The sequence below is a fragment of the Pseudomonas sp. Leaf127 genome (assembly GCF_001423155.1).
Taxonomy (GTDB): domain Bacteria; phylum Pseudomonadota; class Gammaproteobacteria; order Pseudomonadales; family Pseudomonadaceae; genus Aquipseudomonas; species Aquipseudomonas ovata.
This window is the reverse complement of the sequence record NZ_LMOA01000024.1, coordinates 225,051-306,207: the sequence shown is the minus strand read 5'-3', so window position 1 is coordinate 306,207 and position 81,157 is coordinate 225,051. Positions and strand designations below refer to the sequence as shown.

Sequence of the window (81,157 nt, the reverse complement as noted above, 5' to 3'; positions counted from 1 at the left end):
GGTAGTGTGGAGCTTCTCCATGTGAGAGTAGGTCATCGTCAAGATTCAAACCCAGAACCCCTGATCGCTCTGCGATCGGGGGTTTTGCTTTGCGCGGAATAAAACATTCCCCGGTCGCTTACGATCAATCCTCACTCAGGCAGCATGGCCTCCCCGCCAGCCACATAAAGCTGCTCATACCGCACCATGCTCTCGGCAAGCCTCTGTCCGAGACAGGCATGCCCTCCCACGATGACAGCGCTCAGGCTGCCTGCACAAGGCTGCGCAATTGGAGAGTCACCTGCGCAATCGGGGAGGCTGGCAGGCCGTGCAATCGCTAGTTTAGGCGCGACGTCGGGGCCGGCAACCACACTGTTGTTAAGTGTTGTCGCAGGCACGACTGCGCCTTGCCTGACACGCACCGAGGCGCTGACTGTCCTGGCTCCAGCGCCTGCATAGCCCGGCGCATGATGACCTCATAACAATAAAAAGAGACCTGACCATGCTCGACCCCATCTTTTGTTACAGCTCTCATGCGACCCGCTCACCGGCGGCATGCATCTGCCCAGCCACTTTCCAGTCGCGATCCTGCGCACTGTCACACGGCGCGCCATGCGCTTGAGCGGATTCAACGAGGAGCAAACACGAGTGAATATCCAGGTCAATGAAGCGGTCCTGCACAAGAAAAAGACATACGTTTATGAGTGGTACGTGGTCACCCTGTGCATGATCGCCTACATATTTTCATTTATAGATCGGCAGATCCTGGCGCTGATGATCGAGCCCATCAAGGCCGACCTTCAAATCAGCGATACCCAGTTCAGCTTGCTGCATGGGCTGGCCTTTTCGTTGTTCTACGCGTTCATGGGCATGCCCATTGCGTATCTGGCGGACCGCTTCTCCCGTCCGAAGATCATCGCCGTCGGCGTGGTGTTCTGGAGCCTGGCGACGGCCGCGTGCGGCATCAGCAAGAACTTCCTGCATATGTTCCTCGCCCGCATAGGCGTCGGTGTCGGCGAAGCGGCCCTGTCGCCTTCGGCCTACTCGATGTTCAGCGATATGTTTCCCAAGGAAAAACTCGGTCGCGTAGTGGGTATCTACTCGATCGGCTCGTTCGTCGGTGGCGGTGTAGCCTTCCTGGTCGGCGGCTATGTGATTGCCCTGCTCAAGGACATGAACGCCATCGAAGTCGCCTTTCTCGGCGAGATGAAGGCCTGGCAGCTGGCGTTCTTCATTGTCGGCCTGCCCGGCGTGCTGGTAGGCCTGCTGATCTGGCTTACCGTCCGTGACCCGATGCGCAAGGGCCTGCAGGTCGATGCGCAGGGCAAGGCCCGCCAGGTTGCGCTGAGCGATGGCGTGCGCTTCCTCGGCCGCCATCGCGCCACCTTCACCTACCATTACCTGGGCTTTTCGTTTTACGCCATGGCGCTTTTCTGCATGATGAGCTGGAGCCCGGCGCTGTATATCCGCAAGTTCGGCCTGTCGCCAATGGACGCGGGCTACATGCTGGGTAGTGTGCTGTTGCTGGCCAATACCACGGGGGTGTTTTTCGGTGGATGGCTCACCGATTACCTGGCCAGGAAAGGTCATCAGGACGCCGCCATGCGCACCGGCGTCATCGGTGCGCTCGGCATGGCGGTGCCGGCCGTACTGTTCCCCCAGGCCGATCAGCTATGGCTGTCGGTAACCCTGTTGGTGCCGGCGATGTTCTTCGCTTCGTTCCCGCTGCCGGCGTCCACGGCGGCGATGCAGGTCCTGGCGCCGAATCAGGTGCGCGCACAGGTATCGGCAATGTTTCTGCTGATCAGCAACCTGTTGGGGCTGGGCCTGGGTACCACATTGGTGGCGCTGTTGACCGACCGTTACTTCGGCTCGCCGGCGGCCGTGGGCTCGTCCATGTCGCTGGTGATCGCCGGTGCATCGACCTTGACAGTGCTTCTGCTATGGTGGGGTTGCCGCTGTTTCCGAGAGAGCTATGCCCGGGAGTACCCGACCCAGGCTTGACCCGGATAATCCATGATCGGCACCTCGGCCTCGCTCCGTTTGAACGGCTCGGGGCCTTTCTGCTCCAGTGCGGGAGAGCCTCTGATGTTGAATGATGTACACCTGCTGGAAAAGCACAGCCTGCTCAACTCGGCCGATTATCGCGAGATCAAGAACAAGGTCAGCCATTACTTGTGCCCGCACAGCTTCAGGCTATTGCGCGACGAGCCTATTCACACCCGACTCAATGGCGTGTTTTTCGGCGACTCGGCGCTGCTGGACTTGTGCTATGGAGCGCCGGTCGAGATCAGCATCGGCGACATTGCCGATCAATACCTGTTTCGCATCACCTTGCAGGGCCAGTGCGAGGTGGCCCACGGGCAGCGCAGCGCGGCCATGCAGTCGGGCTACCTGAGCATCTCCTCGCCGTTCGCGACCAGCCGCATCATCACCGATGGCCAATGCCGCAACCTGATCCTGCGCGTCGACCGTGATGCCCTGGAAGCACAACTGCAACGCCTGCTCGGTCGTAGCCTGCGCCAGTCGGTGATCTTCGATGTCAGCGTCGACCCTCTGGGCGTTGGTGTCGTCAGCCTCTATCACACCCTGGACTATATCTGTCGGCTTTACGGCAGCGGTGTGGACGGTTCGCGCATCGCCAGTGGCCTGTCCGAATACCTGATGCAACTGTTGCTTACACAACTGCCGCATAACTACTCGGCGGATCTCTTGAACGATTCGCACGCGCCGCTACCGCACCATGTGAAAAAGGCTCGTGACTACATCGAGGAACACCTTGATGAACCGATCAGCCTGGCGACCCTGAGCGAGCTGAGTGGTGTCTCGGTTCGCACCTTGCAGAACGGTTTCAACCAGTTTCTCCAGCAGGCACCGGTCGAGTACATCCGTGATCGTCGCCTGGCAGTGATCCACGAGTCACTGAAGCAGGGCAGGTCCGGCGAAACCGTCACCGACATCCTGTTGCGTCACGGCATCAACAGCTTCGGGCATTTCTCCAGTGCCTACCGGCAACGCTATGGCTGCCTGCCGTCAGACACCCTGCGGCGACAGAAGCATTGAAACGCCTGCGTAATTCGTCACTCGGCTGCGCAATCGGGTAAGTGTGCGGCGGTAGGGATCAGTAGCATCAAGGCTCTTATAAAAGGAGCCTGTCCATGAATATTACCGTGCTGGGCGGCGGCCACGGCTGCTACGCCGCTGCTGTCGAAATGGCTGAAAAGGGGCACACGACCCGCCTGTGGCGCCGTGACGGCGCAGCACTCAAGGCGTTGCTGGAGATCGGTGGCCTGACGATCAGGGACTACCAGGGGACTCGCCAGTTATCCGTTGGCAAACCAGACGACACGCTGTCCCTGACCGACAACCTGGCCGAAGCCCTGAGTGACGCACACCTGGTGATCATTGCGCTGCCATCGACCGCCCACGAAGACCTGGCCCGGCACGTCGCCCCGCACTTGCGCGACGGCCAGGTCGTGTTCTTGCCGCCAGGCACCTTCGGCAGCTACGTATTCGCCAAGGCCATGACCGATGCAGGCAACCCGAGCAAGGTCGCCTTTGCTGAAACCGGCACGCTGCCGTACCTGGTGCGCAAGCACGGTGCCAGTAACCTGGTGATCAGTGGCTACGCCACCCGGCTGCCGACCGGTGTGTTTCCGAGCAGCCTGTCCGAGCACGCCTTCGCTGTGTTGCGCAAGGCCTACCCGAGCGTCGAGCCGATAGAGGACGCCCTGAGCGGGGCGTTGATGAACGCCGGTCCCATCATTCACCCACCGCTTATCATCATGAATGCCGGGCCGCTGGAGCATTTCGAGGCATGGGACATTCATAACGAGGGCACCCAGCCGTCCATCCGCCGCGTGACCAACCAGCTCGACGCCGAGCGCATGGCTGTACGCGAAGCACTGGCCTACGGCGCCCCGCATTTTCCATTAAGCGATCACTACAACACCGACGAGGGCGACGAGTGGATGTACGGTCGCGGTGCCCATGGCAAGCTGACCGACAGTGGCGACTGGCGTGAAAACATCGACTTGCAGACCCATCGCTACATGCTCGAAGACACCCGCCTGGGCCTGTCCTTCCTGGTTTCCGTCGGCCGCTGGGCCGGTGTGCCGACCCCGGTTGCGCAAGGCCTGCTGAGCATTGCTTCGGCCGTCGCGGACCGTGACCTCTACGCCGAAGGCCGCACTCTGGAAAACCTCGGTCTGGCCGACCTGAGCCGGGCGCAGATGACCGGGTTGTTGACCAGGGGCTACAACTGATGAGCGCCGAGCGGTTTCACGTCAGCGTGGTCGGTGCCGGCAGGATGGGCGAGGGGATTGCCCTGGCGTTCATCCATGCGGGTCTGCCAGTCAACCTGGTCGACATCAAGGATCGTGACGAAGACGAGCAACGAGCCTACTTCGAGCGCGTGCGCAATAATATCCGCAGTGAGCTACACAGGTTGGTACGCCTCGGCGTGCTTCAGGTGGAACAGGCGGACATCGCCCTGTCCCGGGTGACGGTGCAATCCAGATCCCAGGCCGCGATGACCTTGCCTCAGTGCGACCTGGTGTTCGAGGCGGTGCCGGAGGTCATTGCGGTCAAGCAGAAGACGTTCGCCTGGGTCAGCGAGCACGTTCCGGCGTCGACCATCATCGCCTCCACGACATCGACCTTCCTGGTCACCGAGCTGAGCGAAATGGTCAGTGAGCCGAAGCGCTTCGTGAACGCGCACTGGCTGAATCCGGCGTACCTGATGCCATTGGTGGAAGTCAGCCGCAGCGAGGCGACCTGCCCACAGGTGGTCGAGCGGCTGCTGCAATTGCTCAAGCGCATCGGCAAGGTGCCGGTGGTGTGCAATCCGGTGGCCGGCTACATCGTCCCGCGCATCCAGGCGCTGGCGATGAATGAAGCCGCACGAATGGTCGAAGAAGGCGTGGCCAGTGCCGAGGATATCGACACGGCAATACGCGTCGGCTTCGGTTTGCGCTTCTCGGTGCTGGGGCTGCTTGAGTTCATTGACTGGGGGGGAGGCGACATTCTCTACTACGCCTCGCGTTACTTGAGCGGCGCGCTGGCACCGCGTTTCGAGTCGCCCCAGGTGATTGCCGACAATATGCAAAACGGCCGTAATGGCTTGCGAGATGGCCAGGGCTTCTACGACTATCGCCACCTGGACGTGGAAGCCTACAAGCAGCAACGTCTCGGCGAATTTGTCCGCAAGCTGGAACTGTCGGGGCTGACGCCGGCGTTCGATGGCGCCTTGAAGCAGACCTGATGGTGCGTGTTCACCCGTTGGAGCAACCATGAAAATAGCCATTGTGGGCGCCGGCGCCATGGGCGCGCTATTCGCTGTTCGACTGGCGGTGGGCGGGCAGGAAGTCTCTTTGATAGAGGTTTGCCAGAGGACTGTCGAAGCCATCCAGCATCAAGGACTGAGGCTGGTGACCCCTGCTTCAAGTGAACGGGTCAAGCTGCCCATTGCCAGGGCTGACGCGTATTCGGGCACCTTTGACCTGCTGATCATCCTCACCAAGGGTTTCCATACCGAGGTCGCCATCGAATCGGTACGGCACCTTGTCGGGCCGGCGACATGGGTGCTTTCGGTACAGAATGGCTTGGGTAATGCGCCGCTTATTGCCAAGGTCGTGCCGGCCGATCACATCCTGGTCGGGATGACAAACCTGCCTGCCGACCTGCTTGAGCCAGGTGTCGTTCACAGCCATGGCGATGGCCATATCACTCTCTGGTCATGGGACGGCCGGGAAACCCCTGCGGTCCTGGACATCGCCAGGGTGTTTCAAGCCTCAGGCTTGCCCTGCCAGGCTGACCCGCACGTGCAGATCGCCATCTGGGAGAAGGTTGCCTTCAACGCGGCCCTCAACGGCGTGTGTGCGATTACTCGCCAGGCAGTGGGCTGCATCGGGCACTCCGAACATGGACGCCTGCTGGCGGCCAGCGTCATTGACGAAACGCTTCAGGTGGCTGGCGCAATGGGCATTGCGGTGCAGAAAGACCGGGTCAGGCAAGCCGTCGAGCATGCATTCGAGCATCAGGCCCGGCACAAACCCTCGATGCTGCAGGACGTGGAGTCTGGCCGAAAGACCGAGATCGACTTCATCCAGGGCGCGGTGGTGGAACTGGGTCGACAGAATGGCGTTCCTACCCCGGTTTTACAGTCGCTCCACCGCCTGGTAAAGCTCATTGAAGCGGGCTACACGTAAGCCAATGGCTTGATGGAAGGGCCGGGCCTGGCCTATAAAAAAGACCGCCTCAAGAGGCGGTCCCGGTACAACCGATCAACCTAAGCCACTTCTTCTTCCGGCTTGGCCGCTTCTTCACGACGATGAATATATTTCCAGTCGGCCTCATCGATATAAATACCGTTAGGCCCGCTGCCGGCCTCCAGGTCAATCGCCACATGGGCCGACACCTGCGGCTTCACGCTTGCCAGGATGGGTACAAAGCCCAGTTGCTGACTGGTTTCGAGCAATGCCGACTGGTTCTTCTCGTCGATGTCCGCGGCCTCGTCGAGGTAATAGGGCAGGCGCACACGCCCGGCCAGGTCGCGGTCCATCAAGTGCAATAGCAAGTACATGTTGGTCAGCGCCTTGATGGTCATTGTCGTACCGTTGGACGCTGCGCCGTCGATGTCCGTGTGAATCACCGGCTGGCCATTGACCTTGGTGATCTCGAACGCCAGCTCGAACAGGTCCTTCAGACCCAACTGGTTATGATTGGCGGCCACCAGGCGCGCCAGATACTCCTTGGCCTCTTCATTTTTCGAATCCTGCTCGGCACTCTGACTGAGGTCGAAGACCGACAGCGTCTCGCCTTCTTCGTACTGGCCGGCGCTGTGGATAATCTGGTCGATGTGCTTGAGCGCCTCCTTGTTGGGCGCCAGCACAATCCGGAAGCTCGCCAGGTTGGACACCTGCCGCTTGTTGATTTCGCGGTTGAACAGCGCCAACTGATGCTCAAGGCTTTCATAGTCGCTGCGGATATTGCGCAAAGTACGGGCAATGTCGGTCACCGCCGCACGGCGTGCCTTGCCCAGGGTCAGCGCTTCATCGGTGCGGTGGGCATACGCATTGATCAACAATTGCAGGCGCCGCTCGACATCTTCTTCGCTGTCGAACTTGGCGACACCTTTAAGGCGCACCTGCGCATACAAGGCATCGATCTGACCGTCGCAACGCTGCAGCGCCTGCCAGCTGTCCTGATAATCATTGAGCAGGGGCAGCAAGTTATCCACAGAGTCGTCGACATCCTCCATGAACGGCACCCCATGAGGCAGGTCGGCCGGCAGCAGCTGTCGACGGCGCAAGGCATCGTCCAGCGTGCGCTGCTTGGCTTCCAGATCACCGATCTGCCGCGCCACCAGTTGTAACTTGGCCGACAACTGCTGAACGCGTTCGGTAAAGGCGTCGCTGGAGCGCTTGAGCTCATCCTGAGCCGCTTCCAGTTGCGCCAGTTCCGCCAGCTTGCCCGGCTCTTCAGCACTCAGGGTCTGGCAACGACGGAAGTCTTCCAGCGCCTTCTGGGCATCCAGCACCTGCTTGTACAGCGCCTCGGTCTGGCTCTTGCTGGCAATGCGGTCGGAGGCCACGGCCTGTTGGGTCTTGAGCTGCTTGAGTTCTTTTTCCAGACGGTCCTTCTGGTCGCGCAGCACGGCGCGATCCGCCAGGGCCTGCAAGGTCGGGGGTTCGATGCTCGACAGGTTGATCGACAACCCCGGCACCTGGAATTGATCACCCTTGAACCGGTCCAGCAACGTCTGCAGCGAGCTGACCCAGGCCTGGCCATCGTCCAGCGCAATGCCATCTTCACCCAGTGGCAGGCTGAACAGCGCACCATTGAACAGGCGCATCAGGCGCTCGACATCACCCTGGGAAAACTCCTCGCACAAGCGCGCATAACTGTTGTTGTCAGCATGGTCCAGTTGCTGCTTCACCGACTTCAGGCGGCGCTCCAGATCACGCAGCCGCTCCTCCAGGTCCTCGGCACTGAATTGCCGCGACTGCGCCAGGGCACCAGCCAGTTCATCGTGGGCGTCCTTGGCGCTGAGCAGTTGCTGTTCCAGCACCCTGGCATCATCGACCAGGGCAAAGCGGTTGCGCAGCACCGACAGTTCGCCCAGCCAGCGTTGCAGGCTGCTGATCTCACGCTCCAGGCGCATCAGCTCCTGGGTGCTGTTGCGCTGGTCGTTCTGCATCACATCCTGCTGGGCCCGGTAGTGCTCGGCCTGGATGACCAGCTCTTCCTTGCGCGCACCGGAATAGTCCGACCAGGTGCCAAGCAGCGCATCGAGCAAGGGCGAGATACGGTGCAGCTTGCCGCGCAGCACTTCGCGCTGGCGAACGCCCGAGGCCAGCGCCTCGACCAGCGCCCCGGCCTGCACCAGCGAGTTGTAGTCCTGCTCCATGCGCCGCACATCGCGGAACGCCTCTTCACAGGCGGCAATGTAATCGACGCTGCCCGAGCGCAGGCTGTGCTCAAAGGCATCGAGAAACAGCTGCTTGAGCTTGGCGGCGGTGATTTCACGCATGTGCAGCAGGTTGATGAACAGCGCGCGAAAGGTCTTGAGGCTTTGCTCGCTGGTCGAGCGCAGCGGAATCAGCGTCAGGTCCAGTGGAATCGAAGTGTGACCCCCGACCAACAGGCGGCGCAGCTCATCGGGCTTGAGCTCATAGGCTTTCAGGCCGTGGCTGGCCAGGTTGTTGAACAGTTCTTTCTGGCGCAGGCAGGTGTCGTTCTTCTGGTAGTGCCCCAGGTCCAGCTCGCCGGCATAAGCAAAGAACTGGTGACCAAAGCCGCCCCCTGGCCCGCGCCCGACCACGCCAATCACATGCGGACCGTGGGCCAGGTTGACCTCGACCAGAATGTAGCTGGTGTCGGAGGCAAAATAGAAACGCCGTGATTGCTCCAGGCTGTACTTGCCGAAACTCATGTCCGACATGCGCGCCAGGATAGGAAATTGCAGAGCATTGATCGACGCACTCTTGCCCAGATTGTTTGCGCCATAGACCGACAGGGGGTACTCCAGCGGAAACAGCCCCAGGCTGTAGCCGGCGGTGTTGAGCAGGGCAAAGCGGCGAATGCCATAACGTTCCTGGCTCATGCATTGATCTCCTGTTGCTCGTCGGCGATGGCGCGGGCCAGGGCCTGCTCCTCGGTTTCCTGCACTTCGAAATCGTCGTCTTCCAGTCCGTCATCCACCAGCACCGGTGTCGGCAGCGGCAGATCACTGTGCAAGGCGGCGGCCAGGTCGCGGTCCTGTTGCACTGACAGGCACACATCCAGAAAACGGTGCATCGGTGGCAGGAAGCGATAGATGCCCACCTCTTCACTGGCAAAGCCCAGCTGGGTCATGCGGCGCATGATCTTTTCTTCCAGCTCTTCCTGGGTCTGTACCTCGGCCTGCACGAACAAGTCGCGGTACTTGTCCAGCAGCGAAGGCAACTCGTCACGGCCCAGGCTGCCGCCGTCGAGCACGTTGACCGGGTCGCGGCCCTGATCGGCCAGGTGCTCGACCAGAATGAAGGTGAACAGCGCCAGGCGCTGGGCCGTCTTGTTGACCTGGGCGGCGGCCAGCTCTGGCACGAAGTAATAAAAGCCGCGGGTGTCACACACCAGCTCGAACCCCAGTGCCTTGAACAACGTGCGGTACTGGTCCTGCGAGTTGGATAACTGCGCGTACAGTTCCGGGTCGCGGCGGCTGATGTGATAGCCCTTGAACAGCTCGCGAAAGATCGGAGCCAGTTGAGACATTTCAGACAAATCAAGTTGCATGTAGGACGCTCTCGGAATTCTCTGGCTGTTCGTTGCCAGCACTGAGCAGGGCGAAGGAGCGCAGGCTGACCCGATGCTCCAGGGTCAGGTAGTCGCGGCGCTCCAGGCGTTGGCGGGCAAAGCGCTTGTCGCGTGACAGGCGCGAGAACCAGTACAGCAGCTCATCGGTGGCGCCCTCTGGCTCCTGCTCCAGCAGCCAGTCCATCAGGTCGGGCAAGGGCAGGGCGTCTTCGCAGCGCTCAAGCATTTCCTTGACCGTGCGCGGCGCCCGCGGTTGTTCGCCGTTGCGCGTGGCGCTGGCCTTGGGAAACTTCGTCGGCTTGGGCTCGAAGTGCGCCAGCGCATAGACATACGCCTCGACCTGGCTGGCGCTGCCCAGGAATGTGCTTTGCGGTCGGGTGAACAGCGGCATGGCCGCCTGGGGCAGGGCGTCCAGGCCTTTGCGGCGGATCGCCGACAGCGCCAGCGCCGCCCCGCGGGTCACGGCGTTATGCCGGCGCGCTTCTTCACGCAGTGGCAGCAGCAGTTCGCGGGCATGGCGCAGGGTAAGTTGCGCGTTGGTCTGCATTTCCAGAATGCGTGCGTGGGTGCGCAGCAGCATGTCATCGTCGACCAGGTGGCCAAGGCGCTGCTGCTCGGTCAGCAGGTGCAGCAGCACCTTCTCGACCTTGCGCACGCCTTGTTCAAAAGCACCGTCAGCGTTGACCAGCTGGATCATGGGTTCGACGTATTCGTCCCAGGTCGCCAGCACCTCGGCGTAGCGCTGACGCAGCGGAATCTGCCGGTCCTGGGTCTTGGCCCGCTCGGCCACCGCCACCAGGGCCTGCTCGTCGTTGGCGAGCTTTTTCAGCACATCGCGCACGCGCATGTCGAGCAGGCGCAGCTGCCGCGCCAGGTCATTGGCATCACGAATGTCGAAGGCATCCTGGATATACCCGGCCAGGCGCTCCAGGTGGCGCAAGTACGCCTCGATTTCCAGGCACAGGCCCAGGCGATGCTCGTGCCGCAGGTAAGACAGAAAGTCGTGGATCTGCGCATTGAGCTCGAAGCGGTTCGGACTCTTGGCCACCGGCACCAGAATGTCCAGGCGGATCCACACGTCCAGCAGTTGGGTGATGTCCTGCGCGGTGCTGTCTGGCTGGCGGGCGGCCAATTGCAGGCGCAGCTCGCTCAGGCTCAGGGTGCCCTGGTCAAAGTGCTCGCACAAAGGCTCCAGCAAGGCCCAGTGTTCGGCCAGGGCGCGCAGGACGCGCTTGGGTTCGATCATGACAAGTCGACCGTGGCAAATGAAAGGCCGCGATTGTACTGCATCGTCCGCCCTGCGTTTCACCTCACGCCTTCAACCCCGGTGATCGAGGATGAACGGTGGGCTGAACAGCACTGGCAGTAAACCGGCGCACCCCCTAGAATTGCGCGCCTGACTTATCCACAAGTGGCTGATCTTTTGCTGACCGAGTCCCGTCGCCGTGCTTATCTGACCGCCATGCAGGTGGAAAGCTGGCTGCCGCGTACCGAACTGCCTTTTGCAGCCCCGTCGCGGCCGGAACTGTTGGCGCCTGTACCGGTGCCCGAGGCGCCTGCCGTGACAGCGCCCGTCGCCTCGGCATCCCAGGCCCGTCCTGCGGCGCCCGACATGGCGCCGGCGACTGCGCTGCCCGCGCCACTGCGCACGCCGGTGCCACGGCCGAAGATCGAAGTGCCGCGCCCGACGCCTGCCGCTGCGCGCAAGGTGGCCGGTAGCGAAGCGCCCGACGTGGAATCTGCGCCCAAGGTCGTCGTCGTGCCACCGCCGCGCTTTGCCCTGCAATTGCTGCGTGCCGGTCGCTGCCTGTTGCTGGTCGAATTATCCACCGGCCAGCCATTCCAGAGCCGCGACCCGACCTACCTGTTGCTCAAGGACATGTTGCGTGCCGCCGGCCTGCCTGACAGTCCGCAAATCGTTGGCGAGCCGGTGCGCTGGCCGCTGCTGGTGCGCAGCCGCATGGATCAGGGCCCGGAAGCGGCCCGCGATTTCGTCCAGGGGTTTGTCGCGGCACGCCTCGAAGAACACCCGTGTACCTGCCTCTGGCTGGTCGGCCTGCCGGCCGTGCGCTTTGCCGGCGAAGCCGACAGCGAAGCGTTTTACCAGGAACGCCAGGTCCCTGGCCTGGGAACTGTCTGGGCGCTGCCGGGCCTTGAATCATTGATGGACGAGCCGCAGCGCAAGGCCGACGTCTGGAAGGCCATGCGCCAACTGATGGCGCGCTGGAAAACCCAAGATGAGTGAAACCACCACCTTTCGCCGCATGACCGAAGCGGACCTCGATGCCGTGCTGAAAATCGAGTACGCCGCCTTCAGCCACCCCTGGACCCGGGGCATCTTCACCGATGCCCTGAAGTCCTACGAAGTCTGGTTGATGTTCGAGGGCGCCCAGCAGGTCGGCCACGGCGTCATCCAGGTCATCATCGACGAAGCACACCTGCTCAACATCACCGTCAAGCCTGAAAACCAGGGCCGTGGCCTGGGCTACCGGTTGCTCGACCATCTGATGAAGCGTGCCTACGAACTCAATGCCCGCGAGTGCTTTCTGGAACTGCGCGACAGCAACCGCCCCGCGTATCGCCTGTATGAACAATACGGCTTCAACGAGATCGGGCGCCGTCGCGACTACTACCCGGCCGCCGACGGTCGCGAAGACGCCGTGGTCATGGCCTGCACCTTGCTGGACTGATCATTCTGGCTTGCCATCGAGCGGGTCCAGGTGCGCCAGTTCTTCTTCATCCAGGCCGTGGCCGGCACCGATGTCGGCCTGGTCGGTCAGGCTCAGTTCCTGATCGGCAGGGCGGTTTGAGCCTGGCTCGTCGGGCGAGCGGGCGCCGTCTTCGCGAATCAGCGTATCGGGCTGCAGATCATCGTCGGTGCCGTGATGGTCGGCGGTCGATGCACCGGTCAGGCCGGCTTCGCGCTCCCGCTGGTCGGGAAGCTCTTGGCGCAGCGCCTGTTCAGGCATTTCATCGCCGATGCGCGCCGTATCTTCATCGTCGAAGTCCAGCTCACGTACCGCACCCATGCGATCCTCGTTGTCGTCGATCGGCTCGGGTTGTTCGGCATTGAAGGGGCGACGTTCTTCGCTCATGACACAATCCTTTTATTTCCGGGGTCTGTGCGGTGGACCGGCGACGCTGGCGAAGATTCCGTTTAAATCGGTCAACGGCGACGCGGCCCATGTGGGAGGCGGCTTGCCGGCGACAGGGCCAGTCGTCCCCTCTGTGCGCCTGAATCGGGATCAGCGATTACCGCTGGCTACAGGCTATCAATGTAGTGACCCCAACGAGACAGCCCCCGTCATAACCGAGCATCGTCCCTGAGGTAGCACCGCATGAACGCATTACAAGACCTGATCGACAACAACGCCCGCTGGGCCGAAGCGATCAACCGGGAAGACCCCGAGTTCTTCGCCAAGCTGGCGCGTCAGCAAACGCCGGAATACCTGTGGATCGGCTGTTCGGACGCTCGCGTGCCCGCCAACGAGATCGTCGGCATGCTGCCGGGTGATCTGTTCGTGCACCGCAACGTGGCCAACGTCGTGCTGCACACCGACCTCAACTGCCTGTCGGTGATCCAGTACGCGGTCGATGTGCTCAAGGTCAAACACATCCTGGTGACCGGCCACTACGGCTGCGGCGGCGTGCGTGCCTCCATGCAGGACCGCCAGTACGGCCTGATCGATGGCTGGCTGCGCTCGATCCGCGACCTCTACTACGAGCACCGCGCCGACCTCGGCAAACTGCCCACTGAAGAAGAGCGCGTCGACCGCATGTGCGAGCTCAACGTCATCCAGCAGGTGGCCAACGTCAGCCACACCACTATCGTCCAGAACGCCTGGCACCGTGGCCAGAGCCTGTCGGTGCACGGCTGCATCTACGGCATCAAGGACGGTCGCTGGAAAAGCCTGGACACCACCATCAGCGGCCTGGACCAGCTTCCCCCGCAATACCGCCTGCGCCCGATCTGAATCTGTGGGAGGCAGCTCTGCTGGCGATAGCTGTGTGACAGACGCAGCAGGTGTATGGGCCTTGCTGGCCTCATCGCCGGATCGCCGCCCGCAGCAAGCCGCCTCCCACAGGATTAATGTCGCCCAAGGTCTCGTGCCTGGCATCAGACTGTGGGAGGCAGCTCTGCTGGCGATAGCTGTGTGACAGGCGCAGCAGGTGTATAGGCCTTGCTGGCCTCATCGCCGGCAAGCCGCCTCCCACAGGATTAATGTCGCCCAAGGTCTCGTGCCTGGCATCAGACTGTGGGAGGCAGCAACTGTCTGGCAATGACGGGATTACAAGCGCTGCCTGTCTGTCGGCTGTCCTGGCCTCATCGTCGTATCGCCGCCCGGAGCAAGCCCCGCACAGGTTTGATGTGACCCGAAATTTTGGGCCTGGCACCGGACTGTGGGAGGCGGCTTGCCGGCGATGGCTATGGAACAGACGCAGCAGGTGTATGGGCCTTGCCGGCCTCATCGTCGGATCGCCGCCCGCAGCAACTGTCTGGCGATGGCGGTATGGCCGACGCACCCCGTGCGTCGGCCTCTGCGCGGGTCAGGCGGCGTTACAACACAAACCGCTGAACCATCATGTTCAGGTCGGTGGCCAGCATCGACAGTGCGTTGCTGGCCACCGTGGTCTGCTGGGCGCCGGAGGCGGTCTGGGTCGACAGGTCGCGAATGCTGCTCAGGTTGCGGTCCACCTCATTGGCGACCTGGGCCTGTTGTTCGGCGGCGCTGGCGATCTGCAGGTTGCGGTCGTTGATGGTGGTGGTCGAGCTGATGATCACTGTCAACGCCTCGCCGGTCGCGGCGGCCTGCTCCAGGGTCTGGTTGGCCTGGCTGGCGGTGTGGCGCAAGGATTCGGCAGTTTCCTGGGTGCTGCGCTGCACGCCACTGATCAAGCCTTCGATTTCCGTGGTCGAGGCACTGGTGCGTTGCGCCAGCGAGCGCACCTCGTCGGCCACCACGGCAAAACCCCGCCCGGCCTCACCGGCGCGCGCCGCCTCGATGGCGGCATTGAGGGCCAGCAGGTTGGTCTGGTTGGCGATCGAGCGAATCACATCCAGGATGCTGCTGATGCTCTGGGTCTGTTCGGCCAGGCCCTCGGCCTGATGCGAAGAGTCCAGCACGTTGTCGGTCAAATCCTTGATCGAGCCGATGGTGGCCGACAGGCGCTGCTGGCCCTGCACGGCCGCCTGGCTTGATGCCCTGGACTCGGACACGGTGTTGCTGGCGTTATCGGCCACCTGCACTGCCGCCTGGCTCATCTGATTGATCGCCACGGCCGCCTGTTCGATTTCAGTGTTCTGCAATTTCAGGTTGCTGGCGCTGGACTCGGCGATGCTGCCCATTTCCTGCACCGCCTGCGACAGTTGCGTGGCCGCCGCGTAGATCTGATCAATGGTGCCGTGCAGGTTGCCGCGCATGCGCTCCAGGGTGTGCAGCAACTGTGCGGTCTCGTCCTTGCCCGGCGCGATGGCGTGCTCGCTCAGGTCGCCCTCGGCAATGGTATTGGCAATGTGCAGCGCATTGCGCATCGGATGAATGATGCTCACGCTCAGGCGCCAGGCCAGCAGCAGGGTCATGATCAGTACGCCAACGATGGCGCTCAGGGCGATGATGCGCGTCTGCTCGTAACGCTCGGCGGCAATCTGCACGGCCGACGCGGCGCTCTGCCGGTTGAGTTCACGCAGCAGTTGCACCTGCATGTCCATCAGGTCGCCCTGGATCGACAACGTGGTGTTGGCCAGCATACGGGCCTGCGCCAGGTCGTTCTGCTCGATCAGGCGCATCTGGTCCTGCAAGGCCGGCATGAACGCCTTGTAGGCATCTTGCAAGGCCACGATAGAGTCGCGTTCAGCCACCTCCTTGGCGTGTGCCAGGTAATCCTGGAAGCCTTTTTCCACCTCGTTGCGCAGTTGCTCGACGTTGATCTTGCCGTTGATGACCGCTCCCGGGTCGTCGGCGTTGGCAATCAGCCGGCTCGACTCGCTGCGCAGCTTGACCAGCGCGATGGCCAGCGCATCGGCCATGGCAATGCTGGGCAGCGCGCCGCTTTGCACCGACTCGCCCTGGTCGCGGATCTGCTGCATTTGCAGCAGGCAGAATGCGCCAAGGGCGACCATCAGCGCCGAAGAAAGTCCGAAACACAGCACCAGCCTGGGCGTAATCCTGAAGCGGCGCAAAAAGGCCGTGTGGGATGAACGACGCGATGCACGAGCCAGAAATGTTTTCACAGCACACAACCCATTATGAACGCAGATGTCGAGGCATCCGGTTATAAGGCTGTTGTGTGATAGCTTTGTGACATTGCCTGGCCGTGCCGTTGTCTGGCGTCAAAAATCGGCGTCTGGCCGATCTTTTGCGACGAGCGGCGGCGGATCGATTTCTTCCAGCCACTCACGCAGGAAGCGCTCGACCCGTTGATGCCGTGTCTGCGCCAACCGCGCGCCTGTGGTTGTCTGAAAGCCCTGGGCCAGCGACAGGATCTTGGTCTTGAAATGGTCGAGGGCAAAGCGCTTGTCGTCCAGCGTCCGGGCGCAGGCGTGCGGGTCCAGCGGGTCGTACAGGCTGCTGCCCATGCGCCCGGACACATGAAACAACCGCGCCACCCCGATCATGCCCAGTGCATCCAGGCGGTCGGCATCCTGCAGAATCCGCGCTTCAAGACTGCGCGGTGCAATGGCTGCCGAAAAACTGTGCGCCTCGATGGCATGCGCCACCGCCTCGATCATTTCCTCGTCCCAGCCCATGTCGGTCAGCAGCTCACGCGCCCTGGCAGCGGCCAGGCGCGAGGCGCTGGCGCGGAACGGCGAGTTTTTCTCCACCGCCACGCAGTCGTGCAGCAAGGTGGCGGCCACCAGAATCTGTGGCTCGCCGCCCTCATGGTTACGGATGGTGCAGACGTTCTTCCAGACCCGCAACAGGTGCGAAAAGTCGTGCGCGCCATCGTCCTGCGTGGCCTTGGTGTGCGGTAACAACCGGTTGGCCAGGTCCTGGAACGGTGCAAAGTGTTCAAGGGGCATCGGGCGGCTTCTCTACGGGCGGGTAGGTCGCCAGCTTGCCGCCCGTGTGGTTATTGCGCAAGCGCCTGGCTGATCCGCCCGGCCAGCACGCCCTGGCACAGGGCATTGCCCGGTCCGGGTAAAAAACCTTTATAATTGCGTGGTTTTTCCCCACCCCCCTGATGCGAGAGCGATTGTGAGTTTACCGTCCTGCCCGAAATGCAACTCCGAGTACACCTACGAAGACGGCGAGATGCTGATCTGTCCGGAGTGCGCCCACGAATGGTCTGCTGCGGGTGATACCGGCGAGGCGGACGACGTCAAGGTCATCAAGGATGCCACTGGCAACGTCTTGCAGGACGGCGACACCGTGACCGTGATCAAGGACCTCAAGGTCAAGGGTTCCTCCCTGGTGGTCAAGGTCGGCACCAAGGTCAAGAACATCCGTCTGGTCGACGGTGATCACGACATCGACTGCAAGATCGACGGCATTGGCGCCATGAAGCTCAAGTCCGAGTTCGTCAAGAAGGTCTGATGCCTAGCGCACCTCGACCAGTACCGGGCACGGCGCGGTATTCAGGATCTGATTGCCCACCGACGGTGAAAACAGCCGCTCCAGGCGTGACAGGTGCCGATGGCCGATCACGATCAGGTCGCTCCCGAGCCGGGCCGCTTCGGTGCAGATCGCCTGGGCCGGCTGTCCGGTCAGGGTGTTGCAGGTGCATGTGCAGGTGAGGTCGCGGCTGAGCAGCTCGCGCCACGCCTGTTCAAGCAGCGCCTGCGCATGGTGCTGTTCGTGCGCGGCGGCCGGGTACTGTTCCTGATCAAAGCCATCATCCGGGTCCGGCAGGGCATAGGCGGCATCGACGACACAGACCAGATGCAACGTGGTGCCGGCGGTGCTCAATGAGCCCGCGAGTTCCAGCACCTTGGCGCTTTGTGCGCTGCCATCGAGGGCCACCAGGATCGAGCGATACATGGCAATTGTTTCCTTGGACAGAACAGCCGGTAGTCTGGCCTGCCAGGAAAAGCCGGTAAATGCCGCGCCCTGCAACTCTGCATTGTGCCGCGCGCAATCGAAGACCGATGGTCACCCCGGCCATCATCTGGCCAATGCACCGGTTGTACCGTCGTTGAAGCAGACGTAGAATTCGCCGCATCCGGTTGTCTCTCCCATACCCACAATAATTACCTCCATGCACGCCACGTTCAGGCACAGGCCACGAACGGGGCTTTTCTGCGTTGGCGGTTTTGTATCGTGGTCGGCGGCATCGGCTTTTGCACACCGGTGCCAGGCGCTTTGCAGCGTCTGGCAGTCGACCTTCGGGTCGCAGTCCAACCAGAGGCGTTGCCTACCTGATGAATACCCCTTCGACCGCGCAATCCGGTAGCTGGCTTGGCGTGATTGCGCTGGCGCTGGCAGCCTTTATCTTCAACACCACTGAATTTGTGCCCATCGGCCTGCTGAGCAATATCGGCCAGAGCTTCGACATGAGCACCGCGCAGGTCGGCCTGATGCTGACCATCTATGCCTGGGTGGTGTCGCTGATGTCACTGCCAATGATGCTCATCACCCGCAATATCGAGCGGCGCAAGCTGCTGATTGCCCTGTTCGTGTTGTTCATCCTCAGCCACATGGTCTCGGCCACCGCCAACAGCTTTGGTGTATTGCTGGCCAGCCGGGTCGGCATTGCCTTTGCGCATGCGGTGTTCTGGTCGATCACCGCCTCGCTGGCCGTGCGCATTGCGCCGCCTGGCAAACAGGTCCAGGCGCTGGGCCTGCTGGCGACCGGCACTTCGCTGGCGATGGTGCTGGGCATTCCGCTGGGGCGGATTCTTGGCGAAGCCCTGGGCTGGCGCACCACCTTCATGGCCATTGCCGGGGTCTCGGCCCTGACCCTGCTGATGATCTGGCGCGCGCTGCCGGCACTGCCCAGTCAGAATTCCGGCTCCTTGCGCAGCCTGCCGATGCTGTTCAAGCGGCCACGGCTGATGGTGCTCTATGCACTGACCGCCACGGTGGTGACCGCGCACTTCACCGCCTACACCTACATCGAGCCGTTCGCCCAGAACGTCGCCCGGCTGCCCGGCGAGATGACCACCTTACTGCTGTTGCTGTTCGGTGGCGCCGGTATTGTCGGCTCGATCATTTTCAGCCTGTTCAGCAGCCGCTACCCCAATGGCCTGCTGATCGGCACCATCAGCGTGCTGGCGCTGTGCCTGATGCTGATGCTGCCCATGTCCGGCAGTGCCGGCGCGATCGGCACGCTGAGCGTGGTGTGGGGCGTGGCGATGATGTGTTTCGGGCTGGTCCAGCAATCGCGGGTACTGACCCTGGCGCCAGACGCCACCGACGTGGCGATGTCGCTGTTCTCGGGAATCTTCAATATCGGTATCGGCGGCGGTGCCCTGTTGGGCAGCGTGGTCAGCAGTCAGCTGGGTGTGGCCAATGTCGGCATCATCGGCGGCATGCTGGCCGTGGCCGGCCTGCTGCTGTGCTGCCTGGCCACCTACCACTTCGGCAAGCAAGACGCAGGAGCGGCTTCAGCTACGAACCTGCGCGATGCCTGAATGCTGGTAGGAGCCCGCTTGGCGTGGGCCGCACTCGGACGACCGGCTGCGTAGCAGTCGTAAAATTGCAGCGTTTCACAGATTTCTGCGAGCGCTTCGCACTCGGTCGTCCGAGTGCGGCCCGAAGTCAGTCCTGCAGGCTCAGCCCTTGAGCCGGCCCAGCCATTCCAGCGATGTGCGCCAGATGCAGATCCCCAGGAAATACGCCGACATCAGCGCCCAGACCCCCAGCACCAGCGGGCTTTCATGAGGGTGGCTGACAATCAGCCAGCCACTGCTGACCAGCCACACGGTGGTCACGGCAATGTTGATCGGCATGAAGCGACGCACGCGAAACGGATGCAGGAATTTCATGCGCGTCAATGTCAGCAGGGCCAGGCCGATGATGGTCAGGAAGCTCATCCACGGTGACGGTGACAGAATGAACATACACAGAGCCACCACGTTCCACGCGGCCGGAAAGCCCTGGAAATAGTTGTCCTTGCTCTTCATGTCGACGTTGCAGAAACAGAACAGCGACGACACCAGGATCGTCGAGATGCTCAGCAGCAGCGTGTAGTCCGGTAAGGGAATGTAGCGATAGATGAACAGCGCCGGAATGAACACATAGGTCAGGTAATCGATGACCAGATCCAGCGTCGAACCGTCGAAATGCGGCAGCACCGAATGGGTGTTGACCTTGCGCGCCAGCGAGCCGTCCACGCCGTCGACGATCAGGGCGATGCCCAGCCAGAGCAGGCAGGCCTTGGGTTGGTTTTCGAACAGGGCGATGGTGGCCAGAAAGGCCAGGACCACGCCAGTAGCAGTAAAACCGTGGGCGCCCCAGGCATTGAGCCTGGCGATACGTGGATGCGATAGCACGGGGGTGGTCTCCAGAAACGGTGCCAGAAATCCTGGCCAGTCAGCAGTTATCGACCGGGCAAGGGGCCATAAGGTTCAGCGATGGGGTTGCCCGGATGCGTTTGACCATTGGCCATCCGGGCTTTCCCGGTCTTGCTCCAGCTCCACGAAACGGGTCGGTGGCATGCCATTGGCATTGAGCTGGTAGATTCTGGTCGGCTGCCCCGTGGTGTCGAAGAACACCTGGCCGAGCCCGGCCGAGTTCCACAACCGCTCACCGGCCTTGCTGTGCTCGGGCACCCGCGGGATCACCTTCATCAGGCGGCGCTTGGTGAACCAGTTCAGCGGTGAACGCGGAGAGTATAGCCAGCGGTTGAGGCGGTCAAAGGTATCGAGCAGGCGCCTTGGAAATTCGTTCTTGATGCCGCTGCTGGTGATTTGCCAGATGTGCGGCGTGCCCTTGCGTTCGCGGATCAGCACTTCGTAGACGAACGAATAATGCACGTCCCCCGACAGGATCACGTAATTGCCCGGCGTGCGCGAATGGCGAAAGATATTCAGGATCGCCGGTGCCGCCCCGCGATGCGCCATCCAGTTCTCGGCGTCCACCAGCAAGGGATAGCCGCACCAACTGAACACCCGCTGGATGGCCTCGATCAGCTTGACGCCGAACACCGGTGCCGGCGACACGATAATGGCGCTCTTGTGGTCGAGCAGTTCCTGTTGCAGCTCGCACAAGGCTTCCCAGTCCATCAGCCCCGACGGCTGGCTCAGATTGAACTCGCTGCGCCAGCGCCGGGTACGGGTGTCGAGCACCACCAGCGCAGGCTCGGTCGGCATCACATAGTGCCAGCGCTCGAAACGCAGCAGATCATTGATCAAGGCATCCAGCGCCGCGCTGTCGAGCAGGCCACCGTTGTCGACAGCGCCACGGCTCAAGGCCTGCAACTGTTGCAGCGGCTCGTCGAAGGCGTCGGGGTTGTTGCCCCAGCCCTGGCACAACAGGTAGGCCACCAGCGCATTGCCGATGATGCGCCGCGAGAACGGATGCCCGTAGGCGGTTTCTTCCCAGCTGGCCGACAGGTTCCAGTCGTCGGTCACATCATGGTCGTCGAAGATCATCAGGCATTGCAGGTGCGCCATGACCCGTGCCACATCGCCCAGGTTGTCGCGAAAGGCATCGATGACTTCCTGCTCCTGGATGTAGCACGTGTGTTCGTCAGGCGTCAGCTCAGGCAGGTCCGGGTCGATCAGCGTCCAGGGCACCGGCGACCAGACCAGCAGGTACATGGCCATGATCTCGCCCAGGGTCACGAGGTGATTGCCGGCATTGCTGCTGGTGAACACCGGTTTGCTGACGCCGCCAAAGAACCGGTCGCGCAGGGTCTCGTTGCTCTTGAGCGCCGGCAGCAGCTCGGCGCGTTCATAATAACTGGCCTCATGGGCGTAGAGCGCGACGCTGTCTTCGACGATCGCGCCATCAAGCTTTTCATCGAACAGCCCCAGGCGTTCGATCAGCGCATGGATGGCCCTCAGCGTAGGGCCTGCGACGTCATCGGCATACACCTGATCGCCGCTCATCATCAACAGGGCCGGGCGCTGCGAGGGGATGGGCGTCTCGGCCAGCAGCCGGTCAGCGCACAGCAGACCATCCAGAGAAGGATGGTGCGGCTTGCGGCAAGAGCCATGCAACATATGGTCGATGCGGCTGCGAATCACGAAGTTGGGCAGTTTCGCGCCGGCATACAACAGGTGCGGCGCCCAGTCGGCGATCGATGGCCGAGCATCGTCGGTCAGCAGGTCGTAGTCGATCTGCGTGTCGCAGGGCAACGGCGTGTCCAGCGTCAGGTCGATCAGGTGCACGAATGCATGCTGGCCGACGGCAATGACCTTGCAGCGGTCGCCGTCCAGCGCATGGTCAAGCTGCTGCACCTGGCCCTGGGCATCGGTGTAGGCCAGGCGCAAGGTCAGGTCGATGCTGCGTGAGCCCGTCAGCCAGAACACCAGGCGTCCGCTTTCCTGACGACGCAGGATAGGGCCGGCCAGGACGGTTGGCAGGGCAGGGCTTGAAGGACTGGGCGTGGCGGACATCCGGTTGTGGTCTCGGGTGTTCAAGGCCCGCGATCTTAACCCGAGTGGTGTGAAAATTTCCTAGGCGATTGTGGGCGCAACGATCCGATTACGTGAAAAATCTATAAAAATTTCCGAACGGTCTGTATTCCGCTTGATTGCGGCCGATAAGGCCTGTTGTAGCTTTTAACCCTATGCGCTCTTGCCTGCGCCGGTCTTTGAAGGATTCAAGCATGAACTGGTTTTACAACGCCAAACTCTCGACCAAGCTCCTCACCTCCTTTGCGCTGTGCGCACTTATTACGCTGGCTGTGGGGCTGATCGGCAGTCGCGGTATCAGTGAGCTTTCCTCAAGCCTCAAGCAGGTGTTCGCCAATAACCTGGTGTCGGTCAGCAAGACCAACGAGACCAAGACCAGCACCGTGGCGCAGAACCGCGACCTGTATCGCCTGCTGTCGGCCGTGGCCGTCAATGCCCCGCCGGCCGATCGCGAGCGCATCATCACGCGTCTGCGTGATAACCGCGCCTCGGCCGAAAAAGCGTTTGCCCAGTACCGCATTACACCGCTGGCCGACGACGAGCGTGCCGCCGGAAACAAGATGGAAATCGACTGGCCGGTGTATCAGGCCATGATCGACCGGGCGCTGAACCTGGTGTCCAGTGGTGACCTTAATGCTGCACGGGCACTGATCGACGGCGAAGTGCTCCAGGCGTTCACGCGCATCAGCGATGAGCTGACCATCATGGTCGACTCCAACAACCGCCAGGCCAGTGAAGGTGCCGCAGACGCCGAGGCGCAGGAAACGGCGGCCAAGCGCAACCTGTACATCGGCATCGCCGTGGCCTTCCTGGCCGCCTTTGGCCTTGGCATGTTCATCAGCCGCCTGATCAGCACGCCGATCGCCACCGCGGTGGCCAGCGCCCAGCGCGTGGCCAGCGGTGACCTGACCCAGCCGATCACCAGCACCCGTCTCGACGAAGCCGGTCAGTTGCTGACGGCGCTGGGCAGCATGCAGAGCGGCCTGAAAGGCACCATCCAGCAGATCGCCAGTGCCGCTGACCAACTGGCCTCTGCCGCCGAAGAGCTCAATGCCGTCACCGAAGAAAGCAGCCGTGGCCTGACCCGCCAGAACGACGAAATCCAGCTGGCGGCCACTGCCGTGAACGAGATGACGGCGGCCGTCGAAGAAGTGGCCCGCAATGCCATCTCCACCTCTGACGCCTCCAAGGTCACCAGCGCCGAAGCGGCCAGTGGTCGTGATCAGGCCCGCGAGGCGGTCAAGGCCATCGATACGGTCAGCAACGAGATTTCCAGCTCCACCGTTCAGGTCGAAGAACTGGCCGGTCAGGTACGTGAGATCGGCAAGGTGCTGGACGTGATTCGCGGCATTGCCGAGCAGACCAACCTGCTGGCCCTCAACGCCGCCATCGAAGCGGCCCGTGCCGGCGAGCAAGGCCGTGGTTTTGCCGTGGTCGCCGATGAAGTCCGCGCCCTGGCGGCCCGTACCCAGGCGTCCACCGGCGAGATCGAAGCCATGATCAGCTCGGTGCAGAGCAGTGCCGACCAGGCCGTGCGGGCCATGGGCAACAGCCGTAGCCTGGCCAGCGACACCCAGTCCCTGGCCCAGGCCACCGGTCAGTCCCTGGAACGCATCGCGCACAGCATCGCGCAGATCAACGACCGCAACATGCTGATCGCCACCGCTTCCGAAGAGCAGGCCCACGTCGCCCGTGAAGTGGACCGCAACCTGGTCAATATCCAGGACCTCTCGACCCAGACCGCCGCCGGTGCCAACCAGACCAGCGCCTCCAGCCAGGAACTGTCACGCCTGGCCGTGTCGTTCAACGGGCTGGTGAGCCAGTTCCGCCTGTAGGCGTGACCGGGGCGGCGTTATATCCGGTTACCGGACAGACGCCGCCTAGCCTTTCTGACCTGTTTCCATCGCCATCTGGTAAACCCGCCAGGTACAGCGCCCCGCCGATTTTGCCTGGTACAACGCCGTATCGCTCATGCGTAACAGCTCAAGGGCGCTGCCGGCGTGCTGCGGCGCCAGAGCGATGCCAATGCTGGTACCCAGCCTCACGTTGCCGGTGGGCAGCTCGACAGGGGCGCGCAGGGCGTCGATGATCTGTGCACAGAGGCACTCGATGTCCGGCAAGCCGGGTGCGTCCGGCCAGACCATGATGAACTCATCACCACCAAAGCGAGCCATCATGCCGTGTGCGGGTGTCATGTCGCGCAGTCGCTGTGCCACGTCTTGTAATACCCGGTCGCCTGCGGCGTGGCCCAGCGCATCATTGATCGGCTTGAAACCGTCCAGGTCCAGACTCAGTACCGCCAGCCGTTGCAGGCCATCACGCTGCAGATGGCGAGTGAGGAACTGATCGAGTTGGTACCGATTGGGCAGTCCGGTCAGAAAGTCATGCTGCGACAAGTGCCGGATCTCGGCGAACTGCGCCTCAAGCTGGCGCGCCGACGCCATGGCATGGCGCACCAGCACGGTCAGTACACCGATCAGCGCCAGGACGCCGGCGATGAACACCGGCAGTGTCTGGCCAAGCAAATGCATGCCGGGGGTCGGCGGTGTCCAGTTGAGATGAATGTCCGAATCCAGCAACCTCATCGATTGCAGGCCGGGCAGCGGCCGTGGCGACACCGTCAGCTCCGGCAGACCATAGGTTTCGCTCAGGCGTTCCAGTTTGTCCTGGCTCAGGACCGAGACCAGAATCATGACCGAGGCCGGGCCGGGCGTTCTTTGCAGGGCCGGATCCCAGCCCGGTGTAATGGCCGATGCCGCCGCCAGCGCGGCCACCCCATCGACCCTGAACGCCTGCACGACGCTGGTATCGTTGCGGTCGGCCTCACGCGCCGCCACCAGCAGGGTAGGCAGGTCACCTTGCAGCCAGTCGCCGGCCTGCACGCTGGCCGCCTTGCCGTCAATCACGGTGTACACCGTGCGGTCCTGGGCATTGACCACGAACACACCGTTGTAGCCATATAGCTCGTAGGGAATGTCGCCGACGTTGCGCTGCTCGTCGGCCCAGACCTTGTCCACCTCCAGGTGCAGGTTTTTGTAGGCCTCGCCCCATTTGCTGTAGTTGATGATATTCAGGCCCACTTCGTTGCGCACCTGCTCCACCGTACGGGCAATGAACATGCGCGAGCGTTGCTGCACGTCGGCGTCCTGGCTCAGGGCGGTCTTTACCAACAGGTAGCAGCCCAGCACGATCAGCAGCGACAAGGCCATGATCGCCGGGAGCAGGCGCCAGATCAGCGGGTGGCTGTGACGCAGCGCGAACCATCGAGCCAGAGTGGGTTTGAGCATGAGGACACCTGAAAGACAATGACAAACATCGGCAGGACTCCTTTCCTTGCAGGTTCTTTAATCGGCCTTGAATGAAAAAATTGATAGCTATGAGCTATCATAATCGCCTGACTGCAGAGGGACCACCCGTTATCATGCGGCTTTTTGCTGTCAATCGAATGTCAGCGATCTTCATGCAGAACAGGTTATTCCAACGACTGTCTGAATTATTGGATCCTATCTTTGCTGTCCAGGTCATGGGTCGGTGCCATTGGGCCGAAACTTAGTTCTTCTCCTGCTGTTCTATTATGTTGCCTGTCCAAGCATTGCTTAACATCGTCATTGTCCAGACGACAACCTGCCATGATCGTGCAGGCGGTTCATCAAATGTCGATCAGGCTTGAGAAGCACTGGTAACAAGGCCAGAATGCGCATTTTGTGCGTGCGGCGAATTACCGTTTTTACGCAGCCGAATCCCGGGGGAAATGTAATCTTGAACCAGCTAAAACGCCTTCAGAGCGGAGTCGAAGGACTTGACGAGCTGCTGAAGGGAGGGTTCGTTTCAGGATCCTCCTACATCATTCAAGGGCGCCCTGGCTCGGGTAAAACCATTCTGGCCAACCAGATCGGTTTCAATCATGTACGCGATGGTGGTCGCGTGTTGTTCGCCACGCTGCTGGCCGAACCTCACGAGCGACTGTTTCAGTTTCTCTCGACATTGAGCTTTTTCGACAAGACCCGCATCGGTGAAGAGATCCAGTTCATCAGCGCGTTCGACACCATGGAAAACGAAGGACTCGATGAAGTGGTCAAGCTGCTGCGTCGGGAAATCTCCCGCCAGAAGTCCACGGTCATGATTCTCGACGGGCTGCTCAATGCCCGTTCCAAGGCGGATTCCCCCCTCAACACCAAGCGCTTTATCTCCGAACTGCAAGGCCATGCCGCCTTCGCCGGTTGCACCGTGTTCTTCCTGACCAGCTCCCAGCTCGACGACGGCAGCCCGGAACACACCATGGTCGATGGTGTACTGGAACTGGGCGAAGAACAGGTCGGTGCCCGCCAGATGCGTCGCATCCGCATGCGCAAGACCCGCGGCAGCGCCGCGCTGGCAGGTGATCATGAGTGCGAGATCACCGACGACGGCCTGGTCATCTATCCGCGCCTTGAAAGCACCATCACCCATTCGCCCATGCGTGACAGTGCCGAAATCTCGATCATACCCAGCGGTATTGCCTCGCTGGACCCGTTTATCAGCGGTGGCCTGATGTCGTCCTCGGTGTCGCTGATCATGGGGCCTTCAGGCTCCGGCAAGACCTCGTTCGGGATCAATTTTCTTTCCGAATCGACAGCCGAAGAACCGGGGCTGTACTTCGGCTTCTACGAATCCCCCCAGCGCCTGCGCCTGAAGGCCAAGGCCTTGGGGCGTGATTTCGAAGCACTGGAAGAGTCCGGCGCACTGACTCTGGTATGGCGCTCGATCGCCACTGAAAAAGTCGACAAGCTGGCGCTCGAACTGCTGCGCCTGGTCGAGCAGAAGTCCATCAAGCGGGTGTTTATTGACAGCCTGGGCGGGATGGGCAGGACAGCCGCTGACAAATCACGGCTGCTCGACCTGTACACGGCCCTGATGAGTGAGCTGCGCAGCCGAAACGTCACGGTGCTGGCCTCCTGGGAAGTGCGCAGCATTCTGGGGGAGGGGATCGATGCCCCGGCTTCCGATCTGTCCGGAATCGTCGATAACCTGCTGCTGGTCCGATTCGCAGAGACAGAGGCTGAACTTAAGCGGCACCTGTCCATCCTTAAAGTCAGGGACAGTAATTATGATCCTGCCCTTCTAGAGCTCGTGATAGATCATCAGGGCGTAGGCGTTCGTAAGGCTTTTTCTCATGTATCTGACGACGAAAGTAGCGCAATTGCTCGACCGTCATCTCGCTCATGACTTATCGGGTGGGGTGGGCTTGATATGAGCACGATTTTAATCGTCGATGATGAATATCTGATTGCCGAGATCCTCAGCTTCGCGCTGGAGGACGAAGGCTACCTCACCGTTACGGCCGGCAGTGGCTCCCGGGCATTGACCATTCTGGACCGGGAGCGGCCTCATCTGATCATTACCGATTACATGATGCCGGGAATGAACGGCATCGAGTTCGCGGAAGCGGCACGGTCCAACAAGCAGTTCGAGACCGTGCCGATCATCCTGATGAGCGGCGCCCAGGCGCACCTGGGCGTCTCACGTCCCGATCTGTTTGCAGCCGTCTACGAAAAGCCGTTCGACATCGGATTGATGGTCCAGAACGTCAAGCGGCTGCTCGGCGGGCTTTAGGCTTCAGGCAAACGGCCAGTCATCGGCAGGCATCACCCGGCAGAACGCTCCGTTCAGGGTCGCATTGTGATGGGCAACGATGTGCCCGGCATTCAGTACCGGGGTGTCCGAGCAACTGTGGCCGTCCTCGATCAACACCGCGTCCAGGCCCAGATCCCTGGCGGCACGGCATGTGCTGTCGACGCAATACTGGGTTTTCAGGCCCGCAATCACCACCCCCTGCAGCTCCTGCGCCTTGAGCCACGCCATCAGGCCGGTGCCGGCAAAGGCATTGGGACGGGTTTTCTCGAACACCGTTTCATCACCTTGCACATGCAACCCATCGACCAGTCGCGTCAGCGCGCTGCCCGGTTCAATGGGCGAACCGGCCGGGCCGACATGACGGGCCAGGAATACCGGTGCGCCGGCCATGTGTGCCTTGTCCAGCAGGCGGTTGATGGTGGCCAGTAACTGTTCGCGGCGCCAGATCGGCTCCGGGCCATGAAACAGGCCGTCCTGCATATCCAGAATCAATAAAGCGTGCATGTCGCGTCTCCTTGCTTGAAAGCCGGCGACGCGCAGCCACAAAAAAGGCCCCGTCATCGCTGGCGGGGCCTTGGGGGAATCGTGCTGTTATCGACTCACGACGCCGCACCCGACCCGCCTGTGGCGGTCGTGCTGGTGAGGGTCGAGGTCAGCGATAACAAGGTCATGGCATCGAGATTACCGCGCCGGATGCGCACTGGCAAATGGCTTATGGCCCGATTGTGCCCACGCGCATCTTGATCGGCCAGACCACCGTGCGCCTGTCGCCAGGGTTACCCCAGTGTGCCGAAAGGTCTTCGGCAAAGCGTTGCAACACCGCTTCCTGCCCCGCTTCGCGCGCCTGACGCACAGCCGACCAGGTCGAGACATAACCAAGGAAGGCTGGCAGGTCCCATTCCAGGCGGATCTGCAAAGGCGGGACCGGCAAGGGCTCGAACGGAAATGCCAGCGTGGCGTAGCCCTTGTCTACCAGGGCACGTCCGGCTGGCCAGAACGGACCGATTTCTTGCCAGTAGAACCGTTGGAAGCGTTCATCCAGCTCTGCATCCAGATTCAAGACGCCATAGCAGATCAACGCCAGCACCGCACCAGGTGCCGCAATGCGCCGGGCCTCGGCATAAAATGCCGGCAGGTCGAACCAGTGCGCGGCCTGGGCGGCGGTGATCAGGCTGGCACAACCTTCAGCGACCGGCAGGCATTCGGCCGGCGCGCACTGGTAGGCCACGTTGCTGCGGGCACTGCTCTGCGCAATCTGGCTGGCGCTGGGATCAAACCCCAGCACCTGGGTGAAATGCGCGGCCAGTGGCTCGGTAAGCTGCCCGTTGCCGCAGCCGACATCCACCGCCAGGGCCGTGTCAGGCGCAATCGACGCCAGCCAGGCGGACAGCTCGGGTGGGTACTCGGGACGAAACTGCGCGTAGGCTTGCCCGCCCTGGTCGAACCAGTTTCTGGTCATCGTTGGTCTCCTCTGTCTGCAAGGTTGGCCCATGGACGCTCAGCGCCAGTCGACAGAGTGTAAGGCGTGCAGATGGCCAGGCCGATACCTTGTTCGGGATCTCTTCGCAAATGTTCTGTCGGATTGACCCGGAAACGGTTTGGGGTCAGCCTGTGTGTTCAAGTGAACTTGAGGTGAAGGGGCAGGGCGATGGATATTTCCGAGGTGGTCAAGCGATCGGGGCTGCCCGCTTCGACGCTGCGTTTCTACGAAGAGAAAGGCTTGATCGCCTCGCTCGGGCAGCAGGGCGAACGGCGCCGGTTTGCGCCACAGGTGCTGGAGCAACTGGCGCTGATCGGCCTGGGCCAGTCGGCCGGGTTCAGCCTGGATGAAATCGGCTTGATGTTCACGGCCAATGGCCAGATGAACATCGACCGGCAAGCCTTGCTGGCCAAGGCCGATGAGCTGGACGCCACCATTCGCACGCTCAAGGCCATGAGCAACGGCTTGCGCCATGCGGCGGTGTGCCCGGCCCCGGACCATGCCCAGTGCCCCACATTTCAGCGGCTGCTCAAGGCCGCTGCACAAGGCACCCCCACACGCCGCTCGCGCCCGAAACACCTCAAGACCGGAAGAGGGCGTCCATGAGCGGCGACATTGGTGATCTGGGCGATGGCCTGCTTGACCTGCTCGACATCGGCCCCTCCCGATCAAACCCCAACCGGCCGCTCTGGCGTCGTGTCTGCAGCTTTATCTGGCGCCTGACCTGGCTGGTGCTGTTGCTGGTCATAGGCGTGGCGCTGATCTTCGCCATCGCCAGTTGGTTGCTGGAATAAACGTTGGCCTCCATGCCCCGCCATCCCCCAGCCAGCACTGCATCTGCGCAGGAGATCATCCTGTGCCACTGTCACAGCGCTTTCGCTCAGCAAACATGGACCCGGTAGGAGCGCGCTTGCCGGAATGCCGGACCACCGCGACCGAGTGCGCAGCGCTCGCAAAAATCTGCGAAACGCTGAAAGTTTACGACTGCTAACATGGACCCGGTAGGAGCGCGCTTGCCCGCGACCGAGTGCGCAGCGCTCGCAAAAATCTGCGAAACGCTGAAAGTTTACGACTGCTAACATGGACCCGGTAGGAGCGCGTTTACCCGCGACCGAGTGCGCAGCGCTCGCAGAAATAGATGAAACGCCACAATTTTACGACTGCTAACGCAGCCGGTCGCGGGCAAGCGCGCTCCTACACCGGGCCGCCCGCTTACCGTGCGGTCAGCGCCGCGTAGCCATTCATCAGGTTGCGGTAGTTCGGAATCCGCTGCGACAGCAGGTTGCCCAGGCCTTCAATGTCGTTGCGCCAGTCGCGGTGCAGCTCGCAAGCCACCGAGAACCAGTTCATCAGTTGCGCACCGGCCTGGCTCATGCGGTTCCACGCCGCCTGCTGCACAGTCTCGTTGAAGGTGCCCGACGCATCGGTGACCACGAACACTTCAAAGCCTTCAGCCAGCGCCGACAGGGTCGGGAAGGCTACGCACACATCCGTCACCACACCGGCAATGATGATCTGCTTGCGGCCGGTGGCCTTGATTGCCTTGACGAAGTCTTCGTTGTCCCAGGCATTGATCTGGCCAGGGCGGGCGATGTACGGCGCGTCCGGGAACATNCTGCTTGCGGCCGGTGGCCTTGATTGCCTTGACGAAGTCTTCGTTGTCCCAGGCATTGATCTGGCCAGGGCGGGCGATGTACGGCGCGTCCGGGAACATATCTTTCAGCTCTGGCACCAGCGGGCCATTGGGGCCTTGCTCGAAGCTGGTGGTAAGGATGGTCGGCAGCTCGAAGAACTTGGCCAGATCAGCCAGGGCCAGCACGTTGTTCTTGAACTCGTTGGGCGAGAAGTCCTGCACCAGCGAGATCAGGCCGGTCTGGTGGTCGACCAGNAAACTTGGCCAGATCAGCCAGGGCCAGCACGTTGTTCTTGAACTCGTTGGGCGAGAAGTCCTGCACCAGCGAGATCAGGCCGGTCTGGTGGTCGACCAGCAGTACGATGGCATCGTCCTTGTTCAGGCGGCTGTAGGTTGGGGCGTTGGTGGCTTGAGTGGTCATGGCGTAGATCCTTTATCTGAGAGTTTTGAAGTTCGGTAATCAGGGGTATCGCTCAACATGGGTACAGATTAATGGCTTGCTGTGAGCGGATAAATCGGCTGAAACGGGTTTTACTGTCCATCCAAAGTGGACAATCAGGTCGGGCCCTTGGCGAGCTGTTCGCGTATCTGTGCCACTGTCCTGCCGCGTGTATCCACGTTCACGCCGGGTGCCTGCAACAGGCCAATCTCCTCATCGGTCAGGCCAAGGTCACGCATGTCCTGCTGCCACTGCTGCAAGCGCCTGGGCGCGGTCTGCCGGGCGTTCGGCCCCCTGGCCTGCAGGCAGACTTCGCACCTGTCGTCAGGAAGCGGCTTGCTCACCCAAGTGCCCGGTCGCCGGTATTCATAGCGGCCGCATTCGCAGCGGCACAGCCACACCGTGCCCTTACCCGAACGACTGGCGCGGACCCAGGCGATGGCTGTCATTTTCCCGCGTCGCTTGCCGGTGTGATCGACCGCCTGCACGGGGCGCGGCGACAGGTCGGGCAGATGATCGAACGTTCTGGAGTCGCTCGCATGACGATGAGTGTCCTGATCCTGAATGGCTTTTTTCGGGCAAGCCGATCCCGTGGGCGCCACGGCGCCGTTTTGCTGTTTCATGATGGTTTCCACCCGGCCTGTGGCCCTGGAATGCTGTGCACCCTCGCGACGGCGCCAATGGCCTGCGCGATCATTTATTGATTCAGAAGATGATGTGCTTACGTGGGAGGAGGCATGCTTGCAGGCATGGCAAGGGTGGCCATGTCGTGATGGGGGAGGGGCAGGGATGAAGTGAGGGTTTGCATGGTTGTAGTTCCCAAGTCATAAGAACCACCGCTGTCTGCCGCCAAGCAGAGAAGGGTGGCGAATTGCACAGGATTGGCGGACCGGTGACTTAGGAAACCGGCGCACCCGAAGGTGCTCCTGCGCAACCCGCCATAACACGAAATTGCAGGCACAAAAAAAGCGCCTGAAACCGCAATGGGGGCGCTGCTGCGCCATAAGTCATTCGACCCGCCAAGGTCGTTGTCAGCAATGTGACGGGGCCAACGATACCCGGCATCCTGCCGGTGCGCAACCAGACGGATGTCGGCACCTGAAGTCAGATAATGAGGGTATGGGGGTAAGCATGCATGGCGCTGTCGTGTGTCAACAGGCTGATCCCCTCTGCCAGCGCCTGGGCCGCCATGATGCGGTCAAACGGATCGCGATGATGGTTTGGCAGGCTGCCCACGGTAAGACCATGGGCAGAGGTAATAGGCAGTTCAAGATAGCCTGCATCGAGCAGTTCCTTACGCAGCAACGCAGGGTTGATCCCGGTTCGCTCGGCACCCTTGATGGTCAGCTCCCAGATACTGGCAGCGCTGAAATACAAGGTATTGGCCTCATCATCAATCAGACGGGCTGCCGCCTGTGAAAGCCTGGCATCGCTGGTGGCGGCCCAGACCAGCACATGGGTATCGAGCAGCAGCTTCATTCCCGGCCCTCGAACAACGCCGCAATCTCAGCATCCATGGCGTCCGATGCCTCGGCGTTGAATGTGACGTGGCTCATCATTCCTCGCCGCCTTGGCGCTGTAATCGGCACCAGCTTGGCAACGGGAATGCCGGCTTTGGCAATGATGATTGTTTCGCCGCTTGCGGCGGCATCGACCAATTGCGAGAAGTGCGTTTTAGCGGCGTGGATATTATGGGTCTGCATGATTGGCCTCCTTCAGGTCGGTATCAAGCAGCTTGGTCCATGTGGTGGACTAAGTAAAGTGCTCACAAACGAGGAGAGCTACTTTGCAGGGCAGAGGGCAATCGATGCCTGCAGATCCTGCTGTAAACCCGGTCCGTAGGCGCAATGGATCTTCTTCTCTATTAGCGCCAGTAAGTGAGTTCGACATCTGGCTGGCCAGAGTGGGGCAATCGATGCTCGCTAAGATTGCGAAGCAGCCACCGGTCGATTGGCTACAATCACCTGATCCCTTTGCAAGCGTCAATCGTCGCAGATGACAGCCCATCGGCTGTTAACCGTCGAGGCTGTTCGAGGGGGCTTGCTTCGCTTGCAATCATTACGACCGGTAGATGGAACGCAATCAAAGTGCCACTAGTCGTAAAGGGTGCAGAAACAAGAGGATCGGCCGACACGATCCCATGAGAGCAGTGTTTAGCCCTGCTCGGCCCTGACTGGATAATCCGTTCGGTTATTTATCCGGTTGTATTTTCAGAGCACCGCCTGATGAAGAAAACACTGCTCGGCGTGCGAGCGTTGATGTCCGTGCCCAGGGACAACCCGGGTCTGGTCAAGGCGCAATACATCGCGCTTTCTCGCCAATTGCCCATGATGTATTTCATCCTGCTGATCAACACCCTGATGCTGGCGGGCACCCACTTTGCGGTCGCGCCGCGCTGGCTGGTGGTGTATTGCCCATTGCTCATGACGTTGTTCGGTGTGATTCGTACGGCGGAATGGATACGCACGCGCAGGCAGGCGCGCAGCCCGGCGCAGATGCTCACGGCGCTTAAGCGCACCAACATGCTCGCGCCGTTTGTCGCCGTGGCGTTCACCGCCTGGTCGCTGGCGCTGTTTCCCTATGGCGACAGCTACACCCAGGCGCATGTCGCCTTTTATATGGCGATCACCGTCATTGGCTGCATTTTCTGCATGATGCACCTGCTGCCAGCTGCCCTGGCTACCACGGCGGTGGTCAACACGGCGTTCGTGGTGTTCTTCGCGTCCACCAATATCATGACCTTCATTGCCACGGCGATTGACGTCCTGCTGGTGTCCATCGCCATGCTGATCATTCTCAAGGCGCAGTACGCCGACTTCACCCGGCTGGTGAACATGCAGGCGCAGACGGCAAAACTCAGCGAGGAAAACCTTCACCTGGCCAATCAGGACAGCCTGACCGGGCTGGCCAATCGGCGGCAGTTCTTTTCCCGCCTCGATACGCTGCTGTCCCGCGCCCGCGAGCAGGAGATTCGCCTGGCCGTGGGACTGATCGACCTGGATGGCTTCAAGCCGATCAACGATCTGTATGGCCATAGCATTGGTGACAAGCTGCTCTATCAGGTTGGCCAGCGCCTGACCGGGCTGCTCGACGAACAGGTGCACCTGGCCCGGCTGGGAGGTGACGAGTTCGGCCTGATCATCACGCAGGTCATGAGCGACGACCAACTGGGGGTGTTTGGCGAGAAAATCTGCGCCCGCATGCGCGAGCCGTTTCTGCTGGTGGACATCCCTATTCAGATCAGTGCGTCACTGGGCATCGCGACCTTCCCGGACCAGGCCTCCTGCGCCACGCAGGTGTATGAATACGCCGACTATGCCTTGTATCAGAGCAAGCGCCACCGCCCCGGCACGGTCTGCCTGTTCAGCGCCGCCCATCGCCAGCAGCTCAATCGCGAAGGGCTGACCGAACAGGCCCTGCGCAGGGCCGATCTGGAGCGTGAGTTTCATGTGGTGTTCCAGCCCATCGTGGATATTCACAGTGAGCACACCGTCGCATTCGAGGCCCTGGCCCGCTGGGAGAGCCCGGAGCTGGGTAACGTGCCGCCTTGTGATTTCATCCCGATTGCCGAGCGCGTCGGCATGATCAACCGCCTCACGCTGCCATTGCTGAGCAAGGCGCTGGACGCGGCTGCCAGCTGGCCTGAGGGTATCCGCCTGTCATTCAACTTGTCCGCCCACGACTGCGGTTCGCAAGATGCAGCCCAGCAGATCGTCGAGCTGATCAAGAGCAGCCGTTTTGACCCGGCCTGTCTCGATCTGGAAATCACCGAAACCGCGGCCATCCAGGACCTGCCGCAGACCCAGCGAGCGATCAGCCGGTTTCGCGAACTGGGCTGCGGCATCTCCCTCGACGACTTCGGCACCGGCTATTCCAGCCTGAGCCAGATCCACGCGCTGTCGCTGACCAAGCTGAAGGTGGACCGTACCTTCATCACCAACATCCACCTCGACCCGGCCAGCTTCAAGATCGTCAAGTCGCTGGTTGCCCTGTGCCAGGACATGCAACTGGAATGCATCGTCGAAGGCGTGGAAACCGCCGCCGAACTCGACGCCCTGAAAAGCCTCGGCTGCGCCTGGGCCCAGGGCTACCTGTTCTCCAGGCCCATGCGCGCCAGTGACGTCAGCGCCTGGCTTGAAGGCGAACAACTGGCCAGGGTGCAGGCGGTCTGATCCGCTGACAGGGCAGGGCGCAATATGCGCTCATGCCCCGGCAGTAACCCCTGATTCAGCGCAGGCACAAGGGCATACACGGTGGTGGGTATGGAGAGTGGCCGGATGGGAACGCCAGAAACAAGAAAGCCCGCACGAGGCGGGCTTCTTGATTGACCTGAAGACACTTGCGGGTCTCTAGGTCGGTACTTGGTGGCTACACAGGGACTTGAACCCCGGACCCCAGCATTATGAATGCTATGCTCTAACCAACTGAGCTATGTAGCCAAGTGGCGCGCATTATTCGCTCGAAACGAAATCTCGTCAAGCATTTATTTTAAAAAATATCTCCATGCGATCAATCGCTTAGCGCAGGTCCACAGAACGGGCGTCTGTTTTGTTCCCACTGCTGTTTCTTCCAGTGACGCTCAGGTCGCCGCGCCGCACAAAAATGGTGCAGAAAAGCGCCCGACAACAGCGCACGAGACAGCGGGCATTGCCCGATAACGGTACGGTCCGCTTCTTGCTAGCTAAACGCCATGACGTTGGCCGATGAGCCCGTGTCGCTTACAGGAATGTTCACCCCGGCTTTTTCAGGGATACCGCGCGACAGGGCACTTCGGAAACATTTTCATGGCATTTTGCCGTTTATCTTTGTAGCAAGAAGATACCCCTGCCGGCATCGCCCGACAGCCGGGTATTCACGTGCAGGAGTGGGACATGAACAGCCTGTTATCGCCGGGTATGCGTCTGTTGGGACGTTTTGGTTTTGCTCGCAAGTTTCAGCTGCTGTTCCTGCTGTTCATGCTGCCGTTGCTGGGCAGTGTGTGGATGATTGGCGTGGAGTACCGCGCCAAGCTGGCGGTGATTGCCCAGGAGCAATCGGGTGTGCGCCAGTTGCTGGCCATGGATGAGCTGGATCGCGAACTGTCGGCGCAGCGTGATCGCGCCGCGCGCTGGAAGGCGATCGATATCCTGCGTGAGCCCACGCCTGAGGCGCGTCAGGTGATGAGCCAGATCGACGCCGCCGTGCCGCGCATCAACCAGGCGCTGCAAAACCTGGAGGCCGCACTGGCCAGTGAAAAGGTCGGGGCCGACACGCAGGCGCGCTACAAGACCCTGCAAGCGTCGGTCAAGGGGCTGGACACTGAATCCTTGCGCAGCGTGGGCTGGTGGCCGGACGGTTATGATCGCTTTACGACGGCGATCAGCCATCTGCAAGCGGTGCGTGACCAGATCACCATGGACACCGGGCTGATTCTCGACCCGTGGCTGGAAACCTACCTGTTGATGCAGTTGTCGACCCAGCAGACCCCTGAACTGGTCGAACGTATCGGACGCATGGCCAGTATTGGCCAGACCTCGGTGGTCACCGGCCAGTTCAGCCTGCAGAGCCGCTTGCAGATGCGCGACCTGCGCAGCCGCATTGACGACGCCCGCGAACAGATGCTCAAAACGGGCAATTCCCTGCAAAGCCGCCTGCCGCCGGAGTTGCAAGGCTGGGCCGGCCGTTACGCGGCGACCATGCAAGTGCTCAATGAAGAACTGAAGGTGCTCGACGACGGGGTGTTTGGCGGCACGATCAAGCTCAAGCCGGTCGACTTCGAGCGCAGTGTCGACCGCTTGCTGGACGAGATGGCCACGCTGCGCCAGCAATCGTTGCAGTCGCTCAATGATCGGCTCGACTACTACCACGCCAAATCCAACCGCGAATTCATCCCGGTGGGCGTGACCATTGGCGTGCTGCTGCTCGCCGCCCTGTACCTGTTCGCCTGTTTGCAGGCGTCGATCCGGCGCAGCGCCAGCGGCATCACTATGCTGGCCGAATCGCTGCGTGACGGTAACCTGTGCGTCGAGGTCTCGGTGCAGGGCCGTGATGAACTGGCGGCCATCAGCCGGGCCTTGAACGTGGCCGTTGTGCAATTGCGCACCAGCCTGTTAGGGGTCAACCACGAAACCCAGCAACTGGGCTCGGCGGTGCAGACCCTCAATACCCAGGCCAACGACACACTGTACGAGGTGGAGGAACAGCAACAGCAGATCAGCCAGATCGCTGCCGCCGCCACGCAACTGGCCGCCACCTCCCAAGGCGTGGCCAAGAGCTGCGAGCAGGCGTCCGACAGCGCCCGGCAGACTCGGCGCATCGCCGAAGAAAGCAGCCGCGACAGCCAGCGCACCACCGACAGCATCCAGCAACTCAACCGCCGCCTGACCGAAACGGCCGAAGCACTGGGCCGGGTCAGCGAGCAGGGCCAGCAGATCCAGTCGGTGGTCGATGCCATTCGTGGCATTGCCGAGCAGACCAATCTGCTGGCGCTCAACGCCGCGATCGAGGCCGCGCGCGCCGGCGAGCAGGGCAGGGGCTTTGCCGTGGTTGCCGACGAGGTGCGCAGCCTGTCGCAGCGCACCCAGGCTTCGACCGCGCAGATTGCCGGCACGGTCGACAGCCTGCGTGCCACCGTGACCCAGGCGGTGAATCTGATGGAGGTCGCCTGCGGCCAGGCCGTCAACGATGCGCAATCGGTGACCGGGCTGGGCGTGCGCCTGGGCGAAATCGCCACGGCCGTACAAGGCGTCACCGACACCCTGGCGCAGATCCTCACCGCCGTGGAGGAGCAAGCCACCACCGCCGACGAAGTCAGCGGCAATATCCAGCAGGTCGACCAGGCCGCCGGGCGCCTGCTGGACGGCGCGCGTGCAGTCAACCAGGCAGCTGATACGCTGAGCAAAGGCAGCCGTGCCCTGAACGACAATACGGCACGGTTTCATCTGAGCTGAAAGCAGCAGCGGGCAGGCATGCATGCAATGTGTGCCTGCCCGCCCTGCGGCAACGGACCCACCCTCATGAGCACACCCGTCAACCTGTTCGCCCCCTTGCCCGACGCCCGCACCGCCGAGGTGTTCACCGACCTGCTGGTCACGCCCGGCTGTCGCATCGAGCGCATTGTCTCCCAGGGTCAGACCACACCCCTTGACCGGCCTTATCGCCAGCCGCATGCCGAATGGGTGATGGTGGTCAGCGGCGCCGCCCGGGTGATGATGGACGGCGCTGAAACCGTCCTGGCGCCCGGCGACCACCTGCTGATCCCGGCCGACACCGAGCACCTCGTGACCTTTACCGACCCTGACCAGCCCACGGTGTGGCTGGCGGTGCATGTTGGCGAAGCGGACATCAATCCGGCGGGGGCCTGAGCCCGGTCGCAGAGGCCGGCAAGGCCGCAGCCTCTACTGTGCCTGTGAGGCAGCCATCGCCGGCAAGCCGCCTCCCACCGGTTCAGCGGTGAGGCGTGCATTTGCGTATGAACGATGCAGACGCTGGCCGCGGTGTTGAGCGTTGCATAGCGCTTGTGGGAGGGGGCTTGCCCGCGAAGAGGCCGGCCGCCTCCCACCGGTTCAGCGGTGAGGCGTGCATTTACTTGCGAATCACCACCCGCTCGAACCGCCCGGCCAGTACGGTGTAGGCAAAGATCGCCACCAGGCCATGCGCGGCCACGAACCACAGCGCCGAGTCGAACGAGCCGGTGGTGGCGACGAAGTAACCGATCACCACCGGGGTGATGATGCCGGCGGTGTTGCCGATGCCGTTGAACACGCCGCCACTCAGGCCCACCATGCCTTGCGGTGCGGTGTCCGACAGCACGGCCCAGCCGACCGCCGCCAGGCCCTTGCCGAAGAACGCCAGGGCCATCAGGGCGATGACCATCCAGTTGGCGTCCACGTAGTTGGCCGACACCAGGGTGGCCGCCAAGGCCATGCCGATCACGAAGGGTGTCTTGCGCGCCCGGGACGGGTGCACGCCACGGCGGATCAGCCAGTCGGAGACCACGCCGCCCAGCACGCCACCGGAGAACCCGCAGATCGCTGGCAAGGCCGCGACCCAACCCGCTTCCATGATGGTCATGCCCCGGCCCTTGATCAGGTAGATCGGAAACCAGGTGATGAAAAAATAGGTCAGCGCGGTGATGCAGTACTGGCCCAGGTACACGCCCCACAGGGTACGGCTGGTGAACAGTTGCGCCACTTCACGCCATTGGGTCTTGGGTTTTTCGCTCTTGCGCCGGGCTTCCAGGTCGACCAGCGCGCCGCCTTCGCGGAGGTAATCCATCTCGGCCTTTTCCAGGCGCGGGTGGCTGGCCGGGTCGTGGTACAGGGCGAACCAGAAGAAAGTCGCGACGATGCCCAGCCCGCCCATCCACAGGAACACATGTTCCCAGCCCATGCTGTGGGTCAGCCAGGCCATCAATGGCGCGAACACCACCACGGCCATGTACTGCGCCGAGTTGAACAGCGCCGAAGCCGTGCCGCGTTCCTTGGTCGGAAACCAGCTGGACACGATACGGTTGTTGGCCGGGAACGCCGGCGACTCCACCAGCCCGAGCATGAAGCGCATGCCGAACAGCGCCACCGCCGCCGTGGAACCCACCAGGCCGATCCAGCCCACTGTGCCTTGCAGCAGGGTGAACACCGACCACAGGAACAGGCTGCAACCGTACACCCGACGGGCGCCGTAGCGGTCAAGCAGCCAGCCGCCGGGAATCTGCCCCAGCGCATAGGCCCAGGCAAAGGCCGAAAAGATCATGCCGAGCATCATCGGGTCCAGGCCCAGTTCCTTGACCACCTCGGTGCCGGCAATCGACATGGTGGCGCGGTCGGCGTAGTTGAGCACGGTGACGACGAAAATCAGTGCCAGGATGACGAAGCGATGACGACCGACGCGAGCCTCGGACGCCGCTGCGTCCAGCGGGACGGTTTTGCTGTTCATTGGGTGTTCTCCGCAGGCCCTCGAGGGGCCCTGTTGTTCTTGGAAGGAGAAAGCGCGTCAGGCCGGCAGGGCGGCCTTGCGTTGGGTTTCAGCAAAGCAGGCCTGCAGGTGCGACAGGACGATTTCGCCCATGGCCAGGCGGGTCTGTTCGGTGGCGCTGGCGCGGTGCGGTTGCAGCACTACGTTGTCCAGCGTGCGCAGGGCCTCGGGGACGTTGGGTTCGTCGACGAACACGTCCAGCCCGGCACCGGCGATGGTGCCGTCTTGCAGGGCGGCGATCAGTGCGTCTTCATCGACCAGCTTGCCGCGCGCGACATTGATGAAATAGCCCTTGGGGCCCAGCGCCTCGAATACCTCGCGGGTCATGATCGCCCGGCCCAGGTCAGCCGAGGCGGCCAACACCACCACATCGCTGTGGCGCGCCAGCTCCAGCAGGTCGGGGAAAAAGCGGTAGCCGGTCTGTGGCTGCTCCCGCAAGTCGTTGTACTGGATGCTCATGCCGAACGCCTGGGCGCGACGAGCAATGGCGTGGCCGACCTGGCCCAGGCCGACGATGCCGATGCGCGTGCCGCTGACCTTGCGCGCCAGCGGCTGGTTGACCCGGCCCCACTGGCCGGTGCGCACGATGCGCTCGCCGACGGCCAGGTCGCGCAGGGTCATGATCAGCAGACCCATGGCCATGTCGGCCACGTCATCGGTCAAGACGCCCGGCGTGGTGGTGACCCGCACGCCGCGTTCGGCAGCGTGGTCCAGGTCGACCGCGTCGGTGCCGATGCCGCTGATGGCAATGATCTGCAGGTTGGGCAAACGGTCCATCAGCGCATTGGACAAACCCTTGGCGCCCCCGGTGACCACGCCGCGAATGCGCGGGCCGACCGCATTGAGCAGGGCGTCCTGATCGTCGGCCAGGTACAGGCGGTGGACGGTGTAGCTGTGCAGGAGCCGGGCGTCGATGGGCGCCGGAACGGGTTGGGTGAGCAGGATATCCTGGGTCATCGTCACTTCCTTTGAATTGTCGTTGTAAAGGACTCTGAGAGTGACGACAGCCTAGGAAAAACATCGATTCACGTCTAACATCCATAGTGAATGTATCGATACAAGAATTGAATCGTGGAATTGCACCAATTGCGTTGCTTTGTGATGGTTGCCGAGGAGTTGCACTTCGGTCGGGCCGCACAACGGCTGTTCATGACCCAGCCACCGCTGAGCCGACAGATCCAGTTGCTGGAGCGATCACTGGGCGTGCAGTTGCTCGATCGCAACAACCGCCAGGTGCGCCTGACCGTGGCCGGTCGGCAATTTCTGCGCGATGCCCAGCACCTGCTGGCCTACACCGAGCAGGCCAGCGACAGCGCCCGGCGCCTGGCCAGTGGCGAGGCCGGGCAACTGGTGCTCGGGTTTACGGCGGTCAGCGGCTATAACCTGATTCCCGAACTGCTTAGCCAGGCCGGGCAGGCGCTGCCGGACATCGGCTTCGAGCTGCACGAGATGGTCTCCAGCGACCAGACCGAAGCCCTGGCCGCCAACATGATCGACATCGGTTTCGTGCGCAGTGCAGACCCGCGCCAGGGCTGGAGCTACCAACTGGCCAGCCGCGAGCCGCTGATGGTGGTGATGCCCACCGGGCATCCGTTGGCGGAGCGGGCGCAGTTGTCGGTCAGCGACCTGGTGCATCACCCGTTCATCATGTATTCGGCCAAGGAAGGCCGCTATTTCTACGACTGCATCGTCGGCCTGTTCGCCACGGCCGGTGTATCGCCGCGCTACCTGTACTACCTCAAGCAGACCCACTCGATTCTGGGCCTGGTGCGCGCCGGCCTGGGCATCGCCATTGTCCCGGCCTCGGGCCGCGAGCTGTATATGGGCCACCTGCAATTTCGCCCGCTGGCCGATGCCTCGCCGACTGCCGACATGTACATGGTCTACCGCGACGACAACGACAACCCGGCGCTGCCCCGCTTCATCGACCTGGCCGCGCGGTTCTTTGCCAGCGCCGAAAATCTGTAAACCCGCACGACCGTAGGACCGGCTTCAGCCGGGAACGGCACTGATTTTATTGCTATTAAATTCAACCCTTGTAGGAGCGCGCTTGCCCGCGACCGAGTGCGTAGCGCTCGCAGAAATCTCGAGAACGCTGCAATTTTACGACTGCTGCGCAGCCGGTCGCGGGCCAAGCGCGCTCCTACGGGGAGACCGGCTCCACTTCCAGTTGCTGGCGCCTGAACTGTCCGGGCGGCAGGCCGTGGATCTGGCGAAAGCGCCTGGAGAAATAGGCCTCATCGGCAAAGCCGCACAATCGGGCCACTTCACCCACCGGCCGGGTGCCGTTGAGCAGGTGGTTGCGTGCCGCGTGCATGCGTCGCTCCAGCACCAGTTCGCTGAAGGTCTTGCCGATCTCCTTGCGCAACCAGTGGGTCAGGTAGGTCGGTGACAGGTAGGTGGCCGCCGCAGCCTTGGTCAGGCTCAGGTCCGGGTCGTCCAGGTGTTTGCGCACGTACTCGGACATCCGCGTCAAGGCATCGCGGCGGCTGGCCTGGGCGGCGTTGTTCTCGGCCAGTTGCTTGAGAGGTTCGGCGTACAGCCGGCACACCGTGCCGATCATCTGCAGCAGCAGGCCCTTGATGATTTCCCGGGTGCCGAACTGGCGCTGCGGGTCCAGGTCGCGCATCTGCCGCACCAGCGTACACACATGCTCGAAGTCGTCCTGCCCCAGGATGAAATCCAGGTGCTCCTGGAAGCGAAACGGCGACAGCTCCGGCGCCAGCAGGATCGACACTTCTTCCAGGTCCATCGGGTCGCACTGCAAGTGCGGCAGCAAGAAGGTCTGAGAGAAGTTGATGACCATGAAGTGGTTATCGGCCGGGTGCTCGATCAGGTGCATGCGGTGCGGCAGGATGAAGGCCAGGGCATTGCGCGGGAAAGGGCGCTGCACATGGCCGATGTGCTGCACCGTATCGCCGCCCAGGTTGACCTGGATCTGGAAGTACTCGTGGCGATGCAGGCCGGTCTCGGCGCGGCGCGCCTTCTCGTCACGGATGTAGAAGTCGGCGCGCTCGCTGCGCTGCTGCATGCCGTAGGTCGGTACCCGGCTGGCTGGCTGCATGTTCATCTCCCTTGTGGTTCAACGGCCGCGAAGGCCTGGGATCGTGGAGGGATTTTTGTCCAGCGCGGCATGATGTGGCAAGCGATGTACGATGACCTTGTATGGATGTGCCTTCACCGGCATTTGGACGATGCAAGGCCTGTGTGCAAAAAGCGCGGCCCAGCATTTTCATGTCGAAAAGGCTCTAGAACGCACATTTCATGGTTTTCAGTGGCTGGTTTGGTGGTCTTCTGGAGAATCGGCTTTTTTGGACAACAAGGATAAATCCCGGTCATCGGTGAAAAAACGTTCTAATCCATCCGTTGATTTTTAAGGGTTGTACGACCACCTTGATAGGCGTTGCAGAAGACATCGACCAACAATAATCAAAGGTGCTCGCACAATGACAATCCTCCTTCGCTCGCCCAGACCGCCCGACCGGTGTCCGACGAGTCCGCCCTCCAAGGGCTGAATGACCCCCACCCGATCCAGTACAGCACACGCCTTCCGCCTGCGGGAGGGCCGGTCCTGTTTTGCCTGAAAACCTCGATAGCCCAAGAACAAAGAGGTCAAATCATGTCGAGTCTCCCCAACTCCCAGGCTGCGTCTGTCGCCACCGGCGCCGCCCCCCTTGAAGCTGCAGGTTCCTCCGTGCGCCTGCCCACCCGCCGTCGCTGGTTCATGCTGAGCCTGCTGCTGATCGCCACGATCATCAACTATGTCGACCGGGTGAACATCTCCATCGCCGCACCGTTCATGGCCAAGGACCTGGGGCTGGACAAGATCGAGATGGGCCTGATCTTCTCCGCCTTTGCCTGGACCTACGCCCTGGCGCTGGTGCCGGCCGGTTTCGTCGCCGACCGCTTCGGCTCCAAGCTCACCTACGGCGTGTCGCTGATCAGTTGGTCGGCGGTCACTGTCTGCCAGGGCCTGGCCACCGGCTTCAGCTCCTTGTTCGGCCTGCGCCTGGCAGTCGGTGCCATGGAAGCGCCGGCGTTTCCGGCCAATAGCCGTGCGGTGACTGTGTGGTTTCCGGCCCGCGAGCGTGGCATGGCCAGCAGCATCTACGTGTGCGGCCAGTACCTGGGCACGGCCCTGTTCACCGGTGCCTTGCTGTGGCTGGCAACCACCTACGACTGGCGCCATGTGTTCTACAGCACCGGCGCGGTCGGCATCGTGTTCGGGGTGGTCTGGCTGTTCCTGTACCGTGACCCGCTCAACTGCAAGAAGGTCAGCAAGGAAGAACTCAAGTACATCGAAGACGGCGGCGGCCTGGTCAAGAGCAGCCAGGAGCGCACCAGGTTCAACTGGCGCCAGATTGCCGAGCTGTTTCGTTATCGGCAGGTCTGGGCGATTTGCATCGGCAAGTTCGCCAGCACCTCGGCGCTGTATTTCTTCCTGACCTGGTTCCCGACCTACCTGATCGAAGAACGCCAGTTGACCACCATCAAGGTCGGCATCTTCGCCATCATGCCGTTCATTGGCGCGACCATCGGCATCCTGCTGGCCGGAGCCATCTCGGACCTGCTGATCCGTCGCGGCTACAGCATGTCGTTTGCCCGCAAGCTGCCGCTGGTGGTCGGATCGATGCTGGGCATGTCCATCGTGCTGGTCAATTTCACCGACTCCAACCTGATCTGCATCGCCATCCTGACCATTGCCTTCTTCGCCCAGGGCATCGCTTCATCGTCGTGGGCTGCGGTGTCGGAAATCGCGCCCAAGGAACTGATCGGCCTGACTGGCGGTGTCACCAGCCTGGCGGCCAATATCGGTGGCATCGTCACCCCGATCGTGATCGGCGCCATCGTGCAGTCCACCGGCAACTTCTCCCTGGCGTTCTGGTTCATCGGTGCGGTGGCCTTGATGGGCACCTTGTCTTACTCGCTGCTGCTGGGCCGGTTGTATCGCATCCAGCTCAAGGCGCGCTGAGTCGGCTTCACCGGGCTCAATCGGCTCGTTTACTCCAAGGCAAAGCGGTTTTCGTCCAACTTTACAGGACCAGACCGCTTTAGCCTGAACCTACCCAACAAGACCTGAGCGTGCCGACCATGAGCGATTTTGTCTTTACCCCCGTTGCACAACCCAGCCTGCCGATTGCCGGCAGCACGCAGCGCTTTCCGGTCAGCCGGGTGTTCTGCCTGGGCCGCAACTACCCCTGGAGCGACGCCCAGGGCCAGGCTCGCGGTGTGCCGTTGTTCTTCATGAAGCCGGCCAGTTCGGTGGTCGAGGTCGGCAGCGAGATCGCCTACCCGGTGCAGACCGAAGAGTTCTGCCACGAGATCGAACTGGTCGTGGCCATCGGCACCGGCGGTGCCGACATCCCCGAAAGCCTGGCGCTGGAGCACGTCTGGGGCTATGCCGCCGGCCTGGACCTGACCCGTCGCGACCAGCAGCGCGTTGCCAAACAGGCCGGTCTGCCGTGGGAAGGCGCCAAGGCCTTCGATGCGTCGGCCCCGATCACCGCCATTCAGCCGGTCAGCGCCCAGGGCCATGCCGAGCAGGGCGCAGTGTGGCTCAAGGTCAACGGCACCGAACGCCAGCGCTCGCACCTGCAAAGCCAGCTGTGGTCGGTGGCGGAAATCGTCAGCCACCTGTCGCGCAGCGTCACCCTGTTGCCGGGTGATCTGATCATGACCGGCACCCCTGAAGGCGTGGCAGCCCTGGAGCCGGGCGACGTGATCAGCGCCGGTATTGAAGGGGTCGGCAGCCTTGAAGTTCGCGTGGGCCAACGAGCGGCCTGAAACGCTCGATCAGACAGCGCATCAACAGGAGAACAACAATGTCCAATAACCCCTCTTTGAAAATTGCCCTGGTCACCGGGGCCGGCAGTGGCATCGGCAAGGCCGTGGCCCTGGGCCTGCTGCAGGACGGCTACACCGTGGTCCTGGCCGGGCGCCGCCTGGAGCCGCTGCTGGGCGTCGCCGAACAGGCCGCCGCCCAGGGCTGGCAGGCGCTGCCGGTGGTCACCGATGTGCGCGACCCGGCCAGCGTCAAGGCGCTGTTCGCCACGGTCGAGGAGCGCTTTGGCCGCCTCGATGTGATCTTCAACAACGCGGGCGTCAACGCCCCGGCCGTGCCGGTCGACGAACTGCCGCTTGAGAACTGGGACAACGTCATCGCCACCAACGTCAACGGTGTGTTCCTGTGCTGCCGCGAGGCCTTTGGCCTGATGCGCCGCCAGCAGCCGCAAGGTGGACGGATCATCAACAACGGCTCGATTTCCGCGCACTCGCCGCGCCCGTTCACTTCGCCCTACACCGCCAGCAAACATGCGGTGCTGGGCCTGACCAAAGCCTTGGCGCTGGACGGTCGCGAGTTCGACATCGCCGTCAGCCAGATCGACATCGGCAACGCCCTGACCGAGCTGTCCGAGCGCATGACCCGTGGCGTGCGCCAGGCCAATGGCGAAATTGCCGTGGAGCCAATGGTGGATGTGCAGCACATCGCCGATGCCGTGCGCTACATCGCCGGCCTGCCGCTGTCGGCCAACGTCCTGAACATGACCGTCATGGCCACCAAGATGCCCTTCGTCGGCCGCGGCTGACCCACCCCACATCGATCCCGTAGGACCGGCTTCAGCCGGGAATACAGACACCGCCCGTTCGCACCCTTGACGGGCAGGGCGGTGAGCTGCCCGAGCGGTTCTACGAGGATGCATCCATTGTCTGCGAGGTACACCATGAAACCCGAAGTCCTGCAACTGAGCCCGATCCTGATCCCCGAAATCCGCGAGCGCCTCGCCGAACTGTTCGTGATCCGCCCCTATTACCAGCAGGCCGACAAGGCCGCCTACCTGGCCGAGCATGGCCCCAATATCCGTGGCGTCATCACCGGCGGCCACACCGGCATCACCCGTGCGGTGCTCTCGCAACTGCCGCGCGTGGAAGTGGTGGCGGTCAATGGCGTGGGCACCGATGCCGTCGACCTGGCCTATTGCCGTGACCTGGGCATTCACGTGACCGCGACCATCGGTGCGCTGACCGACGATGTTGCCGACCTGGCCATCGGCCTGTTGATCTCGGCCTGCCGTGGCCTGTGCACCAGCGACCGTTATGTACGCACCGGCCAATGGCAACACAGTCCGACACCGTTGGCACCGCTGCCGCTGGCCCGGCAGTTCAGCGGCATGCGCATCGGCATCGTCGGCCTGGGGCGGGTTGGCCGTGCGGTGGCGACCCGGGCGGCGGCTTTCGGTTGCCCGATCAGCTACACCGACCTGCAACCGCTGGCGGATGTGGATTACCGGTTTGTGGCCGACCTTACCGAGCTGGCCCGTGACAGCGACGCGCTGATCCTGGCCGCCGCTGCCGACAGCGGCAAGGCCATCGTCGATGCCCGCGTACTGGACGCCCTGGGCGAGGAGGGCTACCTGATCAACGTCGCCCGCGGCAAGCTGATCAACGAAGACGACCTGGTGGCCGCCCTCAAGGCCGGCCGCATCGCCGGCGCCGGGCTGGACGTCTTCGTTGACGAACCCCGCGTGCCCGAGGTGTTGTTCGACAACGAAACCGTCGTGCTGCAACCGCACCGCGCCAGCGCCACGGTCCAGACCCGCACACGCATGGGCGAAATGGTCATCGCCAGCCTGGTCGACACCTTTGCCGGGCGCAAGCCCAATGCCTGCGTGACCGGCTGAAAGCGTTTTTTGCCCGACACCGCCTTGTGGCAGGCGGCTTGCCGGCGATTGAGCGCGAAGCGCTCACAGGACTGCTGATCGCGCTTTGCCTCCACCGCCCGTGGGAGGGGGCTCTGCCCGCGATTGAGCGCGAAGCGCTCACAACAATTGATGAAACGCTGAAAACTTACGACTCCTGCGCAGTCGGGCGCCGGCAAGCGGGCGCCGACAAGCCACCTCCCACAGGCTGATGTTGACTGCGCGGCGGTGGCTGATCTCCTGCAAGGGACGCGCGCAAGGCGCCTGCACGCTCCACATGTCCTATGACTCGTCCCGCCTGTTATATGGCCCGTCCACCCCCCGGTGCGATAGTGGCCAAAATAAAAGGATACGAGCATGTTCGAGCGCACTGTAACCCCGGCAGACGATAACGGTTGTGGCTGGTTTCACCTGAGCCCGGCGCGTCGGGTGCGGGCTGCGCACTCGGGCACGACCTCGGCGCGCTGGGTGGTGCTCGGTGCCGGCTTTACCGGGGTGGCGGCCGCCCGGCAACTGGCCTTGCATCATCCCGACGACTCGATCCTGCTGGTCGAAGCACAACAGGTCGGTTTCGGCGCCTCCGGGCGCAACTCCGGGTTTGCCATCGACCTGCCGCACGACATTGGCGCCCCCGATTACATCGGCGACCTGGCCACCGCACGCATGAGCCTCAAGCTCAACCTGCGCGCCCAGGCCTTGCTCAAGCAACTCATCGACCAACACGGCATCGACTGTCAGTTGCAGGCGGTCGGCAAGTACCAGGCGGCCGTCGAGCCCAAGGGCATCGCCGTGCTGGAGGCTTACCGCAGCGGCCTGGACAAGCTTGGCCAGGCTTATGAAATGATCGACGGCCAGGACATGCCGGCGCATGTCGGCACCGGCTTCTACCGGCGCGGCCTGTACACGCCCGGCACCTGCCTGTTACAACCGGCCGCGCTGGTCAAGGGCCTGGCCGACAGCCTGCCGGCCAACGTCACCCTGTTCGAGAACACCCGCATCAACAGCATCGAGCAGGGTCGCGACACGGTCACCCTGATCCACGACAAGGGCCGCCTGATCGCCGATCAACTGCTGCTGACCAACAACGCCTTTGCCTCGCATTTCGGCTTTCTCAAGGGACGCCTGCTGCCGGTGTTCACCTACGCCAGCATGACCCGCCCGCTGACCGAGGCCGAACAGGCCGAGCTGGGCGGCAAGCCGACCTGGGGCATCATCCCGGCCGACCCGTTCGGCAGCACCTTGCGGCGCACGCCCGACCAGCGCCTGCTGGTGCGCAACAGCTTCAGCTTCAACCCCGACGGGCGCAGCCAGGCCAAGTACCTGGAGCGTGCCGAGCGCCAGCAACGCATGGCCTTCGAGCGGCGCTTTCCGATGTTTTCCGGCATGCCGTTCGCGTACACCTGGGGCGGTTCGATGTGCCTGTCGCGCAACCACGAGTCGTTCTTCGGCAGCCTGGCGCCGCGTATCCACGGCGCGCTGTGCTGCAACGGCCTGGGCATCACCCGCGGCACCCTCACCGGCACGCTGCTGGCCGACTGGCTGGCCGGCGAGCGCGACGAATTGATCGATTTTCTGCTGGCGGGCAACGGTCCGAATGCCAATCCACCCGAGCCGTTGCTGAGCCTTGGGGTCAACTTCAACCTGCGCCTGGGCCAACGCCGGGCCGGGCTGGAAAGCTGAGCCGCCCAAGGAGGGCATGACATGAAGCGCATTGGCATTCTGGGGGTTGGCGAGTTGAGCGAAAAAGTGGTGCGTGGCCTGCGCAACGGCGGCTTCGACGGGGCGATCCTGCTCTCGCCGCGCAACCGCGAGCGGGGCCAGAGCCTGGCCAGGCGCTACGCCTGCACGCAGTTGGACAGCAATGCGCAGGTGGTCGAACAGGCCGAACTGGTAATACTGGGCGTACGCCCGACGGATCTGGCAACCGTGGCCGGCGAAGTGCAACTCACGCCTGGCCAGTGGCTGGTGTCGCTGGTGGCCGGCGAGGACCGCACGCGGCTGGCCGAGCTGTTTCCCGGTGCGCGCTGCGTGCGCGCCATGCTGTCGTATGCCGCCGAGTACAACCAGGCCACCGTGGCGCTGACCCCGTCGGCGCCCGAGGTCGAGCGCCTGCTGGGCTCGCTGGGCCGCCTGGTGGTGCTGCCCGACGACGCGCAGTTCGAGCTGGGCACGGTGGCGGCCTGCATCAACGGCTGGTTCTACTTCTTGCTGCACGACCTGCAACAGTGGCTGGCCGAGAAAGGCCTACCCGAAGCCCAGGCCCGGCAACTGTTGCTCAGCAGCCTGCACGATTGCCTGGCCTGCGCCGACCGCCAGCCCGGGCAGAGCCTCAAGACCCTGGGCGAGCGCATTGCCACGCCCGGCACCTACACCGCCAACGGACTGGCGCTGCTCAATCATTCCCAGGCCGGCGCGCAATGGAAAGCCGCCTGCGAAGTGGTGCTCGATGCCTTGCTGAGCCGTCCGCCAGGCGCCTGATCGTACCCGCACCCAACCCTTGACCCCATCCGCCCACTCGCGACCTTCAAGCCGCGGGCAGGGACTGTGCACCCATAAAAAAGACAATCGGAGGCCATTATGTCCACGTCAAAACGCTCCGTAGAGGATGCGCCGCTCAACGCCTTTCACCGCAAGCTGGCGGTGTTCTCGTCCGGCGGCCCGTTCCTCGACGGCTATGTCCTGAGCATCATCGGTGTGGTGATGCTGCAGATTTCCTCCGCACTGAGCCTCAATGCCTTCTGGGAAGGCCTGATCGCCACCTCGGCGCTGATCGGCGTGTTCATCGGTGGCTTCTTCGGCGGCTGGTTCACCGACCGCTACGGGCGCAAGGTGCTGTACCTCATCGATCTGATCGCCATCGTCGGCTTTTCCCTGGCGCAGTTCTGGGTCGAGTCGGCCTGGATGCTGTTCCTGTGGCGCTTTCTGATCGGCATCGCCGTCGGCGCCGACTACCCGATTGCCACCTCGCTGCTGGCGGAATTTCTGCCGCGCAAACAGCGTGGCCCGTTGCTGGCGGCCATGGTGCTGATGTGGTTCGCCGGTGCGGCGGCGGCCTATCTGGTCGGCGAGCTGATGCTCACATTCGGCGGTGCAGACGCCTGGCGCTGGGTGCTGGCCAGTGCCCTGGTGCCGGGTGCGCTGTTCCTGATGGCCCGCAGCGGCACGCCGGAGTCGCCGCGCTGGCTGCTCAGCAAGGGCCGCGTGGCCGAAGCCGACGCCGTGATCAAGAAGGTCTACGGCCCCGAGTACGGCATCACCGACCTGCCTGAGCCCAACAACAAGGCCCAGGTCTCGGTGTGGTCGCTGTTCCACTCCGGCTATGGCAAGCGCATGGCGTTCATCATCCTGTTCTGGAGCTGCGCGATCATCCCGCTGTTCGCCATCTACGCCTTTGCGCCCAAGGTGCTGCAAGCGCTGAAGCTGACCGGCGACTGGGCCAGTTACGGCTCGATCGCGATCACCATTCTGTTTACCGTCGGCTGCCTGGTCGGCACCTTGCTGATCAACCGCCTGGGCCGGCGCAACATGCTCATCCAGAGCTTTCTATGGTCCGGCGCGGCGCTGGCATTGCTGGGCCTGTACCCAGATGCCACGCCGGGGCTGGTGCTGCTGATGTTTGGTAGCTACGCGGTGTTCATCGGCGGTGCGCAGGTGCTGACCTACGTCTACCCCAACGAACTGTTCCCCACCGAAATCCGCGCCTCGGCCGTCGGGCTGGCCACTTCGCTGTCACGCATTGGCGCGGCGGTGGGCACTTACCTGGTGCCCATCTCGCTGACCACGCTTGGCATTGGCACCACCATGCTGATCGCTGCCGGGGTGTCGCTGTTCGGTGCGCTGATCTCCTGGCTGATGGCTCCGGAAACCTGCGCGCTTGACCTGCAACAGGCCTCGGCGCTGGGCGCCGCCCCGACGGCCAGCGCCAAGGCTGCCCCGTTGAACGCCCGTCAACTCACCTGAACCCAAGGAATCCGTCATATGAGCACTGTATTGACCGTTATCCGCAACACCGATCACGCCGCACTGGGCGAGCCGGCCCCGGCCCGCCTGCCGATCGGCGAACCTGTCGCCCAGGCCCGCACCGCCCAGGACCAGACCAGCGAGGCGGTGGGCGCCAGCATCGGCATCTGGGAAAGCAGCCCCGGCGTATTCCGCCGCCATCTGAAGAACCGCGAGTTCAGCCATATCCTCAGCGGCTGGTGCATCTTCACCCCCGACGGCGGCGAGCCGGTGACCCTCAAGGCCGGCGACGCGGTGCTGTTCCCGGAAAACTGCGAAGGCCTCTGGGACATCCGCGAAACCTTGCGCAAGACCTACGTGCTGTTCTAGGAGCCGGGCATGACCACGATTGAACGTATCCACCCAGGCCCCCGGGCCAGCCAGCTCATCACCGCCGCCGGCCGCTTCGAGACCTCCGGCCTGGTGGCGCAGGCTCCCGGCGACATCAGCGCCCAGACCCGCTGCGTGCTGGATCAGCTCGACGCGCTGCTGGAGCCGTTGGGGATTGGCAAGGAGCGGGTGACCCGGGTGCAGATCTGGCTCAGCGACATGGCCCACTTCGACGCCATGAACCAGGTCTACGATGCCTGGGCCGCTGCTGCGCCACCGACCCGTGCGTGCGTCGGCGCGCAACTGGCCAGCCCGCAATACCTGATTGAGATACAGGCGTCGGGGTATTTGTAACGGCAATCCAGGCCGCAGCGCTTTGTCACTGACAAGGCGCTGTAGTGTGGGAGGCGGCTTGCCGGCGATTGTGGCAGGACAAGCGCAGCAGGTATGTCCTTTTGACTGGCTCTGTCACGGGCGGGAAGCCCCTGCAACACCTGTTCGAGTCAGGGGCTGCCTGCTCTGATGGACTTTTGAGCGTTTTCAAGCAGCGGCTTCGCGCTTTGGGTGTCGCGACGCACTTTCTGAAACGCATTTACTCTGCCCCAGTAGCGCATTCCTTTTTCCAGGCTGGCTGTATTTGGGCTTCTGGCGGCAGTCGGCAGGGGAGAAGTGGATGGCCCTTCCATCTGAGCTGATGCGGGTAGCACGCTGGAGGTTCTGCGAGTCGCAGGTTCTAGAGTGCTGACTAATGTGCCCGCACTGCTTTTTCTTGATATCGATAGCCAGGTGGAGGTTGTCTCAGTGGACGAGATGGACGAGATGGACGAGATGGACATGTTACGGTCCATGGATACATAAGGCACTTCGATTTTTGGTTTCTTTGAACGGCCCAAGAGTTTCAGGCTTTGCCACCATAAAGGACTGTGCCCCGTCGCATCCACCTGATTCACCGGATCCCCCGCACAATACCCATACGCATTCACCCCACCTTCCCCAAACGGGCTCAAGCTGTCCGGGCTGTTGAACCGCATCAGCACCGGATTGAACGCCCGATAGCCATTGCCCAGCAGATAATGCCCGGTCACCGGGTCAAGCCGTTCGCCATTGAACCCTGGCAAGGGCAAAGACGCATGCAGCGGATGGCGCAGGCCGTAAGGCAGATAGGCAAATCCTTGTGGCTGCCCTGCACTCAGGGCATGTATCACCGAACCTGGCACGTCAGTGGCGAGCAGCATCCCTTCACCTTGGCCTGACGCCAGCCGCCGCTGCGCCAGTAACAGATCGGGCGTCTGCAGCCATGAAGTCTGCACTGCGCCCTGGATTTCTGTGCTCAGACGGTTCAGGTGGTAGAAGCCATGCGTATCTTGCTGGCCGAGCGGCGAACACCCGGCCAGCCGGTCAATCGGATCGTAGTGATAACGGCACAGCAGCTCGGGTTTTGGGCGGGTCATGGGCGGCTACCTTAAATGGAAGCGATGCGCTCAGGTTCGGCTTTTATTTCGACCTTGACTACCTGATAAAAATGTCAGGGTCCAATCAGTCGTCGCCAGCCAGGCAATGACCGACGCGTCGAAGCGTTTTGACGTCATTCACGTAATGTGTTCATGGCCCTTCCGGCAAGTGTTACCCAAACCTGATGTTTTCCATGATTCTGCCGAGTTTACTCGGCAGAGTATCCAGGGGGATGTCATGCAGCGTGCCTGTTCCCAATACTTCCTGGCGTAATACTTCAAGTTTCTGTTGGTCGCTGCCGGCGGCTTGAAAGCGTCTAGCGAAATCTGAAAAGCCACTTTCATTGGTCTGGCGGGTTCTTTTCAGCTTTTCCAGTTTGCTCAGTTTTTTGTACAGAGGGCCGTTGTTCGGAAGCTTGACCATCGCGTCGCGAAGGACGCGGTCCGGCGTCGCTAATGCCGCCTTTTTAAACAAGCTTGTTTTGTGACGGCCGCTTATGAATTTTGAAACCTTTTTAATGCCCTCTGCCTGCTCGAACGTCAAAGGGAAACTGGCGACTGCGCAGGGGGTGGAAACTGGGCTGGTGTTGGTAGGCAGGTGAGAAGGAAAGGCAACGCCAGGTGTCAGGTCGGTAGGCAAGACTCTGAATGCTTTGGCTATGGGGCGACTCGGCTCCATCAATTTCATAGGCCGCAGAATTGCTTTCACCCACCCCCATGTATGCCCCGTCGGATCCACCCGATTTACCGGATCCCCCGCGCAATACGCATACGCATTCACCCCACCTTCCCCAAACGGACTCAAGCTGTCCGGGCTATTGAACCGCATCAGCACCGGATTGAACGCCCGATAGCCATTGCCCAGCAAGTAATGCCCGGTCACCGGGTCAAGCCGTTCGCCATTGAACCCTGGCAAGGGCAAGGCTGCACGCAGCGGATGGCGCAGGCCGTAAGGCAGATAGGCAACCCCGTGTTGCTGTCCCGCACTCAAGGCATGTATCACCGAACCTGGTGCATCAGTGGCGAGCAACATGCCTTCACCTTGGTCTGACTCCAGCCGCCGCTGCGCCAGTAACAGATCGGGCGTCTGCAGCCATGAAGTCTGCACTGCGCCCTGGATTTCTGTGCTCAGACGATCCTGGCGGTAGAAGCAATGCGTATCGTGCTGGCCGAGCGGCGAACACCCTGCCAGCCGGTCAATCGGGTCGTAGTGATAACGGCATAGCAGTTCAGGTTTTGGGCGCGTCATGGGCAGCGGTCTTGGGTGCAGGCAGATGCCTTCAGATTCACCCGTTATCCCGGCCCTGCCTACCTGTCAGAACTGCCAGGTCCTAGGGTCTGTTGCCGTTTCAGCACGAGCCGCGTTGCCGGGCCCAATCTCGCCAGGCCAGGCGGAGGACGCAGAAAAGGGGAACGCCCTTTTCAAGACCTCCAACACCGCCTGGCGAGATTGGGCACGCAACCCGAAGGGCCGGGCCTGTTTTGCCGCGAGACGGCGTTACTCGCCACTCATCTGGAATGACCAGACTTCGCGGCGCCTGCCTTGCCTCGCGGCAAAACGGGCGCCGGCGCGGCCGTGATGAAACGGCAACACCACAGGATGAAGTGCGAGGCATCGGAAAAGCCGCAGCCCAGGGCAATGGTGGTGATGTTCTGGCTGGTGTTGACCAGCAGGCGCCGGGCGTGGTCCAGGCGCAGTTTGCGCCAGTAATTGGCCGGCGGTTCCTGGGTGTTGGCCACGAACTCACGGTGCAACTGGCGTGGCTGGGTGCCGACCGCCTGGGCCACGGCCTTGAGCGACATCGGGGTGTCGAGGTGGGTGCGCATGAAGGCGATGGCGCGGCTGACCCGGTCGTTTTCGTAGATGCTCGGCGGGGCGCCGGCCTGCTCCCGGGTGTCGGTCTGGGCCTCGACCAGCAGGTATTCCAGGCCTTTCTGCGCCCGTACCGCGCCGCAGTGGCGGCTGATCAGGCTGGCGGCCAGGTCGATGGCGGTGCCGCCAGGGCAGGTGATGATGCCGCCGTCGTCGACATAGCTCTTGTCCAGCACCGCCGTGGCGCCCGGGAACAGCGTCTTGAATTCGTCGAGGATGGTGAAGTGCACCGCGCAGCGCTTGCCGTCGAGCAGCCCGGCCTTGCCCAGCACGAACGAGGCCGAGCACAGGGCGATGATCGGCACCTTGGCCGCATGCAGGTCACGCAACGCGTCGAGCAGCCATTGCGGCGGGTTGCGGGTTTCGCCCATCAGGCCGCCGGCGATCACGATGTAGTCGTACTGCGCCCAGACATTGAGCGGCTTGGTGGGCGAGATCGGCATGCCGCAACTGGCGGTCACCGGCTCGTCCAGGCAGGTCATCCAGTCCCACTGGCAATGCACCTGCTGGCTGCGGAATGACTTGTCGGCGGCAAAGCGCAGCGAGTCGACCAGGCCCGCCACCGGCACCAGGGTGAAGTGGTTCAACAGGATGAAACCGACCCGCAGGTCCGGTTTCACCGGGGGCTGCACGGCGGTGTCGGGCGCAAGGGCATGAGCCATGATCATTGACCTCCAAAGGGCCGGCGGCAAGGGCCGTGATGTCGATTCTAGGCCCGTGGTGGTGTCCTGAATATCATAGTTGCACCCATAAACAGGAGCTGCAGGACATCCGGTCGCAATGTCCTATCAATTGTCATGGGCGTAATAGCAGAGCCTCTGACGCGCTGCGCATGATGAAAGAAAAACCACTCATCAAGGCAGCCATCATATGTACCGTGGATTCTGGTATGCGCAGGCCCTCGACCTGGACAGCGATCTTGCTCCAGCCCTCGAGGAAACGATTCAGGCCGACGTCTGCATCATCGGCGGTGGCTTTCTCGGGCTTTGGTCGGCCATCCGCCTGAAGCAGGCCAGCCCGGAAAAAGTCATTGTCATCGTCGAGCGTGATCGCTGCGGAGCGGGGGCCAGCGGGCGCAATGGCGGCATCGCCACCAACTGGTGGGGCAAGTACCTGTCGGTGCGCACCATCTGCGGCGACGTCGAGGCGCGGCGTATCTGCGAGGCGGCCGAGTCGGCCATCGACGAGATCGGCAGCTTCTGCGAAGCGCACGGCATCGACGCCCAGTACCGCAAGGACGGCTGGCTGTGGACCGCGACCAATCAGCGGCAAATGAACTCCTGGAAGGTGCTGACCGACGGCCTCAGCAACCTGAACGTCAATCCGTTCCAGGAACTGGACCGCACCACCATCGCCGGCCGGGTCGGCTCGCCGCTGGTACTGGGCGGCATCTACGACCGCAACGCTGCCACCGTGCAGCCAGCCATGCTTGCCCGTGGCCTGCGCCGGGTGGCGCTCAAGCTGGGGGTGAAGATTTTCGAGAAGACCCCGCTGACCCACCTGGAGCGCGGTGCGCATCCGGTGGTGCACACCAGCAGGGGCCGGGTAAAGGCCGACCGGGTGGTGATTGCGATGAACGCCTGGGGCGCCAGGTTTCCCGAGTTGCGGCGCATGATCGCCATCATGTCCAGTGACATGGTCGCCACCGCGCCGGTCAAGGACACCCTTGATGCCATCGGCTTCAGCCGCGGCGAATGCATGACCGACTCGCGCACGGTACTCAACTACTGGCGCAACACACCCGATGGCCGCGTGGTGTTCGGCAAACCGCTGGGCCAGTTCGGCTTTGCCGGGCGCATTGGCGACCTGTACGAAAAGCCTTCGCCGGCCGCCGACCGGGTGACCGCCGAACTGCGCCGGCTGTACCCGCAACTGTCCGGCGTGCCGATCGTCAGCAGCTGGACCGGCCCCATCGACCGGGCCATGAAGGGCCTGCCCAACTTCGGCTACCTCGATCATCACCAGAACATCACCTACGGCATCGGTTTCTCCGGCAACGGCGTGGCCACCACGGTGTTCGCCAGCCGCATCATCAAGTCGCTGGTCGAGCATGCCAATGACGAGTGGGCCAACTGCGGCCTGGTCAACCAGAAGATGAAGCTGCTGCCGCCCGAACCGTTGCGCTTTTTCGGCGCGCACCTGGTGCGCGATGCGCTGGTGCACAAGGAGTCGCTGGAAGACCACAACCGCGACGCCGGTTTCATCACCCAGCGCCTGGTGGCCATGGCGCCGGCCGGCTATGTGCCGGCGCAAAAGAAATAAGGACCCGAACGTGAGCGAACAGATCGTATTTCTCGACGACGATGGCCTGGCCCCGTCCACGCGCCTCAAGCGTCCCGGCTTTGCCCATGCCTGGAAGCAATACGCCTATACCCACCCCGAGCAGGTACTCGACCATCTGCGCGAAGCCACGATTGCCCTGACCTGCAGCGTGCCGCTGCGCGAAGAGCACCTGCGGCAGTTGCCGAACCTGAAGATGATTTCCCTGGCCCTGACCGGCCGCGACATCGTCGATGTCGACTACTGCGATGCGCACGGCATTGTCGTGGCCAGCGTGCCGGGCTATGCCGCCAATACCGTGGCCGAACACAGCCTGGCGATGATCTTCGAGCTGTTCCGGCGCCCGGCCGCCTTTACCCGGCTGATGCGCCAGGTGCATGCCGGCACGGCGGCCTGCAAGAATATCTATTTCGACCACCGCATTCGCGATGTGCGCGGGCGTCAGTTGGCGATCATCGGCAGCGGCCCGATCGCCGTGCGCCTGGCCGAACTGGCCCGGGCGCTGGGCATGCAGGTGCTGTTCGAGGACCGCGGCGGCCAGCGTCGCGGTGCCGATTGCCGACCATTGGCCGAGCTGCTGAGAAGCTGTGACGTGCTGTCGATCAACTGCCCGTTGACTCCTGAAACACACAACCTGATCGACGCCGCCGAGTTGGCCCTGATGAAGCCCGACGCACTGGTGATCAATACAGGGCGCGGCGGCATCGTCAACGAGGCGGCCTTGATCCAGGCCTTGCAGGCCGGCCGCCTGGGCGGGGTGGCGCTGGATGTGGTCGAGCAGGAGCCGCTGCACCCGAGCAATCCGCTGTTCGCCCTCATTGGCCGCGACGACTTTATCCTCAACCCGCACATTGCCTGGAGCAGCGAAGACGCCATGCAGCAGTTGATGGACAGCGCCGTCGACAACATCACTGATTTCCATAGCCGTCAGACCTCTGTCGCAAGGACCCGCACCGCATGAGCACCCCGATCAAAAGCAGCTATGTCGACGGCGCCTTTGTCGCGCACCACACCAGTGTCGACCTGCTGGAAAACCGCAACCCGTCCAGCCCTGACGAGGTGATCGAGCGCTTCGTGCGCGCCGACCAGGCGCTGACCGAGCAGGCCATCGCCGCCGCCCGTCGCGCCGCGCCGGGCTGGGCGCGGGTCAATGCGCAGCAGCGTGCCGACAGCCTGGACTTCATTGGCACCGAGATCCTGGCGCGTCGTGAAGAACTGGCGCAGTTGTTGTCGCGCGAGGAAGGCAAGATCCTGCGCGAAGCCTTGGGCGAAGTGGACCGCGCCGGGCGCTCGTTCAAGTTCTACGCCCAGGAAGTGCTACGCGCCGACGGCGAGAAGTATCCCTCGGTGCGCCAGGACGTGAGCATTGATGTGTTCACTCAGCCGGTGGGTGTGATTGGCATCATTGCCCCGTGGAATTTTCCCATTGCCATCCCGGCCTGGAAGATTGCCCCGGCGCTGTGCTTCGGCAACTGCGTGGTGTTCAAGCCGGCTGAACGGGTGCCGTCTTCGGCTTGGGCGCTGGCCGAGATCATCTCCCGCGCCGGCTTGCCGGCCGGGGTGTTCAACCTGCTGATCGGTCCGGGCCGCAGCGTCGGTGACACCCTCATCCGCTCCAGGGACATCGACGCCATCAGCTTCACCGGCTCCGAACACACCGGCCGGCAGATCGCAAAAATCGCGGCCGAAAACATGACCCGTGTGCAACTGGAAATGGGCGGCAAGAACCCGCTGGTCGTGCTCGACGACGCGGACCTGGAACAGGCCGTGGACGTCGCCCTCAATGGCTCGTTCTACAGCACCGGCCAGCGCTGCACGGCCAGTTCGCGGGTGATCGTCACGGCCGGCATCCACGATGCCTTTGTGCAGCGGCTGGCCGAGCGCACCCGTGCCTTGAAGGTCGGTGATGCGCTGGCGGCCGACACTGACATAGGCCCGGTGGTCGATGCCCGGCAACTGGAGCAGAACCTCGGCTACGTCAGCATCGGCCAGCAGGAAGGCGCCACGCGGGTGTGTGGCGGCGAGCCTGTGGACAGCCCGAGCGGAGCCTTTCTGTTCACTCCGGCGCTGTTTACCGACGTACGTCCCGACATGCGCATTTATCGCGAGGAAATCTTCGGGCCGGTGCTTTGCGTGCTCAAGGTCGATGATTATGAACAAGCGCTGGCAGCGGCCGAAGACACGCCGTTCGGCCTGTCGGCCGGCATCGTCACCACCTCGCTCAGGCACGCCGAACACTTCAAGCGCCACAGCTCGGCCGGCATGGTGATGATCAACCTGCCCACCGCCGGCGTCGACTACCACGTGCCGTTCGGCGGCAACGGCGCTTCCAGCCTGGGCGCGCGCGAGCAGGGCACCCACGCACGGCATTTCTTCACCCGGGTCAAAACCGCTTATCAGTTGGCCTGAGCACTGTTACTTTCTATGTCGGGGGCGCGTCTACGCTCCATGTGCTTTATGACACCGGACTCGGTAGGAGCGCGCTTGCCCGCGACCGAGTGCGCAGCGCTCGCAAAAATCTGCGAAACGCTGAAAGTTTACGACTGCTACGCAGCCGGTCGCGGGCAAGCGCTTTTACAACCAACCAATGATGAGGAGCATCATGGCCAAGGCCGCCGACGTGGTAGTGCAATGTCTGGAAAATGAAGGCGTCGAGTACGTGTTCGGTATTCCAGGTGAAGAGAACCTCGACCTGCTCGAGTCGCTGCGCAAGTCGCAGATCAAGCTGGTGCTGACTCGCCACGAGCAGTCCGCCGGCTTCATGGCCGCCACCTATGGCCGTCTGACCGGCAAGACCGGCGTCAGCCTGTCGACCCTGGGCCCGGGTGCCACCAACCTGGTCACCGCCGGCGCCTATGCCTACCTGGGCGGCATGCCGATGCTGATGATCACCGGCCAAAAGCCGATCAAGAAATCCAAGCAGGGTCGCTTCCAGATTCTGGATGTGGTCGGCATGATGCAGCCACTGACCAAGTACACCCATCAGCTGGCTTCCGCGGACAACATCCCGTCCCGCGTGCGTGAGGCCTTCCGCCTTGCCGAAGAAGAAAAACCCGGTGCCGTGCACCTGGAGCTGCCTGAAGACATCGCCGCCGAACAGACCGACGCACTGCCGATTCCTCGCAGCCTGCACCGTCGTCCGCTGGCCGAGCACAAGTCGATCGAGGCCGCTGTCGCCAAGCTCAAGAATGCTCGCAGCCCGATTCTGGTGATCGGCGCCGGTGCCAACCGCAAGATGACCGCCAAGGTCCTCAAGCAACTGATCGACCAGACCGGCATTCCGTTTGTCACCACGCAAATGGGCAAGGGTGTGGTCGACGAGCGCCACCCGCGCTTCCTGGGCAACGCTGCGCTGTCGTCCGGCGACTTCGTGCACCGCGCCGTCGAAGCCGCCGACCTGATCATCAACATCGGCCACGATGTGATCGAAAAGCCGCCGTTCTTCATGGTCCGGGGCGGCACCGAAGTGATCCACATCAGCTTCCGCTCCGCTGAAGTCGATGCGGTGTATTTCCCGCAGATCGAAGTGATCGGCGACATCGCCAACGCCGTATGGCAGATCGGCGAAGCGCTAGAAGGCGTTTCGCACTGGGACTTCACCCGCCTGCTGGCCATCCGTGAAGCCAACGAAGCGCAGATCGCCGAAGGCGCCGACGACAACCGTTTCCCGGTGTATCCACAGCGCCTGGTCGCCGACATCCGTCGCGCGCTGCCGTCCGAAGGCATCGTGGCGCTGGACAACGGCATCTACAAGATCTGGTTCGCCCGTAACTACAAGGCGCACAAGCCCAACACCGTACTGCTCGACAACGCCCTGGCAACCATGGGCGCAGGCTTGCCGTCGGCCATGGCTTCGCACCTGGTGTACCCGGACCGTCCGGTGATCTCGGTGTGCGGCGATGGCGGCTTCATGATGAACAGCCAGGAACTGGAAACGGCCGTGCGCCTGAAGATGAACCTGACCGTGGTGATCCTGCGCGACGATGGCTACGGCATGATCCGCTGGAAGCAGGCCAACATGGGCTTCACCGATTTCGGCCTGGACTACGGCAACCCTGACTTCGTCAAATACGCCGAAGCCTACGGTGCCAACGGTCACCGCGTCGAAAGCGCCGAAGGCTTCCTGCCGCTGCTGGAAAAATGCATCAGCACCCCAGGCGTGCACGTGATCGACTGCCCGGTCGATTACAGCGAAAACGACCGCATCCTCAACACCGAACTGCGCGAGCGCAGCCTGGCGGTGTAACCGGCCGTTTGCCTGACGCTGCATGGGTGCCTTTGAAAACATAATTTTCAGAGGTGCCCGTATGCCGGAGCGGCTTCAGCCGCGAAGGGGTCTGCACATTGCCGACCTTTTCGCGGCTGATACAGATTTATTCCTGGTCTGTAGGACGTTTCTGATTTTTATTGATTGTCATTGAACATTTGATTTTCGAGTGATTACGTCGGCCGTGTTCTGGAATTAATGCCAGAGGGCTCACGGGTCGACTCAAATAATCAAATGGAATTCTGACAATGATGAATAAAAATAAAAAGCGTCTGAACCTATGGCTGGCGGGTGTATTGACCGCTACGGCCTTGCCGGCATTCGCCCAGACCGATTCGTTGAACCCGGCCAATCAGCCGCCGGTCCAGGCATCGATGACAACGGTGCTGGAGGACCGTGTTCATCTGCTCAAGCATGAGCTGGAAAGCGTCACCGCGGTTCACCACTACACCTTTACGGCCGTGCGTGGCCAGACTGTTCTATTGGCCATTCCGGACGTCAGGTCCTACGGCAAGCAATGGCGGCTGGAATACCGGACCGATGGCGGCGAATGGAAAGCCAAGCAGTGGAACGGGCCTGAAAAGATGGAGCGGCTGGCGCCAGGGACAACAGTTGAAGTGCGGGTGATGGCCGCCGAGGGGGTTCAGTTTGACAAGGCGCCTTATGAACTGGCGTTTGGTTCGTACCCACACATGCATTATGACTTCCATCACGAAAAAGGCTTCATGCCTATTCCTCATGGGCTGACCGAGCCTGCTTTTCTCGCCACCCAGGCGTTGACCGAGGCGTTGCTGGAGGTCAGTTTCACCGACAGTAAAAAACATCCGCTGGCGGGGGGGAAGGTAGACTTTACGTTTAGTCCCAATAGCAGCGTTAAACCAGAAACAACACACTATACCTCTGGCGGTGATGGCAAGGTGGTGGAGCTTATAAGGTTCAATGGCTGTGAAGGGGGAAGCTATGCTGAGCCGTTTGTTCATGTCAAGAATGGCAGGAATACATGGGCAACTCGGTACAAAACGGGGGAGTACAAGGTGCTGAATGTATTGCCAGGCAGCCATGCAGACAAGCCTCATGTGTATAATTTTGGACATATCTGCAAACGGTGGCTTATCAACTGGTCCAAAAACTGACCGTCTGACAAACGCTCTGCTGAGACCCTGTCAGTAGAGCGTTCTATTCACGCTTATACGGTTATATCCACCAAAGGCTCCTCACGCTTTTCACCGTTTTCGATAATTTGTCGCACAAAGGCCTCATGCATTTTCTCCGGCTTCAGCAGGATGAGCTTTCCGTAATCCAGCGTGTCCTGAATATTCAAGAGGTCCAGCTTGTATTTGCCGCCAAAGGCCTTGTCATCGTGGTCAACCAAGGCCATTGCCATTTTGGCATGCGCTTGCACGCTGTCCCTGAACCCCCTGTAGTTATTGAGGCGTTTTGTCAGATACTCCAGGTCACCTTCGCTGAGCAAGGCGTCCTGATTGAGGATTTTTACTTGAGCGTCATCGCCCAGTGTGTAGCTGAACTTTTTGTTGGCCAGATCGGGCCTGAAGACACCCAGTTCGTTTCTTATTTTTCCGTGCATACTTTGCTGAACCTGGAGTTCTATATTCGAAAATGACTTGAGGTGATCCAGGTACATCTCCTTGGGCATTGGACGCTCTTCTTTAACCTTACCGGTTTCATGGTAATAATAAGTCCTTCCCTTCCAAGGCTCTGCCTCTCGGGTATAAAACGCTTTTGCCCGCGCCTCCCTGGGGTCTTCGTTGATTTTCGGCGTGCTGGATAAAGCCTTTTCAGCACCCGGCCCAGAAGGCCTGGGCAGCACGTGAGTGGGTATTGGTGTCGAGGCGATACCGGTGATGTTCATGTCGATGTTCTCTGGCGGATGGATTCGTTATTGCTAACGGCCATCGCGCCAAGAACTTTGCCTGATCATGGTGTAGGACTATTCCGAAGATGAACCTGGTTGTGAACGGTGTCTCAAATACGGCGCACGTTCCTCGCGCCTGTCTCTGTGGGCGCATGGCGCCACTCGACGTTGACGAGTGGCGTGCGCACCGCTCCTTACAACGCAATAAAGGCCGGATGCAGCCCTCGAATGTGCTCCGTCACCGGCGCCACATAGTCCTCGTCGTGGGTCAACTCATGCAGCAACTCTTCACGCAACTGATGAAAGTCGAACCGGCTGCGCTGGCGTGGATGTGGCAGGTCGATGTCGACGACCCGCTTGATGCGCCCGGGCCGCGGTTCCATGACCACCACGCGGTCTGCCAGGAAAATCGCTTCTTCGACATCGTGGGTGACCAGCACGGTGGTAATTCTTGCTCGTTCGCGAATCGCCAGCAGCTCGTTTTGCATCTGCTGGCGAGTCAGCGCGTCGAGGGCGCCAAACGGTTCGTCGAGCAACAGGATGCGCGGGCTGGCCACCAGGCCGCGGGCGATGGCCACACGCTGGGCCATGCCGCCTGACAACTGGTGCGGATAAGCACGAGTGAAATCCTTCAGGCCCACCAGATCAATGAAATCGCTGATGCGCTGCTGCTTTTGCGCAGCACTCAGCGGCTCATTGACCAGGCCCAGGCCGATGTTGTCGTGCACCGTCAGCCAGGGGAACAGCCGGTGTTCCTGAAAGACGATGCCACGTTCGCTGCCGATGCCTTTGACCGGTTTGCCATCGACCCGGATCTCGCCGCGAAAGTCGGTATCCAGGCCGATCAGCAGGCGCAACAGAGTGGATTTGCCACAGCCGCTGGAGCCGACGATGGCGACGAACTCGCCCTCGGCAATCTCCAGGTTGAATTCCTGAATGGCCTCGATCTGGCCACCATCGACCGCAAAAACCTTGCCGACATGGGTGAAGCTGACAATGGTGTGGGTCATGCGTGTCTCCAGCGCGTGGCGCGCGCTTCGATGCGTTGGCCGAAATGGTTGAGCAGGGCGCCGGTCAGGCCGACCAGCAGCATGCCGCTCATGATCACGTCCATGCGCAGCAACTGTTGGGCGCCGATCATCAGGCTGCCGATGCCGCCGTTGGACGGCATGAAGTATTCCGCACCGATAGTGCCCAGCCAGGCGTAGATCAGGCTCAGGCGCAAGCCGCCGAAGATGCCCGGTGCGGCGCCCGGGAACACCAGCCGGCCAAGGCGCGGCAGCGGGCCCAGGCGCAGCACCTGTGCCGCCTCGGTCAGCTGTGGCGACAGGCTGGCGACGCTGCGCTGGGTGGCGATGTACAGCGGAAAAAAGGCGGCGAACGAGACGAACACCCACTTGGCCGGTTCGCCCAGGCCAAACCAGGCCGTCAGCAGTGGCACCCAGGCGAAGATTGCGATTTGCCGCAGTGCGCCCAGGCTCGGTCCGAATACGCGTTCGGCCCGACGCGAAAGCCCCAGCAGCAGACCGACACTGAACCCTGCCAGACCGCCCAGTAACAGGCCGCCCAAGGTGCGGCTCAGACTCATCAGCATGGCTGCAGGCAGGCTGCCGTCGGCCAGGCCTGTCCAGGTGGTGTGCAGCACCAGTAACGGAGACACGAGGATTTGCGGGGCGATCCACTGCAATTGGCAGGCGAATTGCCATAGCGCAAGCAGTGCCAAAGGCAAATACCAGGCTTCTACGCGCTGCCAGCCGCGCAATCTGGCGCCACGATTCAATTGCGCAGTGGGTGGATGTGGCCAGTGCACCAGTGTGCGATCGGTCCAGCCGATGGCCAGGTCCATGCCCACGCCGATGACCCCGATCACCACGATGCACACGAAGACGATGTCGAGCATGAACAATTGCCGGGCCCAGACCATCAGGTAACCGATGCCCTCGCTGGACGCCAGCAGCTCCACCGCCAGCAGCGACGACCAGCCAGCTGACAGTGCCAGGCGTACGCCGGCCATGAACGAGGGCAGTGCGGCGGGGACGATCAGCCTGCGCACCTGCAAGCCCCTGGGCAGGCGCAACACGGCGGCGGCTTCACGTAGCCGTGGCTGGGCATCGCGCACGCCCACCAGCGTATGCAGGGTGATCGGCACTATCACGGCCTTGATCAGCACCACCAGCTTGAGCACTTCGCCGATGCCGAAGAACACCATGAATAGCGGTATCCAGGCCAGGGTAGGAATCTGTGCCAGCGCGCTGAACGTCGGTAGTACCAGACGCTCGGCTCGCCTGCTGCTGCCCAGCCAGGCCCCGATCACCGCGCCACTGCCGATGCCGGCCAGCAGTCCCAGCGCCAGGCGTTGCAGGCTGACGCCCAGGTTGACCCAGATCTCGCCGGCACCCAGCTCCAGCGCGCTCTGCCACACCAGTGCAGGCGCAGGCAGGATCTGCTCGCTCATCCAGTACTCGCGGCTGGCTACCCACCACAGGGCAAAGATCAGCGTCGGCACAGACCAGCCTTGCAAGCGCAGGGTAAAGGCCGGGCACCACCGGCGCGGTCGGTGCAGGCCAGGGTGCGGTACACCAAGGGTCAATTCACGGGGCATTGGCGGTCTCCGTTGGCAGCATCGTGCGCTGCAAACCAAAACATATTTGCTTATTCTTTATTTGCATATAAATTATTTTTTAATGTCTTTGATTGCATAAAAAAGCCATTAAATACGGATTGCAAATTGCGGCCAATGCATTCATAGAATATTTTCCATGCGCTTCATGCATGCACCCGCAAACAAAGGGGGAACAGGCCTTATATTCTTTTAAGTTACTAATATTTTGTTTTTAATTATTTTATTTTCAGTTCGATGTGTGCCTGACTGAGGCTTCGAGCCAGAGGCTTCAGGAGCCATTGCATGATTATTGTCTTCCCCCGTTTTGCCCGTCGTTTTGCCGCCCCCGTGCTGGCTGCTCTGTTCACCTGTATGGTGCCCTTGGCCCAGGCTGCCGATGTCAGGGAAATCCGTATCGCTGTGCCGGACTTGAGTGCCGGCACCCAACACAGCGGCACGGGTACTGTCGATGTATTGCGCAACCAGCAGTTGCTGGAAAAGGCATTTGCCGAAGACGGCATCAAGGTGCAGTGGAATTTCTTCAAGGGCGCGGGGCCGGCGATCAACGAGGCCTTGGCCAACGGGCAGGTCGACTTTGCCTATCTGGGCGATCTGGCAGCGATCATCGGCAAGGCCAATGGTCTGGATACCCGCGTGCTCAGCGCCAATGGGCGTGGTATCAAGCAGTACCTGGCGGTCAACCCCGAGGCCGGGATCAAGACCCTGCAAGACCTCAAGGGCAAACACGTGGCGATTTTCCGCGGCACCGCTTACCAGTTGTCGTTCGCCGCTGCGCTGGCCAGCCAGGGCCTGAAGGAAAAGGACCTCAAGGTCATCAATCTTGACATCAATGCTGCCGTGGCCGCACTGGGCGCCAAGCAGATCGACGCTACCTGGGGTTCGGCATCGCTGACTGCCTTACGCGACCGCGGCCTGGCCGAGATCCCGCTGACCACGCTCGACCTGAGGGGCGCCGGCAGCATCCAGAGCGTGCTGGTCGGGTACGGCCCGTTCATCGACGCCCACCCTGAGGTGGTCGACACATTGCTCAAGACTAATGCCCAGGCCTTGCACTGGTTGCAACAGGAGAGCAATCGCCAGGCGTATATCGAGCTGGTTTCGGGGTTGGCCAACTATCCACAGGCAACCTTGCAGGATGATTTGCAAGGGCTGGACTTGAGCGTGCGCTTCGATCCGCGTCTGGATCCTGCGTTTCTGGCGCAGTTGCAGGCGTCGGTGGATCTGGCCGCTGAACACCGACTGATCCGCAAGCCGTTCAAGGTCAGTGAGTGGTTGTGGGACAAGGCGTTGTGACGCGGCCTGCGTGATGGATGCACTACGGCCTCATGCGGCCTGGTGTACCTGATCCAGGCTGATGATCGTTTCGATCATCGCCCTTGCCGCCGGTGACAGACGAAAGCCGGTGCGGCTGACGATGCCGCAGCGGGCGCCGGCGCCCGATTGTTCAAGTGACAGATTGCGCCATTGCAGGCGTACCAGTGCGCCTGGGGCGACATCGGCAGCAAAGCCTTCCTCGCTGCTGATACCGATGGCATCGGTCTGCGTGACGATCTTGACCAGGCTTGCAAAGTGATCGGTCTGAATGCCCGGGCTGAAGTCGCTGCGGCCACTGGCGGTGGCCAGCAGTTTGCGAAAGCCCGGTGGCAACAGCGTGGCGGCTACCGGGTAGTCGAACAGGTCATTGGTCGACAGGCTGTCCTTGTCCAGCAGCGGGTGGCCGGGCCGGCAGAAGAACACGCCGCGCCTGGGTGTCAGCGCCTGGGTGTGAAAGTTGGGGTCGGACTCGAAGTGGCGGATGTCAGCAATAAAAAACTCGATGTCATCACGGTTCAGGCTGCGGCTGAGCGTTTCCCAGTTGGCCACGTCGAAGCCGACCCTGACCTTTGGGTGCGCATTGATAAATCGCGCTACGGCATCCGGCACCAGCTTGACGGCCGGTGCCGGGCCGCAGCCAAAGCGCAGTTCGCCGGCATCAAGCTTGGTCATTTCGGCCACTTCCCGGGTCAGCAGATTGGCATCCTTGATCAGCCGCAAGGCGTGCTGCAGCACCACATGCCCTTCGGGTGTAGGACGCAGGTCCTTGCTGGCGCGGTCGACCAGCACACAACCGAATTCCTGCTCCAGCGTCTGGATACTGCGGCTGAACGCCGGCTGGGTAATGCCCATGGCTTCGGCACCGCGTACAAAACTGCGGTGTTCATTCAAGGCGATGAAGTAGCGCAACTGGCGAAGATCCATATGCATTCCCGGCATTGTAAAAATAGGGCGAAGGTATTGGCCGTCAGGTTGGGTAGAGGTTTTAAATACAGGCTCTTATTCCGTCAATGAATTATTTGTTTTTTTGATATAGCTATATTGCATATCAATAGAGCGATGGTTCCTGGCGATTCTTCTGACCCGAATATTGAGGTTCATCCTATGAACAACGCAGCCCTCGCCCCGTCAGCGCGACTCGACACCCTGGACATTCGCCCGGTGGCCGGCCGCATCGGGGCCCAGGTGCACGGCGTCACGTTGGGTGCGGATCTGGCCCCGGCAGTGATCGATGTCATCCAGGCGGCACTGTTGCAGCACAAGGTTTTGTTCTTTGCCGGCCAGACGCATCTGGACGATCAGCAGCAGGAGGCCTTTGCCAAGCGCCTTGGCGAGCCGGTGGCGCACCCGACCGTGCCGGTCAGCGAAGGCTCCAGCTACCTGATGCAATTGAGCGCTGCCGACGGCCAGCGGGCCAACTCCTGGCACACCGACGTGACTTTCGTGGCCGCTTACCCCAAGGCCTCGATTCTGCGCTCGGTGGTCGCACCCGAGTCGGGGGGCGATACGGTCTGGGCCAATACGGCCGCCGCCTACAACGACCTGACCGAGGATCTGCGTGAACTGGCCGACAAGTTGTGGGCCGTACACAGCAACGAGTATGACTATGTGGGGCCGCGCCCCAACGTGACGCCCGAGCAAGTGGAAAAGTACCGCAAGACGTTCACCTCGACGGTGTTCGAAACCGAGCATCCTGTGGTGCGTGTGCACCCGGTCAGCGGTGAGCGTTCATTGTTGCTGGGGCATTTCGTCAAGCGCATCAAAGGCTATTCGGCCGTTAACTCCGCTCACATATTCAGCATGCTGCAAAGCCATGTGACGCGCCTGGAAAACACCGTGCGCTGGCGCTGGAGTGTCGGTGACGTGGCCATCTGGGATAACCGCTCGACCCAGCATTATGCCATCGACGACTACGCCGGCCAGGCGCGCATCGTGCGCCGCGTGACCCTGCACGGCGAAGTGCCAGTGGGCGTGCATGGGCAGCGCAGCGTGACCACGCGCGGAGCCTGACGGCCATCGACATGCCTTACCACACGCCGATATACACCAGCTTTTCTTCGGCCGGCTCGCCGTAGCGAAAGCGCTGCCCGCGCAGGTCGATCTCGGCATGGCTGATCGTGGTGCGGCGCTTGAGGGTGCGCAGCCAGTCGAACAGGTAGCCCTGATGTTCTTCGCGTACGGCGGCAAAGGCAGGGTTCTGACCCAGGTCGTGCAGCTCTTGCGGGTCGTTTTCCAGGTCGAACAGTTGCGGGCGCACGCCGTCGTAAGCCAGGTACTTGAAGCACTCGCTGCGCACCATGTACATGCGGCAGCGATCGATGGGCTGGCCGATGCGTTCGCGGGCCGGGGCCTGGAAGGCATAGTCGTATTCGGCAATCGCATAGTGACGCCACGACGGGGTCGCGCCATGCAGCAAAGGGATCAGTGAGCGGCCTTCCAGGCGGTGGTCGGCGGCCGGCAGTCCCAGGGCGTCGAGAAAAGTCGGCAGGGCATCGATGGTCTCTACCAGCCGTGCATCGACCTTGCCGCGGGTCGCGTCGGCCTCGGCGCGCGGGTCGCGCACGATCAGCGGTATGCCCACGGCCTGCTCCAGCAGAAACTCCTTTTCGCCCAGGTAGTGATCGCCCAGAAAGTCACCGTGGTCGCTGGTGAATACGATCAGCGTGTCTTCCCAGCGACCGTTGCCTTGCAGGTGATCGAACAGCCGGCCGAGTTGGTCGTCGACCTGTTTGATCAGGCCCATGTAGGTGGGCACCACGTTCAGGCGCACCTCGTCACGGGAGAAATTGAGGCTTTCTTCATGCTGGCGGAAGGCTGCGTACACCGGGTGATCGCTGGGGGCCTCGGCGCGTACCGGGGCGATGACCTGTTCGGCACTGTAGAGCGCGTGATAGGGCGCCGGCGCAATGTAAGGCCAGTGCGGCTTGATGTAGGACAGGTGCAGGCACCAAGGCTGTTCGCCTTGCTCGTCAATGAAGTCAATGGCCCGGTCGGTGGTGTACACCGTTTCGGAATGGGCCTCTGGAATCCGCGCCGGCAGGTGGGCGTGGCGCATCTGCCAGCCGCTGAGGATTTCGCCGTGGTCGCCTTCGGCAGCGTTGGCCCAGTCGTGCCAGGGGTTTTTGCCCTCGAAACCTTGCGCGCGCAGGTAATGGGTGTAGGGCGCGTCTTCGCGTTTGTCATCGAACGCCGGGCCGTGCGGGTATATGCCGTCGTGACGTACATAAGGTTCGAAACCGACCTCATCGAGTTGCTGGGCCTGGGCACTGTGCGGGTCCAGCGCCAGGCGTTGTTGCGCCTCGCTGTTGGGCGTGGCGTGGGTCTTGCCGACCAGCGCGGTGCGGATACCGGCCGGGCGCAGGTAATCGCCCAGGGTCAGTTCGTCCAGTGGCAGCGGCACGCCATTCCAGGCCACCTGATGGCTGCTGACATAGCGCCCGGTATAGGCCGACATCCGCGACGGGCCACAGATGGTGCCTTGGGTGTAGGCGCGGCTGAAGCGCACCCCGGCACCCGCCAGGCGGTCGATGTTCGGTGTGTGCAGGTGAGGGTGACCATAGCAGGACAGGTAATCGCGACGCAGTTGGTCGCACATGATGTAGAGCACATTGCGCACAGGTTTCGACACAGGTTCAGCCTCGGGCAGAAAACCCTTATTGCGCAGGCAGCAGGACCGGCCGGCAAGCGCATTTGCTGAATATCTGCCATGCAGGATTTGCATCGGAACAGGCGGGAAAGCCGCTTTCAGGGTATGCATTTTGAACATCGAAAGTATCGGGCAAATGCATTTGCCCAAGCGTGGACGAACTCCTTATAAAGACCGTCTCTTATTCATTTAATGTCTTTAAAGGCATAAATAAATAACTTTTTTGAATATAAAGCTGTCCTGCCGTGTCCCTGATAGGCACGAGCGGTCGCTGAAAAGGAGCCTGTATGAACCTGTCTGTCACCCCCGTCCCGTTATCTGCCTGGCGACTCAAGCGGTTGCCACTGGCCTTGTTACTGGCGGGATGGGCTGGCAGCTCATGGGTTCATGCGGCCGAAACGACAGAGACGGTACAGCAACCGACACCGGACAACACCCGGGCCGATGGCGCCCGGTTGAAAGCCGTGACCGTTACTGCCCGTCGACGTGAAGAAAGCGCGCAAAGCGTGCCCACGCCCATCAGTGTGATCGGTGGCGAAGCCCTGGAAAGCCAGCGGGTCTACCGCATTCAGGACCTGCAACAACTGACCCCGAGCCTGAACGTGGCCTATATGCATGCGCGCCAGTCCAGCGTGTCGATTCGTGGCCTGGGTAATAACCCGGCCAGCGACGGGCTGGAAGGCAGCGTAGGGCTGTATATTGACAACGTCTACCTGGGCAGGCCGGGCATGGCGGTCTTCGACCTGATGGACATCGAACAGCTTGAAGTGCTGCGCGGCCCGCAAGGTACGCTGTTTGGCAAGAACACCACTGCCGGTGTCATCAATATCGGCACCCGGGGGCCGACGTTTACGCCAGAGCGCACCATTGAAACGTCGGTAGGGACCGATGGCTTTTTCCAGACCAAAGGCACGATCTCCGGCGCGTTGAGTGATGAACTGGCCGGGCGCTTCTCGGCGTATCGCAGTCGTAGCGACGGCGACCTGAAAAACGAACACGACGGCCACAACCTCAATGGCGGTGCTCGCGAAGGGTTTCGTGGCCAGTTGCTGTTCAAGCCCAATGAGGATTTCAGCTTGCGTTTTATCGGCGACTACAACGAAGAGTCGTCCAGCGCCGGCACCCGTGCGCTGTACAGCACCGGTCCCACGATCAACGGCGTCAATCGCTATGAAACCCGCGCCGCCGCCGCCGGGGCCACGCTGGTCGACGGCAGCAGGCGCAAGGTCAATCTCGATGCCACTCAGCGCGTGACGGTGCATCAGGGCGGGGCTTCGATCGAAGCCAACTGGAGACTGCCCAGTGACTTCACCCTGACCTCGGTCAGTTCGTACCGCTGGTGGAATTTCAGCCCGCGCAACGATGATGGCCTGAACGTGCCGGCCAGCTACAACGGTGGCGTGTCGGTGCAGGACAAGCAGTGGTCCCAGGAAGTGCGTCTGGCTTCGCCTGCCGGCGGCGCGTTCGATTATGTGCTGGGCGCGTATTACTACGGTGCGGACCTGGATAACAGCAACATTGCCAGTAACGGCCCGTTGGCCGATGTCTGGAACGGAACGGCCACCGGCGCGCTGGCCAACGTGTCGAGCGTGGCCAAGGGACATATCGAGACTGACAGCTTTGCGCTGTTCGCCCAAGGCACCTGGCACTTGACCCCCAGGCTGGATTTCACTGCCGGCGTACGTGGCACTTATGAAGAGAAAAGCGCCTGGGTCAACCGCCGGGCCCCGACCGGAGGGGTGGCCGTGACCGGCGCGGCGTTGACGGCACGCAACGCTCGCTATGGCGTTTATGAGTCCGGCGACCTCAACCAGTACACCGCCAGTCCGTCAGGCTTGCTCAATCTGAGCTACCACTTCACCGACGACGTGCTGGGCTATGCCACCTTGTCCCATGGTGAAAAGTCTGGCGGGGTCAACCTGACCGTCGGTACCGCTCCGACCGCCGGTGCCGACTCACTGCTGATCGGCACTGAGCGGGCCAATAATCTTGAGCTGGGGCTCAAAAGCACCCTGTGGGACAACCGCCTGCAACTGAACGGCAATCTGTTCTGGAGCAGGGTCAACGGTTACCAGACCACCGCCTACGATGACGCCACCCGCGTGCAGTACCTGACCAATGCCGGCTCCGTGCGCTCACGCGGCGTGGAGCTGGAAGCGACTGTGGTGCCGGTGCGCGGCCTGACCCTCAACCTCAATGGCTCGTACAACGATGTGCGCTACCTGTCGTACAAGGATGCGCCATGCCCGCCGGAGGTCAGCTTTCAGGCTGGCGCCCCAGCCTCGTGCGACCTGAGTGGCAACCAGGTGGTCGGCGCCTCCAAGTGGATCGGCAACGTCAACGGCGAGTACAAATGGAATCTCGACAACGGCCTGCAGCCCTACGTGACCGCCAGCTACGCCTACCGCTCCAGAGCTGTCGGTGCGGTGGAGGATTCGGCGTATTCGGACATTCCAGGCTACGGCGTAACCAACTTTTCGACCGGCCTGCGCGGTGACTGGGGGCAAGGGCAGTGGGATGCTTCGCTATGGGTCAAGAACGCCTTCGACAAGGTGTACTACACCAGCCTGTGGAGCGAGATCAACGGTGGCTACTCCGGGCTGCTTGGCGCCCAGCGCACAGTGGGCGTGACCGGGCGGTATGATTTCTGAACAGGGCGCCGGCAAGCCGCCTCCCACAGTCTGGCGCCGGTCTCGGAGCTCAAAGATTTCACCGAACTGGCCAGGCTATACGCCAATGCGCTCGGCAGGCAGTCCTGTGAGGTGTTCGGCCAGGTGACGGTCGACGGTTTCAATATGGTTGATCATCGCCTTGGCCAGTGACGACAACGACCGTGCCTGACGACTGACAATGCCGTAGCGGGTGTGCAGTTCGTCAAGATGTTCGGGCATGTCGTGCGGGTGCAGTGAACACAGTTCACCCAGCAGGCAGTACGATTCCAGGCTCAGTGCACTGCTGATCCCGATGGCGTCGGAGTGCCTGACCACGTTGAGCAGCGCATGGGTGTGCTCGCACTCTACTTGCGGTATGAAGTCGCGCCGGCCGCTGTACTCGGTCAGTAGCTTGCGAATGTTGGGTGGTCGAAAGGTGGTTGCCAGCGGGTAGGCGAACAGCGCCTCGCAGGTGACCGACGCCTGTTGCATCAGCGGGTGCCCGCTCCTGCAATAGAAGGTCATGCGTTGCGGGCGCAACCGGGTGATGCGGTAGTCGGGATCGGCCTCGAAGCGCCGGGTGTCGGCCACGAAGAATTCGATGTCTTCGCTGACCAGCCGCTGGTTCAGGTCCTGCCAGTGATCGACCTGAAAGTGCACGCGTGCCTTGGGATAGTCCGCAATGAAGCGGGCCACGGCCTGCGGCACCAACTGGCCGGCCGGTGCCGGCCCGCAACCGAACCGCAAGGTGCCGATCTCGGCACCGTTGAGGCGGCCGATCTCGTTGTCCAGAATCTGCGCCTCGCGGACCAGCCGGCGGGCATGCTCCAGCACCACCAGACCTTGCTGTGTGGGCGGCAGCTCCCTGGCGGCTCGATCAATCAACTGAAACCCTGCGCTGTGCTCCAGTGCCTGGATACTGCGGCTGAACGCCGATTGCGACAGGTTGACGGCGGCGGCAGCCGCCACGAAGCTGCGATGTTCGACAAGCGCGATGAAATGGCGGAGCTGGCGAAGGTCTATATGCATGGTCTACATCGAGGGCCGCGGTTGAATGCAATGACTGCAAGGTGCCGCTCTTTATAAAAGCAAACCCCGGTTCTGCAAACGGCCAATCGGCAATAGGTCGCTTCCAGAAAGGCATATGCCACGCAACCGATGGCCACACTCGCACACGGATGTGGCCACGGTTCCCTTAGGGTCTGTTGCCGTTTCATCACGGCCGCGAAGTCTGGTCATTCCAGATGCGTGGCGAGTAACGCAGTCTTGCGGCAAAACAGGCCCGGTCCTTCGGGTTGCGTGCCCAATCTCGCCAGGCGGTGTTGGAGGACTTGAAAAGGGCGTGACCCTTTTCTGCGTCCTCCGCCTGGCCTGGCGAGATTGGGCCCAGCAACGCGGCTCGTGCTGAAACGGCAACAGACCCTAGCTCACTTGATCAAGCAAATCCTGCCTGACCGCACTGCGGATCCTGGACAGATGCTCTTCTTCCTGCACAAAGGCGCGGGCGAAGCTGTTGGCGATCATGGGGTGGCCGCCCTTGTCGGCCAGTTCGATCAACAACTCCCAGGCGGCGTTGTCTTCCAGTTCGATGGTGAGGATGGCGCTCATCGATTGCGACACGGTGGTGCGCGGGTCGGTCAGCACCTGCAGCACGCCGGTGGCCTTGACCCCGGCCACGTCGGCACAGGGAGTGACCGCCGTCGGGTCGCCGCCCAGGGTTGCGATGGTGTCGTGCAGCAGGTGCATGTGCTCCAGTTCCTGTGCCTGGATTTCGCGCAGGGTCTCGACCAGCTCCGGATTGGCCTCCGGTACGGCCAGGGCCTTGGCGATCATGGCCTCGTACAGCCTTACGCCGGTACGTTCGAAGGCCAGGCGCTCGCCGAGCTTGTCCAGCAGCACCTGCGGGTTCTTGCCGATCGCCTTGTCGAAGGTGGTCTTGAGCTTGCCCTTGACCGAGTCGGGCGCCGGCACCGTGCCCACCGGGTCCGCTTCACGAATGGCGTGCTGGCGTGCGTGTGTGTAGGCCTCGGCATTGCCCGGCACGTCGGCCGGGAACAGGCGGGTCGCTTCAAGCTGGCGTTCGGTGTCGTGCGGCGCCTTTTGTGCACCGGTCTTGTTCATGCCGATTTCAACCTGAGGTGTGCTCATGAGCGTGCTCCCTGGGTGTTGAGTTCAGAACCGGGGTGCCAGGTGTAGCCGGCCGAGACGATGTCGGCCGGCACGCCCTGGCTGTTGATACGGGCCCGATAATCCAGTGACCGCTGGCTTTCCTGCTCCTTGGCAACAAAGGCGCTGCCGCGGGTGCGCAGGTCGCGTTCCTGGCGCAGGGTCTCACGCACGAAGTCGCGCTGGCTCTTGAAGTCGATCATGCGTGGCAACGTGCCGGCGAGCACTTCGGCCGGATCGCGCCGCTCATGCTGCTTGAACAGCTCGCAGGCCAGGTTCAGGTGGCCCAGCTCGTAGTCGACAAAGCGCTCCCACAGCGCCTTGATGCGCGGATTGTCCTCCTGCTCGGCGCAACTGGCGTAGGCATAGACTTCCATTGCCTCGTGGATCATCCATTTTTCGATAAAGGTTTCGCCGGGGTCCTGCAGCGAGCCGTACTGAGTGACGTGCTGTTCTTCGACCGAGGCGATCTCGGCGTACAACGCCCGCGCCAGCGGGTCGGCAAACACCGGGCCGATGTTCATGTAGTAATCGTGGGTCTGGTACTCGGCGGCGGTGATCAGCGCGGCATGCAGCTTGGTGATCAGTTGCGCGTCGTCCTTCTGGTAATGCTCGCGCAGGTCGTCTTGCGGTGCGCGATGGTGCTCGCGGGTCGGCCGGCCGGGCACAATGTCGGTGTAGCCCTGGGTGATGGTGCGTGCGTCCTTGCCTTCCAGCCGGTCGAGCATGGCGGCGTAGCGGTACAGGTGGTCGAAGTCTTCGAGCAGGCCGAAGCGGTAGGTCTGGGCCTGGTAGGGATCCGGTTCGTTCTGTGCCACCGCGGCGGTGACTTCGATGGCTACCTGTTCATAGGCCACGGTGGTTTCCAGCGGCGAGTGGTCGGCTGACAGCAGCCAGTTGACCGTGGTCATCTGGTGCTGCTCGACCCGGCGGATCTGCGCCAGCGGCAGGCGCAGTGCCTTGTGAAAGCGGTTGCCGAAGTGCTTGAGGCGCAGGGTGTCGGCTTCTACACCGTTCATCAGGATCACCCGCACGCGGGTGAAGGCATCGTCGTCCAGTTTGCTGATCGGCTTGCCGGCCAGCTCACGCCAGGTAAAGGTCTGTTTCTCCAGCGGAACGCCTTTGTTATCCAAGAGGTTATCGATCTTGTCCATCGAATGATCTCCATCATCAGTGGTGTTTACACAGGCCTTGAACGGCTCAGGCACTGCGTAAAGGGTCGACGACGGGGTATCGGAGACATTCCTTGTGCAACGACGAATGGCCGCTTACTGAATGAAGCCGAACAGTCCGCGCTTGGTCACCATCAACAGCACGATCACGAACATTCCGCTAAAGCCCGCCACGCCCAGCCAGAACCAGGGGCGAAACAGGGCGTCCCAGCTAGCGGGCAGGGGCTGGTTCTGGCGAGCGGTCTGTTCGGCCAGGCGCTGCATGCGTTTTTGCAGGATCAGCACCGGCAGCCACAACAGCCCCACAGCAACGAAGAGGATCAAGGCATCGCGCAGCCAGGGACTGGCCGGCGACATTCCGGTCAGGTGCAGCATGCCAAGGCCGGTGCCCAGTTGCAGGACGCCCGCCGGTGTGGTGATCCAGGTGTCATAGCGCACCACCATGCGCGCCACCTGGGCGATCACCTGCGGGTCGCGGGTGTTGCGCGCGGCGATCAGGTACAGGTACGAGCCCATGCCGAACCCGAACAGAAACACCGCCGCAATGACATGCAGGTATTTGAGGTAGAGGTAGGTCATGGGCGGCCCTGATAACGCACGCTGAGTTCGATATCGGACGGCGCATCAATGGCCGCCAGGTACTCGGCCACGCTGATTTCACCCACGCACGGCCGCGCCCCGGGCGCCGGCCGGTAGCCGGCGGCCATCTTCAGCGCCAGGGCCACCGAGGCGCAGCTGGGAATCTCCGGCCCCTTGTCGCGCTCGGCGGTCAGCTGGATATTCAGGCGCAGGGGCAGGTCGTTGTGGTCGATACCGGTGGCTTCGATGTACAGGGCGCTGAGCCCGTCGCCCAGGCGCTCGCAGGCCACGCCCAGCCGATGCAGGCGTTTGGCCCAAGGCGCAGGGTCAGTGATCAGGCCGATGCGTACGGCCTGGGCCAGCGCAGCGGTGGCCAGGGCGCCGGGCATCAGGCCGGGGCCGGCCTTGAACACCAGTTCGCTGGCGCCGTAACGCTCGCCGAACAGGTCCATGTCGGGGACGTCGACATCGGCCAGCCAGCGCCAGCCCAGCCCTGGCAGTCGACGCCGCTGCAGGCCCAGCCAGCCAGGCACAGCGTGGGGTTGGCCGTGGCGCCGCTGGAGGATGGGCTTGCCAGCATAGGCCAATACCCCTTCGACCGTGGCTAGGCCGGGCATTTTCGCTGACGAGGAAATACCGTGTTCGATGCGATCAATGCGCTTGAAGCGTGCGCGCTGTTCGTCGAGCAGCGCCGCCGACAGGCTTGGCACTGAACTGCAGCCGCTGAGCACCGCCACCCCGGCGGCCCGGGCCTGCTCATCGAGCACATGGATACCGTTGACGAAGGTGCGGCAGTCGGCCAGGTCGCAGTAATGCACGCCGGCCTCGATGCATTGCTCGGCCACGCGGTACGACTGCTGCTGGAAAGGGCCGCCGGTGTGCACGACCAGGTCGACCTGCAACTGGCGCAATGCCTCGCTGAAGCCGGGCCCTTGGGCATCCCCGCACCAGGTGGCCAGCGGCAACTGCCTGGCCAGTGATTCGAGTCGCGCAGCATCGCGCCCGGCAGCAATCAGCTCGATACCGGCGACACCGGCCAGGTGCCGACATACGATAAAGCCGAAATTGCCATAGCCGCCAACCACCAGTACCTTCAATGACATGACTGACTCCGTGTAAAGGATTTGTGCGGATGGTAGCAGGGGAGGGCAACGAGGTATCTTGACCAATCACGCACGCCATACGGAACAGGCCATGACCGAGCACTCCCGCACGACCGTCCCCAGCGACTGGAAGACACAGCCTTTGCCGGCCCTGTACGTCACCCTGCCACTGGACTTCACCTTGACCGCCGAAGAAACGGTGGCCGCCCGCCGGGGCCTGATCCCGCAGCAGATGGAAGACAAGTGGTTCTTCTATTTCATCGACGACACTCTCTACCAACACCGCAGCTGGACCGGCAACTGTATCTATCAGGTGCATTTCGCGCCCCATGAAGGCGGCTGGCGGGCCACGCATGCCGAGGTCAACCGTGACGCCGGGCAATACAGCAATACTGACAATGCACAGGACATCGAGCTCATTGAAAAGCTGACCCGTTACCTGGTGCGCATGCAACTGCAGCCCTGAACCCAGCCCTGGAGCCTGACCCATGCGTTCTTCCGATGCCCGTTGCGGCACGCCCTATGTCTACAGCGGCGAACTCAAGCTGCGCCCCGAACTTGATCAGGCCCTGCGCGAGCTCGAACAACAGCCCTACACCGCCGTGCCCGGCTGCCAGGGCGATGGCCGTTGGCAATTGTGGACCGCGCAAGGCGATGGCCAGACCTCGCCGCGCATCATCAGCGGGCCGAGTACCACCTGGTCCAGCCGTGAGGCGGCCCTGGCGGCGGGGCAGGTGTGGTTGGCCACCGGCAACATGCCTGGCCCTGATTGAGCACACAGACTGGCGGTCCACGGCCACTTTGCATGATCGCCATAAGCCTTCTATAGTTTCGGCCTGATCCCATCACCGAGGTATTGGTCCGATGCGCCATTGATGCCGCCGTCCGCATGGACGGCCAATTTCCACCGCCCCCCACCTGGCTGTACCGGCGCGGGCGAGTCATTGGCATCACTGGAGTCACGCATGACCCATTCCTGCATCACGCTGCAAGGCGTTGGCTGGGCGCTGCCGGACGGCACGCCTTTGTTTTCCGACCTTAACGAACAGTTCGACTCACGCCACACCGCCCTGGTGGGACGCAATGGCGTGGGCAAAAGTGTGCTGGCGCGCATCCTCGCCGGCCTGGTGCAGCCTACCCGTGGCCACTGCACCCGCCAGGGGCGTGTGCATTACCTGGCGCAGCAGATCACCCCGGCAGCGGATGCCAGCGTGTCCAGTCTGGCCGGTGTGCAGCACACACTGGACGCCTTGGCACGTATCGAACAAGGCAGCTGCGCGGTCGAGGATTTCGAGGCCGTGGGCGACGCCTGGGACATCCGCCAGCGATTGCAACAGGCCCTGCATGCCCATGGCCTGGGCCATCTTGACGCTGACAGGCCGGCCAGTACCCTGAGCGGCGGGCAGGCCATGCGTGTGGCGCTGATCGGTGCGGCGCTGGCGCAGGCGGACTTTCTGATTCTCGATGAGCCCAGCAATCACCTGGATCAACCTGCCCGGCAGGCGCTGATCGAGCAATTGCAGGCCTGGCCACACGGGTTGCTGGTCATCAGCCACGACCGCGCATTGCTGGAGGTGATGCAACGCACGGTCGAACTGTCATCGCTGGGCTTGCGCAGCTATGGCGGCCCCTACCGTTTTTATGCGCAGTGCAAGGCGCAGGAGCAGCACAGCGCGTTGCTGGCGCTCGAGCACAGCAAACTGCAACGACGGCGCGACG

71 protein-coding genes, 1 tRNA gene and 2 pseudogenes (1 of these 74 running past the window's edge) are annotated in these 81,157 nt (G+C 62.2%); 39 read left to right on the top strand and 35 right to left on the bottom strand.

Annotated features, from left to right (window positions below; all coding sequences use genetic code 11):
* The first annotated feature begins 627 nt into the window (after window positions 1–627).
* The 5 genes from ASF84_RS26120 to ASF84_RS26100 all read left to right on the top strand — a co-directional run bounded on the left by ASF84_RS26120 (window position 628) and on the right by ASF84_RS26100 (window position 6,188).
* The gene (locus ASF84_RS26120; RefSeq protein ID WP_056841793.1) at window positions 628–1,983 is read left to right on the top strand and encodes a spinster family MFS transporter; all 1,356 of its coding nucleotides are present in this window, start codon (window positions 628–630) and stop codon (window positions 1,981–1,983) included.
* A gap of 84 nt (window positions 1,984–2,067) precedes the next feature.
* Entirely contained in the window at window positions 2,068–3,042 is a 975-nt protein-coding gene (locus tag ASF84_RS26115; protein WP_056841792.1) for an AraC family transcriptional regulator, read from the top strand.
* Between the two features lie 95 nt (window positions 3,043–3,137).
* Window positions 3,138–4,244: an NAD/NADP-dependent octopine/nopaline dehydrogenase family protein gene (locus tag ASF84_RS26110; protein ID WP_056841791.1), complete on the top strand. Its 1,107-nt coding sequence runs from the start codon at window positions 3,138–3,140 to the stop codon at window positions 4,242–4,244.
* The gene (locus tag ASF84_RS26105; RefSeq protein WP_056841790.1) at window positions 4,244–5,242 is read left to right on the top strand and encodes a 3-hydroxybutyryl-CoA dehydrogenase; all 999 of its coding nucleotides are present in this window, start codon (window positions 4,244–4,246) and stop codon (window positions 5,240–5,242) included. Before ASF84_RS26110 ends, ASF84_RS26105 begins: the two co-directional genes overlap by 1 nt.
* Before the next feature lie 28 nt (window positions 5,243–5,270).
* Window positions 5,271–6,188, top strand: coding sequence for a ketopantoate reductase family protein (locus ASF84_RS26100; protein ID WP_056841789.1), 918 nt, complete (start codon window positions 5,271–5,273; stop codon window positions 6,186–6,188).
* A gap of 80 nt (window positions 6,189–6,268) precedes the next feature.
* Here ASF84_RS26100 and mksF read toward each other — a convergent pair whose 3' ends face one another.
* Genes mksF through mksB form a run of 3 tightly spaced genes read right to left on the bottom strand, consistent with a single transcriptional unit; the run spans window position 6,269 to window position 11,023 of the window.
* The gene (gene mksF / locus ASF84_RS26095; protein WP_056841788.1) at window positions 6,269–9,085 is read right to left on the bottom strand and encodes an Mks condensin complex protein MksF; all 2,817 of its coding nucleotides are present in this window, start codon (window positions 9,083–9,085) and stop codon (window positions 6,269–6,271) included.
* Entirely contained in the window at window positions 9,082–9,756 is a 675-nt protein-coding gene (gene mksE, locus ASF84_RS26090; RefSeq protein WP_056841787.1) for an Mks condensin complex protein MksE, read from the bottom strand. The genes mksF and mksE overlap by 4 nt, the downstream gene beginning before the upstream one ends.
* Window positions 9,746–11,023: an Mks condensin complex protein MksB gene (gene mksB / locus ASF84_RS26085; protein WP_056841786.1), complete on the bottom strand. Its 1,278-nt coding sequence runs from the start codon at window positions 11,021–11,023 to the stop codon at window positions 9,746–9,748. The genes mksE and mksB overlap by 11 nt, the downstream gene beginning before the upstream one ends.
* A gap of 177 nt (window positions 11,024–11,200) precedes the next feature.
* On the opposite strand from mksB, the gene ASF84_RS26080 reads away from it, so the two are divergent.
* Both ASF84_RS26080 and rimI read left to right on the top strand, forming a co-directional pair.
* Entirely contained in the window at window positions 11,201–12,022 is an 822-nt protein-coding gene (locus ASF84_RS26080) for a hypothetical protein (RefSeq protein WP_056841785.1), read from the top strand.
* Window positions 12,015–12,467 carry a ribosomal protein S18-alanine N-acetyltransferase gene (gene rimI / locus ASF84_RS26075; RefSeq protein ID WP_056841784.1) on the top strand — a complete coding sequence of 151 codons (453 nt, stop codon included), beginning with the start codon at window positions 12,015–12,017 and terminating at the stop codon, window positions 12,465–12,467. The genes ASF84_RS26080 and rimI overlap by 8 nt, the downstream gene beginning before the upstream one ends.
* On the opposite strand, the gene ASF84_RS26070 is transcribed toward rimI, so the two are convergent.
* On the bottom strand, window positions 12,468–12,872 hold the full coding sequence (locus tag ASF84_RS26070) for a hypothetical protein (protein ID WP_056841783.1): 405 nt from the start codon (window positions 12,870–12,872) through the stop codon (window positions 12,468–12,470). It lies immediately after the preceding gene.
* A 243-nt stretch (window positions 12,873–13,115) separates the two neighbouring features.
* Between ASF84_RS26070 and can the strand changes: the two genes are divergently transcribed.
* Window positions 13,116–13,751 carry a carbonate dehydratase gene (can, locus tag ASF84_RS26065; protein ID WP_056841782.1) on the top strand — a complete coding sequence of 212 codons (636 nt, stop codon included), beginning with the start codon at window positions 13,116–13,118 and terminating at the stop codon, window positions 13,749–13,751.
* Between the two features lie 584 nt (window positions 13,752–14,335).
* Here the strand turns inward: can and ASF84_RS30385 are convergent.
* From ASF84_RS30385 to ASF84_RS26055, 3 genes and pseudogenes are all read right to left on the bottom strand, one after another.
* Entirely contained in the window at window positions 14,336–15,124 is a 789-nt protein-coding gene (locus tag ASF84_RS30385; RefSeq protein WP_442963091.1) for a methyl-accepting chemotaxis protein, read from the bottom strand.
* Window positions 15,125–15,193: 69 nt separating this feature from the next.
* A pseudogene (locus ASF84_RS30380) lies at window positions 15,194–16,009 on the bottom strand (MCP four helix bundle domain-containing protein); the annotation flags it as partial.
* Window positions 16,010–16,108: 99 nt separating this feature from the next.
* Entirely contained in the window at window positions 16,109–16,798 is a 690-nt protein-coding gene (locus tag ASF84_RS26055; protein WP_056841780.1) for an HD domain-containing protein, read from the bottom strand.
* A gap of 172 nt (window positions 16,799–16,970) precedes the next feature.
* On the opposite strand from ASF84_RS26055, the gene ASF84_RS26050 reads away from it, so the two are divergent.
* Entirely contained in the window at window positions 16,971–17,312 is a 342-nt protein-coding gene (locus tag ASF84_RS26050) for a zinc ribbon domain-containing protein YjdM (RefSeq protein WP_056841808.1), read from the top strand.
* Between the two features lie 3 nt (window positions 17,313–17,315).
* On the opposite strand, the gene ASF84_RS26045 is transcribed toward ASF84_RS26050, so the two are convergent.
* Entirely contained in the window at window positions 17,316–17,756 is a 441-nt protein-coding gene (locus tag ASF84_RS26045; protein ID WP_056841779.1) for a universal stress protein, read from the bottom strand.
* A gap of 380 nt (window positions 17,757–18,136) precedes the next feature.
* Between ASF84_RS26045 and ASF84_RS26040 the strand changes: the two genes are divergently transcribed.
* A complete protein-coding gene (locus ASF84_RS26040) occupies window positions 18,137–19,348 on the top strand; it encodes a sugar transporter (protein WP_056841778.1) in 1,212 nt (403 codons plus the stop codon).
* Between the two features lie 141 nt (window positions 19,349–19,489).
* On the opposite strand, the gene pcsA is transcribed toward ASF84_RS26040, so the two are convergent.
* The gene (gene pcsA / locus ASF84_RS26035; protein ID WP_056841777.1) at window positions 19,490–20,209 is read right to left on the bottom strand and encodes a phosphatidylcholine synthase; all 720 of its coding nucleotides are present in this window, start codon (window positions 20,207–20,209) and stop codon (window positions 19,490–19,492) included.
* A 75-nt stretch (window positions 20,210–20,284) separates the two neighbouring features.
* A complete protein-coding gene (locus ASF84_RS26030) occupies window positions 20,285–22,279 on the bottom strand; it encodes a hypothetical protein (RefSeq protein ID WP_056841776.1) in 1,995 nt (664 codons plus the stop codon).
* 212 nt (window positions 22,280–22,491) lie between these two features.
* Here ASF84_RS26030 and ASF84_RS26025 point away from each other — a divergent pair, with 212 nt between their 5' ends.
* Window positions 22,492–24,132 carry a methyl-accepting chemotaxis protein gene (locus ASF84_RS26025; protein ID WP_056841775.1) on the top strand — a complete coding sequence of 547 codons (1,641 nt, stop codon included), beginning with the start codon at window positions 22,492–22,494 and terminating at the stop codon, window positions 24,130–24,132.
* A gap of 45 nt (window positions 24,133–24,177) precedes the next feature.
* On the opposite strand, the gene ASF84_RS26020 is transcribed toward ASF84_RS26025, so the two are convergent.
* Window positions 24,178–25,584, bottom strand: coding sequence for a diguanylate cyclase domain-containing protein (locus tag ASF84_RS26020; protein WP_056841774.1), 1,407 nt, complete (start codon window positions 25,582–25,584; stop codon window positions 24,178–24,180).
* A 472-nt stretch (window positions 25,585–26,056) separates the two neighbouring features.
* Between ASF84_RS26020 and ASF84_RS26015 the strand changes: the two genes are divergently transcribed.
* Together ASF84_RS26015 and ASF84_RS26010 are read left to right on the top strand one after the other, a co-directional pair.
* The gene (locus tag ASF84_RS26015) at window positions 26,057–27,502 is read left to right on the top strand and encodes an ATPase domain-containing protein (RefSeq protein WP_056841773.1); all 1,446 of its coding nucleotides are present in this window, start codon (window positions 26,057–26,059) and stop codon (window positions 27,500–27,502) included.
* 24 nt (window positions 27,503–27,526) lie between these two features.
* Entirely contained in the window at window positions 27,527–27,889 is a 363-nt protein-coding gene (locus ASF84_RS26010; protein ID WP_056841772.1) for a response regulator, read from the top strand.
* Window positions 27,890–27,892: 3 nt separating this feature from the next.
* Here ASF84_RS26010 and ASF84_RS26005 read toward each other — a convergent pair whose 3' ends face one another.
* Both ASF84_RS26005 and ASF84_RS26000 read right to left on the bottom strand, forming a co-directional pair.
* A complete protein-coding gene (locus ASF84_RS26005; RefSeq protein WP_056841771.1) occupies window positions 27,893–28,414 on the bottom strand; it encodes a cysteine hydrolase family protein in 522 nt (173 codons plus the stop codon).
* A gap of 208 nt (window positions 28,415–28,622) precedes the next feature.
* A complete protein-coding gene (locus ASF84_RS26000) occupies window positions 28,623–29,369 on the bottom strand; it encodes a class I SAM-dependent methyltransferase (protein ID WP_109514369.1) in 747 nt (248 codons plus the stop codon).
* A gap of 189 nt (window positions 29,370–29,558) precedes the next feature.
* Between ASF84_RS26000 and ASF84_RS25995 the strand changes: the two genes are divergently transcribed.
* Both ASF84_RS25995 and ASF84_RS25990 read left to right on the top strand, forming a co-directional pair.
* Window positions 29,559–29,996, top strand: a complete 438-nt coding sequence (locus tag ASF84_RS25995) for a helix-turn-helix domain-containing protein (RefSeq protein WP_056841769.1) — start codon at window positions 29,559–29,561, stop codon at window positions 29,994–29,996.
* Window positions 29,993–30,184: a hypothetical protein gene (locus ASF84_RS25990; protein WP_056841768.1), complete on the top strand. Its 192-nt coding sequence runs from the start codon at window positions 29,993–29,995 to the stop codon at window positions 30,182–30,184. Before ASF84_RS25995 ends, ASF84_RS25990 begins: the two co-directional genes overlap by 4 nt.
* Before the next feature lie 418 nt (window positions 30,185–30,602).
* On the opposite strand, the gene ASF84_RS29870 is transcribed toward ASF84_RS25990, so the two are convergent.
* The 5 genes and pseudogenes from ASF84_RS29870 to ASF84_RS25965 form a co-directional block, all read right to left on the bottom strand.
* Complete coding sequence (locus ASF84_RS29870; RefSeq protein WP_442963089.1) at window positions 30,603–31,004, bottom strand: isochorismatase family protein; 402 nt, start codon at window positions 31,002–31,004, stop codon at window positions 30,603–30,605.
* Window position 31,005: 1 nt separating this feature from the next.
* A pseudogene (locus tag ASF84_RS30375) lies at window positions 31,006–31,278 on the bottom strand (hydrolase); the annotation flags it as partial.
* Between the two features lie 300 nt (window positions 31,279–31,578).
* The gene (locus ASF84_RS25975; RefSeq protein WP_056841766.1) at window positions 31,579–32,085 is read right to left on the bottom strand and encodes a hypothetical protein; all 507 of its coding nucleotides are present in this window, start codon (window positions 32,083–32,085) and stop codon (window positions 31,579–31,581) included.
* A gap of 481 nt (window positions 32,086–32,566) precedes the next feature.
* Window positions 32,567–32,941, bottom strand: coding sequence for a type II toxin-antitoxin system VapC family toxin (locus ASF84_RS25970; RefSeq protein ID WP_056841765.1), 375 nt, complete (start codon window positions 32,939–32,941; stop codon window positions 32,567–32,569).
* Window positions 32,938–33,165, bottom strand: coding sequence for a type II toxin-antitoxin system Phd/YefM family antitoxin (locus tag ASF84_RS25965; RefSeq protein WP_056841764.1), 228 nt, complete (start codon window positions 33,163–33,165; stop codon window positions 32,938–32,940). Before ASF84_RS25965 ends, ASF84_RS25970 begins: the two co-directional genes overlap by 4 nt.
* A gap of 522 nt (window positions 33,166–33,687) precedes the next feature.
* Here ASF84_RS25965 and ASF84_RS25960 point away from each other — a divergent pair.
* Window positions 33,688–35,634 (top strand): putative bifunctional diguanylate cyclase/phosphodiesterase, encoded by a 1,947-nt coding sequence (locus ASF84_RS25960; RefSeq protein WP_056841763.1) that lies wholly within the window; start codon window positions 33,688–33,690, stop codon window positions 35,632–35,634.
* Between the two features lie 190 nt (window positions 35,635–35,824).
* Here ASF84_RS25960 and ASF84_RS25955 read toward each other — a convergent pair.
* Window positions 35,825–35,901: transfer RNA gene (locus ASF84_RS25955), tRNA-Met, on the bottom strand.
* 432 nt (window positions 35,902–36,333) lie between these two features.
* Between ASF84_RS25955 and ASF84_RS25950 the strand changes: the two genes are divergently transcribed.
* Together ASF84_RS25950 and ASF84_RS25945 are read left to right on the top strand one after the other, a co-directional pair.
* Window positions 36,334–38,391 (top strand): methyl-accepting chemotaxis protein, encoded by a 2,058-nt coding sequence (locus tag ASF84_RS25950; protein WP_056841762.1) that lies wholly within the window; start codon window positions 36,334–36,336, stop codon window positions 38,389–38,391.
* A 66-nt stretch (window positions 38,392–38,457) separates the two neighbouring features.
* Window positions 38,458–38,805 carry a cupin domain-containing protein gene (locus ASF84_RS25945; RefSeq protein WP_056841761.1) on the top strand — a complete coding sequence of 116 codons (348 nt, stop codon included), beginning with the start codon at window positions 38,458–38,460 and terminating at the stop codon, window positions 38,803–38,805.
* Window positions 38,806–39,025: 220 nt separating this feature from the next.
* Here the strand turns inward: ASF84_RS25945 and ASF84_RS25940 are convergent, their stop codons facing one another.
* Window positions 39,026–40,375 (bottom strand): MFS transporter, encoded by a 1,350-nt coding sequence (locus ASF84_RS25940; RefSeq protein WP_056841760.1) that lies wholly within the window; start codon window positions 40,373–40,375, stop codon window positions 39,026–39,028.
* A 57-nt stretch (window positions 40,376–40,432) separates the two neighbouring features.
* Window positions 40,433–41,371 carry a 2-hydroxyacid dehydrogenase gene (locus ASF84_RS25935; protein WP_056841759.1) on the bottom strand — a complete coding sequence of 313 codons (939 nt, stop codon included), beginning with the start codon at window positions 41,369–41,371 and terminating at the stop codon, window positions 40,433–40,435.
* Between the two features lie 114 nt (window positions 41,372–41,485).
* On the opposite strand from ASF84_RS25935, the gene ASF84_RS25930 reads away from it, so the two are divergent.
* Window positions 41,486–42,382 carry a LysR family transcriptional regulator gene (locus ASF84_RS25930; RefSeq protein WP_201783691.1) on the top strand — a complete coding sequence of 299 codons (897 nt, stop codon included), beginning with the start codon at window positions 41,486–41,488 and terminating at the stop codon, window positions 42,380–42,382.
* Window positions 42,383–42,557: 175 nt separating this feature from the next.
* Here the strand turns inward: ASF84_RS25930 and ASF84_RS25925 are convergent, their stop codons facing one another.
* Window positions 42,558–43,478 carry a helix-turn-helix transcriptional regulator gene (locus ASF84_RS25925; protein WP_056841807.1) on the bottom strand — a complete coding sequence of 307 codons (921 nt, stop codon included), beginning with the start codon at window positions 43,476–43,478 and terminating at the stop codon, window positions 42,558–42,560.
* Between the two features lie 555 nt (window positions 43,479–44,033).
* Between ASF84_RS25925 and ASF84_RS25920 the strand changes: the two genes are divergently transcribed.
* The 9 genes from ASF84_RS25920 to ASF84_RS25880 all read left to right on the top strand — a co-directional run bounded on the left by ASF84_RS25920 (window position 44,034) and on the right by ASF84_RS25880 (window position 52,794).
* Window positions 44,034–45,386, top strand: a complete 1,353-nt coding sequence (locus tag ASF84_RS25920) for an MFS transporter (RefSeq protein WP_056841757.1) — start codon at window positions 44,034–44,036, stop codon at window positions 45,384–45,386.
* Window positions 45,387–45,505: 119 nt separating this feature from the next.
* Complete coding sequence (locus ASF84_RS25915; RefSeq protein WP_056841756.1) at window positions 45,506–46,198, top strand: fumarylacetoacetate hydrolase family protein; 693 nt, start codon at window positions 45,506–45,508, stop codon at window positions 46,196–46,198.
* A 38-nt stretch (window positions 46,199–46,236) separates the two neighbouring features.
* Window positions 46,237–47,001, top strand: a complete 765-nt coding sequence (locus ASF84_RS25910) for an SDR family oxidoreductase (protein WP_056841755.1) — start codon at window positions 46,237–46,239, stop codon at window positions 46,999–47,001.
* Window positions 47,002–47,136: 135 nt separating this feature from the next.
* Window positions 47,137–48,093: a 2-hydroxyacid dehydrogenase gene (locus ASF84_RS25905; RefSeq protein WP_056841754.1), complete on the top strand. Its 957-nt coding sequence runs from the start codon at window positions 47,137–47,139 to the stop codon at window positions 48,091–48,093.
* A 375-nt stretch (window positions 48,094–48,468) separates the two neighbouring features.
* Window positions 48,469–49,791: an NAD(P)/FAD-dependent oxidoreductase gene (locus ASF84_RS25900; protein ID WP_056841753.1), complete on the top strand. Its 1,323-nt coding sequence runs from the start codon at window positions 48,469–48,471 to the stop codon at window positions 49,789–49,791.
* Between the two features lie 21 nt (window positions 49,792–49,812).
* Window positions 49,813–50,589 (top strand): NAD(P)-binding domain-containing protein, encoded by a 777-nt coding sequence (locus ASF84_RS25895; RefSeq protein WP_056841752.1) that lies wholly within the window; start codon window positions 49,813–49,815, stop codon window positions 50,587–50,589.
* Window positions 50,590–50,688: 99 nt separating this feature from the next.
* A complete protein-coding gene (locus ASF84_RS25890) occupies window positions 50,689–52,071 on the top strand; it encodes an MFS transporter (protein ID WP_056841751.1) in 1,383 nt (460 codons plus the stop codon).
* A gap of 18 nt (window positions 52,072–52,089) precedes the next feature.
* Window positions 52,090–52,440, top strand: coding sequence for a cupin domain-containing protein (locus ASF84_RS25885; RefSeq protein WP_056841750.1), 351 nt, complete (start codon window positions 52,090–52,092; stop codon window positions 52,438–52,440).
* Between the two features lie 9 nt (window positions 52,441–52,449).
* On the top strand, window positions 52,450–52,794 hold the full coding sequence (locus ASF84_RS25880) for a RidA family protein (RefSeq protein WP_056841749.1): 345 nt from the start codon (window positions 52,450–52,452) through the stop codon (window positions 52,792–52,794).
* A gap of 149 nt (window positions 52,795–52,943) precedes the next feature.
* On the opposite strand, the gene ASF84_RS28815 is transcribed toward ASF84_RS25880, so the two are convergent.
* The 3 genes from ASF84_RS28815 to ASF84_RS29955 all read right to left on the bottom strand — a co-directional run bounded on the left by ASF84_RS28815 (window position 52,944) and on the right by ASF84_RS29955 (window position 56,426).
* Window positions 52,944–53,891, bottom strand: a complete 948-nt coding sequence (locus ASF84_RS28815; RefSeq protein ID WP_082481842.1) for an RHS repeat-associated core domain-containing protein — start codon at window positions 53,889–53,891, stop codon at window positions 52,944–52,946.
* 172 nt (window positions 53,892–54,063) lie between these two features.
* The gene (locus ASF84_RS25870; RefSeq protein ID WP_056841747.1) at window positions 54,064–55,140 is read right to left on the bottom strand and encodes an RHS repeat-associated core domain-containing protein; all 1,077 of its coding nucleotides are present in this window, start codon (window positions 55,138–55,140) and stop codon (window positions 54,064–54,066) included.
* A 260-nt stretch (window positions 55,141–55,400) separates the two neighbouring features.
* Entirely contained in the window at window positions 55,401–56,426 is a 1,026-nt protein-coding gene (locus ASF84_RS29955; protein ID WP_269084956.1) for a GlxA family transcriptional regulator, read from the bottom strand.
* Window positions 56,427–56,634: 208 nt separating this feature from the next.
* On the opposite strand from ASF84_RS29955, the gene ASF84_RS25860 reads away from it, so the two are divergent.
* From ASF84_RS25860 to ASF84_RS25840, 5 genes are all read left to right on the top strand, one after another.
* Window positions 56,635–58,026 carry an NAD(P)/FAD-dependent oxidoreductase gene (locus ASF84_RS25860; protein WP_056841746.1) on the top strand — a complete coding sequence of 464 codons (1,392 nt, stop codon included), beginning with the start codon at window positions 56,635–56,637 and terminating at the stop codon, window positions 58,024–58,026.
* Between the two features lie 10 nt (window positions 58,027–58,036).
* Window positions 58,037–59,005: an NAD(P)-dependent oxidoreductase gene (locus ASF84_RS25855; RefSeq protein ID WP_082481838.1), complete on the top strand. Its 969-nt coding sequence runs from the start codon at window positions 58,037–58,039 to the stop codon at window positions 59,003–59,005.
* On the top strand, window positions 59,002–60,453 hold the full coding sequence (locus ASF84_RS25850) for an aldehyde dehydrogenase family protein (RefSeq protein ID WP_056841744.1): 1,452 nt from the start codon (window positions 59,002–59,004) through the stop codon (window positions 60,451–60,453). Before ASF84_RS25855 ends, ASF84_RS25850 begins: the two co-directional genes overlap by 4 nt.
* Window positions 60,454–60,646: 193 nt before the next feature.
* Entirely contained in the window at window positions 60,647–62,290 is a 1,644-nt protein-coding gene (locus ASF84_RS25845; RefSeq protein ID WP_056841743.1) for an acetolactate synthase large subunit, read from the top strand.
* Between the two features lie 269 nt (window positions 62,291–62,559).
* Window positions 62,560–63,444, top strand: coding sequence for a hypothetical protein (locus ASF84_RS25840; protein WP_082481837.1), 885 nt, complete (start codon window positions 62,560–62,562; stop codon window positions 63,442–63,444).
* Window positions 63,445–63,497: 53 nt separating this feature from the next.
* On the opposite strand, the gene ASF84_RS25835 is transcribed toward ASF84_RS25840, so the two are convergent.
* The 3 genes from ASF84_RS25835 to ASF84_RS25825 form a co-directional block, all read right to left on the bottom strand.
* Window positions 63,498–64,181 carry a hypothetical protein gene (locus ASF84_RS25835; RefSeq protein WP_156684398.1) on the bottom strand — a complete coding sequence of 228 codons (684 nt, stop codon included), beginning with the start codon at window positions 64,179–64,181 and terminating at the stop codon, window positions 63,498–63,500.
* A 197-nt stretch (window positions 64,182–64,378) separates the two neighbouring features.
* Window positions 64,379–65,194: an ABC transporter ATP-binding protein gene (locus ASF84_RS25830; RefSeq protein WP_056841741.1), complete on the bottom strand. Its 816-nt coding sequence runs from the start codon at window positions 65,192–65,194 to the stop codon at window positions 64,379–64,381.
* Complete coding sequence (locus tag ASF84_RS25825; protein WP_056841740.1) at window positions 65,191–66,786, bottom strand: ABC transporter permease; 1,596 nt, start codon at window positions 66,784–66,786, stop codon at window positions 65,191–65,193. Before ASF84_RS25825 ends, ASF84_RS25830 begins: the two co-directional genes overlap by 4 nt.
* A 303-nt stretch (window positions 66,787–67,089) precedes the next feature.
* Here ASF84_RS25825 and ASF84_RS25820 point away from each other — a divergent pair, with 303 nt between their 5' ends.
* A complete protein-coding gene (locus ASF84_RS25820; RefSeq protein ID WP_056841739.1) occupies window positions 67,090–68,100 on the top strand; it encodes an ABC transporter substrate-binding protein in 1,011 nt (336 codons plus the stop codon).
* Between the two features lie 30 nt (window positions 68,101–68,130).
* On the opposite strand, the gene ASF84_RS25815 is transcribed toward ASF84_RS25820, so the two are convergent.
* A complete protein-coding gene (locus ASF84_RS25815; RefSeq protein ID WP_056841738.1) occupies window positions 68,131–69,045 on the bottom strand; it encodes a LysR family transcriptional regulator in 915 nt (304 codons plus the stop codon).
* 180 nt (window positions 69,046–69,225) lie between these two features.
* Between ASF84_RS25815 and ASF84_RS25810 the strand changes: the two genes are divergently transcribed.
* Window positions 69,226–70,131: a TauD/TfdA dioxygenase family protein gene (locus ASF84_RS25810; RefSeq protein WP_056841737.1), complete on the top strand. Its 906-nt coding sequence runs from the start codon at window positions 69,226–69,228 to the stop codon at window positions 70,129–70,131.
* 16 nt (window positions 70,132–70,147) lie between these two features.
* On the opposite strand, the gene ASF84_RS25805 is transcribed toward ASF84_RS25810, so the two are convergent.
* Window positions 70,148–71,749 (bottom strand): alkaline phosphatase family protein, encoded by a 1,602-nt coding sequence (locus ASF84_RS25805; RefSeq protein ID WP_442963088.1) that lies wholly within the window; start codon window positions 71,747–71,749, stop codon window positions 70,148–70,150.
* A 305-nt stretch (window positions 71,750–72,054) separates the two neighbouring features.
* On the opposite strand from ASF84_RS25805, the gene ASF84_RS25800 reads away from it, so the two are divergent.
* On the top strand, window positions 72,055–74,418 hold the full coding sequence (locus tag ASF84_RS25800; protein ID WP_056841736.1) for a TonB-dependent receptor: 2,364 nt from the start codon (window positions 72,055–72,057) through the stop codon (window positions 74,416–74,418).
* 75 nt (window positions 74,419–74,493) lie between these two features.
* Here the strand turns inward: ASF84_RS25800 and ASF84_RS25795 are convergent, their stop codons facing one another.
* The 5 genes from ASF84_RS25795 to ASF84_RS25775 form a co-directional block, all read right to left on the bottom strand.
* Window positions 74,494–75,447, bottom strand: coding sequence for a LysR family transcriptional regulator (locus ASF84_RS25795; protein ID WP_056841735.1), 954 nt, complete (start codon window positions 75,445–75,447; stop codon window positions 74,494–74,496).
* Window positions 75,448–75,840: 393 nt separating this feature from the next.
* Window positions 75,841–76,566 (bottom strand): ferritin family protein, encoded by a 726-nt coding sequence (locus tag ASF84_RS25790; RefSeq protein ID WP_056841734.1) that lies wholly within the window; start codon window positions 76,564–76,566, stop codon window positions 75,841–75,843.
* Window positions 76,563–77,738, bottom strand: a complete 1,176-nt coding sequence (locus tag ASF84_RS25785) for a hypothetical protein (RefSeq protein WP_056841733.1) — start codon at window positions 77,736–77,738, stop codon at window positions 76,563–76,565. Before ASF84_RS25785 ends, ASF84_RS25790 begins: the two co-directional genes overlap by 4 nt.
* A gap of 114 nt (window positions 77,739–77,852) precedes the next feature.
* Window positions 77,853–78,335 carry a DUF2269 family protein gene (locus ASF84_RS25780; protein ID WP_056841732.1) on the bottom strand — a complete coding sequence of 161 codons (483 nt, stop codon included), beginning with the start codon at window positions 78,333–78,335 and terminating at the stop codon, window positions 77,853–77,855.
* Window positions 78,332–79,438: a saccharopine dehydrogenase family protein gene (locus ASF84_RS25775; RefSeq protein ID WP_056841731.1), complete on the bottom strand. Its 1,107-nt coding sequence runs from the start codon at window positions 79,436–79,438 to the stop codon at window positions 78,332–78,334. The genes ASF84_RS25780 and ASF84_RS25775 overlap by 4 nt, the downstream gene beginning before the upstream one ends.
* 91 nt (window positions 79,439–79,529) lie before the next feature.
* On the opposite strand from ASF84_RS25775, the gene ASF84_RS25770 reads away from it, so the two are divergent.
* The 3 genes from ASF84_RS25770 to ASF84_RS25760 all read left to right on the top strand — a co-directional run.
* Window positions 79,530–79,904: a hypothetical protein gene (locus ASF84_RS25770; protein ID WP_056841730.1), complete on the top strand. Its 375-nt coding sequence runs from the start codon at window positions 79,530–79,532 to the stop codon at window positions 79,902–79,904.
* Between the two features lie 22 nt (window positions 79,905–79,926).
* The gene (locus tag ASF84_RS25765; protein WP_056841729.1) at window positions 79,927–80,211 is read left to right on the top strand and encodes a hypothetical protein; all 285 of its coding nucleotides are present in this window, start codon (window positions 79,927–79,929) and stop codon (window positions 80,209–80,211) included.
* A 192-nt stretch (window positions 80,212–80,403) separates the two neighbouring features.
* Window positions 80,404–81,157: the start of an ABC-F family ATP-binding cassette domain-containing protein gene (locus ASF84_RS25760; RefSeq protein WP_056841728.1), read on the top strand. Its footprint extends 878 nt past the window's final position; only the first 754 of its 1,632 coding nucleotides appear in the window; its start codon is at window positions 80,404–80,406; its stop codon lies beyond the right edge, outside the window.

Coding starts and splice junctions, on each gene's coding strand:
- ASF84_RS25780 (WP_056841732.1), bottom strand. CDS start 78,335: ATGACCTACCTCTACCTCAAATACCTGCATGTCATTGCGGCGGTGTTT.
- mksE (WP_056841787.1), bottom strand. CDS start 9,756: ATGCAACTTGATTTGTCTGAAATGTCTCAACTGGCTCCGATCTTTCGC.
- ASF84_RS26055 (WP_056841780.1), bottom strand. CDS start 16,798: ATGCCCCTTGAACACTTTGCACCGTTCCAGGACCTGGCCAACCGGTTG.
- ASF84_RS26110 (WP_056841791.1), top strand. CDS start 3,138: ATGAATATTACCGTGCTGGGCGGCGGCCACGGCTGCTACGCCGCTGCT.
- ASF84_RS25815 (WP_056841738.1), bottom strand. CDS start 69,045: ATGGATCTTCGCCAGTTGCGCTACTTCATCGCCTTGAATGAACACCGC.
- ASF84_RS25775 (WP_056841731.1), bottom strand. CDS start 79,438: ATGTCATTGAAGGTACTGGTGGTTGGCGGCTATGGCAATTTCGGCTTT.
- ASF84_RS25965 (WP_056841764.1), bottom strand. CDS start 33,165: ATGCAGACCCATAATATCCACGCCGCTAAAACGCACTTCTCGCAATTG.
- ASF84_RS25895 (WP_056841752.1), top strand. CDS start 49,813: ATGAAGCGCATTGGCATTCTGGGGGTTGGCGAGTTGAGCGAAAAAGTG.
- ASF84_RS25830 (WP_056841741.1), bottom strand. CDS start 65,194: ATGACCCACACCATTGTCAGCTTCACCCATGTCGGCAAGGTTTTTGCG.
- ASF84_RS25835 (WP_156684398.1), bottom strand. CDS start 64,181: ATGAACATCACCGGTATCGCCTCGACACCAATACCCACTCACGTGCTG.
- ASF84_RS25790 (WP_056841734.1), bottom strand. CDS start 76,566: ATGAGCACACCTCAGGTTGAAATCGGCATGAACAAGACCGGTGCACAA.
- ASF84_RS29955 (WP_269084956.1), bottom strand. CDS start 56,426: ATGGCTCATGCCCTTGCGCCCGACACCGCCGTGCAGCCCCCGGTGAAA.
- ASF84_RS25960 (WP_056841763.1), top strand. CDS start 33,688: ATGAAGAAAACACTGCTCGGCGTGCGAGCGTTGATGTCCGTGCCCAGG.
- ASF84_RS26040 (WP_056841778.1), top strand. CDS start 18,137: ATGAATACCCCTTCGACCGCGCAATCCGGTAGCTGGCTTGGCGTGATT.
- ASF84_RS25885 (WP_056841750.1), top strand. CDS start 52,090: ATGAGCACTGTATTGACCGTTATCCGCAACACCGATCACGCCGCACTG.
- ASF84_RS26115 (WP_056841792.1), top strand. CDS start 2,068: ATGTTGAATGATGTACACCTGCTGGAAAAGCACAGCCTGCTCAACTCG.
- ASF84_RS25785 (WP_056841733.1), bottom strand. CDS start 77,738: ATGGACAAGATCGATAACCTCTTGGATAACAAAGGCGTTCCGCTGGAG.
- ASF84_RS25905 (WP_056841754.1), top strand. CDS start 47,137: ATGAAACCCGAAGTCCTGCAACTGAGCCCGATCCTGATCCCCGAAATC.
- ASF84_RS25840 (WP_082481837.1), top strand. CDS start 62,560: ATGATGAATAAAAATAAAAAGCGTCTGAACCTATGGCTGGCGGGTGTA.
- ASF84_RS26025 (WP_056841775.1), top strand. CDS start 22,492: ATGAACTGGTTTTACAACGCCAAACTCTCGACCAAGCTCCTCACCTCC.
- ASF84_RS25825 (WP_056841740.1), bottom strand. CDS start 66,786: ATGCCCCGTGAATTGACCCTTGGTGTACCGCACCCTGGCCTGCACCGA.
- ASF84_RS26005 (WP_056841771.1), bottom strand. CDS start 28,414: ATGCACGCTTTATTGATTCTGGATATGCAGGACGGCCTGTTTCATGGC.
- ASF84_RS25925 (WP_056841807.1), bottom strand. CDS start 43,478: ATGCAGCCAGCCAGCCGGGTACCGACCTACGGCATGCAGCAGCGCAGC.
- ASF84_RS30385 (WP_442963091.1), bottom strand. CDS start 15,124: ATGGGCAGCATCGCCGAGTCCAGCGCCAGCAACCTGAAATTGCAGAAC.
- ASF84_RS25945 (WP_056841761.1), top strand. CDS start 38,458: ATGAGCACACCCGTCAACCTGTTCGCCCCCTTGCCCGACGCCCGCACC.
- ASF84_RS26010 (WP_056841772.1), top strand. CDS start 27,527: ATGAGCACGATTTTAATCGTCGATGATGAATATCTGATTGCCGAGATC.
- ASF84_RS26070 (WP_056841783.1), bottom strand. CDS start 12,872: ATGAGCGAAGAACGTCGCCCCTTCAATGCCGAACAACCCGAGCCGATC.
- ASF84_RS25940 (WP_056841760.1), bottom strand. CDS start 40,375: ATGAACAGCAAAACCGTCCCGCTGGACGCAGCGGCGTCCGAGGCTCGC.
- ASF84_RS25870 (WP_056841747.1), bottom strand. CDS start 55,140: ATGACGCGCCCAAAACCTGAACTGCTATGCCGTTATCACTACGACCCG.
- ASF84_RS26105 (WP_056841790.1), top strand. CDS start 4,244: ATGAGCGCCGAGCGGTTTCACGTCAGCGTGGTCGGTGCCGGCAGGATG.
- ASF84_RS25915 (WP_056841756.1), top strand. CDS start 45,506: ATGAGCGATTTTGTCTTTACCCCCGTTGCACAACCCAGCCTGCCGATT.
- ASF84_RS25890 (WP_056841751.1), top strand. CDS start 50,689: ATGTCCACGTCAAAACGCTCCGTAGAGGATGCGCCGCTCAACGCCTTT.
- ASF84_RS25950 (WP_056841762.1), top strand. CDS start 36,334: ATGAACAGCCTGTTATCGCCGGGTATGCGTCTGTTGGGACGTTTTGGT.
- ASF84_RS25880 (WP_056841749.1), top strand. CDS start 52,450: ATGACCACGATTGAACGTATCCACCCAGGCCCCCGGGCCAGCCAGCTC.
- ASF84_RS26045 (WP_056841779.1), bottom strand. CDS start 17,756: ATGTATCGCTCGATCCTGGTGGCCCTCGATGGCAGCGCACAAAGCGCC.
- ASF84_RS25975 (WP_056841766.1), bottom strand. CDS start 32,085: ATGAAACAGCAAAACGGCGCCGTGGCGCCCACGGGATCGGCTTGCCCG.
- ASF84_RS25990 (WP_056841768.1), top strand. CDS start 29,993: ATGAGCGGCGACATTGGTGATCTGGGCGATGGCCTGCTTGACCTGCTC.
- can (WP_056841782.1), top strand. CDS start 13,116: ATGAACGCATTACAAGACCTGATCGACAACAACGCCCGCTGGGCCGAA.
- ASF84_RS26020 (WP_056841774.1), bottom strand. CDS start 25,584: ATGCTCAAACCCACTCTGGCTCGATGGTTCGCGCTGCGTCACAGCCAC.
- rimI (WP_056841784.1), top strand. CDS start 12,015: ATGAGTGAAACCACCACCTTTCGCCGCATGACCGAAGCGGACCTCGAT.
- ASF84_RS25795 (WP_056841735.1), bottom strand. CDS start 75,447: ATGCATATAGACCTTCGCCAGCTCCGCCATTTCATCGCGCTTGTCGAA.
- ASF84_RS25970 (WP_056841765.1), bottom strand. CDS start 32,941: ATGAAGCTGCTGCTCGATACCCATGTGCTGGTCTGGGCCGCCACCAGC.
- ASF84_RS25850 (WP_056841744.1), top strand. CDS start 59,002: ATGAGCACCCCGATCAAAAGCAGCTATGTCGACGGCGCCTTTGTCGCG.
- ASF84_RS25820 (WP_056841739.1), top strand. CDS start 67,090: ATGATTATTGTCTTCCCCCGTTTTGCCCGTCGTTTTGCCGCCCCCGTG.
- ASF84_RS26100 (WP_056841789.1), top strand. CDS start 5,271: ATGAAAATAGCCATTGTGGGCGCCGGCGCCATGGGCGCGCTATTCGCT.
- ASF84_RS25770 (WP_056841730.1), top strand. CDS start 79,530: ATGACCGAGCACTCCCGCACGACCGTCCCCAGCGACTGGAAGACACAG.
- ASF84_RS25765 (WP_056841729.1), top strand. CDS start 79,927: ATGCGTTCTTCCGATGCCCGTTGCGGCACGCCCTATGTCTACAGCGGC.
- ASF84_RS26030 (WP_056841776.1), bottom strand. CDS start 22,279: ATGTCCGCCACGCCCAGTCCTTCAAGCCCTGCCCTGCCAACCGTCCTG.
- ASF84_RS25910 (WP_056841755.1), top strand. CDS start 46,237: ATGTCCAATAACCCCTCTTTGAAAATTGCCCTGGTCACCGGGGCCGGC.
- ASF84_RS25935 (WP_056841759.1), bottom strand. CDS start 41,371: ATGACCCAGGATATCCTGCTCACCCAACCCGTTCCGGCGCCCATCGAC.
- ASF84_RS28815 (WP_082481842.1), bottom strand. CDS start 53,891: ATGACCCGCCCAAAACCCGAGCTGCTGTGCCGTTATCACTACGATCCG.
- ASF84_RS25920 (WP_056841757.1), top strand. CDS start 44,034: ATGTCGAGTCTCCCCAACTCCCAGGCTGCGTCTGTCGCCACCGGCGCC.
- mksF (WP_056841788.1), bottom strand. CDS start 9,085: ATGAGCCAGGAACGTTATGGCATTCGCCGCTTTGCCCTGCTCAACACC.
- ASF84_RS25995 (WP_056841769.1), top strand. CDS start 29,559: ATGGATATTTCCGAGGTGGTCAAGCGATCGGGGCTGCCCGCTTCGACG.
- mksB (WP_056841786.1), bottom strand. CDS start 11,023: ATGATCGAACCCAAGCGCGTCCTGCGCGCCCTGGCCGAACACTGGGCC.
- ASF84_RS29870 (WP_442963089.1), bottom strand. CDS start 31,004: ATGTTCCCGGACGCGCCGTACATCGCCCGCCCTGGCCAGATCAATGCC.
- ASF84_RS25860 (WP_056841746.1), top strand. CDS start 56,635: ATGTACCGTGGATTCTGGTATGCGCAGGCCCTCGACCTGGACAGCGAT.
- ASF84_RS25810 (WP_056841737.1), top strand. CDS start 69,226: ATGAACAACGCAGCCCTCGCCCCGTCAGCGCGACTCGACACCCTGGAC.
- ASF84_RS26000 (WP_109514369.1), bottom strand. CDS start 29,369: ATGACCAGAAACTGGTTCGACCAGGGCGGGCAAGCCTACGCGCAGTTT.
- ASF84_RS25845 (WP_056841743.1), top strand. CDS start 60,647: ATGGCCAAGGCCGCCGACGTGGTAGTGCAATGTCTGGAAAATGAAGGC.
- ASF84_RS25900 (WP_056841753.1), top strand. CDS start 48,469: ATGTTCGAGCGCACTGTAACCCCGGCAGACGATAACGGTTGTGGCTGG.
- ASF84_RS25800 (WP_056841736.1), top strand. CDS start 72,055: ATGAACCTGTCTGTCACCCCCGTCCCGTTATCTGCCTGGCGACTCAAG.